112 protein-coding genes and 2 tRNA genes (2 of these 114 running past the window's edge) are annotated in these 113913 nt (G+C 70.6%); 34 read left to right on the top strand and 80 right to left on the bottom strand.

Annotated elements, in window-relative coordinates; genetic code table 11:
- Window positions 1–1523, bottom strand: partial view of a chromosome segregation protein SMC gene (gene smc, locus JJ691_RS46285; RefSeq protein ID WP_211765727.1) — the beginning only. Its footprint begins 2305 nt before the window's first position; the window shows 1523 of its 3828 coding nt (coding positions 1–1523); the start codon lies at window positions 1521–1523; its stop codon lies beyond the left edge, outside the window.
- Window positions 1524–1718: 195 nt separating this feature from the next.
- On the opposite strand from smc, the gene JJ691_RS46280 reads away from it, so the two are divergent.
- Window positions 1719–3638, top strand: a complete 1920-nt coding sequence (locus tag JJ691_RS46280; RefSeq protein ID WP_211765726.1) for an N-acetylmuramoyl-L-alanine amidase — start codon at window positions 1719–1721, stop codon at window positions 3636–3638.
- A 176-nt stretch (window positions 3639–3814) separates the two neighbouring features.
- Here JJ691_RS46280 and JJ691_RS46275 read toward each other — a convergent pair whose 3' ends face one another.
- From JJ691_RS46275 to JJ691_RS46265, 3 genes are all read right to left on the bottom strand, one after another.
- A complete protein-coding gene (locus JJ691_RS46275; protein ID WP_249227466.1) occupies window positions 3815–4630 on the bottom strand; it encodes a hypothetical protein in 816 nt (271 codons plus the stop codon).
- A 68-nt stretch (window positions 4631–4698) separates the two neighbouring features.
- Complete coding sequence (locus tag JJ691_RS46270; RefSeq protein WP_246015877.1) at window positions 4699–5187, bottom strand: sigma-70 family RNA polymerase sigma factor; 489 nt, start codon at window positions 5185–5187, stop codon at window positions 4699–4701.
- Between the two features lie 63 nt (window positions 5188–5250).
- Window positions 5251–5541, bottom strand: a complete 291-nt coding sequence (locus JJ691_RS46265; RefSeq protein WP_211765724.1) for an acylphosphatase — start codon at window positions 5539–5541, stop codon at window positions 5251–5253.
- A 110-nt stretch (window positions 5542–5651) separates the two neighbouring features.
- On the opposite strand from JJ691_RS46265, the gene JJ691_RS46260 reads away from it, so the two are divergent.
- Both JJ691_RS46260 and JJ691_RS46255 read left to right on the top strand, forming a co-directional pair.
- Complete coding sequence (locus tag JJ691_RS46260) at window positions 5652–6392, top strand: CAP domain-containing protein (RefSeq protein ID WP_249227465.1); 741 nt, start codon at window positions 5652–5654, stop codon at window positions 6390–6392.
- A 179-nt stretch (window positions 6393–6571) separates the two neighbouring features.
- Window positions 6572–7057: a hypothetical protein gene (locus JJ691_RS46255; RefSeq protein WP_211765723.1), complete on the top strand. Its 486-nt coding sequence runs from the start codon at window positions 6572–6574 to the stop codon at window positions 7055–7057.
- Window positions 7058–7073: 16 nt separating this feature from the next.
- Here the strand turns inward: JJ691_RS46255 and JJ691_RS46250 are convergent, their stop codons facing one another.
- Together JJ691_RS46250 and JJ691_RS46245 are read right to left on the bottom strand one after the other, a co-directional pair.
- Entirely contained in the window at window positions 7074–7682 is a 609-nt protein-coding gene (locus JJ691_RS46250) for a phosphate signaling complex PhoU family protein (RefSeq protein WP_249227464.1), read from the bottom strand.
- Between the two features lie 141 nt (window positions 7683–7823).
- On the bottom strand, window positions 7824–8054 hold the full coding sequence (locus JJ691_RS46245) for a hypothetical protein (RefSeq protein ID WP_211765722.1): 231 nt from the start codon (window positions 8052–8054) through the stop codon (window positions 7824–7826).
- 330 nt (window positions 8055–8384) lie between these two features.
- On the opposite strand from JJ691_RS46245, the gene JJ691_RS46240 reads away from it, so the two are divergent.
- Together JJ691_RS46240 and JJ691_RS46235 are read left to right on the top strand one after the other, a co-directional pair.
- Window positions 8385–8666, top strand: coding sequence for a type II toxin-antitoxin system Phd/YefM family antitoxin (locus JJ691_RS46240; RefSeq protein ID WP_211765721.1), 282 nt, complete (start codon window positions 8385–8387; stop codon window positions 8664–8666).
- Entirely contained in the window at window positions 8663–9097 is a 435-nt protein-coding gene (locus JJ691_RS46235; RefSeq protein WP_211765720.1) for a type II toxin-antitoxin system VapC family toxin, read from the top strand. The genes JJ691_RS46240 and JJ691_RS46235 overlap by 4 nt, the downstream gene beginning before the upstream one ends.
- Here the strand turns inward: JJ691_RS46235 and JJ691_RS46230 are convergent.
- From JJ691_RS46230 to JJ691_RS46200, 7 genes are all read right to left on the bottom strand, one after another.
- Entirely contained in the window at window positions 9079–9762 is a 684-nt protein-coding gene (locus tag JJ691_RS46230; RefSeq protein ID WP_211765719.1) for a response regulator, read from the bottom strand. The two genes, JJ691_RS46235 and JJ691_RS46230, sit on opposite strands and share 19 nt — an antisense overlap.
- Window positions 9759–12287, bottom strand: coding sequence for a sensor histidine kinase (locus tag JJ691_RS46225; RefSeq protein WP_211765718.1), 2529 nt, complete (start codon window positions 12285–12287; stop codon window positions 9759–9761). Before JJ691_RS46225 ends, JJ691_RS46230 begins: the two co-directional genes overlap by 4 nt.
- Window positions 12288–12323: 36 nt before the next feature.
- Window positions 12324–12965, bottom strand: coding sequence for a K(+)-transporting ATPase subunit C (gene kdpC / locus JJ691_RS46220; RefSeq protein WP_256449325.1), 642 nt, complete (start codon window positions 12963–12965; stop codon window positions 12324–12326).
- 5 nt (window positions 12966–12970) lie between these two features.
- Window positions 12971–15076 (bottom strand): potassium-transporting ATPase subunit KdpB, encoded by a 2106-nt coding sequence (gene kdpB, locus JJ691_RS46215; RefSeq protein WP_211765717.1) that lies wholly within the window; start codon window positions 15074–15076, stop codon window positions 12971–12973.
- Window positions 15073–16734 carry a potassium-transporting ATPase subunit KdpA gene (kdpA, locus tag JJ691_RS46210; protein WP_211765716.1) on the bottom strand — a complete coding sequence of 554 codons (1662 nt, stop codon included), beginning with the start codon at window positions 16732–16734 and terminating at the stop codon, window positions 15073–15075. The genes kdpB and kdpA overlap by 4 nt, the downstream gene beginning before the upstream one ends.
- A 1-nt stretch (window position 16735) precedes the next feature.
- Complete coding sequence (gene kdpF / locus JJ691_RS46205; protein ID WP_043722762.1) at window positions 16736–16837, bottom strand: K(+)-transporting ATPase subunit F; 102 nt, start codon at window positions 16835–16837, stop codon at window positions 16736–16738.
- A gap of 376 nt (window positions 16838–17213) precedes the next feature.
- A complete protein-coding gene (locus JJ691_RS46200) occupies window positions 17214–19394 on the bottom strand; it encodes a helix-turn-helix transcriptional regulator (RefSeq protein ID WP_211765715.1) in 2181 nt (726 codons plus the stop codon).
- Between the two features lie 220 nt (window positions 19395–19614).
- Here JJ691_RS46200 and JJ691_RS46195 point away from each other — a divergent pair, with 220 nt between their 5' ends.
- Window positions 19615–20097 carry a MarR family winged helix-turn-helix transcriptional regulator gene (locus JJ691_RS46195; RefSeq protein WP_249227463.1) on the top strand — a complete coding sequence of 161 codons (483 nt, stop codon included), beginning with the start codon at window positions 19615–19617 and terminating at the stop codon, window positions 20095–20097.
- On the opposite strand, the gene JJ691_RS46190 is transcribed toward JJ691_RS46195, so the two are convergent.
- From JJ691_RS46190 to JJ691_RS46125, 14 genes are all read right to left on the bottom strand, one after another.
- Complete coding sequence (locus JJ691_RS46190; RefSeq protein ID WP_211765714.1) at window positions 20079–20834, bottom strand: HAAS signaling domain-containing protein; 756 nt, start codon at window positions 20832–20834, stop codon at window positions 20079–20081. The two genes, JJ691_RS46195 and JJ691_RS46190, sit on opposite strands and share 19 nt — an antisense overlap.
- Window positions 20786–21106, bottom strand: coding sequence for a PadR family transcriptional regulator (locus tag JJ691_RS46185; protein WP_211765713.1), 321 nt, complete (start codon window positions 21104–21106; stop codon window positions 20786–20788). Before JJ691_RS46185 ends, JJ691_RS46190 begins: the two co-directional genes overlap by 49 nt.
- 91 nt (window positions 21107–21197) lie before the next feature.
- Window positions 21198–22064 carry a bifunctional DNA-formamidopyrimidine glycosylase/DNA-(apurinic or apyrimidinic site) lyase gene (mutM, locus tag JJ691_RS46180; RefSeq protein ID WP_211765712.1) on the bottom strand — a complete coding sequence of 289 codons (867 nt, stop codon included), beginning with the start codon at window positions 22062–22064 and terminating at the stop codon, window positions 21198–21200.
- Between the two features lie 117 nt (window positions 22065–22181).
- Complete coding sequence (rnc, locus tag JJ691_RS46175) at window positions 22182–22925, bottom strand: ribonuclease III (protein WP_211765711.1); 744 nt, start codon at window positions 22923–22925, stop codon at window positions 22182–22184.
- A 32-nt stretch (window positions 22926–22957) separates the two neighbouring features.
- A complete protein-coding gene (gene rpmF, locus JJ691_RS46170) occupies window positions 22958–23143 on the bottom strand; it encodes a 50S ribosomal protein L32 (RefSeq protein WP_211765710.1) in 186 nt (61 codons plus the stop codon).
- Window positions 23144–23145: 2 nt separating this feature from the next.
- On the bottom strand, window positions 23146–23730 hold the full coding sequence (locus JJ691_RS46165) for a YceD family protein (protein ID WP_211765709.1): 585 nt from the start codon (window positions 23728–23730) through the stop codon (window positions 23146–23148).
- Window positions 23731–23829: 99 nt separating this feature from the next.
- Window positions 23830–24555: a DivIVA domain-containing protein gene (locus JJ691_RS46160; protein WP_211765708.1), complete on the bottom strand. Its 726-nt coding sequence runs from the start codon at window positions 24553–24555 to the stop codon at window positions 23830–23832.
- A gap of 122 nt (window positions 24556–24677) precedes the next feature.
- Entirely contained in the window at window positions 24678–25109 is a 432-nt protein-coding gene (locus tag JJ691_RS46155; RefSeq protein ID WP_211765707.1) for a ribonuclease domain-containing protein, read from the bottom strand.
- 101 nt (window positions 25110–25210) lie between these two features.
- The gene (coaD, locus tag JJ691_RS46150) at window positions 25211–25693 is read right to left on the bottom strand and encodes a pantetheine-phosphate adenylyltransferase (RefSeq protein WP_211765706.1); all 483 of its coding nucleotides are present in this window, start codon (window positions 25691–25693) and stop codon (window positions 25211–25213) included.
- A 46-nt stretch (window positions 25694–25739) separates the two neighbouring features.
- Complete coding sequence (rsmD, locus tag JJ691_RS46145) at window positions 25740–26297, bottom strand: 16S rRNA (guanine(966)-N(2))-methyltransferase RsmD (protein WP_211765705.1); 558 nt, start codon at window positions 26295–26297, stop codon at window positions 25740–25742.
- A 58-nt stretch (window positions 26298–26355) separates the two neighbouring features.
- Entirely contained in the window at window positions 26356–28068 is a 1713-nt protein-coding gene (locus tag JJ691_RS46140; protein ID WP_211765704.1) for a M16 family metallopeptidase, read from the bottom strand.
- Window positions 28065–29000, bottom strand: coding sequence for a hypothetical protein (locus tag JJ691_RS46135; RefSeq protein ID WP_211765703.1), 936 nt, complete (start codon window positions 28998–29000; stop codon window positions 28065–28067). The genes JJ691_RS46140 and JJ691_RS46135 overlap by 4 nt, the downstream gene beginning before the upstream one ends.
- A gap of 194 nt (window positions 29001–29194) precedes the next feature.
- On the bottom strand, window positions 29195–30082 hold the full coding sequence (locus JJ691_RS46130; protein WP_249227462.1) for an arginase family protein: 888 nt from the start codon (window positions 30080–30082) through the stop codon (window positions 29195–29197).
- Window positions 30083–30242: 160 nt separating this feature from the next.
- Window positions 30243–33620, bottom strand: a complete 3378-nt coding sequence (locus JJ691_RS46125; protein WP_211765702.1) for a pyruvate carboxylase — start codon at window positions 33618–33620, stop codon at window positions 30243–30245.
- 265 nt (window positions 33621–33885) lie between these two features.
- Between JJ691_RS46125 and JJ691_RS46120 the strand changes: the two genes are divergently transcribed.
- The 3 genes from JJ691_RS46120 to JJ691_RS46110 are packed head-to-tail and all read left to right on the top strand — an operon-like array spanning window position 33886 to window position 37036.
- Window positions 33886–34788: a carbohydrate ABC transporter permease gene (locus JJ691_RS46120; protein ID WP_249227461.1), complete on the top strand. Its 903-nt coding sequence runs from the start codon at window positions 33886–33888 to the stop codon at window positions 34786–34788.
- A gap of 23 nt (window positions 34789–34811) precedes the next feature.
- Complete coding sequence (locus tag JJ691_RS46115; protein ID WP_249227460.1) at window positions 34812–35624, top strand: carbohydrate ABC transporter permease; 813 nt, start codon at window positions 34812–34814, stop codon at window positions 35622–35624.
- A gap of 20 nt (window positions 35625–35644) precedes the next feature.
- Entirely contained in the window at window positions 35645–37036 is a 1392-nt protein-coding gene (locus JJ691_RS46110; protein WP_211765699.1) for an ABC transporter substrate-binding protein, read from the top strand.
- A 139-nt stretch (window positions 37037–37175) separates the two neighbouring features.
- Here the strand turns inward: JJ691_RS46110 and sthA are convergent, their stop codons facing one another.
- Entirely contained in the window at window positions 37176–38579 is a 1404-nt protein-coding gene (gene sthA / locus JJ691_RS46105) for a Si-specific NAD(P)(+) transhydrogenase (RefSeq protein WP_249227459.1), read from the bottom strand.
- 76 nt (window positions 38580–38655) lie between these two features.
- Here sthA and JJ691_RS46100 point away from each other — a divergent pair, with 76 nt between their 5' ends.
- The 3 genes from JJ691_RS46100 (at window position 38656) to JJ691_RS46090 (ending at window position 41582) form a co-directional block, all read left to right on the top strand.
- Complete coding sequence (locus tag JJ691_RS46100; protein ID WP_211765697.1) at window positions 38656–39453, top strand: alpha/beta fold hydrolase; 798 nt, start codon at window positions 38656–38658, stop codon at window positions 39451–39453.
- Window position 39454: 1 nt separating this feature from the next.
- Window positions 39455–40009, top strand: coding sequence for a TetR-like C-terminal domain-containing protein (locus JJ691_RS46095; protein ID WP_211765696.1), 555 nt, complete (start codon window positions 39455–39457; stop codon window positions 40007–40009).
- Between the two features lie 181 nt (window positions 40010–40190).
- Window positions 40191–41582 carry a hypothetical protein gene (locus tag JJ691_RS46090; RefSeq protein WP_211765695.1) on the top strand — a complete coding sequence of 464 codons (1392 nt, stop codon included), beginning with the start codon at window positions 40191–40193 and terminating at the stop codon, window positions 41580–41582.
- Between the two features lie 34 nt (window positions 41583–41616).
- On the opposite strand, the gene recG is transcribed toward JJ691_RS46090, so the two are convergent.
- Window positions 41617–43782, bottom strand: a complete 2166-nt coding sequence (gene recG / locus JJ691_RS46085) for an ATP-dependent DNA helicase RecG (RefSeq protein ID WP_211765694.1) — start codon at window positions 43780–43782, stop codon at window positions 41617–41619.
- A 70-nt stretch (window positions 43783–43852) separates the two neighbouring features.
- Here recG and JJ691_RS46080 point away from each other — a divergent pair, with 70 nt between their 5' ends.
- Window positions 43853–44461 (top strand): TetR/AcrR family transcriptional regulator, encoded by a 609-nt coding sequence (locus JJ691_RS46080; protein WP_211765693.1) that lies wholly within the window; start codon window positions 43853–43855, stop codon window positions 44459–44461.
- On the opposite strand, the gene JJ691_RS46075 is transcribed toward JJ691_RS46080, so the two are convergent.
- Window positions 44450–45628, bottom strand: coding sequence for a Glu/Leu/Phe/Val dehydrogenase dimerization domain-containing protein (locus JJ691_RS46075; protein WP_211765692.1), 1179 nt, complete (start codon window positions 45626–45628; stop codon window positions 44450–44452). The two genes, JJ691_RS46080 and JJ691_RS46075, sit on opposite strands and share 12 nt — an antisense overlap.
- Before the next feature lie 252 nt (window positions 45629–45880).
- Complete coding sequence (locus tag JJ691_RS46070) at window positions 45881–47467, bottom strand: DAK2 domain-containing protein (protein WP_211765691.1); 1587 nt, start codon at window positions 47465–47467, stop codon at window positions 45881–45883.
- Between the two features lie 190 nt (window positions 47468–47657).
- On the opposite strand from JJ691_RS46070, the gene rpmB reads away from it, so the two are divergent.
- Entirely contained in the window at window positions 47658–47849 is a 192-nt protein-coding gene (rpmB, locus tag JJ691_RS46065) for a 50S ribosomal protein L28 (protein WP_043722728.1), read from the top strand.
- Window positions 47850–48096: 247 nt separating this feature from the next.
- Here the strand turns inward: rpmB and JJ691_RS46060 are convergent, their stop codons facing one another.
- Window positions 48097–49074, bottom strand: a complete 978-nt coding sequence (locus JJ691_RS46060; RefSeq protein ID WP_211765690.1) for a bile acid:sodium symporter family protein — start codon at window positions 49072–49074, stop codon at window positions 48097–48099.
- 117 nt (window positions 49075–49191) lie between these two features.
- On the opposite strand from JJ691_RS46060, the gene JJ691_RS46055 reads away from it, so the two are divergent.
- Window positions 49192–49404 carry a DUF2277 domain-containing protein gene (locus tag JJ691_RS46055; protein WP_211765689.1) on the top strand — a complete coding sequence of 71 codons (213 nt, stop codon included), beginning with the start codon at window positions 49192–49194 and terminating at the stop codon, window positions 49402–49404.
- Here the strand turns inward: JJ691_RS46055 and JJ691_RS46050 are convergent.
- The 8 genes from JJ691_RS46050 to JJ691_RS46015 all read right to left on the bottom strand — a co-directional run bounded on the left by JJ691_RS46050 (window position 49401) and on the right by JJ691_RS46015 (window position 56326).
- Window positions 49401–50081, bottom strand: a complete 681-nt coding sequence (locus tag JJ691_RS46050; protein ID WP_211765688.1) for a hypothetical protein — start codon at window positions 50079–50081, stop codon at window positions 49401–49403. The two genes, JJ691_RS46055 and JJ691_RS46050, sit on opposite strands and share 4 nt — an antisense overlap.
- 26 nt (window positions 50082–50107) lie before the next feature.
- Window positions 50108–50749 (bottom strand): hypothetical protein, encoded by a 642-nt coding sequence (locus tag JJ691_RS46045; protein WP_211765687.1) that lies wholly within the window; start codon window positions 50747–50749, stop codon window positions 50108–50110.
- Window positions 50746–51423, bottom strand: a complete 678-nt coding sequence (locus tag JJ691_RS46040; protein ID WP_211765686.1) for a uracil-DNA glycosylase — start codon at window positions 51421–51423, stop codon at window positions 50746–50748. The genes JJ691_RS46045 and JJ691_RS46040 overlap by 4 nt, the downstream gene beginning before the upstream one ends.
- A 166-nt stretch (window positions 51424–51589) precedes the next feature.
- Window positions 51590–52567 carry a bile acid:sodium symporter family protein gene (locus JJ691_RS46035; protein ID WP_211765685.1) on the bottom strand — a complete coding sequence of 326 codons (978 nt, stop codon included), beginning with the start codon at window positions 52565–52567 and terminating at the stop codon, window positions 51590–51592.
- Window positions 52548–53420 carry an isocitrate lyase/PEP mutase family protein gene (locus JJ691_RS46030; RefSeq protein WP_211765684.1) on the bottom strand — a complete coding sequence of 291 codons (873 nt, stop codon included), beginning with the start codon at window positions 53418–53420 and terminating at the stop codon, window positions 52548–52550. Before JJ691_RS46030 ends, JJ691_RS46035 begins: the two co-directional genes overlap by 20 nt.
- A 411-nt stretch (window positions 53421–53831) precedes the next feature.
- Entirely contained in the window at window positions 53832–54677 is an 846-nt protein-coding gene (locus JJ691_RS46025) for a hypothetical protein (protein ID WP_211765683.1), read from the bottom strand.
- Window positions 54678–54796: 119 nt separating this feature from the next.
- Complete coding sequence (locus JJ691_RS46020; RefSeq protein ID WP_211765682.1) at window positions 54797–55318, bottom strand: gamma carbonic anhydrase family protein; 522 nt, start codon at window positions 55316–55318, stop codon at window positions 54797–54799.
- A 42-nt stretch (window positions 55319–55360) separates the two neighbouring features.
- A complete protein-coding gene (locus JJ691_RS46015) occupies window positions 55361–56326 on the bottom strand; it encodes a thiamine-phosphate kinase (RefSeq protein WP_211765681.1) in 966 nt (321 codons plus the stop codon).
- A 96-nt stretch (window positions 56327–56422) separates the two neighbouring features.
- Here JJ691_RS46015 and JJ691_RS46010 point away from each other — a divergent pair, with 96 nt between their 5' ends.
- From JJ691_RS46010 to JJ691_RS46000, 3 genes are all read left to right on the top strand, one after another.
- Window positions 56423–56656 carry an Lrp/AsnC family transcriptional regulator gene (locus tag JJ691_RS46010; RefSeq protein ID WP_184865781.1) on the top strand — a complete coding sequence of 78 codons (234 nt, stop codon included), beginning with the start codon at window positions 56423–56425 and terminating at the stop codon, window positions 56654–56656.
- Window positions 56657–56668: 12 nt separating this feature from the next.
- Window positions 56669–57232, top strand: coding sequence for a DUF3515 domain-containing protein (locus JJ691_RS46005; protein WP_211765680.1), 564 nt, complete (start codon window positions 56669–56671; stop codon window positions 57230–57232).
- A 76-nt stretch (window positions 57233–57308) separates the two neighbouring features.
- Window positions 57309–57938, top strand: coding sequence for a hypothetical protein (locus tag JJ691_RS46000; RefSeq protein ID WP_211765679.1), 630 nt, complete (start codon window positions 57309–57311; stop codon window positions 57936–57938).
- Here JJ691_RS46000 and pdxR read toward each other — a convergent pair.
- Entirely contained in the window at window positions 57869–59254 is a 1386-nt protein-coding gene (gene pdxR / locus JJ691_RS45995) for a MocR-like pyridoxine biosynthesis transcription factor PdxR (protein WP_211765678.1), read from the bottom strand. The two genes, JJ691_RS46000 and pdxR, sit on opposite strands and share 70 nt — an antisense overlap.
- Before the next feature lie 56 nt (window positions 59255–59310).
- Here pdxR and JJ691_RS45990 point away from each other — a divergent pair, with 56 nt between their 5' ends.
- Window positions 59311–59952 (top strand): pyridoxamine 5'-phosphate oxidase family protein, encoded by a 642-nt coding sequence (locus JJ691_RS45990; RefSeq protein WP_211765677.1) that lies wholly within the window; start codon window positions 59311–59313, stop codon window positions 59950–59952.
- 133 nt (window positions 59953–60085) lie between these two features.
- On the opposite strand, the gene JJ691_RS45985 is transcribed toward JJ691_RS45990, so the two are convergent.
- The 4 genes from JJ691_RS45985 to JJ691_RS45970 all read right to left on the bottom strand — a co-directional run bounded on the left by JJ691_RS45985 (window position 60086) and on the right by JJ691_RS45970 (window position 63549).
- Complete coding sequence (locus JJ691_RS45985) at window positions 60086–60556, bottom strand: cysteine dioxygenase (RefSeq protein ID WP_211765676.1); 471 nt, start codon at window positions 60554–60556, stop codon at window positions 60086–60088.
- 131 nt (window positions 60557–60687) lie between these two features.
- The gene (locus JJ691_RS45980) at window positions 60688–61788 is read right to left on the bottom strand and encodes a cystathionine gamma-lyase (protein WP_211765675.1); all 1101 of its coding nucleotides are present in this window, start codon (window positions 61786–61788) and stop codon (window positions 60688–60690) included.
- 17 nt (window positions 61789–61805) lie between these two features.
- The gene (locus tag JJ691_RS45975; protein WP_211765674.1) at window positions 61806–62813 is read right to left on the bottom strand and encodes an NAD(P)H-dependent glycerol-3-phosphate dehydrogenase; all 1008 of its coding nucleotides are present in this window, start codon (window positions 62811–62813) and stop codon (window positions 61806–61808) included.
- A 1-nt stretch (window position 62814) separates the two neighbouring features.
- Window positions 62815–63549 carry a lysophospholipid acyltransferase family protein gene (locus tag JJ691_RS45970; RefSeq protein ID WP_211765673.1) on the bottom strand — a complete coding sequence of 245 codons (735 nt, stop codon included), beginning with the start codon at window positions 63547–63549 and terminating at the stop codon, window positions 62815–62817.
- A gap of 52 nt (window positions 63550–63601) precedes the next feature.
- On the opposite strand from JJ691_RS45970, the gene cofC reads away from it, so the two are divergent.
- The 4 genes from cofC (at window position 63602) to JJ691_RS45950 (ending at window position 68140) form a co-directional block, all read left to right on the top strand.
- On the top strand, window positions 63602–64225 hold the full coding sequence (cofC, locus tag JJ691_RS45965) for a 2-phospho-L-lactate guanylyltransferase (protein WP_249227457.1): 624 nt from the start codon (window positions 63602–63604) through the stop codon (window positions 64223–64225).
- 30 nt (window positions 64226–64255) lie between these two features.
- On the top strand, window positions 64256–64459 hold the full coding sequence (locus JJ691_RS45960; RefSeq protein ID WP_211765671.1) for a hypothetical protein: 204 nt from the start codon (window positions 64256–64258) through the stop codon (window positions 64457–64459).
- A gap of 646 nt (window positions 64460–65105) precedes the next feature.
- Complete coding sequence (locus JJ691_RS45955; protein ID WP_211772152.1) at window positions 65106–67241, top strand: RNA degradosome polyphosphate kinase; 2136 nt, start codon at window positions 65106–65108, stop codon at window positions 67239–67241.
- 2 nt (window positions 67242–67243) lie between these two features.
- On the top strand, window positions 67244–68140 hold the full coding sequence (locus JJ691_RS45950; protein ID WP_211772153.1) for an NUDIX hydrolase: 897 nt from the start codon (window positions 67244–67246) through the stop codon (window positions 68138–68140).
- A gap of 338 nt (window positions 68141–68478) precedes the next feature.
- Here the strand turns inward: JJ691_RS45950 and JJ691_RS45945 are convergent, their stop codons facing one another.
- From JJ691_RS45945 to leuC, 3 genes are all read right to left on the bottom strand, one after another.
- Window positions 68479–69126, bottom strand: a complete 648-nt coding sequence (locus tag JJ691_RS45945; RefSeq protein ID WP_211765670.1) for an HU family DNA-binding protein — start codon at window positions 69124–69126, stop codon at window positions 68479–68481.
- Window positions 69127–69333: 207 nt separating this feature from the next.
- Complete coding sequence (gene leuD / locus JJ691_RS45940) at window positions 69334–69936, bottom strand: 3-isopropylmalate dehydratase small subunit (RefSeq protein WP_211765669.1); 603 nt, start codon at window positions 69934–69936, stop codon at window positions 69334–69336.
- 20 nt (window positions 69937–69956) lie between these two features.
- Window positions 69957–71360 carry a 3-isopropylmalate dehydratase large subunit gene (gene leuC, locus JJ691_RS45935; RefSeq protein WP_211765668.1) on the bottom strand — a complete coding sequence of 468 codons (1404 nt, stop codon included), beginning with the start codon at window positions 71358–71360 and terminating at the stop codon, window positions 69957–69959.
- Between the two features lie 95 nt (window positions 71361–71455).
- Here leuC and JJ691_RS45930 point away from each other — a divergent pair, with 95 nt between their 5' ends.
- Window positions 71456–72157: an IclR family transcriptional regulator gene (locus JJ691_RS45930; protein ID WP_052395712.1), complete on the top strand. Its 702-nt coding sequence runs from the start codon at window positions 71456–71458 to the stop codon at window positions 72155–72157.
- Between the two features lie 365 nt (window positions 72158–72522).
- Here JJ691_RS45930 and JJ691_RS45925 read toward each other — a convergent pair.
- The 3 genes from JJ691_RS45925 to JJ691_RS45915 all read right to left on the bottom strand — a co-directional run bounded on the left by JJ691_RS45925 (window position 72523) and on the right by JJ691_RS45915 (window position 73575).
- Window positions 72523–72595, bottom strand: a tRNA-Glu gene (locus JJ691_RS45925).
- 56 nt (window positions 72596–72651) lie between these two features.
- Window positions 72652–72723: transfer RNA gene (locus JJ691_RS45920), tRNA-Gln, on the bottom strand.
- 117 nt (window positions 72724–72840) lie between these two features.
- Window positions 72841–73575, bottom strand: coding sequence for an HAD family hydrolase (locus JJ691_RS45915; RefSeq protein WP_211765667.1), 735 nt, complete (start codon window positions 73573–73575; stop codon window positions 72841–72843).
- 289 nt (window positions 73576–73864) lie between these two features.
- Here JJ691_RS45915 and JJ691_RS45910 point away from each other — a divergent pair, with 289 nt between their 5' ends.
- A complete protein-coding gene (locus JJ691_RS45910; RefSeq protein ID WP_211765666.1) occupies window positions 73865–75085 on the top strand; it encodes an FAD-dependent oxidoreductase in 1221 nt (406 codons plus the stop codon).
- 49 nt (window positions 75086–75134) lie between these two features.
- Here the strand turns inward: JJ691_RS45910 and JJ691_RS45905 are convergent, their stop codons facing one another.
- The 3 genes from JJ691_RS45905 to cimA form a co-directional block, all read right to left on the bottom strand.
- Complete coding sequence (locus tag JJ691_RS45905) at window positions 75135–75782, bottom strand: LuxR C-terminal-related transcriptional regulator (protein WP_211765665.1); 648 nt, start codon at window positions 75780–75782, stop codon at window positions 75135–75137.
- A 172-nt stretch (window positions 75783–75954) separates the two neighbouring features.
- Complete coding sequence (locus JJ691_RS45900) at window positions 75955–76728, bottom strand: fumarylacetoacetate hydrolase family protein (RefSeq protein ID WP_211765664.1); 774 nt, start codon at window positions 76726–76728, stop codon at window positions 75955–75957.
- Window positions 76729–76809: 81 nt separating this feature from the next.
- Window positions 76810–78423 (bottom strand): citramalate synthase, encoded by a 1614-nt coding sequence (gene cimA, locus JJ691_RS45895; RefSeq protein ID WP_211765663.1) that lies wholly within the window; start codon window positions 78421–78423, stop codon window positions 76810–76812.
- Between the two features lie 319 nt (window positions 78424–78742).
- Between cimA and JJ691_RS45890 the strand changes: the two genes are divergently transcribed.
- A complete protein-coding gene (locus JJ691_RS45890) occupies window positions 78743–79411 on the top strand; it encodes a Tm-1-like ATP-binding domain-containing protein (protein ID WP_211765662.1) in 669 nt (222 codons plus the stop codon).
- 155 nt (window positions 79412–79566) lie between these two features.
- Here the strand turns inward: JJ691_RS45890 and JJ691_RS45885 are convergent, their stop codons facing one another.
- From JJ691_RS45885 to JJ691_RS45855, 7 genes are all read right to left on the bottom strand, one after another.
- Window positions 79567–80607, bottom strand: coding sequence for a 3-isopropylmalate dehydrogenase (locus tag JJ691_RS45885; protein WP_211765661.1), 1041 nt, complete (start codon window positions 80605–80607; stop codon window positions 79567–79569).
- 247 nt (window positions 80608–80854) lie between these two features.
- On the bottom strand, window positions 80855–82453 hold the full coding sequence (gene serA / locus JJ691_RS45880; RefSeq protein ID WP_211765660.1) for a phosphoglycerate dehydrogenase: 1599 nt from the start codon (window positions 82451–82453) through the stop codon (window positions 80855–80857).
- 148 nt (window positions 82454–82601) lie between these two features.
- Window positions 82602–82889 carry a DUF397 domain-containing protein gene (locus JJ691_RS45875; RefSeq protein WP_211765659.1) on the bottom strand — a complete coding sequence of 96 codons (288 nt, stop codon included), beginning with the start codon at window positions 82887–82889 and terminating at the stop codon, window positions 82602–82604.
- Window positions 82886–83311: a hypothetical protein gene (locus JJ691_RS45870; RefSeq protein ID WP_211765658.1), complete on the bottom strand. Its 426-nt coding sequence runs from the start codon at window positions 83309–83311 to the stop codon at window positions 82886–82888. The genes JJ691_RS45875 and JJ691_RS45870 overlap by 4 nt, the downstream gene beginning before the upstream one ends.
- Window positions 83312–83593: 282 nt before the next feature.
- A complete protein-coding gene (gene ilvC / locus JJ691_RS45865; protein ID WP_211765657.1) occupies window positions 83594–84607 on the bottom strand; it encodes a ketol-acid reductoisomerase in 1014 nt (337 codons plus the stop codon).
- Between the two features lie 47 nt (window positions 84608–84654).
- A complete protein-coding gene (ilvN, locus tag JJ691_RS45860) occupies window positions 84655–85161 on the bottom strand; it encodes an acetolactate synthase small subunit (RefSeq protein ID WP_211765656.1) in 507 nt (168 codons plus the stop codon).
- A gap of 82 nt (window positions 85162–85243) precedes the next feature.
- Window positions 85244–87082 (bottom strand): acetolactate synthase large subunit, encoded by a 1839-nt coding sequence (locus JJ691_RS45855; protein ID WP_211765655.1) that lies wholly within the window; start codon window positions 87080–87082, stop codon window positions 85244–85246.
- 362 nt (window positions 87083–87444) lie between these two features.
- Here JJ691_RS45855 and JJ691_RS45850 point away from each other — a divergent pair, with 362 nt between their 5' ends.
- Both JJ691_RS45850 and ilvD read left to right on the top strand, forming a co-directional pair.
- Window positions 87445–87858 carry a PH domain-containing protein gene (locus JJ691_RS45850; protein ID WP_211765654.1) on the top strand — a complete coding sequence of 138 codons (414 nt, stop codon included), beginning with the start codon at window positions 87445–87447 and terminating at the stop codon, window positions 87856–87858.
- 69 nt (window positions 87859–87927) lie between these two features.
- Window positions 87928–89772: a dihydroxy-acid dehydratase gene (gene ilvD, locus JJ691_RS45845; protein ID WP_211765653.1), complete on the top strand. Its 1845-nt coding sequence runs from the start codon at window positions 87928–87930 to the stop codon at window positions 89770–89772.
- A gap of 90 nt (window positions 89773–89862) precedes the next feature.
- Here ilvD and JJ691_RS45840 read toward each other — a convergent pair whose 3' ends face one another.
- Genes JJ691_RS45840 through JJ691_RS45830 form a run of 3 tightly spaced genes read right to left on the bottom strand, consistent with a single transcriptional unit; the run spans window position 89863 to window position 91475 of the window.
- A complete protein-coding gene (locus tag JJ691_RS45840; RefSeq protein ID WP_211765652.1) occupies window positions 89863–90411 on the bottom strand; it encodes a GNAT family N-acetyltransferase in 549 nt (182 codons plus the stop codon).
- Window positions 90412–90418: 7 nt separating this feature from the next.
- Window positions 90419–90997, bottom strand: a complete 579-nt coding sequence (locus tag JJ691_RS45835) for a DoxX family protein (protein WP_211765651.1) — start codon at window positions 90995–90997, stop codon at window positions 90419–90421.
- A gap of 52 nt (window positions 90998–91049) precedes the next feature.
- Window positions 91050–91475 carry a MarR family winged helix-turn-helix transcriptional regulator gene (locus JJ691_RS45830; protein WP_211765650.1) on the bottom strand — a complete coding sequence of 142 codons (426 nt, stop codon included), beginning with the start codon at window positions 91473–91475 and terminating at the stop codon, window positions 91050–91052.
- Between the two features lie 74 nt (window positions 91476–91549).
- On the opposite strand from JJ691_RS45830, the gene JJ691_RS45825 reads away from it, so the two are divergent.
- Window positions 91550–92491, top strand: coding sequence for a quinone oxidoreductase family protein (locus JJ691_RS45825; protein WP_249227456.1), 942 nt, complete (start codon window positions 91550–91552; stop codon window positions 92489–92491).
- On the opposite strand, the gene JJ691_RS45820 is transcribed toward JJ691_RS45825, so the two are convergent.
- Window positions 92488–93414, bottom strand: a complete 927-nt coding sequence (locus JJ691_RS45820) for a 2-hydroxyacid dehydrogenase (RefSeq protein WP_249227455.1) — start codon at window positions 93412–93414, stop codon at window positions 92488–92490. The two genes, JJ691_RS45825 and JJ691_RS45820, sit on opposite strands and share 4 nt — an antisense overlap.
- 66 nt (window positions 93415–93480) lie before the next feature.
- Between JJ691_RS45820 and JJ691_RS45815 the strand changes: the two genes are divergently transcribed.
- A complete protein-coding gene (locus tag JJ691_RS45815) occupies window positions 93481–94665 on the top strand; it encodes a PQQ-dependent sugar dehydrogenase (RefSeq protein ID WP_211765648.1) in 1185 nt (394 codons plus the stop codon).
- A 244-nt stretch (window positions 94666–94909) separates the two neighbouring features.
- On the opposite strand, the gene gatB is transcribed toward JJ691_RS45815, so the two are convergent.
- Genes gatB through gatC form a run of 4 tightly spaced genes read right to left on the bottom strand, consistent with a single transcriptional unit; the run spans window position 94910 to window position 98422 of the window.
- Window positions 94910–96412, bottom strand: a complete 1503-nt coding sequence (gene gatB / locus JJ691_RS45810; RefSeq protein WP_211765647.1) for an Asp-tRNA(Asn)/Glu-tRNA(Gln) amidotransferase subunit GatB — start codon at window positions 96410–96412, stop codon at window positions 94910–94912.
- Entirely contained in the window at window positions 96409–96612 is a 204-nt protein-coding gene (locus JJ691_RS45805; protein ID WP_249227454.1) for a hypothetical protein, read from the bottom strand. The genes gatB and JJ691_RS45805 overlap by 4 nt, the downstream gene beginning before the upstream one ends.
- Entirely contained in the window at window positions 96609–98126 is a 1518-nt protein-coding gene (gene gatA, locus JJ691_RS45800) for an Asp-tRNA(Asn)/Glu-tRNA(Gln) amidotransferase subunit GatA (RefSeq protein ID WP_211765646.1), read from the bottom strand. The genes JJ691_RS45805 and gatA overlap by 4 nt, the downstream gene beginning before the upstream one ends.
- Window positions 98123–98422 carry an Asp-tRNA(Asn)/Glu-tRNA(Gln) amidotransferase subunit GatC gene (gene gatC / locus JJ691_RS45795; RefSeq protein ID WP_211765645.1) on the bottom strand — a complete coding sequence of 100 codons (300 nt, stop codon included), beginning with the start codon at window positions 98420–98422 and terminating at the stop codon, window positions 98123–98125. Before gatC ends, gatA begins: the two co-directional genes overlap by 4 nt.
- A gap of 216 nt (window positions 98423–98638) precedes the next feature.
- Between gatC and JJ691_RS45790 the strand changes: the two genes are divergently transcribed.
- A complete protein-coding gene (locus tag JJ691_RS45790; RefSeq protein WP_211765644.1) occupies window positions 98639–99292 on the top strand; it encodes an ACT domain-containing protein in 654 nt (217 codons plus the stop codon).
- 155 nt (window positions 99293–99447) lie between these two features.
- Here the strand turns inward: JJ691_RS45790 and JJ691_RS45785 are convergent, their stop codons facing one another.
- Window positions 99448–100155, bottom strand: a complete 708-nt coding sequence (locus JJ691_RS45785) for a 3-keto-5-aminohexanoate cleavage protein (RefSeq protein WP_211765643.1) — start codon at window positions 100153–100155, stop codon at window positions 99448–99450.
- Between the two features lie 162 nt (window positions 100156–100317).
- Between JJ691_RS45785 and JJ691_RS45780 the strand changes: the two genes are divergently transcribed.
- A complete protein-coding gene (locus JJ691_RS45780; protein ID WP_211765642.1) occupies window positions 100318–100731 on the top strand; it encodes a hypothetical protein in 414 nt (137 codons plus the stop codon).
- A 72-nt stretch (window positions 100732–100803) separates the two neighbouring features.
- On the opposite strand, the gene ligA is transcribed toward JJ691_RS45780, so the two are convergent.
- The 5 genes from ligA to JJ691_RS45755 all read right to left on the bottom strand — a co-directional run bounded on the left by ligA (window position 100804) and on the right by JJ691_RS45755 (window position 106850).
- A complete protein-coding gene (gene ligA / locus JJ691_RS45775) occupies window positions 100804–102957 on the bottom strand; it encodes an NAD-dependent DNA ligase LigA (RefSeq protein WP_211765641.1) in 2154 nt (717 codons plus the stop codon).
- Between the two features lie 178 nt (window positions 102958–103135).
- On the bottom strand, window positions 103136–103882 hold the full coding sequence (locus JJ691_RS45770; protein WP_211765640.1) for a hypothetical protein: 747 nt from the start codon (window positions 103880–103882) through the stop codon (window positions 103136–103138).
- 114 nt (window positions 103883–103996) lie between these two features.
- A complete protein-coding gene (locus JJ691_RS45765; protein ID WP_211765639.1) occupies window positions 103997–104914 on the bottom strand; it encodes a serine hydrolase in 918 nt (305 codons plus the stop codon).
- Between the two features lie 249 nt (window positions 104915–105163).
- Window positions 105164–105817 carry a response regulator gene (locus tag JJ691_RS45760; RefSeq protein ID WP_211765638.1) on the bottom strand — a complete coding sequence of 218 codons (654 nt, stop codon included), beginning with the start codon at window positions 105815–105817 and terminating at the stop codon, window positions 105164–105166.
- Window positions 105810–106850: a sensor histidine kinase gene (locus JJ691_RS45755; RefSeq protein ID WP_211765637.1), complete on the bottom strand. Its 1041-nt coding sequence runs from the start codon at window positions 106848–106850 to the stop codon at window positions 105810–105812. Before JJ691_RS45755 ends, JJ691_RS45760 begins: the two co-directional genes overlap by 8 nt.
- A 110-nt stretch (window positions 106851–106960) precedes the next feature.
- Here JJ691_RS45755 and JJ691_RS45750 point away from each other — a divergent pair, with 110 nt between their 5' ends.
- Window positions 106961–108292: an alpha/beta fold hydrolase gene (locus tag JJ691_RS45750; RefSeq protein WP_211765636.1), complete on the top strand. Its 1332-nt coding sequence runs from the start codon at window positions 106961–106963 to the stop codon at window positions 108290–108292.
- Window positions 108293–108344: 52 nt separating this feature from the next.
- On the opposite strand, the gene JJ691_RS45745 is transcribed toward JJ691_RS45750, so the two are convergent.
- Together JJ691_RS45745 and JJ691_RS45740 are read right to left on the bottom strand one after the other, a co-directional pair.
- Window positions 108345–110204 (bottom strand): glycoside hydrolase family 9 protein, encoded by a 1860-nt coding sequence (locus JJ691_RS45745; RefSeq protein WP_211765635.1) that lies wholly within the window; start codon window positions 110202–110204, stop codon window positions 108345–108347.
- Between the two features lie 343 nt (window positions 110205–110547).
- The gene (locus JJ691_RS45740; RefSeq protein WP_211765634.1) at window positions 110548–111579 is read right to left on the bottom strand and encodes a methionine synthase; all 1032 of its coding nucleotides are present in this window, start codon (window positions 111577–111579) and stop codon (window positions 110548–110550) included.
- Between the two features lie 240 nt (window positions 111580–111819).
- Here JJ691_RS45740 and JJ691_RS45735 point away from each other — a divergent pair, with 240 nt between their 5' ends.
- Window positions 111820–112563: a 3D domain-containing protein gene (locus JJ691_RS45735; protein ID WP_211765633.1), complete on the top strand. Its 744-nt coding sequence runs from the start codon at window positions 111820–111822 to the stop codon at window positions 112561–112563.
- A 138-nt stretch (window positions 112564–112701) separates the two neighbouring features.
- On the opposite strand, the gene JJ691_RS45730 is transcribed toward JJ691_RS45735, so the two are convergent.
- The 3 genes in view from JJ691_RS45730 to JJ691_RS45720 are tightly spaced (at most 3 nt apart) and all read right to left on the bottom strand, a layout consistent with a single transcriptional unit that may run on beyond the window.
- Entirely contained in the window at window positions 112702–113094 is a 393-nt protein-coding gene (locus tag JJ691_RS45730) for a hypothetical protein (protein ID WP_249227453.1), read from the bottom strand.
- The gene (locus tag JJ691_RS45725; RefSeq protein WP_249227452.1) at window positions 113094–113900 is read right to left on the bottom strand and encodes a heavy metal-binding domain-containing protein; all 807 of its coding nucleotides are present in this window, start codon (window positions 113898–113900) and stop codon (window positions 113094–113096) included. Before JJ691_RS45725 ends, JJ691_RS45730 begins: the two co-directional genes overlap by 1 nt.
- A gap of 3 nt (window positions 113901–113903) precedes the next feature.
- Window positions 113904–113913 carry the 3' portion of a heavy metal-binding domain-containing protein gene (locus tag JJ691_RS45720; RefSeq protein WP_211765632.1) on the bottom strand. It continues 791 nt past the right edge of the window, so only the last 10 of its 801 coding nucleotides appear in the window; its start codon lies off the right edge, out of view; its stop codon occupies window positions 113904–113906.

Genomic DNA, 113913 nt, shown 5'->3' with positions numbered 1-113913 from the left:
CCGGCCGCGAGCAGCGCCCCGGCGCCGTCCTTGCGGGTGAGTCCCAGGGACAGCGCGTCGACGCGCGCCTTCCAGGACGAGATCTCCTTGTCGGCCGACCGCTCGGCCTTGACCAGCTCCTCGACCCGGGCCCGGGCGGCCTTCTCGGCCTCGATGGCCTGGGCGTGCCGCTCCTCGACCCCGGCGTCGCCCTCGTCCTCGGTGCCGGTGACCTCCTGCTCCTCGGCCAGCTCGACCCGGGCGATCTCGGCCCGCTCGCCGGCCTCGGCCAGCGAGGTGGACAGCCGCTCGATCTCCTCCGCGGACGCGTTGTTCTTGCTGCGCAGCGCCTCGACCTGGCCGGTGAGCCGGGCCAGGCCCTCCCGCCGGTCGGCGATCAGCCGGACCGCGGCCAGGTGCGCCTTCTCGGCGGCGGTGACCATGCGCTCCAGCTCGGCCCGGCGCTCGTTGCTCTCGGCCAGCACGATCCGGGCCTCGGTGACGGCCTCGTTGAGCTCCGCCTCCCGCTCCGCGGTCTGCTCGGCCTCGGCCTCCAGCTCCTCCGGGTCACGGCCGCCCCGGGACGCCTCCGGCGCGGCCGACAGGTGCCGGGCGCGCTCCATGGCCAGCCGCACGGTGCCGCGCAGCCGTTCCTCCAGCGCGGACAGCCGGTACCAGGTGTCCTGGGCCTGCTGCAGGATCGGCGCGTCCTCGGCGACCAGCTGCTCCAGCTCGGACTGCTTGGCCGAGGCCTGTTGCAGCAGCTGCTCCACCTCGGTGCGCCGGGCCCGGGCCGCCGCCTCGTCGGCCTCGTCCCGGTGCAGCTCGCCGCGCTGGGTGACCAGGTCGTCGGCGTGCAGGCGCAGCCGGGAGTCGCGCAGGTCGGCCTGCACCGCCTGGGCCTTGCGGGCGATCTCGGCCTGCTTGCCCAGCGGCTTGAGCTGGCGGCGCAGCTCGGCGGTCAGGTCGGTCAACCGGGTCAGGTTGGCCTGCATGGCGTCCAGCTTGCGGAGCGCCTTCTCCTTGCGCTTGCGGTGTTTGAGGACGCCGGCCGCCTCCTCGACGAAGGCGCGGCGCTCCTCGGGCTTGGACTCCAGGATGGCCGACAGCTGGCCCTGGCCGACGATGACGTGCATCTCGCGGCCGATGCCGGAGTCGGACAGCAGCTCCTGGATGTCCAGCAGGCGGCAGGAGTTCCCGTTGATCTCGTACTCGGTGGCGCCCTCGCGGAACATCCGGCGGGTGATCGACACCTCGGTGTAGTCGATCGGCAGCGCGCCGTCGGAGTTGTCGATGGTCAGCGTCACCTCGGCCCGGCCGAGCGGGGCGCGGCCGGCGGTGCCGGCGAAGATGACGTCCTCCATCTTGCCGCCGCGCAGGCCCTTGGCGCTGCCCTCGCCCATCACCCAGCGCAGCGCGTCCAGCACGTTGGACTTGCCGGAGCCGTTGGGGCCGACCACACAGGTGATGCCCGGCTCGAAGCGCAGCGTCGTGGCCGAGGCGAAGGACTTGAAGCCCTTCAGCGTCAGGCTCTTGAGGTGCACGTCAGCACGCCTTCGTCGGTGGTTGGTCCGGCCGGGTTATCGGCAGAGGGTACCCGGCGTGCGGCCGGACCAGTCGCACGCTGGGCCGAACGGTGAAGAATGAACTGACCCGGGCCAATTGTGGGTAACTTCTTGACGGCCACGGTGGCCGGAGTCACGGTATGCGGTGTCCCGGCTACTCAGGAAGAGTCCCGCATGCCCAGAACCCCCGCCGTGCTGGCGATGGCGTCCAGCGTAGCGCTCCTGCTGCCGTTGGCCGGCCCGGCCTCCGCGGCCCCCGCGCTCCCCTCCGACCGACAGCAGGCCTACGCCGCCGCGGCCGCCGAGTTCGGCGTCCCGGCCGAGGTGCTGCTCGGCGTGTCGTACATGGAATCGCAGTGGAACACCTACGGCGGCACACCCAGCGTGGCCGCCGGCTACGGGCCCATGCACCTCACCGACTTCGCCGCCGCGAACACCTTGCGGGGCACCGAGTTCGACGGTGACGACGCCCGCGGCGACGACAGCCGCCCGGCGCTGCACCCGGCCCCCGCGCCGACTGGCGTGCCGGCGGCGGCGCTCCAGACGGTCCAGCAGGCCGCCGAGCTGGCCGGCACCACGGCCGCCGCCGTGCGCGGCGACGTCACCCAGAACATCCGCGCCGGGGCCGCACTGCTCGCCTCGTACCAGAAGCTGCCCTCGGTCCAGCGGCACAGCGGCGGTGCCGGCGACTGGTACGCGGCCGTGGCGAAGTACAGCGGCGCCACCGACAGCGGCTCGGCGGCCGACTTCGCCGACGAGGTTTTCCAGACCATCCAACAGGGTGTGACGCGAACCACAGACGACGGCCAGCTGGTCACGCTGCGTGCCGACGCCTCGGTCCAGCCGAACACTGCCCAACTGGCCGGGCTGCACCTGACGCCGACCAACTCCAGCGGCGCCGAGTGCCCCCGCGGGCTGTCCTGCGAGCTCGACCCGGCCGCCTACGCCCAGTACGGGCCCGGCCCGGACGACTACGGCAACTACGACACGTCCAACCGGCCGGCCACGCAGAAGATCGACTACATCGTCATCCACGACACCGAGGCCACCTGGGACACCACGCTCAAACTGATCCAGGACCCCAAGTACGTCAGCTGGAACTACACGATCCGGTCCCAGGACGGGCACGTGGACCAGCACGTGCTGGCCAAGAACGTGGCCTGGCACGCGGGCAACTGGTACGTCAACTCCCGGTCCATCGGCGTCGAGCACGAGGGCTTCCTGGCCCAGTCCGGCTGGTACACCGAGGCGATGTACCGCTCGTCGGCCAAGCTGATCCGCTACCTGGCCGCCAAGTACCAGATTCCCCTTGACCGCCAGCACATTCTCGGCCACGACAACGTGCCCGGCATCAGCGGGCCGGCCGTTCCCGCCCAGCACACCGACCCCGGCCCCTACTGGGACTGGGACCACTACTTCACGCTGCTGGGCGCGCCGCGGCTGCCGTCGCTGCCCGTGCCGCCGTTCGGCATGCTGACCATCCACCCCGACATGGCCACCAACAACGTGCCGTACACCGGCTGCGTCACGGCGGGAACGCCCTGCCCGGCAAGGGGTTCCAGCGAGGTCATCCTGCACTCGCAGCCCAGTGACTCGTCGCCGCTGCTGACCGACCTCGGCCTGCACCCCACCGGCACGCCGCAGACCATGGACGTCAACGACGTCGGCAGCCGGGCGTCCGAGGGCCAGCAGTACGCCATCGCCGACCGCCAGGGCGGCTGGGTCGCCATCTGGTACCTCGGCCAGAAGGGCTGGTTCCACGCCAGGGACGCCGTGTTCGCCGCCGGCCTGGTGGTGACTCCCAAGCCCGGCAAGGCATCCGTGCCGATCTACGGCCGGGCCTACCCGGAGGCGTCGGCCTATCCGGCCGGTGTGACGCCGCAGCCGATCGTGCCGATGCCCTACACCCTGGGCGCGGGCCAGAGCTACGTGTTCGGCGGCTCCGCCGCGGCGCAGTACCTGCCCACGGTGTGGGACCCGACCGGCACGGTGAACAAGCCGATCATCGGCAAGACGCGGTACTACGAGATCCAGTACGGCCACCGCATCGAGTACGTCAACGCCGACGACGTGCAGCTGGTCCCGGCGCTGTAGGACTCACACGCGCGAGGTCGCGCCGGTCTCTGGAGCCGCGGGCCGGGGAAATCGCGTCTTTTCAGCGATTTTCCCGGCCAAGGCGAAGAGACCGGCTTGGAGCGACCTCGCCCCGCGCGGAACGCGCGGCACGGAAAGGCCGGCCTCTGGCTGAGGCCGGCCTTTTCCCTTACCCGTCAGGCTTTCGGGGTCAGGTCCACGAGGAACTTCTGGTCCACCGTCACCACGTCCATCCGGTCGATGTCGGCCAGGTTGAACGAGGTGGCCGCCGGGACCGTGCTCTCGGTCTCCGTCCCGTTGCGCCACCAGCCGGCGCTCTGGGTCTGGCCGTTCTTGTTGTGCACCAACAGCTGGCACACCTGGCCGGCCGGCAGGTTGGACACCTTGAGGTTGATCTGGGTGCCCCAGCCCTTGGTCAGCATGTCCGCGCTGGCCGCGACCTTGCTGGTCTGGTCGGTGGCCTGCCAGACCGCGTTCGGCTGCTCGGCGACCGGCGTGCTGGTCAGCGAGCGCTGCACGAACACGGCGCTCACCGCCACCGCCGCCACCAGAACCGCGGCCATGGCGAAGAAGTTGCGCCTGCTGTTGCGCTTGTCGGTGTCCTTGCGGCGCCGGCTGGCCGGCCCCTTGGACTGCGGGCCCTTGGACTGCGGACCCGACTGCGGCGCCGGCGGTTCCGGCCGTTGCGGGGCCGCGGGCCGCTGGGGCGGCCGCGGCTGCTCCGGCACCAGATGCCGGCCCAGGTTCGGGTCCGGCATCCGGCCCGTGTCCGGCATGCGGTTCTGGTTCATCGGCCGCGGCCGGGGCAGCGGCATGGACGGGTGCTCGGGCAGGCCGGGATCGCCTGGTGGCCCGAGTGAACTCGGGTCCAGGTCGAACCCGTCGATGTCCTCCAAGTCGGCCAAGGAGATCCGCCCCAGCAGCCCCGGCAACGGCGAGAACCGCACCAGTTCCTGCTGGCAGAACGGACATCCGGCGAGATGGCGCTCCATCTGCGAGCGCTCCCCCGGTTCGAGGGAGCCAAGCACGTAGACGCCAAGGGATACTGAGTGCTGGCAACTCATAGCTCGGTCACCCCCCGCTCCTCCAACGCTCCCCGAAGCGCGCGCAACGCGTAGAAGCAGCGCGACTTGACCGTGCCCGCGGGGACGCCCAGCACGGTTGCAGCCTCGGACACGGTCCGACGGCAGTAGTACAGCTCCACGATGACCTGGCGATGGTCATGACTGAGCGACCGCATCGCCTCGGCAATCTGCCAGGCCTGCAATACGTGATCCAGTTCGTCGGAGCCCGACGGGAGCTCATCGGTCTCCAGCGGAACCTCGGGTGCTCTGGCCTCCTTGCGACGGTGGCCAGAGATGATGAGGTTGCGCGCGACCGTGTACAGCCACGGGCCGGCCTGCTCGGGTTCCAGCGAGTCTGAGTGCTTCCACGCGCGCAGCAACGTCTCCTGCACGATGTCCTCGGCGTACTGGTAATCGCCGCGCACCGCCCTGAGCACGTAGCCCAGTAGCGGCCGCCGGTAGCGGCCGTACAGCTGCCGTGCCAACTCGTCACTACGCTTCGCGCTCTGACCCACGAACGTCCAATACGGGGCCGGGTCGTGGGCGGTTCAGCGTTCTTCAAAACCTTTTTGGACACCCCTGGCCTCCGACCACCGCTCGACGACCAACTCCACACGTCCAGGGGTGGTGTCGGAGTTCAACGCCGCGAGCAACTTCTCGCAGGCAGATCGCGGTCCCTCGGCCACCACCTGCACGCGGCCGTCGGCCAGGTTGGTGGCCGCGCCGTCCAGTCCGAGCTCCAGCGCGCGGCTGCGGGTCCACCACCGGAAGCCGACTCCCTGCACACGACCGTGCACCCAGGCGGTGAGGCGGACCGGGGACCCGTCGAAATCCGTCATCTGACAATGATCCCGCGCACCGCCTCCCACCTGCCCGGAAGGGGGCGTGCCGGACGTCGTACCCCGTTCGCCCGCCCGAGTGTCACCCATTAGTGGTACGGTCGCGCGCCGTGAGCCCCCGAAGCAGACGACCGGCCACCGCCGGCATGCTCGTCGGACTGACCCTCGGCGCCGTGTGCGCCGGTGGCGCGTCGGTCGCCGTCGGGCCCGCGACCCTGACCGGTGTGCTCCTCGGCCAGTCGAGTCCGCTCAACCCGGCGTCGCCCGCGGTGACGCAGCAGCTGGGCAACGCCGCCGGCCACGAGCAGAACGACCGCCTGGCCACCACGACCGCCGACGCGCCCGCGAGCACCACGACCGCGGTGCCGACGACGACGGCCACCAGCACGACCACGGCGACGAGCACCACCACGACCACCTCGCAGCCGCCGACCAGCACCACCGCGGCCCCGACCACGACGGCCGCCAAGCCGCCGGCCGACACCAGCGCGACCGCCCGGGTGCTGACGCTGGTCAACCAGGCGCGGGCCAGTGCTGGCTGCCAGCCGCTGGCCGAGGACAAGCGCCTCGACCGGGCCGCCCAGGGCCACAGCGACGACATGTCGGCGCACAGCTACTTCTCGCACACCTCGCAGGACGGCCGGACCTTCGTCGACCGCGAGCAGCAGACCGGCTACCCCAGCCCCGGCGGCGAGAACATCGCCGAGGGCTACACCAGCGCGGACGCGGTGATGGACGGCTGGATGCACTCCGACGGGCACCGGCGCAACATCCTGGACTGCAGCTTCGCCACGATCGGGATCGGCGTGACCACCAAGGGGTGGTACTGGGTGCAGGACTTCGGCAGGTAGCCGCGTGCACTCCCGCTTCGTCACCGGATCGCGTGACGCCCGTACTGAGTGCTTTTCGCGACGGCCGACACGACCCGTATTCTCTGGCCGGGGCGGTAACGAGGAGGTCACGTGAGCGAGCTTGCGAGCGAGCGATCGAACACAGTAGCGGTGCTCGCGCTGCCGACGAAGGAGGCAGCGTGAGCTCATCCGAGCGGGCTTTGCTGAGCCCGCCCAAGCGGAGCGGCGCACCACGGCAGTCGACCAAGGTCCTGATGGCTGCGGCCGGGGTCGTGGTGGCGACCGTGTTCGCCTCGGTGGCCGCCATGGCCGCCGGCCAGGGCGCGCCCGCCCAGTCGTCCCCCCACCAGAACGTGGATCCCGCGTCGCAGCAGTTCGGCGGGTCGACCGGGACGTCCGACACCGACGGCTCGACCACCGGCGGCGACACCAGCTCCAGCGCGTCGAGCAGCAGCAGCACGTCGAAGCCCAAGACGAGCACCAGCGCGTCGAAGACCAGCACCACCACGACCACCCCGAACCAGGGCGGCAGCAACCCGCCCCCCGGCACCGAGACGATCCCGACGCACACGGATCCGCCGTCGACCACAACCACGACGACGACCACCACAACCACCACTACGCCGCCAACCTCGACTACGACGTCGCCCAAGCCGACTACCTGAGCAGGCAGCGACCTGCTCAGGCGGCGAGCTCGCCGCGGGCGAAGACGCTCGTGCGGCGGGCCAGCGAGACCGCGTGGTCGGCGAAGCGCTCGTAGTTCTGGCTGAGCACGGTGGCGTCCACCGCCACGGCGACACCGTGCGGCCAGTCCTCGCGGGTGACCGCGGCGAACACCGCGCGGTGCAGGTCGTCCATCACGTCGTCGCTGGCGTCCAGGAAGCCGACCAGCTCCGGGTCGCCGGTGCGGATCACCTGCTCCGCGGTGTTGGCCAGGGTGATCGCCAGCTGGCCCATGTCCGCGAACGGCAGACGCAGCTCGTCGGGCAGCACGTGCGCCGGATGCCGCCGACGGGCCGCGCGGGCGATGTGCAGCGCGAGCTCCCCCATGCGCTCCAACGTGTCCACCGCGTGCACGGCCGCGAGCACCACGCGCAGATCGGTGGCGACCAGCAGCTGTTCCTCGCACGCCGACCGGGATCTGGCCAGCGCGGCGTCACCCGTGATGACTTTCTCGGCCAGCGTCAGATCGGCGTCCAACAGCGCGACGCTCGCGCGTTGCATGGCCTCTCCGACCTGGCGGCACAGGTCGGCCAACTGGTCGAGCCGACGGTGCTTGACCTTGCCCACCCGGCCGAGGGTATCCGCGCGTCAACGGAACCGGACGCCACGGCGCAAAACCCTGACGCGACCCGAACGCGCGGTGCCGGGCCGACCGCTGGCGGACGGCCGGCCCGGGTCCAGCTCATCACCGGAACGGGTGATGAATCTTCACGCGGCTCCGCCGCTGTTGGCGATCCACTGGGCGCCGGTCTGCCTTGCCTGCTTGCGGGCCTCCAGCAAGGCGGAGATGACCAGATCGACCTCCTCCTCGGAGAGGAACGCGACCTCGCCCGGGGGCGCCTGCAGCACCACCTTGTCGCCAGCAGACCACACGCGCAGGGCCCGGCGCTTCTTGCCGAACCCGAGACAGGACACCTCGTGGCCCTCTGGTGAGCTCATGGCCAACTCCTCCCTGCGAGAGGCTGGTCGTCGCGGCCGGGATTCTGGGGGTAGCCGCACCTCTCGCACGATCACGTAGAACATAGATGTACGCACCGCAGTTGTTACGCACTCTATCCGTGGACTTTGCGTCCGAACGGGTGATGTTGTGTCATCAATCGGGACAAGTTGTCACCATTTGTAAAGGTCATGCCCCGGTCAACTACATGACCGTCCGCTGTCGATCGCCCATCCGGCGTCACCCCACCGCCCCCGACTCCATTCGGCCGCCCACCTCTCCCCAGTAATACTGTCTAGTCTGTCCAGACAGCACCTGGGGCGGGAGGGCCAATGAGAGACCGGCGATGGCAGCTCCAGGAGGCCAAGCAGCGGTTCAGCGAGCTGATCAGGTTCGTGGAGAGCGAGGGCCCGCAGATCGTGACCCGGCACGGAGAGGAGATAGCAGTGGTCGTCGACATCGCGGACTGGCGCCGGGTCAGCGGGGCCAGCGACACGGACTTCAAGTTCTTCCTGCGGTTCGGGTCGACAGTGGACGAAGAACTCAAGGCAGAGCTGGAGACCGAGCGCAGCGGCGTGCCGGCCCGGGTCGTCGACTTCGAGGCGGACACGTGACCGACTACCTGCTCGACACCACCGTGGTGTCGGAGATCCGCCGCCGGCGGCCACATCCCGCGGTGCTCAGCTGGTACGCCGACGTCCCTGCGGAGAAGCTGTTCCTCAGCGTGCTCGTGGTCGGCGAGCTCCGGCAGGCCGTCGACCGGCTGGGGCGGCGCGATCCCGTGCAGGCGGCCAGGTTCGAGGACTGGCTCACGCAGCTCGTCACCGTCTACGAGGACCGCGTCGTGCCGATCACCGCGGAGATCGCCGAGACGTGGGGCCGGCTGAACGTGCCGGACCCGGTGCCGGTCGTCGACGGCCTACTCGCGGCCACCGCCCTGGTCAGGAATTGGACGCTGGTCACCCGCAACACCGCCGACGTTGCCGGGACCGGTGTCCGGCTGCTCAACCCCTTCGAGTACGAGGCTCACGTTTCGAAGCGGTAGCCCATGCCGGGTTCGGTGAGCAGGTGCCGGGGGCGGGACGGCTCGGGCTCCAGCTTGCGGCGCAGCTGGGCCAGATACACGCGCAGGTAGTGGGACTCGGTGGCGTACTGCGGGCCCCAGACGTCCTGGAGGAGCTGCTTCTGGGCGACGAGGCGGCCACGGTTGCGGACGAGGACTTCCAGCACGCCCCACTCGGTGGGGGTGAGGTGCACCTCCTGGCCGTTGCGGTGGACCTTCTTGGCGGCCAGGTCGACGGTGAACGACGCGGTCTCGACGACGGCCTCCTCGCCGTCGGCGGAGGAGGATGCGGAGCGGCGGACGGCGGCCCGGAGGCGGGCCAGCAGCTCGTCCATGCCGAAGGGCTTGGTCACGTAGTCGTCGGCGCCGGCGTCGAGGGCCTCGACCTTGTCGGAGGAGTCGGTGCGGGCCGAGAGCACGAGGATGGGCACGGTGGTCCAGCCCCGCAGCCCGGCGATGACGTCGGTGCCGTCCAGGTCGGGCAGGCCCAGGTCGAGCACGACGACGTCGGGCTTGGCCTCGGCGGCGGCGCGCAGGGCGCTGGCGCCGTCGTGGGCGGTCAGGACCTGGTATCCCCGGGCGGACAGGTTGATCCGCAGCGCCCGCACGATCTGCGGCTCGTCGTCGACAACCAGCACCTTGGTCATGCGCGTTCCTCCTTGGCCGGCAACGAGATCACCACGGTGAGGCCGCCTCCCGGCGTGTCCTCGGCGGCTATCGTGCCGCCCATCGCCTCGGTGAATCCCCTCGCCACGCTCAACCCCAGACCGACCCCGCTGGTCGCGTCCCGGTCCCCCAGCCGCTGGAACGGCTGGAACAGCGCGTCGCCGGTGCCCTTGGGCAGTCCCCGCCCCCGGTCCACCACGCGCAGTTCGACCTGCGCGGCGTGCGTGCTGGCCCGGACCTCGACCGCGGGCTCGCCGTTCACGCTGCTCCCCGGCCTGCCGTGGCGCAACGCGTTGTCGATCACGTTCGCGACCACCCGTTCGAGCAAGCCGGCGTCGGCCAGCACCAACGGCAGCCGCTCGTCCACGTCCACCAGCACGTTGCGGCGGTCGTCGACACCGGACAGGGCCAGCGCCACGATCTCGTAGTACGCCACGGGCCGCAGCTGGGGCTGCACGGCTCCGGTGGCCAGCCGGGACGAGTCGAGCAGGTTGTCCACCAGCCCGGCCAGCCGGTCGGCCGATTCCTCCACGGTGGCCAGCAGTTCGCCGGTGTCCTCTTCGGACAGATGCAGCTCCGGGTCGCGCAGGCTGCCGGCGGCGGCCTTGATGGAGGTCAGCGGCGTGCGCAGATCGTGCCCGACGGCGGACAGCAGCGCGGTCCGCAGCTCGGTGGTCTCGGCCCGGCGCTGCGCATCGGCGGTCTGCGCGGCCATCCGCTGCTGCCGCAAGGCCAGCAGCGCCTGCCCGGCGGCGGCCTCCAGGGCCCGGCGGTCGGCGGCCTCCAGCGCCCGGCCCCGCAATGCCAGGTGCACCTCGGGCGTCACGGGAACGTCCACATCGGCCTCGTCGGGATCGTCGCACGGCGTCGGCCCGACGCAGGCGACCCGCTCCCACTTGCCGTGCTTGTGCTCCAGCAGCGCCACGGAGGTGAGCCCGAAGTTCTCGCGCACCTTCTCCAGCAACCGCACCAGCGGATACGGGCTGGTGAGCACGGTCCGCGCGTAGGAGGCCAGCAATGCGGCCTCGGTACGGGCCCGCGCCGCCTGCTCGGCCCGGCGCGCGGCCCGGTCCACCACCAGCGCCACCATCACCGCGACCACCACCATGGCGATCAGGGTGATCACGTTCTCGCCGTCGGCGACGGTCAGCGAGTACAGCGGCGGTGTGAAGAAGAAGTTGAGCAGCCCGGCCGACAGCGCGGCGGCGACCACCGCCGGCCCGACCCCGCCGACCAGGGCGACGATCACCGTGGCCAGGAAGTAGTCCACGGTGTCGGTGGACACGGTGATGGTGCCGTGCAGCAGCACGCCGATGCCGGTGGCCAGGAACGGCAGCAGCAGCGACAGTGCCCAGCCCATGATCTTGCGTTGTGGGGCCAGCGGGCTGCGGCCGAACTTCCACTTGAAGGCCCGCTTGGCCTCGCTGTGGGTGACCATGTGCACGTCGATCGGCCCGGAATCCTGCACGGTAGTCGCGCCGATGCCCTCCTCGAACAGCCGCGCGACCCGCGACCGCCGGGAGGTGCCCAGCACCAGCTGGGTGGCGTTGACGCCGCGGGCGAAGTCCAGCAGCGCGGTCGGCACGTCGTCGCCGACCACGGTGTGGAAGGTCGCGCCGACGTCGTCGGCCAGCCGCCGGTACTTGGCGACCTTGTCGGCCGGCGCGCCCCGCAGCCCGTCGCCGCGCAGGATGTGCAGCACGAGCAGTTCGGCCCCGGACCGGGTGGCGATGCGCCGGGCCCGCCGGATCAGCGTCTCGCTCTCCGGCCCGGCGGTGATCGCCACCACCACCCGCTCGCGGGTCTCCCAGGTCTCGGTGATCTTCTGCTCGGACCGGTACCGCTGCAGCGCCACGTCCACCTGGTCGGCCACCCACAGCAGCGCCAGCTCGCGCAGCGCGGTGAGGTTGCCGACCCGGAAGTAGTTGCCCAGCGCGGCATCGATCTTGCGGGCCGGGTAGACGTTGCCGTGCGCGAGCCGGCGGCGCAGCGCCTCCGGCGTGATGTCGACCAGCTCGATCTGCTCGGCCGAGCGCACGAACTGGTCGGGCACGGTCTCGTGCTGGGGGACCCCGGTGATGCGCTCGACGACGTCGTTGAGGCTCTCCAGGTGCTGCACGTTGACCGTGGACAGCACGTCGACGCCGGCCTCCAGCAGCTCCTCGATGTCCTGCCAGCGCTTCTCGTTGCGCGAGCCGGGCACGTTGGTGTGGGCCAGCTCGTCGACCAGCGCGACCTCCGGCTTGCGGGCCAGGATCGCGTCGACGTCCATCTCCTCGAAGTCCAGGCCCCGGTGGGTCAGGTGCCGGCGCGGCACGATCTCCAGGCCCTCGACCAACTGCGCGGTCTTCTCCCGGCCGTGGGTCTCGACGAGCCCGACGACCACATCGGTGCCGCGGTCGGCGCGGCGGCGCGCCTCCCCGAGCATCGCGAAGGTCTTGCCGACCCCCGGCGCTGCCCCGAGGTAGATGCGCAGCTCGCCGCGCCGCGGTTTCTCCGGTTGCACGTGCTTCAGTCTGCCCTAGGCCGAGGTTTCCGCAGCTCAGTGCTTCGCTGCCTGCACGGCCAGGTTCAACGCCAGCACGTTGACGCCTCGCTCCCCGAGGAAGCCGGCGCCCCGGCCGCTGGTGTTGTCGTCGACGATCTTCGTCACCTGGTCGACCGACAGCCCGGTCACCCGGGCCACCCGGGCGATCTGCAGCTTCGCGTAGTCCGGGCTGATCGCCGGGTCCAGGCCGGAGGCGGACGCGGTCACCGCGTCGGCCGGCACCTGGTCCACCGACACGCCCTCGCGCTTGGCGATCTCCGCCTTGCGCGCCTTGATCTGGGCCACCAGCACCGGGTTGTCGGCCGACAGGTTGGACGGGGACGAGGTGGCCGCGTCGTTGTCGGCCAGGCCGAGCTTGGTGTTGTCGGTGGCCGAGAAGTCCGACGCGGTGGCCGACGGGCGGGTGTGGAAGTACGGGTCGTTGTTCGGGTCCTTGGCCACCGGGTTGAGCCCGATCAGCGAGGACCCGACCGGCTGGCCGTCCACCGAGACGATGGAGCCATTGGCCTGTGCCGACAGTCCCGGGATCTGCCCGACACCCCACACCGCCAGGGGATACACGATCCCCAACAGCAGGGTCATCAGGAGCACCATCCGGAGTCCGGCGGCAGTCTGCTTGAACAGTCCTGAACGCACGGCGATCACCCGATTCCAGGGATGAGACGGATCACGAGGTCGATGAGCCAGATGCCGATGAACGGCGTGATGATGCCGCCGACGCCGTAGATCAGCAGGTTGCGGCGCAGCAGGCTGGACGCGCTGGACGGCCGGTACCGCACGCCCCGCAGGGCCAGCGGGATCAGCAGCACGATGATCAGCGCGTTGAAGATGACCGCGGACAGGATGGCCGAGGTCGGGGTGGCCAGGTGCATGATGTTCAGCCGGCCGAGGCCCGGGTAGATGGCCGCGAACATGGCCGGCAGGATGGCGAAGTACTTGGCCAGGTCGTTGGCGATGCTGAAGGTGGTCAGCGCGCCCCGGGTGATCAGCAGCTGCTTGCCGATCTCCACGATCTCGATCAGCTTGGTCGGGTCCGAGTCGAGGTCGACCATGTTGCCGGCCTCCTTGGCGGCCGACGTGCCGGTGTTCATGGCCACGCCGACGTCGGCCTGGGCCAGCGCGGGCGCGTCGTTGGTGCCGTCACCGGTCATCGCGACGAGCTTGCCGCCCTCCTGCTCCTTGCGGATCAGGGCCATCTTGTCCTCGGGCTTGGCCTCGGCCAGGAAGTCGTCCACGCCGGCCTCGGCGGCGATGGCCCGCGCGGTCAGCGGGTTGTCGCCGGTGATCATCACGGTCTTGATGCCCATGGCGCGCAGCTCGTCGAAGCGCTCCTTCATGCCCGGCTTGACCACATCGGACAGTCGGATCACGCCACGCACGACGGCCACGCCGCCAGACAGTTCAGCGCAGACCAGCGGCGTGCCGCCGTCCTGGCTGATCTGGTCGACGACCTCGTGCACCTGCTCGGGCACCTGGCCGTTGTGCTCCAGCACCCAGGCCCGCACCGAGCTGGCCGCGCCCTTGCGCACCTGCCGGCCGTCGATGTCGATGCCGGACATCCGGGTCTGCGCGGTGAACGGCACGAACTCGGCCGACTTCTCCGCCGTGTTGGGCTCGGCCGCGAGGCCGAACTCGCCCGCGCACAGCTCGACGATGCTGCGGCCCTCGGGCGTGCCGTCGGCCAGGCTGGACAGCCGGGCCGCGGCGGCCAGGTCGTCCTTTGTGGACGATCCGACCGGGATCAGCTCGGTGGCCCGCCGGTTGCCGAAGGTGATGGTGCCGGTCTTGTCCAGCAGCAGCGTGTCCACGTCGCCGGCGGCCTCGACCGCGCGGCCGGACATGGCCAGCACGTTGCGCTGCACCAACCGGTCCATGCCGGCGATGCCGATCGCCGACAGCAGCGCGCCGATCGTCGTCGGGATCAGGCAGACCAACAACGCGGTCAGCACGATCACCGACTGCGGGCTGCCGGAGTAGATGGCCATCGGCTGCAACGCGACCACCGCGAGCAGGAAGATGATCGTCAGCACCGCGAGCAGGATGGTCAGTGCGATCTCGTTCGGCGTCTTCTGCCGAGAGGCGCCTTCCACCAACGCGATCATCCGGTCCACGAAGGACTCGCCCGGCCTGGTCGTGATCTTCACGACGATCCGGTCGGACAGCACCGTGGTGCCGCCGGTGACCGCCGAGCGGTCGCCGCCGGACTCCCGGATCACCGGGGCCGACTCACCGGTGATGGCCGACTCGTCGACGGTCGCGATGCCCTCGATCACGTCGCCGTCGCCCGGGATGACCTCGCCGGCCTCGACGACCACCAGGTCGCCGATGGTCAGCTCGGTGCCGGGCACCCGCTCCTCGGAGCCGTCCTCACGCAGACGCCGTGCGACCGACTCCTTCTTTGTGCGGCGCAACGACTCCGCCTGCGCCTTGCCTCGGCCCTCGGCGACCGCCTCAGCCAGGTTGGCGAACAGCACGGTGAACCACAGCCACAGCGTGGCCACGATGGAGAACACCGTCGGGTTGGTGACGGCGAACACCGTGGACAGCGCCGACCCGACCCAGACCACGAACATGACCGGGTTCTTCATCTGGTGGCGCGGGTTGAGTTTGCGCAGCGCGTCGGGCAGCGAACTGACCAGCTGGCGCGGGTTGAAGGCGCCGGCCTGGAGCTTGCGCCCAGCGTTCTCCGCGTGGTGGCGGTCCACCTCCTCCACGGAACGCTGCGACTTGTCGGTGGTGATGCTCATGACATGGCCTCCGCGATGGGACCGAGCGCGAGCGCGGGCACGAAGGTCAGCGCGGCGACGAGGAGTACGGTGCCGGCCACCATGGACGCGAACAGCGGTCCGCTGGTGGGCAGGGTGCCGGCCGACGGCGGGATCTTCTTCTGGGCGGCCAGGCCGCCGGCGAGGCAGAGCACGGCCAGGATCGGGATGAACCGGCCGAACGCCATGGCCACGCCCAGCGTGGACTCGAACCAGTCGTTGGTCACGGTGAGACCGCCGAAGGCGCTGCCGTTGTTGTTGGACGCCGAGGCGTAGGCGTAGAGCACCTCGGACAGGCCGTGCGCGCCGGGGTTGGTGAGTGCGGCGCCGGTGCTGGGCAGCACCACGGCGATGCCGGCGAGCACCAGCACCAGGGTCGGCATGGCCAGCATGGCGATGGACGCCATGGTGACTTCCTTGCGGCCCAGCTTCTTGCCCAGGTACTCGGGCGTGCGGCCGACCATCAGCCCGGCGAGGAACACCGCGACGATGGCGAACACCAGAATGCTGTAGATACCCGTGCCGGTGCCGCCCGGCGAGATCTCGCTGAACAGCATGTTCAGCATCGCGCCGCCGCCGCCGAGTCCGGAGAGGCTGTCGTGGGCCGCGTTGACCGCGCCGGTCGAGGTGCCGGTCGTCGAGTCGGCGAACAGGGCCGAGGCGGGGATGCCGAACCGGGTTTCCTTGCCCTCCATGCCACTGCCGGCCAACAGAGCCGCCGGGCCGTTCGGGTGCGCCTCGGCCCACCAGATCACCGCGAGCATGCCGCCCCACAGCAGCGCCATCACCGACAGGATGGTGTAGCCCTGCTTCTTGTCCGCCACCATCACGCCGAAGGTGCGGGTGAGGCTGACCGGGATCACCAGCAGCAGGAAGATCTCGATGAGGTTGGTCCAGGCATTGGGGTTCTCGAACGGGTGGGCCGAGTTGGCGTTGAAGATGCCGCCGCCGTTGGTGCCCAGCTCCTTGATGGCCTCCTGGCTGGCCGTCGGGGCCAGCGCGATGGTGTGCTGCGCGCCGTCGAGCGTGGTGACCGTGATGCCGCCGGACAGGCTGTCCACCACGCCCAGTCCGATCAGGACGATCGCGAACACGAACGAGAGCGGCAGCAGGATCCGGATCACCGTGCGGGTCAGGTCCACCCACAGGTTGCCGATCCGGTCGGTGCCGGCCCGCATGAAGCCGCGGATCAGCGCGACCGCGACGCAGATGCCGATCGCCGCCGACGCGAAGTTCTGCACGGTCAGGCCGGCCATCTGCACCAGGTGGCCGTAGGCCTGCTCCGGCACGTAGGACTGCCAGTTGGTGTTGGTGACGAAGCTGATCGCGGTGTTGAAGGCGGTGGCCGGGTTGATCTCCGGCCGGCCCAGCCCCAGCGGCAGGATGGTCTGCAGGCGCTGCAACAGGTACAGCACCACGACCGAGACGAAGGAGAAGCCGATCACGCCGTAGGCGTAGGTGGTCCAGCGCTGGTCGGACTCCGCGTCGACGCGCACCACCTTGTACAGCGCGCGTTCCACCCGCCAGTGCTTCGCGCTCAGGTAGGCGCGAGCCATGTAGTCGCCCAACGGCTTGTAGACCGCCGCGAGCGCGGCTATCAGCAGCGCGACCTGAAGCAGGCCGGCAACAGTGTCGTTCATGTCAGAACTTCTCCGGCTTGATCAGAGCGACGAACAGGTAGACAAGCAACAGCAGGGCGAGCACGCCGCCGAGGACGTTCGCCACCAGACCGGCCCCGTCCATCACAGCCGCTCCAATCCACGCAACATGAGCGCGAGCACTCCGAAGACGCCGATGACCAGCACGGCGTAGGCCAGGTCGGCCATGACGCGCCGCTCCCCTCACCTCTGCGGTCACCCCCGTGGCAACCGCGATCGCGAGAAGCCTGCATCCACGCCCACCTCGCGCGATGTCGCCTGATGGTGTCTTGACGGCCGCATACGCGGCATTGACGCGAAATTGACGCGGCCGGTGAGCCAGGTCTCCACCCGATCGGGCGATGAATACGCGGAGCGTGACCGCTTCGGCCGAGGATTCCTCGGCTAAAGCCCGGGTCAGCGCCGTGATCGGGTCGTTATGGATGTCAAGATGGTCACGGACGGTGTCCGTATCCGAACGGTCAGCGTTCGGATCGGGTGACGTGCGCGGCGACCTGGGTTCGGTTGTTGACGCCCAGTTTGTTCATGATGCTGCGCAGGTGCGTCTGCACGGTTCGGGTGCCTAGGAACAACTTCGCGGCGATCTGAGGATTCGTCAGCCCCGCCGCGACCAACTCGGCCACCTCCCGCTCGCGGGCGGTCAGCTCGGACGCGGGCGTCACCGAGCGCATCGGCAGGCCCTTGGCCGGCACCACCCGTCGGAAACCGAGCTCGGCCCCCTCGGCCAGGGCCGCCTCGAACGCCCGCTCGCCCAGCGCCGTCCGCAGCGTGGCCATGGCCTGCTCATGCCCCAGGGTCAGCGGCCCCGGCGAGTAGAACCGCAGGCCCATCTCCGCCCACAGCCGGCCACTCGCCCCCATCAGCACCGCGCCCCGGCTGTGGTGGCCGGCCGCGGTGTAGGCCCAGGCCAGTGTCTCCACCGTCCAGCCGAGGCCCCACATGTCGTCGATCTGCTGGAACCGCCGCACCGCGTCCTCGACCATCGTGATCGCCCGCTCCGGATCGGTGGCCAGGTGCAGCGACCCGGCGGCCCACAGGGCGCTGGCCAGCGTGTGCTCGGCCCCCGCCCGCTCAGCCCGGGCCACCAGCTCCGCGCCGATGGCCTCGGGCGAGCTGAGGTCGAACGCCAGCCACGCGTCGGCGCTGAACGCCTCGCCGCGGGACCCGACCCGCTCGAACAGGGCCCGCGCCCGGGTCAGGTCCGCGACCATCGTCGCGCGGTCGACGTCCACCACCCAGGCCCGAATTCCCCTGGCCAGCAACGTGGTCGCGTCGGCCAGGTCGTCGCCGGTGTCGTGGATCAGCTCCGGCACGGGGGCGCGGTCGCCCAGGAACACTGCGATCATCGTCAGCCAGGCAGCGCCCATCGCCCGCAGCGGCGTCGGCTGCGGCTCGCCTGCGGCCATCGCCACCCGCACCCACCGCATGCCCTCGGCCAGGCCGCCGACCACGTACCAGGCGTGCGAGCGCAACAGCGAGACCGCCATGTCCAGCGCGGCGGCCGACTGACCGGGAGTGCGCAGGCTCCAGTCCATCGAGGCCAGCGTGTTGGGCAACTCCGCGCGGATCCGCTCCAGCCAGCGCAGCTCGTCCGGACTGAACCAGTGGGTGGCGGCGTCGCGGGCCAGCCGCTGGAAGTAGTCGCGGTGCCGACGACGTATCGCCTCCGGATCGTCCAGCTCGGCCAGCCGCCGCAGGCCGTACTCGCGGATGGTCTCCAACATCCGGTACCGGACCCGGCCGTCACGGTGCTCGCTGGTCAGCAGCGACCGCTCGGCCAGGCCGGCCAGTGCGGGCAGCACCTCCCCCAGCGGCAACTGCTCGTCGGCGCACACCTGCTCGGCGGCGGCCAGGTCGAGATCCCCGGCGAACACCGACAGCCGCGCCCACAGCAGCCGCTGGTGCCCGGTGCACAGCTGGTGGCTCCAGTCCAGCGCGGCCGCCAGGCCGGTGAGCAGCCGGAACCGGTCGTCGAGCCGTTCCAGCAAGGTGGTCAGCCCGATGGACCTCAGCTGAGCCGCGGCCAGCTCGATGGCCAGGGGCAGCCCTTCGAGCCGCTGGCACAACCGCATCGCCGTGTCCCGGTCGCCCGCCGTCGGCTCGAAGCCCGGCATCGCCGCCCGCGCTCGGTCGATCAGCAGCGTGACGGCCTCGCCACCCAGCGGCCGCAGCTCGACGACGTGTTCGCCGGCCAGACCCAGCGGCTGCCGGCTGGTGGCCACCACCCGCAGCCCGGCCGCGGCGGCCAGCATCGCCCGCACGATCGGGCCGGCCACGTCGACCAGGTGCTCGCAGTTGTCCAGCACCAGCAGCACCCGCCGGTCGCGGACGTGGTCCAGCAGGAAGTCGATGCCGGTGCGGGTGGAGTGGTCGTGCACACCCAGGCCCTTGGCGATGGTCCCGATCACCAGCCGCGCGTCGGCGTCGCGGTGCAGCGTGGCCAGATCCACCCACCACGCGCCGTCCTTGAACGACCGCCGCAGTTCGTGGGCCAGCCGGAGGCTGACTCGGGTCTTGCCGACGCCGCCGACGCCGGTCACCGTCACCAGGTGGGCTGAGGACAGCAGGCGGCGCATCGCGGCGAGATCGTCACGCCGCCCGACAAACGAGCTGATCTCGGTTGGTAGCGATCCTCCCGCCATGGGCCAACCCTAGTTCGTCGGCCGGCTACGCCATCGCCTACGCCATCGCGCGGATGCCGCTGCTCGGCCCGACCGGGCAGGCTGGTCAACGGGAGGGGTGACGGATGGTCCACTCGCCGAGCGCTGGGTGGGCCATCTCCTCCCCAGCGCGCTGCGACGGCGTCTCACGGCGGCGGGGATATCCTGGCGGTCCGACATGACCGGTTCCTGGAGGACTGCCGTGACCATCGACCACCAGGTGAGCCGGCAACAGTCGCTCCAGCTGCTGATCTCCCTGCACCGGCTGATGCGCACCATCAGGCAGGCGGCGCCGACCGGGCTCTACCCGACCCAGCTGATCGTACTGTCCCAGCTGTTGCAGAACGGTCCGATGCGGGTCGGCGAGCTGGCCGTGCAGGTGCCGTGCTCGCAGCCGACCGCCACCACCATGGTCAGCACCCTGGAGCAGATGGGCCTGGTGGCCCGCGAGCCCGATCCGTCCGACGGGCGGGCGATCCAGGTGACGCTGACCGACCTGGGCCGGGACACCATCATCTCGCTCGCCCACGGCGAGGCCGAGGTCATCGCCCAGCGCCTCGGCGAGCTGACCCCCGAGGAGGCGGCCCAGGTGCTGGCGGTCCAGCCGCTGCTGGACCGCCTGTCCGGCCTGCGCTCCGCCGACCAGAGCGTGTCGCGGTTCGCCCCTCAGAACCCGACGAAGTAGTAGAGCGCCGCCGAGGCGACCAGCGCGTTGGCCGGCACCACCAGCCACAGCGCCCGGCGGTCGGTCCGGCTGTAGTGGCCGACCATGATCGAGATGATCGCCGCCGGCACGCCCAGGATGACCAGTCCGACAATGCCGCCGCGGGCGACCGCCACCACCGGCAGCACCCGGATCAGCCACCAGGCCGGCTGCAGGCTGTAGACGTAGGCCAGGACCTTTCCCAGCATCGTCGACTCGTCCGGCGTCAGGTACGGCGTGAGGGCCTTGACCGTCGGCAGTTGCGCGACCGCGTCCACGCCGGCCCGGCCCCGGGTCAGCATCGGCAGCGAGATCGCCAGGCCGACCAGGCCGGTCAGCAGGAAGAACGGCGTCGTGTGGCCACTGCGCATCGAGGCGCCGAGCAGCAGCGCGCTGGCCGTGGCGACGATCAGGCCGGCCAGCGCCAGCACCTCGACGCCGTCGCCGCGGGGCTGCTTGATCTGCTGGGTCGGCTGCTCCGGCTCGGGCGGCGGCGGGTAGCCGGCCGCCGAGCGCAGCTCCGCGGCATAGGCCTCGGGCGTGCCCAGCCGCAGCTCCAACTGGTCATCGCCGTGCTCCCGGGCCAGCTCCCGGACGTGCTCCTCGGTGTCCTCCAGCAGCTCGTCCACCTCGGCCGGGGGCAGGTCGGACAGGGCGGCCCGCATCCTGGTCAGGAAGCGCTCAGTAGTTGATCCATCGTCTTCGCGAACGTCCGCCACGTCCTGCACGACTCCTCCAGTCGAACGCGTCCCGACTCGCTGACGCGGTAGTACTTGCGGTGCGGTCCCTCCTCGCTCGGCACGACGTAGGAGGTGAGCAGGTCGGCCTGGTAGAGCCGGCGCAGCGTGCCGTACACGGAGGCGTCGGCCACCTCGTCCAGCCCGCTCTGCCGCAGCCGTCTCAACACGTCGTAGCCGTAGCCGTCCTCCTCCCGGAGCACGGCCAGGACCGCGAGGTCCAGGACGCCCTTGAGCAGCTGGCTGGTGTCCAAAACCGAACCTCCCGGTGATGCGCTGGCCACACTATTCCGCAATGTGCACTACTGCGCAACCCGGGGATCCCCCTAGGGGACACCCCCAGCATCAGATGTGGGGGTTCCTCGGCATGGGCTGGCACCTGGGGCAGGAGTAGGAGGAACGGTTCATGAAGGGGTCGCGGCGGATGACGCTGCCGCAGCGGCGGCAGGGCTCGCCCTCCTGGCCGTAGACCGCGAGCGCGCGGTCGAAGTAGCCGGACTGGCCGTTCACGTTGACGTACAAGGCGTCGAAGGAGGTGCCGCCGGCGGCCAGCGCCTCGGTCATCACGTCGGCGGCGTGCGACAGCAGCTCGCCGGCCTGAGCCCTGGTCAGCTTCTCGGTGGGCCGGGCCCAGTGCAACTTGGCGCGCCACAGGGACTCGTCGGCGTAGATGTTGCCCACCCCGGACACCAGGGTCTGGTCGAGCAGGGCTCGCTTCACGCCGGTTCGCTTGCGCCGCAGCGCGGTCACCGCGGCGTCCGGGTCGAACGCCGGGTCCATCGGGTCGCGGGCGATGTGCGCGACCGGGACCGGCAGCGCGGCGCCGTCCACCTCGACCAGGTCGGCCATGGCCAGGCCGCCGAACGTGCGCTGGTCGACGAAGCGCAGCTCCGGCCCGCCGTCGGCGAAGCGCAGCCGGACCCGCAGGTGCTTCTCGTCGGCGATGCCCTCGGGCTGCACCAGCATCTGGCCGCTCATGCCGAGATGGGCCAGGATCGCCTCGGCCCCGTCCAGCTCCAGCCACAGGTACTTGCCACGCCGGCGGGCCGCGACCACGTCCCGCCCGGCCAGCCGGTCGGCGAAGTCGACCGGGCCGAGCTCGTGCCGGCGGGTCGCCCGCGGGTGCAGCACCTCGACGGCGGTGATCCGCCGGCCGGTGACGTGCGAGTCCAGTCCCCGGCGGACAACCTCGACCTCGGGCAGCTCAGGCATCGGCCCACCCCTCTCCGGCATGGACAACACATGCTCGGAAGGGGGCATTCCTGGCGTTGAACGCTAGGAATGCCCCCTTCCGAGCACCACTGGACAGTGGTGGGTGGAGAACCCTGGTCAGCCTTCGGCGGCGGCCGGCGGCGGGATCTCCGACTTGAGCGTCGTGTACGCGGCCTCGGCCGCCTTCTGCTCGGCTTCCTTCTTGGTGCGGCCACCGCCGCTGCCCAGGCCCCGCCCGCCGACGTACACCGTGGCGGTGAACTCCTTGCGGTGGTCCGGGCCCTCGTCGTCGACCCGGTACTCGGGCACGCCGAGTCCCTGCGCGGCGGTCAGCTCCTGCAGGCTGGTCTTCCAGTCCAGGCCGGCGCCCTTGAGCGGGGCGGCGGCCAGCAGCGGGTCGAACAGCCGGTGCACCAGGCCGCGGGCCACGTCGATGCCATGGGCCAGGTAGACGGCGCCGATCATCGCCTCGAGCCCGTCGGCCAGGATGCTGGCCTTGTCCCGACCGCCGGTCAACTCCTCGCCGCGCCCCAACAGCAGGTGCGCGCCGAGGCCGCCGGGGCCGAGGTCACGGGCGACGCCGGCCAGCGCCATCATGTTCACCACGCTCGCCCGCAGTTTCGCCAGCTGCCCCTCGGGCAGATCCGGGTGCCTGCGGTAGAGGTGGTCCGTCACCACGAGTCCGAGGACGGCGTCGCCGAGGAATTCGAGACGCTCGTTCGGCGGCAGGCCGCCGTTCTCGTACGCGTAGGACCTGTGAGTGAGGGCCAACACGAGAAGCTCGGCGTCCAACTGGACACCGAGCGCCTCAAGCAGCGGGGCCCGATCCGGTGCCGGACCCCGTGATCCCTTACCTCCCACTGCGCTCTTCACTTCTCGCCGGGAGGCGGCGGTCAGGAGGCCGGCTGGACGACCTGGCGGCCGTCGTACTGACCGCAGGCCGGGCACGCGATGTGCGGCAGCTTCGGCTGACGGCAGGCGCGGTTGGAGCACGCCACCAGGGTGGGGGCCACGGCCTTCCACTGCGAACGGCGCGAACGGGTGTTGGAGCGGGACATCTTCCGCTTCGGGACGGCCACGACTAGCTCTCCTCCTCGGTCCCGCCGAACTTCTCCTTGAGAGCAGCCCAGCGAGGATCAATCGTCTCATGTGCGTGGTCGGGGCCCAGTTCGGCCCACTTGACGCCGCACTCGGCGCACAGTCCACGACAGTCCGGCGAGCACAGCGGAACCTGCGGCAGCGCGAGCACCACCGCGTCGCGCACCACGGGTTCCAGGTCGATCAGATCGTCGACGAGGCGTGACACCTCGTCCTCGTCCGTGGTCGCCTCGGTCGCGCTGTCCGGATAGGCGAACAGCTCGGTGAAGCGGACCTCGACCGTGCCGGAAAGCGGGTCAAGACACCGCGAGCACTCACCGACGGTCGCCGCGGTCGCGGTCCCGGTGGCGAGGACGCCCTCCACTACCGACTCGACCAGCAGGTCCAGCACGACATCGCTGCCCACCTCGACCCCGATGACCTCGGGAAAGCCGAAACCCTCCGGCGCCGGAGCCACTCGGTGGTAGCTGCGGCTGGAGCCGGGTCGGCGACCGATGTCCCTGGTGTCGATGACCCAGGGTCCAGCGGTCTGCTGCTGAGGGCGCGCGTGTGATCGTTGCTTAGGCATGGTGGTTGTGTCGCTGGTGGGGTGACTTACCGTTTCCAGCCGGTCAAGCGTACTCAAGAAGGTGGCCGGAAGGAAAATCAGCAGGTGAGAGGGGGTAAATCAATCCCTGGCGTAGTCGAACGGGGCCGCCGAGGCGGCGCTGCTGGACATCGGGGCCCGCAGGCTGGCCCGGCCCTTGCCCACCGTGCGCAGGGTGTGGGCCAGCAGATCCTCGAAGTCGGCCAGCTTGGCGTCGACGTAGGCGTCGCACTCGCCGCGCAGCCGGTTGGCCTCGCCGCTGGCGGCGTCCAGCACACGCGCGGACTCGGCGTGGGCGGCCTGCACGACCTCGGTCTGCTGGACCATCCGGTGCTGCTCGTTGCGGCCGTCCTCGACGGCCCGCTCGTAGGAGGCGCGGCCGGCCTGGACCATGCGGTCGGCCTCGGCTCGGGCCCGGCCGGTCAGGTCCTCGAACTCGTGCCGGCCGGCGGCGGCGACCCGCTCGGCCTCGTTCTCGGCCTCGGCCACCATCCGCTCGGCGTGGGCGCGGGCGTCGGCGACCAGGCGCTCGGCCTCAGCACGAGCCTCGGCCACCATCCGCTCGGCCTCCTCGCGGGCCTTGCCGACGCCGGTCTCGCTCTCGTGCTGGGCCTTGGAGATCATGCTGTCGCGGTGGTCGAGCACGTCCTGGGCGTCGTCCAGCTCGCGCGGAATCGCGTCCCGGATGTCGTCGAGCAGTTCGAGTAGGTCGCCACGGGGCACGACGCAGCCGGAGGTCATCGGCACGCCGCGCGCTTCCTCGACAATCGTGACGAGTTCGTCGAGGGCCTCGAACACCCGGTACACGTCGCACTCCTCTTGGGCTATACGGCTGGCAGTCTCCAGTCTGCCCGCTCGACCCGCCCTAGGCGGGGAGATTCGCTGGCGTGTCCGACGCCCGACCCGATCGGCCGGGCGCCGGGGACGGCTCACTTACTGATGTTGACCAGCGAGAACGAGGCGTAGTGGTCGCCGGTGTAGAAGTACTCGCCGGCCGAGCCCGTGATCATCCGGCGGGCGCCGCGGGTGGACGCGCCCGGCGTGGGCACCGTGTACTCGTGGTAGTAACCCGAGGAGCACAGCGGCAGGATGTGCTCGTCGTTGCGGAAGACCACACCGTCGTTCTTCGGGTACGGGAACGGCCCGCCCTGCTTGATCAGCTTGACCGTGGTCGTGGCCTGCGCCGGCAGGCTGGACAGGTTGACCTTCTTGTAGCTGCTGGTGTTGCCGCAGGCGACCTGCGCGGCCGCTGGGTGGGCGACCGGCGCGGCGACGCTGACCGTGGCCAGGCCGAGGACGCCGACCACGGCGAGGGCGAGGGCCAGCAGGGCCTTCACGGCCCGTGACGTGAGGTAGCTCATACCGGCAACGTAACGCGATCAGGTGATCACCAATAGGAGCCAACCTGAACCCACGGTTGACAGTTGGGGCCGGACCGGACGCGAAGGCCGCGAGGCCGTGCTCAGGCCCGCTCGGCCAACCGCTTCATCAACCGGTCGTGCACCAGGTCGGGCAGCAGATGGGCCACGTCCCCCTTGTACGTGGCCACCTCCTTGATCAGCGAGCTGGACATGAAGCTGTGGACCGGGTTGGTCGGCATGAACAGGGTCTCCACCCCGGTCAGCTGGTGGTTCATCTGGGCCATCTGGAGCTCGTAGTCGAAGTCGCTGACCGCGCGCAGGCCCTTCACGATCGCCTTGATGTCGTTGGCCCGGCAGTAGTCCACGAGCAGCCCCTGCCAGGAGTCCACCCGCACGTTGGGCAGGTGCCCGGTGACCTCGCGGATCATGTCGACCCGTTCCTCGACGGTGAACAGGGTCTTCTTGTTCTTGTTGACCGCCACCAGGACGACCAGCTCGTCGAAGACGTCGGCGGCCCGGCTGACGATGTCCAGGTGGCCGTTGTGCACCGGGTCGTAGGTGCCGGAGGAAACCGCACGCCTCATGGGCGGACCGTAACAGGGATGCCGCCGGCTCACCGCGTGGCAGCGATCACGGCCCAGCAGTGACGACAGCCCAGTGCAGCGTGGTCTCCCCGTACTTCTTGCTCCGCGTCGGCTCCACACCGTCCGGCCAGCGCGGATCCTCGCCGCGGGTGGACCGCTCCACCACCAGCGTCGCCTCCCGCGCGGCCCAGGCCAGCACGGCCGTCAGCACGTCGGCGAGCTCCGGCTCCCCCAGCGCGTACGGCGGGTCGACGAACACCAGGTCGTAGCGGTCGGCCGGCGTGGTGGCCAGCACCGACTGCACGGTGCCGTGCCGCACGTCGGCGCCGAGCAGACCCAGCGCCTTGGTGTTGCGGCGGAGGATGTCGGCGGCCCGGCGGTCGGACTCCACGAACGTCGCCTTCGCCGCACCCCGCGACAGCGCCTCCAGCCCCAGCGCGCCGGAACCGGCGTACAGGTCGAGCACCAGCGCGCCGTCCAGGCCGACGGCCGCCTCCAGCGCGCTGAACAGTGCCTCCCGCACACGGTCGGAGGTCGGCCGGGTGCCGCTGGGCGGCACCTCCAGCCGACGTCCTCCGGCCGCGCCGGCCACGATCCTGGTCACGGCACCATCCTGCCGGAACCCGCAATTCGGTGTGACGGAGAGCGTGACTCGCGGGGGTTCAGCGGTGGTTGCGGCGGAAGAGGCCGAGCTTGCTGGCGATGCGGGCGAGGCCGACGCCCAGGGCGATGGTGAGCCACCAGGTGATCACCACGTGCCGCCACGCCGAGGCCGGGTCCTCGCCACTGGAGCCGGCGGCCGCCGCCACGGTGAGGCCGACCGACACCACCAGCAGGAACACCAGAACCAGGCCGCCGAACACGAGGATCCCCATCGCCCGGCCCGCCGCCTTGGCCGCCACCGGCGCCGCCGGGATCGGCGTGGGCGCGGGCGGCGCCGGGCGCTGCGGGATCCGGTCCGCCGGCCGGGCCGGCTGCCAGACCATGCGCTCCGGGCCTATCCGCTCGTCGATGCCGGCGATGGTCTCCGCCGCCACGTCGTGCAGGTTCGGCTCGATGCTGACGCTGACGCCGTCCGCGCCGATCAGCCGCCGCGCACCGTCCGGCCAGCACTGCATCAACACGCAGTCCACGTAGAGCACGGTCAGCGCCCCGTACGGGGACACCATGCTCACGCCCTCCTGCCCGAGGACCAGGGTGAGGTCCTTGTTCTGCAGGGACGGGAAGTCGCCGCCGGTGGTCGCCGCGTCCGACCACATCGGGGCCTCGGCGAAGCCGGCCCAGTCGGCCCGACTGTCCCGGGGGACCTGCAACAGCAGGCTGTCCAGGGTCTGCTCGGCCACCTCGCGCAGGTCGTCGACGGTGACCGCGGCCAGTTCGCCGCGGAAGTCCCGGAGCGAGGTCCGGGTTCGCCCGTACAGCAGGTCCACCGCCTCGGTGAACAGCATCGCCCGGATCGCTCCGGGCCGGTCGATGGCGCTGGTCGCCTTGTCCCGCACCACTTCCAGCTCGTCGGCGTCGATGCGGCCGTAGCGGAACGCGGCCAGCACGTCGATCAGCCCGCCCAGCACCGCGTCCTGCTTCTCCGGCAGCGCGTCGGCCAGCCCGGTGATGGTGGCGGCGTCGGCGTCCCTCGGCGCGTACGACGTAGCGACCGCGTAGGAGTTGCCGTCCTCGGTGCGCAGCGCCCGGTACAGGGCCCGCTCCAACACCAGCGCGAACAGGGAAGCCCGCGCGGAGCGTTCCACCACGGCGCTGAAGGTGATCTTGCCGCCGCCCTCGGCGAAGTACGCCGGCGTGGTCGCCAGCGCCGAGGTCAGCGGCGGCAGCGGGTGCTGGATACCGGAGGGCAGCGTCAGCTCCAGGCCGGCCGGCGCGTCCCCGGCGATCCACAGCACCGCGTTGTCCCGGGTGAACCGGGTCGCCGCCCAGTTCCGCACGTCGTCCTCAGCGATCGCCTCCAGGCCCCACTCCGGGTAACCGGCCGCGCCGAAGCCGACCGCGCCGTAGCGCCAGACCAGCAGCGGATCGTGCGGGCGGCTGGCCTGCTCGGTGCGCAGGATCGTCTTCTCGGTGGCCATCCGGTCCAGCGGCAGGTCCCGCAGCGAGTCGCAGACGCTGGTCAGGTAGCCCACCACGGCCTGGTCGCTGCCGCTGGTGAAGAAGTGCGTGGTGGTCAGGCCGGTGGCCGCGTTGGCGTCGTGCTCGATCAGGCCGTGCCGGTGCAGCGCCAGGTGCTCGACCAGGTGCGTGATGCCCCGTCGGGACAGCGGCTCGTCCGCGCAGCCGACCCGGAACACCAGCCCGGCGGTCAGCGGGCCGTCGCTCGGGGCGATCAGGGTCCGGATGCCGCAGACCTCGGTCTCCTTGATCACTTCGCACCGCCGAAGGCCTTGTCGCGCAGGAAGGTGAAGCCCGCGGCCGGATCCGCGTACAGCTGCTGCCACGGGTACTCGCTGGCCACTTCGTCGCCGAGCGGCCGGAAGCACGCCGCGGCCCGCTCCCGGTCGCCGATCTTGCCGAACAGGGCGGCGAAGACCCCGTAGGCCTGCGGCCAGTGGTAGCCGCCGAAGAAGTCCGGGTGCAGCACCGACTTCTCGGCCGCGGCGATGATCTCCTGTTGCACCGCCGAACGTCTCAGGTAGGCGGTCTGCTCCTCGCCGTCGAGCTCCCAGTAGTGCTCCAGGTGCGCCTCGCCGACGACCGCCGGGCTGAGCGAGCCCGCCGGCGCGTTGTCCATGCACTGCCTGGTGAAGGTGTGCAGCGCCGCCCAGGAACCACTCCACTTCGGGCACAGCTGCTGCACCAGCTGGCTCTGCGCGGCGAAACTGTGCGGGGCGAACCGCGCCAGCCGGTCATAGCGGCGACGGGCCTCGCTCTGCCCTACTTCCAGTCCACGCGCGCTCCGGAGCCGGAACGACCAGGCCACGACGTCGCTCGGGTCCTCGGCGGTCAGCCCCAACAGGATCGGCTCCGCCTTGCACAGCTGCTCGCGCATGCCCGCGAACTGGTCGTGGCTGACGTACTGGGCCCGCTTGGCCGAGCGGATCTCCCAGGCCTTCGAGATGTAGCGGGCCCCGAGCAGCCGCCGGGCCAGCGGCGAGGGCGGCAGCTGCTCGAGGAACTCCTCCGCGCCGACCACGTCGGCGACGACTTTGACCGCGTAGGCGGTCATGTCCGGGTCGGACAGGCCGGCGAAGAACAGCTCGATCGCCGTCCAGTCGGCCGCGCGCACCGATTCGCGCAGCTCGACCAGTTCCGGGAAGGCCGCCGCCTGGTCGAACCGGCGGGCCGAGGGCGTGATCACCAGCGAGACAATAGATGAAAATGCTTCATCTACCGACGGACTCCCCGGAACCAGAGCAGCGCGAGCGGCGCGACCATGATCACCACCAGCGCCCAGAACGCGATTCGGCGCCGGCGGTGTCGGCCACGACCCAGGCGGCCGCGGCGACGTCGAATCTCGGGGATGTCACCCGCGGGACAATAGGTGACCTGGGGTTACTGGCGTACCGGATAGGGCAGCGAGGACGCCGGTTGGGCGGGCAGGGTCGTCGAGTGGGCGTGCAGCGCCGCCCCGACCGCCCGCAGGATCGGCGCCAGCACGGCCAGCCGGTCCGGGTCGTCGGTGGCGCACTCGGTGATCCCGGCCCCGATGATCGGCCGGATCGCCGCCACCGCCCGGATCGCGTCCACCAGCTCGCTGATCAGCAGCCCGCCCGGCACCGGGCAGGTCACGTCGGCGAACTCGCTGGGGTCCAGCACGTCGAGGTCGATGTGCAGATAGAACTGCGGGGCCCGGGAGGCGATCACCGCGTCGAGCACCCACGAGGTGTCGTAGCCGCGCTCGATCGGCACGTGCCGGACCAGCCCGCGGTCGACCATGGCCTGCTCGCCCGGGTCGAGGGTGCGGGCGCCGGCCAGCACCACGCGGCGGGACACCACCGGGGTGTCGAGCACGAAGTCGCGGTCGCCCTCGCCGAAGGCGTGGCGTAAGGCCATGCCGTGGTACGCGCCCGACGGCGAGGTCGCCGGCGTGTTGAGATCACCGTGCGCGTCGAACCACAACACCCCCAGCGCCGGCCCGAAACGCTTGCGGGCAAAGCCGAGCGGCACGGTCTCCACGCCGCAGTCGCCGCCGATGGTCAGCACCGGACCACTGGCATGTCGCAGCGACTGCGCCTGAAAGCCCCGGTTTGCCAACAGCACTTCGCGATTGTGGATGCCGCCGACCAGCGTGGACGTGCCGGCGCGCACGGGAACTCTTCGCACGTCCAGACCGAGCACCCGGCCGGCCAGGTCGGCGAGCGCCTGGCAGCCGGTCGGCAACCACGGGGACTTCGGGACAACCGCGCCCTGTCGCTGGGCCACGGCCTGTAACTCCAGCACGAATCACACCTAACCAGCGACCGGGATCGCGTTGCTAGCCGGCAACACGGGGAACATCGGTTCACTCTACCGGCTGACGCATCACGGCGCAGTGAAGAAAATCGTCCACAGTGGACAGACGAGTGCCCCCGGCCGCGAACGGCTCGGGGGCACCCGGATGTCAGGACAGGACGATCAGCAGATCGCCGCCTTCCACCTGCTGCTGCGGGGAGATGGCCAGGCGCCCCACCGTGCCCGCCTTCGGCGCGGTGATCGCCGCCTCCATCTTCATCGCCTCGATCGTGGCCACCGTCTGCCCGGCCGAGACGCTGTCACCCTCGGCGACCGCCATCGTGACCACTCCCGCGAACGGCGCAGCGACGTGGTTGCTGTTGCCGCGGTCGGCCTTCTCGGCGGCCGGCACGTCGGCGGCCACCGAGCGGTCCCGCACCTGGATCGGCCGCAGCTGTCCATTGAGGACGGCCATGACGGTCCGCATGCCACGCTCGTCGGCCTCGCCGATGGCCTCCAGCGTGATCAGCAGCCGCACGCCGCGGCCGAGATCCACCGAGTACTCCTCGCCCGGCCGCAGGCCGTACAGCCAGTCCTTGCTGCGCAGCACGCTGGTGTCGCCGTAGGCGTCGCGGTGTTGGAGGAACTCCCTGGTCGGCGCCGGGAACAGCAGCCGGTTCAGGGTCGCCCGCCGGTCGTTGGCCAAGCCCTCGACGTCGTCCTCGGACAGCTCGGCCACACCCTTCGGGGCGGCCCGGCCGGACAGCGCCTTGGTGCGGAACGGCTCGGGCCAGCCTCCGGGCGGGTCGCCCAGCTCGCCGTGCAGGAAGCCGATCACCGAGTCCGGGATGTCGAACCGGCCCGGGTCGGCCTCGAACTCGGCCGGGTCCACGCCGGCGCCGACCAGGTGCAGCGCCAGGTCGCCGACGACCTTGGAGGACGGCGTGACCTTGACCAGGCGGCCCAGCATCCGGTCGGCCGCCGCGTAGGTGGCCTCGATGTCCTCGAACCGGTCGCCCAGCCCCAGCGCGATCGCCTGCTGGCGCAGGTTGGACAGCTGCCCGCCGGGGATCTCGTGGTGGTACACGCGGCCGGTCGGCGACGGCAGGCCCGCCTCGAACGGCGCGTACACCTTGCGCACGACCTCCCAGTACGGCTCCAGGTCGCCCACTGCCTGCAGGTCCAGCCCGGTGGTGCGGGCCGAGTGGTCGGTGGCGGCCACGATCGCCGACAGCGACGGCTGCGAGGTGGTGCCGGAGACCGAGGCGGTGGCGCCGTCGATGGCGTCCACCCCGGCCTGGATGGCCGCCAGATAGGTGGCCAGCTGCCCGCCCGCGGTGTCGTGGGTGTGCAGGTGCACCGGCAGGTCGAACTCCTTGCGCAGCGCCGTGACCAGGCGCGCGGCCGCCGGCGGGCGCAGCAGGCCGGCCATGTCCTTGATCGCCAGCACGTGCGCGCCGGCCCCGACGATCTGCTCGGCCAGCTTCAGGTAGTAGTCCAGGGTGTAGAGCTGCTCACCCGGGTCGGACAGGTCGGCGGTATAGCAGAGCGACACCTCGGCGACGGACTTGCCGGTCTCCCGCACCGCCTCGATCGCCGGCCGCATCTGCTCGATGTCGTTGAGGGCGTCGAAGATGCGGAAGATGTCGATGCCGGTCTCGGTCGCCTCCTCCACGAACGCCCGCGTGACCGCCTCGGGATACGGCGTGTAGCCCACGGTGTTCCGACCGCGCAGCAGCATCTGCAGACACAGGTTCGGCACCGCCTCGCGCAGCGCCGCCAGCCGCTCCCACGGGTCCTCGGCCAGGAAGCGCAGCGCCACGTCGTACGTCGCGCCGCCCCAGCACTCCAGCGACAGCAGCTGCGGGTTCATCCGCGCCACGTACGGCGCGACCTGCACCAGGTCCTTGGTCCGGACCCGGGTGGCCAGCAGCGACTGGTGCGCGTCGCGGAAGGTGGTGTCGGTGACCAGCACACCCGGCTCGTTGCGCAGCCAGGCCGCGAAGCCCTCCGGCCCCAGCTCGGTCAGCCGCTGCTTCGAGCCGGCGGGCGGCTCGGTGGACAGATCCAGCTTGGGCAGCTTGTTCCACGGGTCGATCACCGCCGGCCGCGCGCCGTTGGGCTTGTTCACCGTGACGTCGGCGAGGTAGGTCAGCAGCTTCGTGCCGCGGTCGGCCGACTGCCGGGCGGTCAGCAGCTCCGGCCGCTCCTCGATGAACGCCGTGGTGACCTTGCCGGCCCGGAAGTCCGGGTCGTCCAGCACGGCCTGCAGGAACGGGATGTTCGTGGAGACGCCGCGGATGCGGAACTCGGCGACCGCGCGCCGGGCCCGGGCCACCGCCGCCTCGAACGACCGGCCGCGGCAGGTCAGCTTGACCAGCATGGAGTCGAAGTGCGCGCCGACCGTGCTGCCGGCGCCGATCGCGCCGCCGTCCAGCCGGATGCCCGAGCCGCCGGGCGAGCGGTAGGCGCTGATCACGCCGGTGTCCGGGCGGAACCCGTTCACCGGGTCCTCGGTGGTGATCCGGCACTGCAGGGCGTTGCCGCGCAGGTAGATCGCGCTCTGGCTCAGGCCCAGGTCGCCCAGCGTCTCGCCGGACGCGATACGCAGCTGGGACTGCACCAGGTCGACGTCGGTGACCTCCTCGGTCACCGTGTGCTCGACCTGGATGCGCGGGTTCATCTCGATGAAGACGTGGTTGCCGCGCTGGTCGAGCAGGAACTCCACGGTGCCGGCGTTGCGGTAGCCGATCTGCTTGGCGAAGGCCACCGCGTCGGCGCAGATCTTGTCCCGGACCAGCGGGTCCAGGTTCGGCGCCGGGGCCAGCTCGATCACCTTCTGGTGCCGCCGCTGCACCGAGCAGTCGCGTTCGTAGAGGTGGATCACGTTGCCGACGCCGTCGGCCAGGATCTGCACCTCGATGTGCCGGGGCTGCACCACGGCTTGTTCGAGGAACACGGTCGGGTCGCCGAAGGCCGACTCCGCCTCCCGCATCGCCGCCTCGATCGACTCGCGCAGCTGGCCCGGCTCCAGCACCCGGCGCATGCCGCGCCCGCCGCCGCCGGCCACCGCCTTGACGAAGATCGGGAAGCCGACCTCGTCGGCCGCCGCCAGCAGCGCGTCCACGTCGCTGGAGGGCTCCGAGGACTTCAGCGTGGGCAGCCCCGCCGCCTTGGCCGCGGCGATGGCCCGGGCCTTGTTGCCGGTCAGCTCCAGCACCTCGGTCGGCGGGCCGACGAAGGTGATGCCGGCCGCCGCGCAGGCCGCCGACAGCTCCGGGTTCTCCGACAGGAAGCCGTAGCCGGGGTAGATCGCGTCCGCCCCGGCCTTGCGGGCCGCCTCGACGATCTCGTCCACCGAGAGGTAGGCCCGCACCGGGTGGCCGGGCTCGCCGATCTCGTAGGCCTCATCGGCCTTGAGCCGGTGCAGCGAGTTACGATCCTCGTAGGGGAACACCGCCACGGTTCCGGCGCCCAGCTCGTAGGCGGCGCGGAATGCGCGGATGGCGATCTCGCCGCGGTTGGCGACGAGCACCTTGCGAAACATCAGGCGTTCCTCCCGTTTTCCTGGGATCCGTCCAGCTCGGCACGCTACCGTGGCTTTCCATTCATGTGGGAGAACCATCCCGCGTGATGGACATAACGGAACGCGATCGGCGTGAGCGGGGTCACGCTTCAGGCTCTAGCCTGCGCTGATGCCCAGTGACGAGCTCTCGACCGAGCGTGACGTCAGCGCCGCGTCGACCGTCAGCAATCCCATATTCACCGGCCGTCCCCTGATTGGCCCAGTGACCGACACAGACTCCGCACCTGTGTCACAGTCAGTCATCAACCGCCGCTGGAACCCGCGGGAGCTCGCGCTCACCGTGCTGTTCCTGGCCCCCGCGGTCGTCGGGCTCGGCGCCTTCGTGGTCTTCCCGCTGTTCCAGGCGGTCTACCTGGCCACCATGGGCAGCGACATCCTCGGCAACCCCACCCGGTTCGTGGGCCTGCAGCACTTCCAGGAGCTGTTCACGCCCGAGTTCGGCGCGGTGCTGGCCCGCACCGCCGGATTCACCCTGATGGTCGTGGTCGCCGGCGTGCTGCTGCCACTCGCCCTGGCCGTGCCGCTGAGCCAGCGGCTGCCCGGCATGCGGATCTTCCGCACCCTGTTCACGCTGCCCTTCGCCTACTCCGCCTCGGCCGCCTCGGTGGTGTGGCTGCTCATGCTCAACCCGGCCATGTCCCCGGTGAACTGGCTGCTGCAACTGGTCGGCGTGAGCGCGCCGGGCTGGACCACCGACTCGGGCTGGGCGCTGGTCACCGTGGCCGGTGTGACGGTGTGGATGGTGTCCGGCTTCAACCTGTTGGTGCTGGCCGCCGGCCTGGCCGGCCTGGACGAGCAGGTGCTGGAGGCGGCCCGCATCGACGGCGCGTCGGGCGTCCGCCACTTCACCGGCATCGTGCTGCCGATGATCTCGCCCAGCGTGTTCTTCGTGATCGTCACGACCACGCTGACCGCGCTGCAGAGCCTGGGCCAGCCCCAGGTGATGACCGACGGCGGGCCCAACGGGGCGACCAGCACGCTGGTCTACTCGATCTTCAACCAGGCGTTCCACAACAACAACAGCAACTACGGCCTGGCCAGCGCCCAGGGCCTGGTGCTGCTGGTCGTCGGCGTGCTGCTGGCCGCGGTGCAGTTCGGCGTCATCGAGAGGCGGGTGCACTACCGGTGAGCCGGCTGAACCGACCTGGTCGCGTGACCAGCACCTTCACCTACGTCTGGCTCGTGGCGGCGGCGGTCGTGCTGCTGTTCCCGGTGCTGCTGACCGTGCTCGGCGGCTTCCTGCCGTCGGTGGACCTGCTGCGCCAGCCGCCCAACCTGCTGGGCCACTACACCGTGGACAGCTATCTCGGCGCGCTTCGGCAGACGGTGGTGCCGTTGCTGCCGGCGTTCGGCAACTCGCTGTTCGTCGGCCTGGTCATCATGGGCGCGCACCTGGTGACCTCGTGCCTGGCCGCGTACGCGCTGGTGTTCCTGCGGACCCCGCTGCGCAAGCCGCTGTTCTGGCTGTTCCTGGCCACGATCATGGTGCCGTACGAGGCGATCGTGGTGCCCAACGCGCTGTTCGTGCGCAGCCTGGGCATCGGCGACAGCGCGGTCGCCCTGGTGCTTCCGTTCCTGGCCAACGGATTCGGCGTGTTCCTGCTGCGGCAGGCGTTCCTGCAGTTCCCGGGCGAGCTGCGGGACGCGGCCACCATCGACGGCTGCGGGCACTTCCGCTTCCTGTTCACGATTCTGCTGCCTGGTTGCCGGCCGGCCATCGCCGCGCTGGCCGTCTGGTCGTTCCTGCAGGGCTGGAACATGTACTTCTGGCCCCTGATCATCTCGTCCACCAACAACTCGCTGAACACCCTGCAGACCGCGGTGTTCGCCCTGCGCAGCAACGACAGCGCCGATCCGGGCCTGTTGCTGGCCGGCATCACGATCACGCTGCTGCCGACCCTGCTGCTTGTCCTGTTCGGCCAGCGCTGGCTGGTCCGCGGCTTCACGGCCGGGGCCGTGAAGTGACCTATCAAGGGAGAACTCAGGTGCGTACCAAGTTGGGGCTGGTGGCCGTGGCGGTCGCCGCGGCCACCGCCGTCACCGCGTGCAGCTCGGCCGCGAGCTCCGGCTCCTCGTCGAGCGGCGGCGGCGACCTGTCCGCGCCGGCCGCCAGCGCACTGGACGGCAAGGGCGAAACCGACATCACGTTCTGGCACGCGATGACCGGCACCAACGGCGAGACGCTGAAGAAGCTCACCGACAAGTTCAACGCGGCCAACCAGGGCAAGATCAAGGTCACGCTGGCCTTCAAGAACAACTACGACGACACGCTGTCGGCGTACAAGAACGCGCTCAAGGGCGGCGAGCTGCCCGACCTGCTCCAGGTGTACGACATCGGCACCCAGTTCATGATCGACTCCAAGGCCACCGTGCCGGCCCAGTCGTTCATCGACGTCGACAAGTACGACGTGAGCGACATCCAGCCCAACATCGCCGGCTACTACTCGGTCGGCGGCAAGCTGTACTCGATGCCGTTCAACACCTCGATGCCGCTGCTGTACATCAACAAGGACGCCTTCACCAAGGCCGGCCTGGACCCGAACAAGCCGCCGACCACGCTGGACGAGATCAAGGCCGACGCCGAGAAGCTGACCGTCAAGGACGCCAGCGGCAACGTCAGCCAGTACGGCTTCGGGGCCTCGCTCTACGGCTGGTTCCTGGAGCAGTGGACCGCCGTGGCCGGCGCCCAGTACTGCAATCCGGACAACGGCCGCAACGGCCGGGCCACCGACGTCAACTTCGCCACCGACAACAACGTCAAGCTGCTGACCTGGTGGAAGTCCATGGTCGACCAGGGCCTGGCGCTGAAGCTGGACAGCGACACCAAGAACGGCGACTCGGCCTTCGTGGCCGGCAAGGACGCCATCACCCTGGAGTCCACCGGCTCGCTGGGCGACTTCACCAAGGCCGGCTTCCAGGTCGGCACCGGCTTCTACCCGAAGATCAACGCCACCGACAACGCCGGCCCGATCATCGGCGGCGCGTCGCTGTGGATCGTCGGCAAGGGCAAGGACGACGCCCACAAGCGCGCGTCCTGGGAGTTCGTGAAGTTCCTGGAGAGCAAGGACTCCCAGGCCACCTGGCACACCTCCACCGGCTACTTCCCGGTCAGCAAGGCCGCGCTGGACACCGACGTGGACAAGCAGTGGGTGGCCAGCAAGCCGCAGTTCCAGACGGCGATCACCCAGCTGAACAACACCAAGCTGAGCACCGCCACCCAGGGCTGCCTGTTCGGTGTGATGCCGCAGGTGCGCAAGGCGGCCGAGAACGCCATGCAGGCCGCGGTCCTGCAGGGCAAGGACCCCAAGCAGGCCCTCACCGACGCGGCCTCGTCCCTGGCCCAGCCCATCAAGGACTACAACGACTCGGTGAAGTGACCCGGAACGGGACTCGTCGGCGGCAGCACCCCCACCCCCGGCGAGTCCCGCTCTCAAGCAAGCGAGTCCCGCTCTCAGGCAACCATGCGTCGAGTTCCGAACTCGACATTCAGTTGCCCGAGAGCGGGACTCGCGGGTTTCAGTGGGAGAGCTGCTCGATCTGGCGGATCTTGTTCATCGCGTCCAGGGCCGCCACCTTGTAGGACTCGGCCAGGGTCGGGTAGTTGAACACCGCGTCGACCAGGTAGTCGACCGTGCCGCCGCAGCCCATCACCGCCTGCCCGATGTGCACCAGCTCGGTGGCCCCGGTGCCGAACACGTGCACGCCCAGCAGCGACCGGTCCTCCGGCGACACCAGCAGCTTGAGCACGCCGTAGGAGTCGCCGATGATCTGGCCGCGGGCCAGCTCCCGGTACCGGGACACGCCGACCTCGAACGGGATGCGCTCGCTGGTCAGCTGGTCCTCGGTCTTCCCGATGAAGCTGATCTCCGGAATGGTGTAGATGCCGATCGGCTGCAGCGAGGACATCGCCTGCACCGGCTCGCCGCACGCGTGGTACGCCGCCAGCCGGCCCTGCTCCATCGACGTCGCGGCCAGCGCCGGAAAGCCGATCACGTCGCCGACCGCGTAGATGTGCGGCACCGAGGTGCGGAAGTACTCGTCCACCTCGATGCGGCCGCGCTTGTCGGCGGCCAGGCCGGCCTTGTCCAGTTGCAGCGTCTCGGTCATGCCCTGCCGGCCGGCCGAGTACATGACCACCTCGGCCGGGATCTTCTTGCCGCTCTCCAGCACGGCGATCGCGCCGCGCTCGTGCCGCTCCACCGCGGCCACCGTCTCCCGGAACCGGAACGTCACGGCCAGGTCCCGCAGGTGGTACTTGAGCGCCTCGACGACCTCGCCGTCGCAGAAGTCCAGCATCCGCTCCCGCGACTCGACCACGGTGACCTTGGTGCCCAGCGCCGCGAACATCGACGCGTACTCGATGCCGATCACGCCGGCCCCGACCACGATCATCGACTGCGGCACCCGCTCCAGGGCCAGGATGCCGTCCGAGTCGATGATGGTGCTGCCGTCGAAGTCCACAGTGGACGGTCGCGCCGGCGCGGTGCCGGTGGCGATCACGATCTTGTCGGCGCTGACCGTCAGCTCCCGGCCGCTGCCGTCGACCACCTCCACGGTGTGCTCGTCCACGAAGTGCCCCATGCCGGGCAGCATCGCGACGTGGTTGCGGGTGAGCTGACTGCGGATCACCTCCACCTCGCGGCCGATCACATGGTTGGTGCGGGCCAGCAGGTCGGAGACGGTGATGTCCTCCTTGACCTGGTAGCTCGCGCCGTACATCTCGCGCTGGTTGAGTCCGGTCAGGTAGAGAACCGCCTCCCGCAGTGTCTTGGACGGGATCGTGCCGGTCTGGATGCACACCCCGCCCACCATGTCCCGCCGCTCCACGACGGCGGCCTTCCTGCCGAGCTTGGCCGTCGCGATGGCGGCCTTCTGCCCGCCGGGGCCGGACCCCAGCACCAGCACATCGAAGTCGCGCACGCGGCAAGTCTGCCCCTTGACAGCGCAAGCTAACGCCATTAGCTTTTTGGCTACACCAATTAGCTAGGAGGCAGTGATGAACACCCGGTACCTCGACGTGAACGGCGGGCGGATCGCGTACGACGAGCAGGGCCCGGCCGACGGCCAACTCGTGCTCTGCCTGCACGGATTGGGCGAAACGCGCCGGACCTACCGGTTCCTGGCGCCGCTACTGGCGGCGGCCGGATACCGAGTCGTGACCACCGACATGCGGGGCTGCGGCGAGTCCTCGGCCCAGTTCACCGACTACAGCCCGGAAACCGTCGGCGCCGACGCGGTCGCGCTGTTGCGCCACCTGGGCCGGCCGGCGGTCCTGATCGGACACTCCTACACCGGGGCCTCGGCCGTGTGGGTCGCCACCGAGACGCCGGAGCTGATCCGCGGCGTGGTGCTGCTCGACTCGTTCGTGCGGGACGCGAAGATGAACCCGGTCGTGGCCCAGCTGGCCAAGCTCATCAGCCGCAGCGCCGCGCTGTGGGGCATGTACTACAAGACCCTCTACCCGGTGCGGAAGCCGGCCGACTTCGACGCCTACGTCGCCGAGCTGAAGGCGTCGCTGCGCCGGCCGGGGCACCTGGCCGCGCTCACCGCGATGATGGGCGGCTCGCGGGCCGACAGCGCCGCCCGGGTGTCCAAGGTGATCGCCCCGGCGCTGGTTGTCATGGGCACCAAGGACTCCGACTTCCCCGACCCGGCCGCCGAGGCGCGCTGGATCGCCGACACCCTCGGCGGCCCGGCCCGGATTGAGATGATCGACGGCGCCGGCCACTACCCGATGGCCGACAGCGTCGACGCCACCGCCGACGTGATCACCGCATTCCTCAAGGAGGTCTGACATGCCCAGGGTCGGCCTGTCCCCCGACGCGGTCGTCGACGCCGCCGTCGCCGTGATCGACGCCGACGGCCCCGACGCGCTCAGCCTGGCCGCCGTGGCCAGCCGGACCGGCGTCGCCACCCCGTCGCTGTACAAGCACGTGTCCAGCCTGGACGCGCTGCGCGGGCTGGTGCAGCTGCGGGTGCTCACCGAACTGGGGGACGCGCTGGCCGAGGCGGTGCTGGGCCGCAGCACCGACGACGCGCTGCGGGCGTTGATGGACACCTATCGGGACTACGCCGTCACGCACCCCAACCGGTACACCGCGCTGCCACAGCACACGCGCCCCGAGCCGGAGCTGGCGGCGGCCAGCAACCGAGTGATCGAGGTGGTCTTCGCCGTGCTGCGCGGCTACGGGCTCGAGGGCTCCGCCGTCATCCACGCCACTCGGTGCGTGCGGGCCGCCATGCACGGCTTCGCGTCGCTGCAGATCTCCGGCGGCTTCCGGCTGGCCGAGGAAATCGACGAGAGCCACCGACTGCTGGTGGACCTGGTCGCCGCCGGCCTGCGGCCCTGAACCCGTTGCCAGCACAGGCGAAGGCGCACTACGTTCGGATCCGAATTCTGGCCCCTACCCGTCAAAGTCGTGAACCAAACCACTCGTTTGGGTCTTTTCCCCGACATGGTGAGGCGAACGTCACGTTTCAAGGTCATCTAGCCCCTAACATCGGTTTTTCGGCCGCTGAAGGGAGCACTGCATGGCCACTTCATCGGACTTCCCCGGCATCACCCGGCGCGGCGCGCTACGCACCGCTGGAGCGCTGGCCGCCGCCCTGCCGGTGGTCGCCGCCGGAACCGGCGTCGCGTTCGCCAAGCCGCCGCCGCTGCCCATCGGTCCAGCCATTCCCCCGGGCCGATCGGTCACCCTCACCCCGATCGTGTCCCAGGACCAGTTCCCGGTCGGCGCGCTGTGGCCGCCGCCGCCGAGCCAGACCACCCAGGCCCGGTTGCAGGAGATGAAGGACGCCGGCATCAACTTCTTCATCACCGGCAACTACCTGGACGACGGCTACATCGTCACCCGCGCGCTCGGCTTGGCCGATGCCATCGGCGGCCTGCACGTCATCGTGCGCGACGACCACGACATCGCCAACATGGCCTACTGGTTCACCATCACCGACGACCGGTCGGTGCCGATGTCCATCAGCACCAGCGACGCCGTCGTGATGGCCAACCGCGCCTTCGGCACCTACGCCTCGCACCCGTCCTTCGCCGGCTTCTCCCTGTTGGAGGACACCGAACCCTGGTCGTACGACCGGCTCAACGCCACCGTCACCGCGCTGCGCGCCGCCAATCCGTACTACCTGCGCTACAGCAACCTGCCGCCCGGCACCGGCGCCGGCTACCAGGCCAACGTCGTCCAGTACGCCGGCAGGGTCGGCGCCCAGATGCTGTCGTTCGACCGGTATCCCATGCTGGCCGACGGCTCCAACGATCCCGACTACGTCAACAACTGGGCCGACATGCGCACCGCCGCCGCCCAGATCGGGCTGCCGGTGTGGGGCTACATCCAGACCTGCGGCTTCGACGGGCACCGCTCGCCCAGCTACAACGACATCGCCTGGCAGGTCAACACCAGCCTCGCCTACGGGGCCAGGGGCGTGCAGTACTTCACCTACTGGACCCCGACTCCCGAGCGGGGCGGCAACTTCCAGCCGGCGATGATCGACCCGCTCGGCCGCAGGACCCAGCACTACTACGACGTGCAGGACATCAACACCGGCACGCTGGCCGGGCTCGGCAACAAGCTGCGGGCCATGACCTCGGAATCCGTCACCCACGCCAACGAGTCCGCGGCCCCGGCCCGCGCCGTCCGCTTCGGCCCCGACAACTACGTCACCGAGACCTCCGGCAGCGCCGTGGTCCTCAGCCGCTTCGTGGACAAGGCCGGCGACCGCTGGCTGCTGGTCGTCAACCGCTCCCACACCGCCGCCGCCAAGGCCACCGTGCGCCTGCGCTCCTCCTCGGTGGCCCGGGTCAACCAGTTCGACGCCAGGACCCGCAAGCTATCGGCCCAGCGCGACGCCGGCGGGCTCTCGGTGTCCCTGCGCCCCGGCGCGTCCACGCTGTACCAGCTGAGCAAGCACTGACCTCCGGGCTGGCCCACACCGAGCCGGGTGTGGGTCAGCTCTTCTCCAGGTATTCGGCCCGGCCGGCGTCCACCACCTCGCGCACCATCTGCGCGAGGCCGGGGTGCTCGGCCAGGTCGGGGTCGTCGCCGACGACGGACTGGGCCTCCTGCCGGGCCTCCTCGATGACGTCGAGGTCGTCGAGCAGGGACAGCATCTTCAGGCCGGACTTCACGCCGGACTGGGCGGCGCCCAGGATGTCGCCCTCGCGGCGCAGCTCCAGGTCCATCTGGGCCAGCTCGAAGCCGTCGAGGGTGTCGGCGACAGCCTGCAGCCGCTGCATGGTGGCGGTGCCGACGGGCACCTCGGAGACCAGCAGGCACAGGCCGGCGGCGCTGCCCCGGCCGACCCGGCCGCGCAGCTGGTGCAGCTGGCTGACGCCGAAGCGGTCCGCGTCCATGATCACCATGACGGTGGCGTTCGGCACGTTCACGCCGACCTCGATCACCGTGGTGGCCACCAGCACCTGCACGTCGCCGGCGGCGAAGGCGCGCATCACGGCGTCCTTGTCCTCGGGCGGCATCTTGCCGTGCAGCATCTCCACCCGCAGGCCCTTGAGCGCGCCGCCGGCCAGCTTGGGCAGCACGTCCATGACGGCCAGCGGCGGCCGTTGGTCGGAGCCGCCCTTGGGCTCGGCGTCCTCGTCGTCGCCGATACGCGGGCACACCACGTAGGCCTGGTGGCCGGCGGCGACCTCCTCGCGGATCCGCTCCCAGGCCCGGCCCAGCCACGCCGGCTTCTCCGCGACCGGCACCACCGAGCTGGTGATCGGCGACCGGCCCTGCGGCAGCTCACGCAGCGCCGACACCTCAAGATCGCCGTAGACCGTCATGGCGACCGTGCGCGGGATCGGCGTCGCGGTCATGACCAGCACGTGCGGGCTGACGCCCTCCCCCGACTTGCCGCGCAGCGCGTCCCGCTGCTCCACGCCGAACCGGTGCTGCTCGTCGACGACGACAAAACCCAGCTCCGCGAACGACACCTTGTCCTGGATCAGGGCGTGCGTGCCGACCACGATGCCGGCCGCGCCGGACGCGATGTCCAGCATCGCCTGCCGGCGTTGGGCGGTGTTCATCGAGCCGGTCAGCAGCACCACCCGGGTCGCCTGGTCCGGCGCGCCCAGTTCGCCGGCCGTCGCCAGGTCCCCGAGCATGTCCCGCAGCGAGCGGGCGTGCTGGGCCGCCAGCACTTCGGTCGGGGCCAGCATCGCCGCCTGCTTGCCGGCGTCCACCACCTGGAGCATGCCGCGCAGCGCCACCAGCGTCTTGCCCGAGCCGACCTCGCCCTGCAGCAGCCGGTTCATCGGGTGCGTGCCGCCGAGCTCGTCGGCGATCACCTCGCCGATCTCGCGCTGGCCGTTGGTCAGCTGGAACGGCAGCCGCCGGTCGAACTCGTCCAGCAGGCCCTCGTGCCGCCGCGGGCTCGGCCGGGCCGGCCGGGCCGCCGCCGACTTGCGGCGCTGGGCCAGGGCCAGCTGGATCGACAGCGCCTCGTCCCACTTCAGCCGGCGCCTCGCCTCGTCGATCATCTCCTGGCTGTCCGGCAGGTGGATCAGCTTGAGCGCCGACATCAGGTCGAGCAGGTTGTGCCGCTTGATCAGCTCGCCCGGCAGCGGGTCGACCACGCCGTCCCACACGGCGATGACCTGTTCCACGCAGCGGGCGATGCTCCACGTCGGCAGGCCGTGCACCGCCGGGTAGACCGGGATCAGCCTGCGGGCGAAGGACGCCGCCGCCTGCTCGTCGTCCTGGTCGTCGAGCAGCTGGAACTCGGGGTGGGCCAGCTGCATGGTCTTGTTGAACTTGCTGACCTTGCCGGCGAACAGGCCGCGCTTGCCCGGCACCAGCTTGTTCAGGTCCCGGATCTTCTGGCTGAAGAACACCAGGCTCAGCGGCCGCGTGCCGTCGGTGACGGTCACCTCGGTCATCGTGCCGCGGCGGGTGCGCATCGGCTTCTTGACCACCTTGGCCACATCCGCCAGCACCGTGACGTGCTCGTCCAGCTCCAGGCTCGCGATCGAGGTCAGGCGGCCGCGCTCGTCGTAGCGGCGCGGGTAGTGCCGCAGCAGGTCGCCGACCGTGCTCAGGCCCAGCCCTTCCGCCAGGGCGTCCGCGGTCTTGCGGCCCAGCAGCGGTTCCAGGGAGTCGTCGATGGCAGTCATCGGGTGCTATTCAACCCCGTACCCCTGACAACGCTAATCTGGCCGCCCGTCGAACCCGAGGAGTAGCCAGATGCCGCGCCCCAGCGTCGAGGCCGAGCGACGGGCGCAGATCCTCCGCGCCACCTGTCAGGTCATCGCCGAGGCCGGTCTGCGCAACATGCGGATCTCCGACGTCGCTCGGTTGGCCGGGGTGTCCGGCGGGACCGTGCACTACTACTTCGACACCAAGCAGGACCTGGCCCGGGCCGCCTTCGAGGACTGCTTCGAGCGTTCCCTGGAACGCCGCCGCTGGCTGCTCGACTCCCGGGCCGACGCCCTGACCCGCCTGCGCCAGATCGTCGACTCCTACGTGCCCGGCACGCCCGAAACCATCGAGGCCTGGCGGGTCTGGGTCGAGCTCTGGGCCGAAAGCGCCCGCTCCCCCCGCCTGCGTGAGCTCAACGAGCGCCTCTACGGCGACTGGCGGCGCATCGTCGCCGACATCATCCGCGACGGCCAGACCCGCGGCCAGCTCGCCGACGGCGATCCGCTGGAGCTGGCCAACATGCTCGTCGGCATGATCGACGGCCTCGCCGTGCAGGTCCTGGCCGGCTCCCACAGCCTCACCGCCGGCCGGATGCGCACCACCTGCCTGGCCTTCGTCGACACCGTGCTGGCCGGTGAGCGCTCACGCCGCTGAGCCGAACTTGGCGTCGATGTCACGGACGGCCAGGTCGGCGATGCGGGCGGCGGCGGCGCGGGGGGTGATGGCGGCGCTGTCGGCCTCGCCCAGGACGGCGGCGACCAGGCGGCGCATGGCGGCGCGGATCTTGGTGAAGGCGCTGTCGGAGTCGGGCTGGACGTCACCGAACAGGGTCCACCACCACCAGGTGCTGCTGGCCGAGTTGGCGACGACGTCGGGGATGACGATGGCTCCCCGCTGCACGAGCCGGCGCTCGGCCTCGGGCAGCACCGGCATGTTGGCGGCCTCGACGACCACCCTGGCCCGCACCTGGTCGACGTTGCGCTCGTCGACGGCGTACGAGAAGGCGGCGGGCACGAGGACCTCGGCGTCGACGTCGAGCCAGTGGTCACCGGATAAGAGGTGGTCACCGGGGGCGAGGTCGTCGCGGTCGAAGGTGCCGTGGGAGTCCCGACCGCGCAGCAGGCGTTCGACGTCGAGACCGTCCTGGTTGGCCACGATGCCCTTCACGTCGGCGATGCCGACGACCCGCACCCCGGCCTCGGCGAGGAACCGGGCGCTGGCGCCGCCGATGGCGCCGAAGCCCTGGACAAACGCCCGCACACCGGCGGCGGGCAGGGCGAGCCGGTCAAGGGCGGCCAGGGCGGCCTCGGCGACACCGCAGCCGCCGACGAGCTCGTCGAGCTTGATGCCACCGACCTGGACCTGGGAAGCCTTGCGCAGCCGGGCCCGCGCGGCCCGCTCGTCGTCCAGCAGCGGGTAGACCGCCTGGATCGACGAGGAGAAGCCGAGTTCGGCGAGCACCTTGTCGATCGTGGACTGTCGCAGCCCGAGATCCTCGCCCATGGTCCAGAACCGCTCGACGTAGGGCCGCATCGCGGTCAGGTACCGCCGCAGCACGTCGGTCGCCCGCGGGTCGTAGGGATCCCAGTCGATGCCGCCTTTCGCGCCGCCCAACGGGATGTAGCGACCGGACGGGTCGTAGTTCAGCGCCTCCCGCACGGACGTGCCGGCGGCCAGCCCGCGCACCTCGTCCAGGGTGCAGCCCGCCCGCATCCGCAGCCCGCCACTGCTCACGCCGCGCACCAGCCGGTCGATCACGAGATAGCCGTGGCAGCCGGTCACGGGGTCGGTCCAGGTGACCTGAAGGTAGGGTTCGCGCACCTGGCCACCTCCTCGCTGGTGACGTGCGGATATGCAGGTACCGCACAGTTGACCCGACAGCTGACTGATGTGTCAATCAACGCACTCCGACCGCAACCGAGGCGTCAGCTGCCAGACACCAAAGCGAGGCCACGGGTGGTGAGGCGGCGGCGACAATACGTGCCCGCACACCCCCGACGGTCGCGCACAGTGATCACACAATGACCCATTGAGTCCACTGTGGACAATCCGAAGAGAACCGTCCACACAGGACTATTCGACGCCGATGAGCGCCACCGTCTCGGCCTGGCCGCCGGGATATCCGGTCACTTCCGCCTCGGGATGGCTCAGCCGCAGGTGCCGGCCCAGCTCCTCGTCCAGGCCGGCCGGCGCGTCCGCCCCGGCGAAGACGGTGACCAACTCGCCGCCGGCGTCCAGCATCCGGTCGACCAGCCGGCAGGCGGCGGCGACCAGATCGGCCGGCGCGGGCTCGATGAGCACCACCTCGCCGTCGATCAGGCCGAGCGCGTCCCCCGGCTGGCAGCGGCCGACCCAGGTGATGGCCTCGCGCCGGGCGATGACCAGCTCGCCCCGCCGGGTCGCGGCGGCGGCCTCGGCCATCGCGACGACGTCGTCGCCGGACCGCCGGCTCGGATCGTGCACGGCCAGCGCGGCCAGGCCCTGCACCGGCGACACGGTCGGCACGACCACGACGTCACGGCCGTCGCCCTCGGCCCGCTCGGCCGCCTCGGCGACCAGGCCGGCCAGCGTGCTGTCGTTGGGCAGCACCACAACCTGGGCCGCGCCGGTCTCGGCCAGCACGTCGAGCAGATCGGTGACGGCCGGCTCACGCCCGGGCCGCCGTTCGAGCACGGTCGCCCCCTCGGCCCGGAACAGCTCGGCGGCCCCGTCACCAGCCACGATGGCGACCACGGCCCGATCCCGCTCGAAGCGGGCCTTCTGGTCGGCGAAGCGGGTGACGGTGATCCGGTGCGGACGGCCGTTCTCGATGCCGGCCTCGATCGCCGCGCCGATGTCGTCGCAGTGCACGTGGACCGACCACAGCCCGTGCCCGTCGCCGGCCACCACCACGCTGTCGCCGAGCTCGGCCAGCCGGTCCCGCAGCACCGGCTCGTCGGCCAGACCGTCGAGCAGGTACATCACCTCGTACTCGAACCCGCTGCTCTCGTGGACCAAGGCGGCCTTGGCCGCACTCATCAGGGGCAGGTCGTGTTCGACGTCGCGTTCGACGCGCTCCGCGACCACCATCGCCAACGAGTCGAGCAGCACCAGCAGGCCCCGGCCGCCGGCGTCCACCACGCCGCGTTCGGCCAGCACGGCCAGTTGGCGCGGGGTGTCCGCAAGCGCTTGCGCGGCGGCCTTCACCGCCGCGGTCGCCACCTCGTCCAGCAGGTCGGAGCCACAGTCCTCGGCGGCGTCGGCAGCGGCCGTGAGCACGGACAACACGGTGCCGACGGCCGGCTTCGACACGGCGGCGGTGGCCAGTTCGTCGGCCCGGCGCAGCGCCGACCGCAGCGCGGCCCCGCTGACCGTGCGAGCGCCCTCCCAGCTCTCGGCCAGCCCGCGCAGCACCTGCGAGAGGATCACGCCCGAGTTGCCGCGGGCCCCCGCCACCGCCCCCTTGGCCAGGGCCGACACCGCCGTGCCAACGGCGTCGGCCGGGTCGCGGACCAGGGCGTCCAGCGCCGACCGCATGGTGTGCAGCAGGTTCGTGCCGGTGTCCCCGTCGGCGACCGGGAACACGTTGATCCGGTCGATCGCCTCGCGGTCCGCGTCCAGGGCGCGCACGACGGCCGCCGCCCACCGGCGGACCGCGTCGGCATCCAGCGCCTGAAGCACGTCCGGCCCCTCCTCTCCCAGCCCTCCGCGGCGAGGGTAGCGGGGCCGGTTTGGAGCGGCGCCGGATCACCGGTTACCCTGTCCAGGTTGCTCTGGTCCGTGATTGGCCCGGATCAGCGCGTCCGTACCGGTGGCAACGATCGGTCGGATGCCACCTGAGGACTCGTAATTACTTGAAGGAGTGTCTGACATGGCTGCCGTCTGCGACGTCTGCGGCAAGGGGCCGGGCTTCGGCATGTCGGTCTCGCACTCGCACCGCCGGACCAACCGTCGGTGGAACCCGAACATCCAGTCGGTGCGCGCCAAGGTCGCGCCCGGCCAGCGTGCCCGGGTCAACGTGTGCACCTCCTGCCTGAAGGCGGGCAAGGTCGTCCGCGGCTGAGACCGAGAGTCAGACAGGCCGGGGAGGACTTCGTCCTCCCCGGTCTGTCTTCTGTGTTCGACTAAGGGCGGCAGGCCGGGGAAGACTTCATCCTCCCCGGCCTGTCTTCTGTGTTCGACTAAGGGCGGGCCGAAAGGCCGCGTGGGACCTTGTCCCGCGCGGCCTTTCGCTGTGTCTGTCGATGCGCGGCGCCTGCACGGCAAAGGGCCGAGGGATGTCGGTCCCTCGGCCCTTTGTCGCGTCCTGATCAGGCCACCAACGCGGGTTCCGGACCGAGCGCGGTGGTCCGGGCGAAGCGTTGGGCCAGCCAGGCGCAGACCATGAGCTGGATCTGGTGGAACAGCATCAGCGGCAGCACGATCAGGCCGACGCTCTGCCCGGCGAACAGCACGCTGGCCATCGGCAGGCCGCTGGCCAGGGACTTCTTCGAGCCGCAGAACATGATCGTGATCCGGTCCTCGCGGGAGAAGCCGAGCGCCTTCGGCCCGAACCAGGTGACCGCCAGCACCAGCGCCAGCAGCACCAGGTTCACACCGACCAGCACCAGCAGGCTCGTCACCGAGAGCTGGCCCCAGATACCGGCCACCACGCCCTCACTGAACGCGGTGTAGACGACCAGCAGCACCGAACCGCGGTCGACCAGCCCCAGTACTGCCTTGTGCCGGGCGACAAAGCCGGCCAGCCAGCGCCGGGACAGCTGCCCCAGCACGAACGGCAGCAGCAGCTGCACCATGATGTCGCCGACCGCGCCGGCCGAGAAGCCGCCGCCGTTGGTGGTGAGCAGCGCGCCGACCAGCAGCGGCGTGAGCACGATGCCCACCAGGTTGGAGAACGAGGCACTGCAGATCGCCGCCGACACGTTGCCGCGGGCGATCGACGTGAACGCGATCGACGACTGCACCGTCGACGGCAGGCAGCAGACGTAGAGCAGGCCGATGTAGAGGTCCGGCGAGATCACGCCCGGCACCAGCACCCTCAGCGCCAGCCCGAGCAGCGGGAACAACACAAACGTCGCGGCGAACACGATGCCGTGCAGCCGCCAGTGCTTGATGCCGGCCAACGCCTCGCGTGGCGACAGGCGGATGCCGTACAGGAAGAACAGCAGGCCGATCGCCACCGTCGTCGCGTTGCCGAACACCGGTACCCACAGTCCCCGCGCCGGCAGCAGGGACGCGAGGGCGACGGTGCCCAGGATGGCCACGATGTAGGGGTCGATTCGACGCATGCCCCCAGCATCGCCGCCGCCCGGCCATTCGGAAACACGCTAACCGCTCTGACTGTGTTCACGAAACGCGATAGCGGCCGCACTGATGTCTTTGGGCGAGGTCGCACAATGGACGCCATGTGCCGAAGCATCAAGACCCTGCGCCCGCCGTTCACCGACCACGTCACCGACGCCGACGTCCGCGCCGCCGCCCTCCAGTACGTCCGCAAACTCTCCGGCTTCCGCCAGCCCGCCGCCCACAACGCCGCCGCCTTCAACCAGGCCGTCGAAGCCGTCGCCGCCGCGACCGCGGAACTGTTGTCGTCCCTGGAGGTTCGCGGCCCGCACTAACCGCGCTTCAACCTCCGCACCGCGACCAGCACCACCAGTGCACAGAAGACGAGCGCGAACGGCACTCCTGATGGGCCGCCATCGGTGCTGGGCTGCGGCTGCTGACCAAGGCCGGTGATCCCCGCCCCGCCGAAGATGACGATGACGCAGATGAGTGCCGGCGCGCCCGATGAGTCGAGACGTTTGAACGCGAGCCGGTCCAAAGACGCCAGCATGAACATGCCCAGCGACAGATCACTGTGGCGGCGCGTGACCAACCACCACATCAGCCCAGTCAAACCCACGATCGCCAAGCCGATCACTAGGCTGGCCAGGCGCGCCCCGACCGAGCCGTCTCCGACGACGCTCATGGCGATGCCGCCGGGAACCACGGCCAACAAGAAGATCGGCGCGAAACTGAGCAGCCACTCGCCGACCGCGCGCGGCCACTTCCGCCGGGCGCGGACGGGCACGGCATGCGAGACGGCTGCTGGCATGGCCGGCGGCGGGATGAAAGGCTGCGACCGGGCCGGCGGTGTCGGGGCCGTGCCGTGGTAGTGAAAGTGGTTGTGGATGCCTCCGGCGACGTCTCCCGTCTGGAACAGCGCGCCGTGCACTTCGCCGGTCACCTGGTTGTCGGTGCCGTAGTTCAGCCGCCGGGCGTCTTCGCCAGACGGCCCCGGTCTTCCACTGGTCATGCCAGTGCAGGGTACGCCGGAAAGCACTACTTCTTGTGGGATCGGCGCACCACCCGCAAGATGCTCAGCGCCGCGATGTCGGTGAACAGCAGGGCGAGCACGATGCCGTCGCGCTGGGGATAGCCGTCCCAGAGTGACGGCGGCCAGGCCAGCACGGCGGCGGTCAGGAGCAGGGTCAGGACGGCGAGGGCGGCCAAAGCCGGCGACTGGGCGTCGCGGAGGACCTTTGGGGTGCAGCGCTCGATCAGCTGCTTGCGGCGGGACAGGACCGCGAGCAAGACGAACGGGGCCAGCGCGGCGAGTACCGCGAGCACCCGAAACAGCAAGGACTGGTGGTACACGACCAAGATCGAGGCGAGGCTGCCGAACAGGACGGCGACGATCAGGTGCGGCACGAACGGGAGGAGTTGCCGGATCGGACTCTGCGGCGGCTCGGGCCGCGGTGCCAACTCGGGTTGCGGTGTCGGCACGGGCGGCGGTGTCGGGGCCGGCGGGGTGACGACGTTGAGGTTTTCGACGTGGACGATATTCCCGTGCACGTCCCGAATCTGGTACACCGTGCCGGAGTTGTCGCCGTCGACCTGGTTCTTCGTCTCCCCCGACTCCGGTGACGCCTCCTCCGCCTCCGGTAATTCCTCCTCCAGCTCCGGTAACTCCTCCTCGGTCACGGCAGCTTCCAGTCGATGGGTTGCGCGCCCTGGCGGGCGAGCAGGTCGTTGGCGCGGCTGAACGGGCGGGAGCCGAAGAAGCCGCGGTCCGCCGACATGGGGCTGGGGTGGGCGGACTCGATGCACGGCACGCCCGAAAGGAGCGGGGCGAGGCTGCGGGCGTTGCTGCCCCAGAGGATGGCGACCAGCGGGGTCCGGCGGGCGTGCAGGGCGCGGATGGCCTGCTCGGTGACTTCCTCCCAGCCCTTGCCCTTGTGCGAGTTGGGCCGGCCGGGGGCGACGGTGAGGGACCGGTTGAGCAGCAGCACACCCTGCTCGGCCCACGGCGACAGATCGCCGTTGGACGGCCGCGGCAGGCCCAGGTCGGACTCCATCTCGGTGTAGATGTTGGCCAGGCTGCGGGGAACGGGCCGCACCTCGGGCGCGACGGAGAAGCTGAGGCCGACGGCGTGGCCGGGGGTGGGGTACGGGTCCTGGCCGACGATGAGCACCCGCACGTCGGCGAAGGGCTGCTTGAAGGCCCGCAGCACGTTCTCGCCGGCCGGCAGGTAGGTGCGGCCGGCAGCCACCTCGGACCGTAGGAAATCGCCCATCGTGGCGATGCGCTCGGCGACGGGGGCCAGCGCCTCCGCCCAGCCGGTTTCGACAACTTCGGTCAACGGACGGGTAACCATGGCCCGAACTGTATCGGCCGCCACCGACACTTCCGGCAGCAGTGACGCCACATGCGCTTCCTATGTGGCATCAGACGCCACATAGGAAGCGCATGTGGGGAAAAGGGAGTGGGCCGGGTGGGCGGACCGTGGCCAGGACAGGACCCCGAGGACCGCCCACCCGACTTCAGGCGCTGGCGAGCGCGACGGCCTCCTTGCGGGCGCCGTACCGTCGCGCGAGCCAAGCGCACACCATGAGCTGCAACTGATGGAAGAGCATCAGCGGCAGGACGGCCAAGCCGACGGTGGCCGCGGGGAACAGCACCGTTCCCATGGGCAGACCGCTGGCCAGGGACTTCTTGGAACCGCAGAAGACGATGGCGATCTCGTCCTCGGTGCAGAACTTCAGCCGCCGGGCGGCGAAGGTGGTCACGACCATGACAACAGCCAGCAGCACGGCGTTGACGACCAACAGGACCGCCAGCGACACCCACGAGAGCCGTCCCCAGATGCCGGCGACGACGCCCTCGCTGAAGGCGGCGTAGACGACCAACAGGATGGATCCCCGGTCCACGTAGCCGAGCACCTTCTTGTGCTTGGTGATGAAGCCGCCGATCCACCGCCGCAGCAGCTGACCGGCGATGAAGGGCGCCAGCAGCTGCACCATGATGTCGCGGATGGCGCCGAAGGAGACGCCGCCGGCACCGGTGAACAGGAACAGCGTGACCAGCAGCGGCGTGAGCACGATGCCGATCAGGTTGGAGAACGAGGCGCTGCAGATCGCGGCGGCGACGTTGCCGCGGGCGATCGAGGTGAACGCGATCGAGGACTGCACGGTGGAGGGCAGGCAGCACAGGAACATCAGCCCGGTCCACAGCTCCGGGGTCAGCGCCCACGGCACCAGCAGCCGACACAGCAGGCCCAGCAACGGAAACAGGACGAACGTGGCCAGGAAGACCAGGCCGTGCAGCCGCCAGTGCTTGAGGCCGTCGATCGCCTCACGGGTGGAAAGCCTTGCCCCGTAAAGGAAAAACAGCAGGCCGATGGCGATCGTCGTCGCGTGGCCGAAGCCGGTGGCCACCGCCCCGCTCGCCGGGAGCAGCGAGGCGACGGCCACCGTCACCAGCAGTGCGACGATGTAGGGATCAACCCGCAACCGGGACACTGACGCGGTCCTGCTTGGCGTGGTGCCGGGAGATGTTGCGCTCCATGAGCTCGATGGAGGCGGCCACGCCGACGTCGCCGTCCTTCACCTCGGGCAGCCGGCCGTCGTTGGCCCGCAACTCCAGCAGCGCGTTGTCGATGGCGGTGTGCGCGGCGAACAGGCACGGCGTGGAGTAGATCGCCACGTTGACGCCGAGGTCCTCCAGCTCGCTCAGCGACAGCCGCGGCGACTTGCCGCCGGCGATCTGGTTGAACAGCAGCGGCTTGTCGCCGATCACGTCGCGCACCTTGGTGATCCAGTCGACGCTGCGCACGCCGTCGACCAGCAGCACGTCGGCGTCGGTCTGGGCCAGCGCCTCGGCCCGGCGCAGGATCTCCGACTCCTCCGTGGCGTCGGTGCGGGCGACGACCACCAGGTCGCGGCGGGTCTCCAGGACCAGGTTGAGCTTCTCCAGATACTCCTCCAACGGGAGGATCTGCTTGCCGTCGACGTGGCCGCAGCGGCGCGGCCGCTTCTGGTCCTCCAGGATCACGCCGGAGGCGCCGATGCGCTCCAGGTTCTCCACCACGTGGCAGGCGACCTCGGGGTCGACGTAGCCGTCGTCGATGTCCACGAGCAGGTGCTGCTGGGGAAAGGCCAGCCGCAGCCGCTGCACGAAGTTGACCATGTCGGGCCACGCGATGAACCCGATGTCCGGGAGTCCGTAGTAGGACGCCGCGAAACCGAATCCGGAGATGAACATGCCGCCATAGTGCTGTGCGGCCAACGACGCGGAGAACATGTCGAACACGCCGATGAGCGGCGTGATGCTGTCGCCCTGAATGTCGCGGCGCAGAGCGCTGCCGTAGGTCATGCGTAAACCCCTTTGAATGAGCGAAGACGTCTCATTGCCCCACAGTGAGATGCATTCGAACCGCGAAGGTCAAGAGAACATTACCTTGACCGTCCATCACGACGGTAGTGACCCAAGATCGGGACTACCAGCGTCCAATCGGGCAAAACTCGCACATGAGCGTCACTCACAGTAGCTAGTCGCCACTCTTATGCAGTAACGATCAACCCGTCGCTACCAGCAGGCGAAGCCGCTCAATGGGCTACAGTAAAATCTTGGTAAAACGTATGAGTGAGGTGGAACACCGATTGGACTCATCGGGTTCCGGGGATCACCTGGTCGGCGACGTCGCCAATCCGATACCCACGGTAAAACGCGCCCGATCGGCGTTACCATCGTCCGACCGAGTGACTCTCATGTCTACTCAGAGTGTCAGCGGAGCCGACCACTCACTCGGGTGAGCACAACGGCCGGCCAATCTGCGCCGTAAAGAAGTATTTCGACGTCACCGGGCGCTGCCGGATCCATACGCCACTTCTGCCGGACCGCCACCAGCGAGGCCAGCGGCCGGGTGGCCAGCCGGCGCGCGGACCATGGCAGCCGGGCGTGGGCCAGCAGGGCGCCGTCGTCGGGATCGGCCAACACGACACGGGTCCAGTCGCCGCGCACCGGCAGCAGCCGCACGTCCGTCCAATCAGGACCGTCCTGCAGCCACTTGACCGCCGTCGAGGTCTTGCCCCGCAGTCGCAGCGGGGCCAGCACCGGAGCCGTCGGGCCGGGAGCCTGGAACACGTGGCCGAACTGTCGCGGGCGCAAGAACTTGCGGCCCTTCGGCTGATACGGCAGTGACAACGGCAGCACCTGCTCGTTGCCGTCGAGCACGAGCACGCAGTGCTGCCCGTGGTCGACGTCGCCGAGCAGCATCGCCGGCGCGGGCTCGCCGTCCACCCGCAGGCCACCGAGGTCGATGCCCTCGGGCACGCCGAACAGCTGGTTCACCGGACCGCCCTGCTCGGGACCGACGGAGATCTCCGGCATCGCCGGGCCGCCCGGGCTGTACCAGCGCATCTGGGCGTACACCCGGCGCTGCGGCTCGCGGTGCGCCACCAGGGAGATCAGCTCGTTGCGGCGGGGCTCGCGGGCGCTGTCGCCGCGGATCAGGGACAGGCCGGCCGCGCCGAGCGCGGCCGCCGAACCGACCAGCACCAGCCACAACGGCAGCCAGCCGGCCGCCACGGTGATCACCACGGACCCGACAACGCGTAACCACATGGGCACCCGGGAGTGGGTAATCGGCGGCGGCGCGTCAAATCGCGCCGGCAACACCAGCTCATCTGGTAACGCGTCGTCCTCGGCGGCGGCCACAACGCCCCTTTCCAGTGTCCCCCGGAAGGGTACTAGTCGAGGCGGCGAAGACCGTGGCGATACGCCCGCGCGTTGCCGACATAGAGTTCGACAATTCCCTTGGTCATGTCCTCGGGCACCTCGTGCCCCTCCCGGACGCGGGCCGGCACGCCCAGCGCCATCGACCGCGCGGGCACCACGCCGCCGAACGAGACCACCGCGCCGGCCCCGACCACCGCGCCGCCGCCGATGACGGAACCGTTGAGCACCACCGAACCCGAGGCGATCAGGCAGCCGTCCCCGACGGTCGCGCCCTCCACGTGCGCGTTGTGCCCGAGCACGCAGTCCGAGCCGATGATCGTCGGGTGGACCTGGGTGCAGTGCAGCACCGTGCCGTCCTGGACGCTGGTGCGCTCGCCGACGGTGATCGTGCCGTAGTCGCCGCGCAGCACGGCCCCCGGCCACACCGAGGAGTCGGCGCCGATGGTCACCGCGCCGATGACGGTGGCGTCGGGATGGACGTAGGCATCCGGGTGAATGGTGGGGGTCTTGTCACCCAATGCGTAGATCGCCACGGGCGGTTTCCTTTGCTGCCAGGGGTTCTTTGCGGCCAGAGGTCAACGCCAGTGCTCCCATCCCGAGGTGCCCTCGTACGGCCGGCCGTCCACGGTCACCCCGGCGCCGCGGCGCACGGTGCCGATGGTGGCCCAGCCGTCGGGCACGTCGGCCGGCTCGGGGAAGGTGGCGGCCAGGGCGTGGTCCTCGCCGCCGGTGAGCACCCAGTGGCGCGGGTTGGCGCCGAGCGCCGAGCCGACGTCGATCAGCCGCTGGTGCACCGGGAGCAGATCGGTGCGGATGTCGATCGCCACGCCCGAGGCCTCGGCGATGTGTCCGACATCACTGAGCAGTCCGTCGGAAATGTCCAGCATCGCCGACGCGCCCGCCTCGGCCGCCTGCGGCCCGGCCGCGTACGGCGGCTCCGGGGCCTGCTGCGCGCCGACGATGGCCACCGGCGACCGGAAGCCGCGGCCGAGCACCGCCAGCCCGGCGGCCGCCCAACCGAGCCTTCCACACACCGCCAGCACGTCGCCGGGGGCCGCGCCGGACCGGGTCACGGGGGCCAGTCCACGCATGTCGCCGAGGGCTGTAATGGAGATCACCAGGGTCGGGCAGCCGACCATGTCGCCACCGACCACCCCGGCGCCGGCCCGCCGGGCCTCGTCCCACAGCCCGTTGGTGATGCCGTCGACCAACGCGGCGGGCGTGTCGGCCGGGCAGGCCATGCCGACCAGCAGCGCCGTCGGGGTCGCGCCCATGGCCGCCACATCGGCCAGGTTCACCGCCGCCGCCTTGCGTCCGACCTGCTCGGGAGTCGACCAGTCGAGTCGGAAGTGAACACCCTCGACGAGCACGTCCGTGCTGGCCACCACCCGACCGTCGGGGGCGGCCACCACCGCGGCGTCGTCGCCGGGGCCGAGCAGGGTCGAGGAGGGCTGGGCGCGGCCGCGCGTGACCCTCCTGATGAGACCGAACTCACCCACTCCGGCGACCGTGTCCGCGTCTGGGGGCGGCTCCGGGCGCAAGATTGCCTCCGATCATGAGCAGTCGGAACCCCGACTGAGGTACGTTCTGGCCACGTTCCTACCCCGTGCCGGCTGATCGAGACGAAGGGGCGCGCCGTGGTCCACGCGTACATCCTGATCCAAACCGAGGTCGGAAAGGCGGCTGCGGTGGCAGCTGAGATCTCCGGCATACCCGGCGTCACCACGGCGGAGGACGTCACCGGCCCCTACGACGTGATCGTGCGCGCCGACGCCGACACCGTCGACCAGCTGGGACAGCTGGTGGTGGCCCGGATCCAGAACGTGGAGGGCATCACCCGGACCCTGACGTGTCCGGTCGTGCACCTGTGATGGAGTAGCGGGGTGAGCGTCACCCCGTCCAAGCCCGTGCTGGCCGCCGCGATCGGCCTGCCGGCGCTGCTCGCCGTCGTCGTGGCGGCGTTCGGCGTGATCGGCGGGTCGGCCGCGGCGCCGCCGCCGGCCCCCGGCGACGACAAGACCGGCCCACTGGCGCTGGTCAGCATCGACGCGCCGGACGCGGGCTCCAAGGCGTGCGACGACCTGGTCAAGGCGTTGCCGTCGCAGATCACCGACGCCGGGCAGCAGGTGCCGCGGCGCGAGTTGGCCAAGCCCGCGCCGCCGGCCACGGTGGCCTGGGGCGACTCCCAGCACGAGCCGATCGTGCTGCGCTGCGGCATGGGCCGGCCGCCCGAGCTGACCCAGACCGCCCAGCTCGGCACCGTGAACGACGTCCAGTGGCTGGACGTGGTCGGCGATGCCGGGACGTTGACGCACTACGTCGTGGACCGCTCGGTGTACGTCGCGCTGACCGAGTCCAAGGACGCCGGCACCGGGCCGGTGCAGGAGGTGTCGGCGGCGGTCAAGAAGGCCCTGCCGGCGCAGCCGGTCGCGCCCAACCCGGGCTGAGCCCGTACCGCGTCCCCGCCCCACCTAGGGGCGCTCACGGATGTTCGCCACCCGGCCGCGCCGCAGTGTTGGTGGCATGACGGCAAAGAGATGGCGACAACTGGCGCTATGGCTGCACGTTGTGTCGGGGGTGGGCTGGATGGCCCAGGCGCTGGCCCTGTTCAGCCTCATCACCTTCGGGCTGGCCGAGCCCGGTCAGGCGCCGGCGGCGATGGCCATGGCCGGCCGGATCGACATGACCCTGTTGGCGCAGATGGCCAACGTGTCCACGTTCACGGGCTTCATGCTGGCCGCCGCGACCGCGTGGGGCTTCTTCCGGCACTGGTGGGTGCTGGCCAAGTTCCTGATCTCCACCGCCCAGCTGTACATCGGGATCTTCGTGCTGTCGCCGACCCTGCGTGCTGGTGAGGCGTCGCCGGCGATGGCGGTCGGGGCGGCGCTGATGGCGAGCGCGATCGCCTTCCAGGCCTGGCTTTCCGTGGCCAAGCCATGGGGACGCACGCCGCTGTACAAGAAGGGGCCGACCGCGCCGGCGTGGGTGTTCGCGGCGACGACGCTGATCCCGTTGGCCGATCTGGTGATCGGCTACACGCTGGGTTTCCCGCTGCCGGCGCTGAGCGCGCTGTTCCTCGTCGGCTACGTGGCCAGCAGGTCGATGAGCGGTGGCAAGACGCTGATCAGCTGGTCCCGAGAGCAAGCGGTGTAGCCGATGGCCACGCCGTGCCAGCGAGGCGGTCCGGCGTGGCGACGCTCCAGCCCGTCGACCCGGACCCCGATCCGAGCGGCCCTCCGGACCACCTCCCGTTCCCGCTCCACCGACGGCAACAGCACCACCACGTGCGAGCCGGCGTCATCGCCGAGCACCGGAATCCCCGCCGCGCGAAGGCTTTCCACCACGAGCACCCGACGCTCGGACAGCTCCCGCCGCAGCCGGCGCAGGTGTCGGCCGAGGTCTCCGTTGCGGGCCAACTCGACCAGCACCCGCTGCCCCGACGGCGCGGGACCGATGCCGGTCAGCTCGCGATAGGCCAGCACCGCGCCGGCCACCTGCGGCGGCGCGACCAACCAGCCGGCGCCGAGTGTCGGGGTGAGGATCTTGCTGGTGGTGCCCAGGTGCACCACCACGTCCGGGGCCAGCGCGGCCAGCAGCGGCAGCGGGGCCACGTCGTAGCGGAGCTCGCCATCGTAGTCGTCCTCGATGATCAGCCAGCCCTCGCGGCGGGCCCGTTCCACCAGGGCGACGCGGCGGGCCGCCGGCAGCCGGCTGCCCAACGGGTACTGGTGGGCCGGCGAGCAGTAGACGGCCTTGATGCCGGACGGGATCTGCTCGACGAGGATGCCGTCGCGGTCCAGGGCCGCGGGCAGCACGTTGATGCCGCCGGCTTTGAACGCCTCGACCGCCCGCAGGTAGCCGGGTTCCTCGACGGCGACGGTGTCTCCGGGCCGGAACACGCTGATCGCCATCTCGGCGACGGCCGCGCTGGTGCCGCTGGTGGCCAGCACCGCCTCGGTCGCGAGCCCTCCTCGGATCGTCAGACCCCGATGCCGCAACAGGTGTTCGGCCACCGCCTCGCGGTACTCGGGCAGCCCCGGCGGATGGTGGCTCACCAGCGGGTCGGCGTCCGCGGCCGACCGCCACGCCCGACGCCACGCGGCCCGGTCCAGCCCACCGACCCACGGCCGGCCCAGCTCCAGGGAGACGACCTCCGGCTCGGGCCCGGCGGCGCGAGCCCGGTCGACCGGCTCCGGCGAGGTGCCGGGCGGCGTGGTCGTGACGTAGGTGCCGGAGCCGTGCCGGCCGGCGATCCAGCCTTCGGCCAACAGCTGGTCGTACGCCGCCGAGGTGACGGTCCGGCTGACCTTGAGGTGGCTGGCCAGTGTTCGGGTGGACGGCAGCCGGTCGCCGGCCCGCAGCTGGCCCGCGGCCGCCGCCGCGCGCAGGGCGTCGGCCAGCTGCACGGCCAGCGGCGTGCGGGCCTCCCGGTCCAGCCTGATCAGCAGCGCGTCGTCCGAGTCCGACAAAGTGGCCTTCTCAAATCGGGAAGTAGTGGCACTTCCATAATGCCACTTGCCGGCCGATGCTGGTGGACGTGAGCCGAACTCCACTGTCACCGACACCACGAACCGTCGTCAACCGGCACAGCGAACGCGCCGCCACGGATCGCGCGGCGTTGGACGACGTGCTCGACTCCGGCCTGATCTGCCACCTCGGCGTGCTGTTCGACGGCGCGCCGGTCGTGCTGCCCACCGGCTACGGCCGCGACGGCGACACCCTCTACCTGCACGGATCCACCGGCACACGGAGCATGACCGCCGGCCCGGTGTGCGTCACCGTGACCATTGTGGACGGCATCGTCTACGCGCGGTCGGTCATGCACCACTCGATGAACTACCGCAGCGCCGTGGTGCACGGAACCACCCGCCGGGTGGACGACCCCGAGGAGAAGCTGCGCGGGCTGCAGGCCGTCACCGAGCACCTCGCGCCTGGATCCTGGGACCACGCGCGGCTGCCCAACAAGAAGGAACTGGCGGCCACCGTCGTGCTCGCGCTGGACCTCACCGAGGCGTCGGTGAAGATCCGCGCCAAGGGACCGGTCGACGAGGACTTCGACATCGAGGCCAACACCGCGTGGGCCGGCGTGCTGCCGCTGAGCAGCCAGTGGGGCGTGCCCGAGTCGGACTCCCCGTTGCCCGTGCCGGAGCACGTGCTCAAGCGGTGATCCGCAACAAGGGACCGGTCGACGAGGACTTCGACATCGAGGCCAACATCGCGTGGGCCGGCGTGCTGCCACTGAGCAGCCAGTGGGGCGTGCCCGAATCAGACCCCTCGCTCGCCCGTGCCGGAGCACGTGCTCAAGCGGTGACCGGACCCGCCACCGGGTCGAAGCGGTAGGGCGTCATCCGCTGCCGGGTCGGGCCGAACACGTGGATGCTCACCGCGGGGTCATCGCCCTCGTTGCGCATCTGGTGCACGTAGTTCGGCCCGAACACCCGGGACAAGCCGGCACGCAGCACGTGCAGCGCCTGGCCGGCGTGTCCGGGCCGGCCGACGAGCTCGGTGAGCACGCCGTGCACCACGGTGAACGCGCCTTCGGCGCCGCCGTGGTCGTGCAGTTCCGCGCCCTGGCCGGGCAGCCAGCTCATCAGCCACACCTCGTGGGTGGGCGTGCGCTGGACCAGCGCGGTCCAGCGCTCTATCGGGTCGTACCGCAGCAGGTGTGCCCAGCTCGCGCGGTCGGCGACGACCTCACGCAGGATCTTGGTGGGCTGCTGCGGCGCGGTGCGGGCAGCCGACAGCACGGTGTTTTCCGGAACGGCGAACATGATGGACTTGTCTTCCTGGTGGGTGCGAACGACGGCGCGGACCTGTCACCGAGGAAGACACAGCGCGCCACAGACCCGGCAGAGGTCGATGTGACCCCGCCGTTCGGTCATGGCACGCAGCAACATGGTCGCTATTGAAGCGGCACCGCCAGCGCCCGGTCAAGCGCACCCACCACGTCCTGTACCAGATCGTGGGAATCCTCCAGACCGGCCGAGAACCGGACCATCCCCTCGGACACCGGGTCGCCCCACTGGGCCCGCCGGTCGGCGGTGCTGTGCAGGCCGCCGAAGCTGGTCGCCGCCGACACCAGGGCACTGGCCCCGACGAACCTCGTCACCAGTTCGGCCGAGGCCAGCTCGAACGTGAAGACGCCGCCGAAGCGGCGCATCTGCCGGGACGCGATGGCGTAGGACGGATCGTCGGGCGACCCGGGCCAGCGCACAGTGGCCACCCCCTCGTGCCCACGCAGCTTGGCCACCAGAGCCTCGGCGTTCTCGGCCTGCCGGGCCAGCCGGACGTCCAGCGTGCCCAGCCCGCGGTGCACCATCCACGTCTCGAACGGACCGGGAATCGCGCCGCTGACCGTGCGCTGCCGCTGCAACTCCTGCCACAGCGCCTCATCCGTCACGGTGACGTGTCCGAAAAGGACATCGCTGTGCCCGGCCAGAGCCTTGGTGTCGCTGGCCACCGACACGTCCGCGCCGAGTTCCAGCGGCCGCTGGCCCAGCGGCGTCGCCGTGGTGTTGTCCACGGCCACCAGCGCGCCGGCGGCGTGCGCCAGCTCGGCGACCGCCTTGATGTCGCAGACGTCCAGCCCCGGGTTGGACGGCGATTCCAGCAGCACCAACCGGGCCCCGGCCACCACGTCCGCGGTCCACGGGCCGGTGGTCGGCACCTCGCGCACCCGAACGTCCAGCCCGGCAAGGAAGGTGCGGACCAGGTAGTAGCCATCCGATGGCACGATGAGCACATCACCGGGCGACAGCAGCGTCCGCAGCATGGTGGTGATCGCCGCCATGCCCGACGGGAACACCGTGCACAGACCGCCGTCCAGCGCGCCGATCGCCGACTCCAGCGCCCGCCAGGTCGGATTGCCGGCGCGGCCGTAGAAGTCGTCCGCACCGAGGTGATACGGGGCGGCGAGCACCGGGCCGCCCAGGAAGGGTTGCCCAGCAACGGGTCCGTCCGAACCCGAGTGCACGCAGCGGGTTCCGTCGCCCCATTCGGTCATGAACCTTCCACCTTCCGTCACCGCTCCGCCTTCTGGGCCCGCCCCAGCAGTTCCGCGGCCATGCGACGCGGGTCGAGTCCGTCGTGGCAGACCCGGCGCACCCCGTCGGTGATCGGCATGTCGACCCCGTGCTTCGCGCCCAGATCCTGGATGGAGGAACAGGACTTCACGCCTTCGGCGACCTGCCCGTGCGTGGCTTCCTGGGCCTGCGCCAGCGTTTCCCCCTTGCCCAGCCGCTCGCCGAAGCTGCGGTTGCGGGACAGCGGCGAAGCACAGGTGGCGACCAGGTCGCCGAGGCCGGCCAGACCCGCGAACGTCAGCGGATCCGCGCCGAGCGCCGCGCCCAGGCGAGCGGTTTCCGCCAGCCCGCGCGTGATCAGCGACGCCATCGTGTTGTCGCCGAAGCCCAGCCCGTGGGCGATGCCGCAGGCCAGCGCGATCACGTTCTTGCACGCGCCGCCGAGCTCGCAGCCGACGACGTCGGTGATGGTGTACGGCCGGAAGTACCCGTTGGCGCTCGCGCGCTGGACCGCCACCGCCCGCTCGTGATCCGTGCACGCGATGACGGTCGCGGTCGGCTGCTGCGCGGCGATCTCCCGGGCCAGGTTCGGCCCCGACACCACGGCCACCTGCTCGGCCGGCACCTGCGCGACCTCGGCCACCACTTCGCTCATCCGCTTGCCGGAGCCCAGTTCGATGCCCTTGGCCAGGCTGACCAGCGTAGCCCCGGCCGGCAGCAGCTCCCGCCACGCGGCCAGGTTCGCCCGCAGGGTCTGGCTGGGCACCGCGAGCACCACGGCCTCGGCGCCGTCCAGCGCCAGCAGCGGATCGGCGGTGGCGCGCAGCGTCTCCGGCAGCCGGATGCCCGGCAGGTAGCCGGTGTTCAGCTTCTGGCCGGTGATCTCGTCGGCCACCTCCGGCCGGCGCGCCCACAGCACGACGTCGCGGCCCGCGTCGGCCAGCACCTTGGCGAACGTGGTGCCCCACGACCCGGCCCCCAGCACCGCGATGCGCTGCAGCTCCATCTCACTCCCCGTTCTGCTTGGCCTTGGCCGGGGGGTAGAAGCCGTCCGGCGCCTGCTCGCCGCGCGCCTGCGCCACCAACTCCTTGACCCGTTCCATCAACAGGTCGGTCACCTCGCGCAGCACCTGCGCGGTGACCGGCTGGTCCCGGTAGGCCGACAGGTCGATCGGCTCGCCCAGGATCGAGGTGACGGTCTTGCGCGGGAACGGCCGGAACTTCTTGCTGTACCCGTCGTAGAGGTCGCGGGTGCCCCAGCGGGCGGCCGGGATCACCGGGACGTTGTTGGCCAGCGCCAGCCGGGCCACGCCGGTGCGGGGGGCCATCGGCCAGCCGTCCGGGTCCTTGGTGATCGTGCCCTCCGGGTAGATCACCAGCAGCTTGCCCTGCTCCAGGGCCTCGTTGGCGACATCGAGGCTCTCCTTGGCCGCGCGCAGGGTCTCCCGGGCGTCACCGCCGCGGTAGACCGGCACCTGGCCGGCCCCGACCAGGACCTTGCCCAGCACCGGGACCTTCCACAGCGAGGCCTTGGCCATGAAGCGCGGCACCCGGTCGTTGTTGTGCACGAGGATGGCGTCGAACACCGGGTCGAGATGCGACACGTGGTTCATCACCAGCAGCGCGCCGCCGTGCCGGGGCAGCTTCGGCCCCTTGTTCACCCGGCGCGCCAGCAGCTTCACCGTCGGATAGAGGACGATGGCGCACAGCCTGATCCATGGCCCGCCCTTCTCCTTGCGCATCCGCACTCCCTCGCCGTTCGTTTTCGTCGGGCCGAGTCTGCATGATGGAGATGTGCGGAGCTACCTCGACCTCGTGGTGCCGGTGAAGCGGCTGGAGCGGGCCAAGTCCCGGCTGGTCGGGGCGGCCGACGGCGGCATCGGCGACCAGCGGGCGCACGCGGACCTGGTGGTGGCCCTGGCGCTGGACACCATCACCGCCGCGGCCGGCGCGGACGGCGTCGGGGACGTGGTGGTCGTCACGTCCGACCCCATGCTGACGGCGGTGCTGCGGGCCGAGGGGATTCGGTGCGTGCCCGAGGCCGAGCCTGGCCTGAACGAGGCGTACCGGCACGGGGCCTCGATGCTGGGCCGGCACGTCGGGGCGCTGCAGGCGGATCTGCCGGCGCTGCGGTCGGCGGAGCTGGCCGCCGCCATCGCGGCCGCGGACGGCAAGCGGGCCTTCGTGCCCGACCGCCAGGGCACCGGCACCACGCTGCTGATCTCCGCCCCCGGCGAGCCGCTGGACCCGCGCTTCGGCGTCGGGTCGGCGCAGGCGCACCGGGCCTCCGGGGCGGTCGAGCTCATCGGCGACTGGCCGTCGCTGCGCTGCGACGTCGACACCGAGGCCGACCTCTCGATCGCCGCCGGGCTCGGTCTGGGGCCGCGCACCGCGCAGCGGTTCCGGCTCTCGGCGTGATCCACAGTGGACCGCGCTAGGCTGGTCGACATGGATTCGGCCGCCATGGAGCAGGCCACCGTGCACACCTCGCACGCGGACGGGTCGGCGACCGTGCTCAAGGACAACGGTCTGCTGGTCGACGTGCCCGCGGCGGCGGTCGCGGCCGGCGGCTGGCGCTCGCCGCGGCCCGGCCAGCGCGTGACGCTGCACCGGCAGAACGGTGTGATCACGCAGATGCGGCCGCCGTCGTAGCTCTGGGTGTTCACCGTGTCGTTCCTCGCGAGCAGCGCCTTTTCGGCCGCTCTGGGGAACAATGGCGACCGTGCGTACGGAAACCAACGACGAGGCCACGGCCGAGCAGACCAAGCCCGCCACCGCCAAGGCGCGGCAGCCACGAGCGACCCCCAGGCGGACGAGCACCCGTACCACCGCGGCCACCGCCAAGGCCGCGGCGGAGACGCCGGCGCCCAGCCGGCGACGCAGCACAGCGAAGGCGGAACCCGAACCCGCGGCCAAGACCCGCGCCACCCGTGCCCGTGCCGCGAAGGCCACGCCGGCCGCGAAGCCGGTAGCCGCCAAGAGCACGGAACCGGCGGCCGCCAAGCCGACCCGCACCACTCGCGGCCGCGCTACCAAGGCGGCCCCCGTCGCGGCCAACGCGACCGAGGCCACCACGGCGACGGAGACCGCGAACCCCACGCGGAGCCGGTCCAGGACCGCGGCCGCGAAGACCGCCGCCCCCAAGACCGCCGCTCCCAGGACAGCCGCGAAGCCGAAGGCAGCACCCAAGCCCCGGACGCCGCGCACCCGTGCCGCCGCCACCAAGGCGGAATCCGTTCCGCTGGTCGATGCCAAGACCGCCGTCGTGACGCCGGTTCCGCCGGCTGAACGCACCCGGCTGCCGCGCACCGACGCCCCGGCGCACCGGGTCAGCACGCCGCCGGCCGTGACGGCCAAGGAGATCGAGACCGACCTGCCCGACGACCGGTACTTCAACCGGGAGCTGTCGTGGCTGGACTTCAACGCCCGCGTGCTGGCGCTGGCCGAGGACGCCTCGCAGCCGCTGCTGGAGCGGGCCAAGTTCCTGGCCATCTTCGCGTCGAACCTGGACGAGTTCTACATGGTGCGGGTCGCCGGCCTCAAGCGCCGCGAGGAGACCGGCCTGACCGTGCGCAGCGCCGACGGTCTCACACCGAGCGAACAGCTCAGCCGGATCGCCGCCCGCACCCAGGAACTGGTCGACCAGCACGCCAAGGCGTTCCTCAACGAGATCCGCCCGGGGCTGGAGCAGCACGGTGTGCGCATCGTGTCCTGGCAGGACCTTGAGGAGAACGACCAGCTGCGGCTGTCCAACTACTTCAGCGAGCAGGTCTTCCCGGTGCTGACCCCGCTCGCGGTGGACCCGGCGCACCCCTTTCCTTATATCTCTGGGCTGTCGCTGAACCTGGCCGTCACCGTGCGCTCGCCCGAGGGCGGCCCGGAGCAGTTCGCCCGCGTGAAGGTGCCGGACAACGTGCCGCGGCTGATCCGGGTCGAGGCCGACCGCCGCAGCGGCACCGCCACCTTCCTGCCGCTGGAGGAGCTGATCGCCGCGCACCTGGGCGAGCTGTTCGCCGGCATGGACATCATCGAGTGCCACGTCTTCCGCATCACCCGCAACGCCGACCTGGAGGTCGAGGAGGACCAGGACGAGGACCTGCTCAAGGCCCTGGAACGGGAACTGGCCCGCCGCCGGTTCGGCCCGCCGGTGCGCCTGGAGGTCGGCGACGACATGACCGACCACGTGCTTCGCCTGCTGCTGCGGGAGATGGACGTGGAGCCGGACGAGGTCGTGGAGGTGCCGGGTTTACTGGACCTGTCGTGCCTGTGGCAGGTGTACGGCGTGGACCGCAAGGAGCTCAAGGACCCGCCGTTCGTGCCGGCCACCCATCCGGCGTTCGCCGACCGCGAGACGCCGCGCAGCGTGTTCGCCACGCTGCGGGACGGGGACGTGCTGGTGCACCACCCGTACGACTCCTTCTCCACCAGCGTGCAGCGGTTCATCGAGCAGGCCGCGGCCGACCCGAACGTGCTGGCCATCAAGCAGACCCTGTACCGCACCTCGGGTGACTCGCCGATCGTGGACGCGCTGATGGACGCGGCCGAGGCCGGCAAGCAGGTGGTGGCGCTGGTCGAACTCAAGGCGCGGTTCGACGAGGAGGCCAACATCAAGTGGGCCCGGGCGCTGGAGAAGGCCGGCGTGCACGTGGTCTACGGCCTGGTGGGCCTCAAGACGCACTGCAAGACGGCGCTGGTGATCCGCCAGGAGGGCTCGTCCATCAAGCGCTACTGCCACATCGGCACCGGCAACTACAACCCGAAGACCGCGCGGCTGTACGAGGACGTCGGCATCCTAACCGCGGAGCCGACGATCGGCGCCGACCTCACCGATCTGTTCAACGTGCTGACCGGCTATGCCCGGCAGGACAACTACCGCAGCCTGATGGTCGCGCCCTACGGCGTGCGGCGGGGCATCGTGCGGCGGATCGAGCAGGAGATCGAGCACGCGCGGGCCGGTCGCCGGTCGGGCATCCGCATCAAGGTGAACTCGCTCGTGGACGAACAGGTCATCGACGCCCTGTACCGCGCCTCGCAGGCCGGCGTGCCGGTCGAGGTCGTGGTGCGCGGCATCTGCGCGCTCAAGCCGGGTGTGCCGGGCCTGTCGGAGAACATCACCGTGCGGTCGATCCTGGGACGTTTCCTGGAGCACTCGCGGCTGTTCCGGTTCGCCGGTTCGGACGAACTGTGGATCGGCAGCGCCGACATGATGCACCGCAATCTGGACCGCCGGGTCGAGGTGCTGGTGAAGGTGACCGACCCGAAACTGGTCGCCCAGTTGGACAGTGTGCTGGATTCGACGATGGATCCGGCCACTCGCTGCTGGGTGCTGCAGGCCAGTGGCAACTGGGATCCGTCCCCGGCGGACGGTTCCCGGGTTCGCGATCACCAGGTGGAACTGATGAAACTGCACAGCGCGAAGGAACAGCAGGTGTGACTATCGCAGCCGCCGGCGCCGTTGTCTGGCGTCCCTCCAGTGTGACCGGGCAGATCGAAGTCGCCGTGGTGCATCGACCACGATATGACGATTGGTCACTGCCCAAGGGAAAATTGGACGCTGACGAAACGGAGCCGGCGGCCGCGGTTCGGGAAGTGCTGGAGGAGACCGGCTTCTCGATCGTGTTGGGCCGCCGCTTGCCATCGGCCGAATACCGCGTGGACGGCAAGGCGAAGGTCGTCCACTACTTCGCGGCGCGTTACGTCGATGGCGACTTCGCGGCCAACGACGAGGTCGACCGGTTGAAATGGGTGGCCCCCGATGCCGCCGGGGATCTGCTGTCGTATGGGCATGACCAGGTCGTGCTGGCCGAATTCACCGCCCTGCCAGCGCGTTTGAGCACGTTGCTGCTGGTCCGGCACGCCAAGGCCGGCAAGCGCGAGGAGTGGGACGGCGACGACGACCGGCGGCCGCTGAGCCCGGCCGGGCGGCGGCAGGCCGACGGCGTGGCCCGGATTCTGCCCCTGTTCGGGGCTGATCGCGTCCATGCGGCCCCCAGGACGCGGTGCGTGGACACGGTGGCCAGGCTGGGCATGGAGATCCGCAGCGAGCCGCTGCTGTCCGAGGAGGGCTACTGGGTGAGCCCGTCGGCCGGGGTGGCCCGGCTGCTGGACATCGTGGCCGCTGGCGGCACTCCGGTGGTGAGCAGCCAGGGTGGCGTCATTCCCGACGTCATCGCCCGGCTGGCCGACATGAACGGCCTGCGGCTGGCCGAGATCGCCAGCAAGAAGGGCAGCTTCTGGGTGCTGTCGTTCCGGCCGCCGACCGCCGACCGGGAGCCGCGCCTGGTCGCCGCCGACTACTTTCCCAGCCCGCTCCCGAAACCCTCCGGCCGCTGACCAGGTTCGCGGGTCTCCAAGACCCACAAACCCCAGGTGTTGGTGTCTCCAAGACCCGCAAACCCCACCGGTTGTGGTCTTGGAGACCCACAAACCCCTGGCCACAGCTGGGTTTTCCCTACTCCTCAACCCCCATAACGTGATCAGGGGCCCGTGCTGGATGCACAGGCCCCGGGGTCTGGGGTGTCCCCAGAAAAGCCGCGAGCGAGGTCTGCGCGCTAGCGCAGACCTCGCTCACTCGCGAGTTCACGAACTCGGTACGCGCGGGTCGGGCACCGGGTTCGCGGTGGTTCTCACAGCAACTCGCCCGGCCGAGCGGGTGACTCGGCCGCGCGGGGTCACTTCTTGGCGGCAGCGGCCTTCTTCGGCGCGGCCTTCTTGGCGGCCGGGGTGGCCTTCTTCGGCGCGGCCTTGGCGGCGGCCGGCTTCGCGGCAGCGGTCGTGGTCGCGGCCGCGGCGGCCGTCTTGGCGGCAGCGGTGGTGCGCTTCGGCGCGGCCTTCCGCGTGGTGGCGGGCTTCGCGGCAGCGGCGGCGGCCGGCTTGGCGGCAGCCGTGCGACGCGTGGTGGCCGGCTTGGCGGCGGCGGTCGCCGTCGTCTTGGCGGCAGCGGTGCGGCGCGTGGTGGCCGGCTTGGCGGCAGCGGCGGTGGTGCTGGCGGCAGCGGCCCGCGTGGTGGCGGCCGGCTTGGCGGCAGTGACCTTCGGCAGCTTCTTGGCGCCGCTGATGACGTCCTTGAACGTCGTGCCAGCGCGGAAAGCGGGAACGTTGGTCTTCTTGACCTTCACGGTCTCGCCGGTGCGCGGGTTGCGCGCGGTGCGCGCGGCCCGGGCCCGCTTCTCGAACACACCGAAGCCCGTGACGTTGACCTTCTCGCCCTTGTGGACGGTGCGCACGACGATGTCGACGATGCCGTCGACGGCCGAGCTCGCGGCCTTCTTGTCGCCGAGACGCTCGGCCAGAGCCTCAATGAGTTGGGCCTTGTTCACTTCAGTCCCTCCCAGGACACTATCGGCCCTGTAGTTGGGCCACTTCTCGCACACGGTAAGCCAACGCGCCAAGAATTTCCACGCGCCACGCCCATTTTTTTGTTGCTGGCGCGTTGGATCCGCCCCACCGGGGGACATAAGCCCGGTTTTCGAAGCGGCGAGGGAGGGAGGATGGGGCCGCCGGAAACCCTTCCGGCGGCCCCGTGTTCAGCCCGCCGCGACGGGGTTCGTTGTGGGCAGCCAAGTTGGCCGGCCGCCCTCGAATTCCCCGATCGCGTCGACGTTTCGCAAGGTCAGGCCGATATCGTCGAGCCCTTCCAGCAGACGCCAACGGGTGTAGTCGTCGATCTGGAAGGGGGCCGAGAAGTCCTTGGCGCGGACCGTCTTCGCGGTCAGGTCGACGGTGACCTCGGTGCCGGGCTCGTTCTCCAGCAGCTTCCACAACAGTTCGATGTCGGACTGCTCACACTGCGCGGCCACGAGGCCCTGCTTGCCGGAGTTGCCCCGGAAGATGTCGGCGAACCGGGACGACAGCACCACCCGGAAGCCGTAGTCCATCAGCGCCCAGACGGCGTGCTCGCGGGACGAGCCGGTGCCGAAGTCGGGGCCGGCGACCAGAACACTGCCGCCGCGGAAGGGCTCCTGGTTGAGGATGAAGTTCTCGTCGGCCCGCCAGGCCGCGAACAGGCCGTCCTCGAAGCCGGTGCGGGTGACGCGCTTCAGATAGACGGCGGGGATGATCTGGTCGGTGTCCACGTTGGACCGGCGCAGCGGGACGCCGACCCCGGTGTGGCTGGTGAAGGGTTCCATCGGTCTACTCCCCTGCTTTCTCAGTCCAGGTCGGCCGGCGACGACAGCGTGCCGCGCACCGCGGTGGCCGCGGCGACCAGCGGCGACACCAGATGGGTGCGGCCGCCCTTGCCCTGGCGGCCCTCGAAGTTGCGGTTGGAGGTGGACGCGCTGCGCTCGCCCGGCTTGAGCTGATCGGGGTTCATGCCAAGGCACATGGAGCAGCCCGCGGACCGCCACTCGGCGCCGGCCGCGGTGAAGACCTGGTCCAGTCCCTCGGACTCGGCCTGCGCGCGCACCCGCATCGAACCGGGCACCACCAGCATGCGTACGTCCGAGGCGACCTTGCGGCCCTTGAGAACCGCCGCCGCCGCGCGGAGGTCCTCGATGCGCCCATTGGTGCAGGAGCCGAGGAAGACGGTGTCCACGTGGATCTCACGCAGCGGCGTGCCCGGCTCCAGGCCCATGTACGCCAGCGCCTTCTCGGCCGCCACCTTCGCGTTCTCGTCGCCGATGTCCTCGGGGTCGGGCACGCGGTCGCCGAGCGGCAGGCCCTGCCCCGGGTTCGTGCCCCACGTGACGAACGGGGTCAGCGTGTCCGCGTCGATGTCCACCTCGACGTCGAACTCCGCGTCCGCGTCGGTGCCCAGGGTTCGCCAGTACTCGACCGCGGTGTCCCAGTCCGCGCCCCGCGGCGCGTGCTGGCGGCCCTTGATGTAGTCGAAGGTCGTGTCGTCCGGCGCGATCATGCCGGCGCGGGCGCCCGCCTCGATCGACATGTTGCAGACGGTCATCCGGGCTTCCATGGACATCGCCTCGATGGCCTCGCCGCGGTACTCCAGGATGTAGCCCTGCCCGCCGCCGGTGCCGATCTTCGCGATCACCGCCAGGATCACGTCCTTGGCCGTCACGCCGGGCCGCAGCGTGCCGTTGACGTTGATCGCCATCGTCTTGAACGGCTTGAGCGGCAGCGTCTGCGTGGCGAGCACGTGCTCCACCTCGGAGGTGCCGATGCCGAAGGCGATCGAGCCGAACGCGCCGTGCGTGGAGGTGTGGCTGTCGCCGCAGACCACGGTCATGCCCGGCTGGGTCAGGCCCAGCTGCGGGCCCACCACGTGCACGATGCCCTGTTCCGCGTCACCCATCGGGTGCAGCCGCACCCCGAACTCCGCGCAGTTGCGGCGAAGCGTCTCCACCTGGGTGCGGGACACCGGGTCGGCGATGGGAAGTTCGATGTCCACCGTAGGAACGTTGTGGTCCTCGGTGGCGATCGTCAGATCGGGCCGGCGTACCCGCCGGCCGGCGAGCCGCAGCCCGTCGAACGCCTGCGGGCTGGTGACTTCGTGCACCAGGTGCAGGTCGATGTAGATGAGGTCTGGTTCGGCTCCGTCGCCCTTGCGCACCAGGTGCGCGTCCCAGACTTTCTCCGCGAGCGTGCGGCCCATGGTCTCCTCCCCCTTCGGGGATGTCGGTGTCAGATCGGGGTTCTCACATGCTGAGCGACTGGACTTCCCACATGTCGGGAAGCTAATATCGCGACGTGGGACAGCATAGCGGGATCGGCGTTCTGGACAAGGCGGTGGCGGTGCTCAGCGCCGTGGCCAAGGACCCTTGCGGCTTGGCCGAGTTGTGCAATCGGACTGGCCTTCCGCGCGCCACCGCGCACCGCCTCGCCGTAGGCCTGGAGGTGCATCGCTTGCTGCGCCGCGGTTCCGACGGCCGCTGGCGCCCCGGCGCCGCCCTGGCCGAGTTGGCCGGCGGCGCCACCGACCCTCTTCTGGACGCCGCTTCCTCAGTCCTGCCGCGCCTGCGCGACATCACCGGCGAAAGCGTCCAGCTCTATCGCCGCGACGGCATGCAACGCATCTGCGTCGCCGCCGCCGAGCCCCCGAGTGGCCTCCGCGACACCGTCCCCGTCGGCGCCCGCCTCCCCATGACCGCCGGCAGCGGTGCAAAAGTTCTCGCGGCTTGGGCAGATTCCCCCACCCAACGCGCCCTCCTGACCGACGCCCTCTTCGGCGAACGCACCCTCCTGGAAGTCCGTCGCCGCGGCTGGGCCCAATCGGTCGGCGAACGCGAACCCGGCGTCGCTTCCGTCTCCGCCCCCGTTCGCGACTCCTCCGGCACAGTCATCGCCGCCGTCTCTGTCTCCGGCCCCGTGGACCGCATAGGCCGCCGCCCTGGCGGTCGCTGGGCGGCAGACCTCCTAGCCGCCGCCGAAGCCCTCCAAAACCGCCTCTGACCCCACGCGCCTCCCGACGCTCAAGGGGAGCCGCCGCGCATCCCTTTGAGTGATGCTCGAATACCCAGCTGACCCCGAACTGGAATCTCAGCTGCCCGAGAACGGGACTCGCCATGCCCCAAAGCGGAACTCGCCGTGCCCAAAGCGCGACTCGCCGATGGTCAGCTCTCCCACCCCACGCACCCACCGCAGGGCGAGCGAAGCGAAGCCTGACCGAGCGGCGATGGCGAGCGCAGCGAGCCGAGCCCGAAGGGGGGTCCAGGGGGGCGAAGCCCCTCCTGGCTTGGGGTCTGGGGCGAGAGCCCCAGAGGACAATGCGAAAAGATCCCTGTGTGGCCTCGCCACACAGGGATCTCCCGATCTTGTAGCCCCGACGGGATTCGAACCCGCGCTACCGCCTTGAGAGGGCGGCGTCCTAGGCCGCTAGACGACGGGGCCAGGACTTCGTTTTCTTGCTTGGAGGTACCCTAGCACATCGCTTTGGGTGCCTCGCGCTGGGGTACCAGGACTCGAACCTAGACTAACTGAACCAGAATCAGTCGTGCTGCCAATTACACCATACCCCATTGGCATTCTGGATCAGCTTTGGTGTTCCCGGCCGCTGTCCGCCCTGCCGGAATGAATACTAGACCATGGTTGGCCTGATCGTGAAATCGCCCCCACCGGGGTGCTGATCGCGCAGGTCAGAGGCCGTCGGCGAGCTCGCAGACGAGCAGCTCGGGCAGGTCGGCGAGGCTGTTGATGGTCCACACGCCGTCGGGCGCCGTCTCGTCGCTGAGGCCGTCGCGGTTGAGCCAGACGCCGTGCATGCCGGCGTCGCGGGCGCCGATGGCGTCGAGGTCGAGCCGGTCGCCGACGTGAACGGTCTCGGTGGGCAGCACGTCGAGGTCGAGGCAGGCCGTGTGGAATATCACCGGGTCGGGTTTGGCGACACCCAGTTCACCTGCGATGACGACCCGGTCGAAGAATTCGGACAGGCCGACGGCGGCGATCTTGGCGCGTTGCCGGGGACCGGAGGCGTTGGTCACGGCGGCGATCTTGATGCCGCTTTCGCGGAGCCAGTCGAGCAGCGGCAGGGTGTCGTCGAACACCCGCCAGGACCGTTCCATGACGGCGAGCCGGCTGTCTTCGCGGCGGCGCACCTCGGCGTCGTCGAGGTGTTCGCCGAGCACGGCGAAGAAGGCCTTGGTGCGCTCCCAGCGCATGGTGTCGTAGTCGAACTCGCCGGAGATGGCCCGGGCGACGTGCTCGTCGGTGGTGCGCTGCCAGGCGGGCCACGCCTCGTCGTGTCCGACAAGGGCGGTCAACGCGGTTCTCGCCGATCCATCGTAGTCAATCAGCGTGTCGTCGATGTCCAGGCAAACGGCACGGATTTCGACGGCGGCGCGGGTGGTGAATGCGGAGAGAACTGGCGTCACCAGGAGAGGCTAGGTGTGGATCCCTTGTCCGCGATTCGGCTAACAAGGTGAAGCTGCCCCTTGTTGGCGGTCACTCTCCGCCGTCTTCCGATTCCGCTGCGCGTGCGGCACGGCTCGTTTCCTTTGGCCCGGCAACGGGTTTGTCCGACTCGTGGCACATCGGTGACGGGGTGCGACCGGACGGGCGTGCGAGGCGTCACGTCTGCCTCTTCGGGTGAACCGGGTTGACGGGACCGGCCACCAGGAGCACTCTTCAGCTATTCAACAAGTGTTGAAAAGAGGGATGGCGATGGAACGCACGACCTGCTGCGTGGTGGGTGGCGGACCGGCCGGCATGATGCTGGGCCTGCTGTTGGCCCGGGCCGGAGTGGACGTGACGGTGCTGGAGAAGCACGGCGACTTCCTGCGGGACTTCCGCGGCGACACCGTGCACGCCTCGACGCTGCGACTGCTGGACGAACTGGGCCTGGCCGAGAAGTTCGCCAAGGTGCCGCACCAACTGCTCACGAAGATGGCCCTGCCGCTGGGGCCGCGGGACAACGTCGCGGTGGACCTGACCGCGCTTCCCGGCCCGCACAAGCACATCGCGATGGTGCCGCAGTGGGACTTCCTCGACATGCTGGCCGACGCCGCGGCCCAGGAGCCCACCTTCCACCTGCGGATGAACACCGAGGCGACCGGCCTGACCATGAGGGACGGCCGCGTCACCGGGATCACCTACCGCACCCGGGACGGCGAGACCGGTGAGATCGCCGCCGACCTCACCGTCGCCTGCGACGGCCGCCGCTCGATCCTGCGCAGCGCCCTGGGGCTGGGCATCCACAGCTGGCGGGTGCCGATGGACTGCTGGTGGCTGCGGGTGCCGCGGCACGAGGGCGACCCCAGCGGCGCCGGCGGCGTCATCGGCCGCAAGCGCATGCTGGTCTACCTCGACCGCGGCGACTACTTCCAGCTCGCCTTCCTGATCGAGAAGGGCTCGGACGCACGCTGGCGGGAGGCCGGTCTCCAGTCGTTCCGGGACAGCCTGGTCGATATCGCGCCGTGGCTGGCCGACCGGGTCGACACCATCGAGTCGCTGGACGAGGCCAAGCTGCTGGACGTCAAACTGGACCGGCTGACCAAGTGGTACAGCGACGGCCTGCTGTGCATCGGCGACGCCGCGCACGCCATGTCGCCGGTCGGCGGCGTCGGCATCAACCTGGCCGTGCAGGATGCCGTTGCCGCGGCCCGGATCCTGGCCGCGCCGCTGCGCCGAGGAACCGTCACGACTGAGGACCTGGCCAAGGTGCAGCGCCGTCGTGGGCCCGCCACCAGCGTCACCCAGGGCTTGCAGCGGCTCATGCACGCCAACGCCGTCGCCCCCGCCCTGAGCGGCAAGCTCGACCTCAACCAGCGGACCCCGCTCGCGCTACGGCTGGCCCAGCGGTTCCCGAAGCTGACTCTGATTCCCGGCTATCTGATCGCGATCGGCTTCCGCCCCGAGCACGCCCCAGAATTCGCACAGCGCTGACCGCTCTGGTCACTATCGGCCGCGCGGGACTCAATCACCCGCGCGGCGGCTACCTGGGCACGCGTCCACTCAGGACCATTGCCACCACCTGGGCGCGGTCCTTTGCGCCCAGTTTGCGCAGAATCGCCTTCACGTGGGTTTTCACCGTGTCCGTGCTGATGAACAGGTGATGGGCGATGGTCTGGTTGTCCAGGCCTTTGATCATCTCGGCCAGCACGTCGAACTCACGGGCCGACAGCTGGGGCAGCACGGCGTGCGGCGGCAGGTCGGCGGACAGCTGCACCTGGCCGCCCAGGCGCGGGTCGAGCACGTGGGTGGCGCCACCGAGGACCTCGTTGAACACCGCCAGCAGTTCCCGCATCGGCGTCGTCTTGAGCATGTAGCCGGCGGCGCCCTGGTTCAGCGCCGCCTTGGCCCACTCGGGGCTGTCCATGTCGCTGACCACCATCGTGACCGCCGACGGGCGCTGCGCCCGCGCATCGCGGACCGTACGCAGCGCGCCCGCACCCGGCACCGCCAGATCCGTCACGACGAGGTCGACGAGCAGGCCCCGCAGACAGCGCAGCGCCTCGGACGAGGTGTGCGCCACACCCACCACCCGAAAGCGCTGGGTGCGCTGCAAGCAGACGCGCAGGCCCTCGGTGATCAGCTGAGAGGCGTCGACCAGCAGCACCCTTGCGGGGTCGGGGACCACCATGCGATCACCTCCGCTGCGCTGCGGCCAACCGGTCGGGCCTGATTGCTGACCTCACTGGTTTCGCAATCGGCTCAACGCGGGATAGCACGCCATGGTTCAGCAGCGGAAGCCGCCGAAGGGCCGGTCAGCGCGAAGTTGCGCCGACCGGCCCTTCGATCGTGGGCCAACGCGACTAGATGCCGGCGACCTTGTTGGTGAGTGTGCCGATCCCCTCGATGGACACCGAGACGGTCTGCCCGTCGGTCATCGGGCCCACGCCGGCCGGGGTGCCGGTCAGCACCACGTCGCCCGGCAGCAGGGTCATGCCGGCCGTGATCCACTCCAGGATCTCGCCGACGCCGTGCAGCAGGTCGCTGGTGTTGCCGTCCTGCTTGAGCTCGCCGTCCAGCTCGGTGCGCAGCTCCAGGTTCGACGGGTCCAGGTTGGTCTCGATCCACGGGCCGAGCGGGCAGAACGTGTCGTGCCCCTTGCCCCGCGTCCACTGGCCGTCGGCCTTCTGCTGCTCGCGGGCCGTGACATCGTTGGCGATGGTGTAGCCCAGGATGGCCGAGCCCGCGTTCTCCGCCTTGAGCCGGCGCACCGGCAGGCCGCCGATGACCACCGCCAGCTCGCCCTCGAAGTCCACCCGCCCCAGGTCCCTGGGCACCTCGATGGTCGCGTCCGGCCCGATCACCGACGTCGACGGCTTCATGAAGATGACCGGGTCGGCCGGCGGCTCCCCGCCCATCTCCCGGGCGTGGTCGGCGTAGTTCTTGCCGATGCACACCACCTTGGACGGGCGGATCGGGGCCAGCAGCTGGACCGAGGCCAGCGGCCAGGTCCGCCCGGTGAACTTCGGGTCCTCGAACACCGAGGTCGACAGTTCCGCAGCGATCAGGCTGTCCGGCTCGCCGCCGATGGCGACGAAGGACGCCCCTTCAGAATGTGAGATCCGAGCGAAACGCATGGTGCAGAGCTTATGCCGCGCGGGCCACGCCGGGCTCGGCCCGTTGGGGCCGATGCCTCACACTCTCCTGCCCTGGACTGCTCAAGCCAGGGCCTTCACCCGCATCGCCTTGTGAGCCAGGGCGTCGCACAGGGCCAGCCAGCTGGCCTCGACGATGTTGTCGTGCACGCCGACCGTGGTCCACTCGTGCTCGCCGTCGGTGGACTCCACCAGCACCCGGGTGGTGGCGTCGGTGCCCGGGTGATCGGTCAGGATGCGCACCTTGTAGTCGGCCAGCTCCACACTGTCCATCCAGGACAGATGGGGCCGCAGTGCCTGCCGCAGCGCGGCGTCCAGGGCGTGCACCGGCCCGGTGCCCTCGGCGGTGGCGATGACCCGCTCGCCGCCGACGTGCACCTTGACGGTGGCCTCGGACACGATCACGCCGTCCTGCCGGTGATCCAGCAGCACCCGGTAGGACTCCAGGACGAACGGCGGCTCGTCCACTTCGGACAGCTCGTTGCGCAGCAACAGCTCCAGCGAGGCGTCGGCGGCCTCGAAGGACCAGCCCCTGGCCTCCAGGTCCTTGACCTTGCGCACCGCGTTGCCCACCGCGTCCGGCCGACCGGCCAGGTCGAGCCCGAGCTCTCGTCCCTTGAGCTCCAGACTCGCCCGGCCGGCCATCTCGGTGACCAGGACCCGCATGCCGTTGCCGACGGTGGCCGGATCGATGTGGTTGTACAGATCCGGATCCACCTTGATCGCGCTCGCGTGCAGCCCCGCCTTGTGGGCGAAGGCCGAAGCCCCGACATAGGCCTGGTGGGTCTCGGGGGCGATGTTCGCGATCTCGGCGAGGGCATGGGACACACGGGTCAGCTCGGCGACGGATTCGGCGGGTATCACCGGCATCCCGAGCTTGGTCACGAGGTTCCCGAGGACGGCGAACAGGTCGGCGTTGCCGGCCCGCTCGCCGTAGCCGTTGGCGGTGCACTGCACGTGGGTCGCGCCGGCCTGCACCGCGGCGATGGTGTTGGCCACCGCGCAGGACGTGTCGTCCTGGCAGTGGATGCCGACCCGCAGCCCGGTGCGGGCCATCACCTCGGTGACTGTCTGCCCGAGCCCGACCGGGAGCTGGCCGCCGTTGGTGTCGCACAGCACCACCACGTCGGCCCCGGCCTCGCCGGCCGCCCGCAGCACACGCAGCGAGCACTCCGGGTCGTAGGCGTAGCCGTCGAAGAAGTGCTCCGCGTCGAGGAACACGCGGCGGCCGTTGGCCACCAGGTACCGGACGGTGTCCGCGACCATGGCGCAGTTCTCGTCGACGTCGGTGCGCAGCGCCCGCTCGATGTGCCGGCGGTCGGACTTGGCCACCAGGGTGACCACCGGGGCCTGTGAGTCCAGCAGGGCCTGCACCTGCGCGTCGTCCTCGACTTTCACGCCGGCCTTGCGGGTCGAGCCGAACGCCACCAGCACCGCGTGCTTGAGCTCCAGCTCGCCGGCGGCCGCGCGGGCGAAGAACTCCGTGTCCTTGGGCAGGGCGCCGGGCCAGCCGCCCTCGATGAAGCCGACACCGAGGCCGTCCAGCAGGCGGGCGACCGCGAGCTTGTCCGTGACCGAATAGGTGATGCCCTCGCGCTGGGCGCCGTCCCGCAGGGTGGTGTCGAAGACGTGGAAGCCGTCGCCGAGCGGCGTGCCGGCCGGGGTGGTCCTGCTCAACGGTCTACTCCTTGCCAGAAGGTGACGTGGCCCAGAAAAGCAAAAAGACCCCCTGCGGAAGCAAGAGGTCTGCGCGCCGGGTGCCTCGAGGGGCACTGTCCCGGCGCGCTACGAAATGATGATCACGGTGTGGAGAGCCACACCGGCATGGTGCCACACCTGCCCCCGTCCGACCAAGGCTCGGACGAAAGTTCCCACCAGTCGGGAATTTTCACCGAGTCAGCCCATGACCGGTCCACCTGACCAAGATTGGACTGGTCCAATTTCGCGATTGGTAGCAGCCTTGTCGTAGCCGCCTTCGTCGAAGGGAGAAGGCTGCGTGGTCACTGTTGTCCTGCTGGGCGCGCCCAACGCCGAGGGAGCCGAGTACGCCTGGCTGATGGACCGCGTCCGCGTCGGGGGCTGCGAGCCGGTCGCCCTGGACGGCGCCTCGGCCGCCGACGTCCTCGTCAAGCTGCACGAACAGGGCCGGTTGCACGGCGTGCTGGCCGTCGGCGGGCCCACCGGCGGCTCCCCCGCCTTCGCCGCCTTACGGGCACTGCCCATCGGTGTGCCCAAGCTCCTGGTCACCGCCCGGGACCACAACACCCACGGTGGCGTCACCGACCTCACCACCATGCACTCCGTCGTCGACATCGACGGCATCGACCAGGTGTCCGAACGCATCCTGGACAACGCCGCCGCCGCCATCACCGGAATGGCCCGCAGCTACCACGCCGGACGGCACAACCCCACCCGGCACCACCGGCCACTGGTCGCCACCACCGTGCCCGCCACCCGGCCGCAACTGGAGCACTGGGGCTACGCCGTCGTCGTCGTGCCCGACAGCCGTCCCCTCCCGTCCCTTGTGGACAGCGGCTTCCTGGCCGGCGTCATCTCCACCGACGCCACCGCCGCCTACACCGTCCCCCACGTCGTCTGCGACGACGCCGCCTACGCCCCCGAAGCCGCCGACGACCTCCACCACATCATCACCGGCGGCTCGTGACCCCGCGAGTCCCGCTCTGAGGCAAGCGAATGTGGAGTTCCGGGCGGACAACGCCGCCGGACACCTGTATTTCGTGTGCCTGAGAGCGGGACTCGCCGGAAAGCAGTGTGCCCCCGGCTCGGAGGGAGCCAGGGGCACACGGGATGGAGCGTGGGTCAGGCGGTGGTGCGGGTGTTGGAGGAGACCAGGGCCGCGAGGCGGTCGCCGATGGCGTAGGTGGCACCGGGCGAGGCGTGGTCGCGGGTGGCGAGGTCGAAGGCGACGGAGGCCTCGATGCGCCGGGCGGCCTCGTGCTCGCCGAGGTGGTCGAGCATCAGGGCCACCGACAGCACGGCGGCGGTGGGGTCGGCGATGCCCTGGCCGGCGATGTCGGGGGCGGAGCCGTGCACGGGCTCGAACATGCTGGGGTTGCGGCGGGTCACGTCGAGGTTGCCGCTGGCGGCCAGGCCGATGCCACCGGTGACGGCGGCGGCCAGGTCGGTGAGGATGTCGCCGAACAGGTTGTCGGTGACGATCACGTCGAACCGGCCCGGGTCGGTGACCATGTGGATGGTGGCGGAGTCGACGTGCTGGTAGTTGACGGTCACGTCGGGGTGCAGCAGCGACACCTCCTCCACGACCCGGGACCACAGCGAGCCGGCGTGGGTGAGCACGTTGGTCTTGTGCACGAGGGTCAGGTGCTTGCGGGGCCGCGCCGCGGCGCGGTCGAAGGCGTCGCGGACGACCCGGTCGACGCCGAACGAGGTGTTGATGCTGACCTCGGTGGCGATCTCGTGCGGGGTGTCCTTGCGCAGCAGGCCGCCGTTGCCGGCGTACAGGCCCTCGGTGCCCTCGCGCACCACGACCATGTCGATGTCGGGCGGGTCGGCGATCGGGCTGCGCACGCCCGGGTACAGCCGAGCCGGCCTCAGGTTCACATGGTGGTCGAGTTCGAACCGGAGCCGCAGCAGCAGCCCCCGCTCCAGGATCCCGCTGGGCACCGACGGGTCGCCGACCGCGCCGAGCAGGATCGCGTCGTGCTGGCGCAGCTCGCCGAGCACTGACTCCGGCAGCAGCTCCCCGGTGGCGTGCCACCGCGCCGCACCAAGGTCGTACCGGGTGATCTCCGCCGTCGGAACCACCTCGCCGAGCACCTTCAGCGCCTCGGCCACTACCTCGGGCCCGATCCCGTCACCTGGGATCACCGCGAGCCGCATCCACACACCTCCCGGAGTTCGGTCCCATCACGGGACCATCCATCTCTCGCGTGAGGCTACCCGTACTTCCCCTACTAATCGGAGTCCGAACACGCTTCTGGGGTGATCTCTCCCGAAGTGCGGGACACCCGGATGGCGCAATCGCCACCCATACGGGTGACACGGGCCCCCTGACCGGCCCCAACTTGCGGTGAAGGGGTCCTTCCCGACGTCGAACGCCAGGAAGGACCCCTTCCGCCCAAAACGGTCAGATCAGCGAGATGGACCGCACGGTGTGCGCGCCCACGGCGGCGCCGATCGGCTCCAGCACGCCGGCGTTCACCGCGCGGTCGGCGCGCAGCAGCATGACGGCGTCGGAGCCGTCCTTGGTCTGCGAGATCTGGGCCGCCTCGATGTTCACGCCGGCCTCGCCGAGCAGGGTGCCGACGGTGCCCATGACGCCCGGCCGGTCCTGGTACTCCAGCAGCACCAGCTCGCCGGCGGCCCGCAGGTCGAAGCCGCGCCCGTTGACCTCGACGAGCTTCTCCACGGCGTCCAGGCCGGACAGCGTGCCGGACACCCGCAGCGCGGTCCCGTCGGGCAGGGCGGCGCTCACGGTGACCAGGCTGCGGTGGTTGGCGCTCTCCGGCTCCTTGACCAGGTTCACGCTCACGCCCAACGTCTCGGCCAGGGCCGGCGCGTTCACGAACGTGACCTGCTCCTCGACGATGCCGGAGAACACGCCGCGCAGCGCGGCCAGCGGCAGCACCGAGACGTCCTCGTTGGACAGTTCGCCGCGGACGGTCACGGTCACCGAGGCCGGGGCCTTGCCGGCCAGCGCCGACAGCACCACGCCCAGCTTCTGCACCAGCGGCAGGTACGGGCGGACCTCGTCGTTGACGACGCCGCCGCTGGCCACGTTCACCGCGTCCGGCACGAAGTCGCCGCGCAGGGCCAGCCGCACCGAGCGGGCCACGTCGGTGCCGGCCCGGTCCTGGGCCTCGGCGGTGGACGCGCCCAGGTGCGGGGTGACGACCACGTTGGGCAGCTCGAACAGCGGCGAGGCGGTGGTCGGCTCGGTCTCGAAGACGTCGATGCCGGCGCCGCCGACGTGACCGTCGCGAATGGACTCGGCCAGCGCCGTCTCGTCGACCAGGCCGCCGCGGGCGGCGTTGACGATGATGACGCCCTTCTTGGCCCGCGCCAGCTGCTCCTTGCCGATCAGGCCCTTGGTCTCCGGGGTCTTGGGCAGGTGGATGGAGATGGCGTCGGCCCGCTCCAGCAGCTCGTCCAGGCTCACCAACTCGATGCCGAGTTGGGCGGCACGGGCCGGGGCGACGTACGGGTCGTAGGCGATCAGCTCAGTGCCGAAGGCGGCCAGGCGGGCCGCGAACAGCTGGCCGATCTTGCCGAGGCCGACCACGCCGACGGTCTTGCCGGACAGCTCCACGCCCGAGTACGAGCTGCGCTTCCAGGCGCCGCCGCGCAGGCTGGCCGAGGCCTCGGGGATACGGCGGGCGACCGCCAGCAGCAGGCCGACCGCGTGCTCGGCGGCCGAGGTGATGTTGGAGGTGGGCGCGTTGACCACGAGCACGCCGTGCTTGGTGGCCGCCGGCACCTCGACGTTGTCCAGGCCGACACCGGCGCGGGCGACCACCTTGAGCTTGCTGGTGGCCTCGAACACCTCGGCGTTCACCTGCGTGGCCGAGCGGACCAGCAGCGCGTCCGCGTCGGCGACTGCGGACAGCAGCGCCGGGCGGTCGGTGCCGTCGACGTGGCGTATCTCCACCTCGTCCCCGAACACCTCGATGACGGAGGGCGCGAGCTTCTCGGCGATCAGGACGACGGGACGACTGGCATTGGTCACGACACAGCTCCAGGTTTCGGCGCGCGACAGTCTGAGGACGGCCCACCGGCACGACGCTGTGCTGGACCCTCGTCGCATCCTACGAGTTGGCCGTCTAGTTGGATGCGCGAATGTTAACCCTGGTGTAACTACCAGGGTTCGCCTGGAACTACCAGGGTTCGTCGAACTCGCCGTCCCTGGCCCCCTTGACGAAGGCGTCCCACTCCGCGGGAGTGAACACCAGGACCGGGCCCGTCGGCTGGGCCGAATTGCGCATCGCCACATAGGTCACGCCGTCACTGTGCGGCACGAACGCCACCTCGACGTGCTCTGTCCCACCGTCATCGCCACCGGCAGCGCCGTCGCCCTCGCCCCGCTGCCAGCGCGCGGCGGACAGGTCCAGGCTGCCCCGGACGTTGGCCTTGTCGTCGTAGATCGGCGCAGCCTCGTCGCTCATGCCGGCAGAGTAACGGCATACTCCGGACGGCGTGCACGCGTCCGATCCGGGCGCACAGCCGCAGTAACGCCGGCGGGATCAACGGCCAGCCGGCCCCGATCGTGCGGACGCTCCTTGCCAGTGAGGCGAACCGGGGTCAGCGAACCGTGGTCGTCGGCCCCCGTATGCGGCCGGGTAGCCAGCGGTAGCCGCCCTGCTCGGGGCAGCCCGTCGGACGAGACGTCGGCGGCGTTGGTGTCGACCATCTGGGCGATGGTGTCCCGGTCAGTTCGCCGGTCGCCGGCGTAGCCGAACTCCTTGTGCCGGCAAGGATCGTTCACCTCGACCCGACCGTCCACACCGGACGGATGGCACTCGATGTCGGTGCTCAGCTGCACGGGCAGGTCGCGCCGGCAGGCCAGCGCGGCGTCCCGGACGGCCATGATGTGCCGCGGCTTGATGTTGCCCAGCGCGCTGCGCGGGCCTTCGGGCGCAAGGGTTCGGTGACCGGACGACGCACGGCAACGCAGGTGATGCCGGGCACACCCTTGCGGGGCATCAAGTCCAGGTCACGGCCGGGATCACGGCCCCGCGACACCCGAGCGGCCGCCCCGGACTGGGCCGCTCGGGGCGGATCCCTGGGCCATCCGGATGGATTCCGCCCCGGACAAGCGAAACGGCCGCGGGGCAAGACGCCCCGCGGCCGCTTCCGGCAACCAGGAAGATCAGGCCGTCTCGGTGATCGGACGGTCCACCCAGGACATCAGGCCGCGCAGCTTCTTGCCGACCTCCTCGATCGGGTGCGCCGCGCCCTCGTTCTGCAGCTTGGTGAAGTTCGGGCGGCCGGCCTCGTCCTCGCCCACCCACTCGCGCGCGAAGGTGCCGTCCTGGATCTCGCCCAGGATCTTGCGCATCTCCTCCTTGACCGCCGGCGTGACCACGCGCGGGCCGCGGGTCAGGTCGCCGTACTCGGCGGTGTCGGAGATCGAGTAGCGCATCTTCGCGATGCCGCCCTCGTACATCAGGTCGACGATCAGCTTGAGCTCGTGCAGCACCTCGAAGTAGGCGATCTCCGGGGCGTAGCCGGCCTCGGTGAGCACCTCGAACCCGGTCTGCACCAGCGCGGAGGCGCCGCCGCAGAGCACGGCCTGCTCGCCGAACAGGTCGGTCTCGGTCTCCTCGGTGAACGTCGTCTTGATGACGCCGGCCCGCGCGCCGCCGATGCCCTTGGCGTAGGACAGGGCCAGCGCCTGCGCGCCGCCGGTGGCGTCCTGCTCCACCGCGATCAGGCAGGGCACGCCCTTGCCGTCCACGAACTGGCGGCGCACCAGGTGGCCCGGGCCCTTCGGCGCGACCATCGCGACGTCCACGTTGGACGGCGGGGTGATCAGGCCGTAGCGGATGTTGAAGCCGTGCCCGAAGAAGATCGCGTCGCCGTCCTTCAGGTTCGGCGCGATGTCGTCGGCGTAGATCTTGCGCTGCTTGGTGTCCGGAGCCAGGATCATGATCAGGTCGGCTTCGGCGGCGGCCTCGGCCGGGGTGAGCACCCGCAGGCCCTCCTCCTCGGCCTTCGCCCGCGACTTCGAGCCCTCCGGCAGGCCGATGCGCACGTCCACACCGGAGTCGCGCAGGCTCAGCGCGTGGGCGTGGCCCTGGCTGCCGTAGCCGATGACGGCCACCTTGCGGCCCTGGATGATGCCGAGGTCGGCGTCGTCGTCGTAGAAGATCTCGACAGTCATGACTTTCCTCAGGTTCCTTCCGAACAGTGCTGATTTTTTGGCTGAACTCAGCGGGCCGCAGTGGCGGTGATGGACCGGGCGCCGCGTCCGATGGCGACCATGCCGGACTGCACCATCTCACGCAGACCGTAGGGCTCCAACATCCGCAGCAGCGCGTCGAGCTTGTCGCCCGTCCCGGTTGCCTCGATGGTCAGCGCCTCGGGCGAGACGTCGACCACCTTGGCCCGGAACAGCTGCACCGTCTCCAGCACCTGGCTGCGCACGGTGGCGTCGGCGCGGACCTTGACCAGCAGCAGCTCCCGCTGCACGGCCGTGGTCGGCTCCAACTCGACGATCTTGATGACGTTGATCAGCTTGTTCAGCTGCTTGGTGACCTGCTCCAGCGGCAGCTCGTCGACGCCGACGACGATGGTCATGCGGGAGATGTCCGGGTGCTCGGTCGGGCCGACCGCGAGCGACTCGATGTTGAAGCCACGCCGGGAGAACAGACCGGCGACGCGGGCGAGGACACCGGGCTTGTTCTCGACCAGGACGCTGAGAGTGTGCTTGGTCATGGTCATCCCCGCCCCTCGCTAGCGCTCGGTGCGGCGCTGACGTTCGTCGCTGTGTTGAATGATTCGCTCGCAAGCTCGCTCATTAGACGTCCTCGTCGAACAGCGGGCGGATGCCGCGCGCGGCCATGATCTCGTCGTTGCCGGTGCCGGCGGCCACCATCGGCCACACCTGCGCGTCCTTGCCGACCACGAAGTCGATCACGACCGGGCGGTCGTTGATCTCCATCGCCTGCTGGATGGTGGCGTCCACGTCCTCCCGGCTCTCGCAACGCAGGCCGGCGCAGCCCAGCGCCTCGGCCAGCATCTTGAAGTCGGGGATGCGGTGCTTGTGGGTGCCCAGGTCGGTGTGCGAGTAGCGCTCGGCGTAGAACAGCGTCTGCCACTGCCGGACCATGCCCAGGTTGCCGTTGTTGATCACGGCGACCTTGATCGGCGCGCCCTCGATGGCGCAGGTGGCCAGCTCCTGGTTGGTCATCTGGAAGCAGCCGTCGCCGTCGATGGCCCAGACGACCTTGTCCGGCGCGCCGAACTTCGCGCCCATGGCCGCCGGCACCGCGAAGCCCATCGTGCCCAGACCGCCGGAGTTGATCCAGGTGGCCGGCTTCTCGTACTTGATGAACTGCGCGGCCCACATCTGGTGCTGCCCGACGCCGGCGGTGTAGATGGCGTCCGGGCCGGCGATCTGGCCGATCCGCTCGATCACGAACTGCGGCGACAGCGAGCCGTCGGACGGCCAGTCGTAGCCCAGCGGGTAGGTCTCCTGCCAGCCGCGGGTGTCGGTGACCCAGGACGTGAGGTCGGCGGTCGAGGTGTGCTCCCGCTCGGCCTTCACCGCGGCGATCAGGTCGCCGAGGATCTCCTTGCAGTCGCCCACGATCGGCACGTCCGCGCGGCGGTTCTTGGAGATCTCGGCCGGGTCGATGTCAGCGTGCACGACCTGGGCGTCCGGCGCGAACGAGCTGAGCTGGCCGGTGACCCGGTCGTCGAAGCGGGTGCCCAGGGCGATCAGCAGGTCGGCCTTCTGCATGGCGGCGACCGCGGCGACCGTGCCGTGCATGCCGGGCATGCCCAGGTGCTGCGGGTGCGAGTCGGGGAACGCGCCGCGGGCCATCAGCGTGGTCACGACGGGAATCCCGGTCAGCTCGGCCAGCTCGCGCAGCTCGGCGGTGGCCCCGGACTTGATGATGCCGCCGCCGACGTAGAGCACCGGCCGGTGCGCGGCGGTGATCAGCTTCGCCGCCTCGCGGACCTGCTTGCCGTGCGGGCGCGTGGTCGGGCGGTAGCCCGGCAGGCGCATCTCCGGCGGCCAGGAGAAGGAGGTGGTCTCCTGCAGCACGTCCTTGGGGATGTCGACCAGGACCGGGCCGGGTCGGCCGGTGCTGGCGATGTGGAACGCCTCGGCGATCGCCCGCGGGATCTCCGCCGGGTCGGTCACCAGGACGTTGTGCTTGGTGATCGGCATGGTGATGCCGCAGATGTCGGCTTCCTGGAACGCGTCGGTGCCGATCAGCGCCCGGCTCTGCTGGCCGGTGATGGCGACCACCGGAACCGAGTCCATGTAGGCGTCGGCCAGCGGGGTGACCAGGTTGGTCGCGCCCGGGCCGGAGGTGGCCATGCACACGCCGACCTTGCCGGTGGCCTGCGCGTAGCCGGTGGCCGCGTGGCCCGCACCCTGCTCGTGGCGGACCAGCACGTGACGCAGGGACGTGGAGTCGAGCAGCGCGTCGTAGGCCGGCATGATCGTGCCGCCGGGAATGCCGAACACGACCTCGCAACCGACGGCCTCGAGCGAGCGGACGAGCGAGGCGGAGCCGGTCACGCGGACCGGGGCGCCGCCGGGCGGCGCCGGTTTCGGGGGCGGGCCGGGGCGCGGGGGTGTCGCGCCGGGGACCGGGGCTTGTCGCGAGGGTGCGCTGGTCATCGGGGCTGCCTCGGGGTCGGTGGTCCTGCGGAAAGTAGGTGGTCCAACAAAAGCCACAAGCATGAAAAAACCCCCGGCCAACCACGGGAAAACGTGGTCGAACGAGGGTCGCGCGCCGACGCGGACTCGGTGGCCCTAGGCGTCGGCGCGCCTCGGAAGTACGAGGCCGGTGTTGCGCAGCATACTTCGGACGGTACTGCCGGTTCGGGCGCAGCGTCAACTCTGCGGGAAAACGCTCCCGGATGGTGGAACGAAAAACCCAGGTGCGAGGATCCTGCGCTGAGGGAGCTTGCGACCTCAGCCATCAAACCCTGCGAGGTCTCGGTCGGCGAGACCTGCCGAGCGTAGCGAGGGAGATCTCGTTGACCGAGTCCGCCAATCCCTCAGTCCAACGGGTGATATTCCGGGTGCCGACCATCGGGCTGCTCCCGGTGGGTCTGCTCGCCATCTGCGAGACGCCGGTGGTGACCACCGCCGGGCCGGCGTTCGCCGTGCTGTACCTGGTTCCGATCCTGCTCGCGGTGTGGATCGTGCGCACCAGGACGGTCGTGGACGGCGAGCAGTTGCGCACCCGCAGCCTGTTCGGTGCGCGCACCCTGTCGTGGGCCGAGGTCCGCTCGCTCAAGCTTCCCCGTCGCGGCTGGGTGAACGCGGTGCTGGCCGACGACGAGCTGGCCCCGCTGCCCGGCGTGCGCACCCGGCATCTGCCGATGCTGGCGGCGGTCTCGGGCGGGCGGCTGTCCGATCCGAACGCCGCCGCCGAGGACGCGGAGTAACCTGGTTCGCGAGCCGCGACCCGGTCCACGTCAACTTTTCCGCAAGGCCAATTCGTTTTTGGAGGAGCAGTGCCCCAGCTGCGCTCCCGCACCACGACCCACGGACGCAACGCCGCGGGCGCCCGCGCGCTCTGGCGGGCCACCGGCATGACCGACAGCGACTTCGGCAAGCCGATCGTGGCGATCGCCAACTCCTACACCCAGTTCGTGCCGGGCCATGTGCACCTGCGCGACCTCGGCGACATCGTGGCCGAGGGCGTGCGCGCGGCCGGCGGTGTGCCCCGGGAGTTCCACACCATCGCCGTCGACGACGGCATCGCGATGGGCCACGGCGGCATGCTCTACTCGCTGCCCTCCCGCGAGATCATCGCCGACTCGGTGGAGTACATGGTCAACGCACACCAGGCCGACGCGCTGGTGTGCATCTCCAACTGCGACAAGATCACCCCCGGCATGCTCAACGCCGCGCTGCGGCTGAACATCCCGGTGGTCTTCGTCTCCGGCGGCCCGATGGAGGCCGGCAAGGCGGTGGTGGTCGGCGGCGTGGCCCAGGCCCCGACCGACCTGATCACCGCCATCTCGGCGTCGGCCAACCAGGCCGTGGACGCCGACGGGCTGGCCGTCGTCGAGCGCTCGGCCTGCCCCACCTGCGGCTCGTGCTCGGGCATGTTCACCGCCAACTCGATGAACTGCCTCACCGAAGCGCTGGGCCTGTCGCTGCCCGGCAACGGCTCCACGCTGGCCACGCACGCGGCCCGGCGGTCGCTGTTCGAGAAGGCCGGCACCACGGTCGTCGAGCTGTGCAGGCGCTGGTACGAGCAGGACGACGAGTCAGCGCTGCCGCGCTCCATCGCCAACCGCAAGGCGTTCGAGAACGCGATGGCCCTGGACATGGCCATGGGCGGCTCCACCAACACCGTGCTGCACATCCTCGCCGCCGCCAACGAGGGCGAGATCGACTTCACGCTGGCCGACATCGACGCGATCGGCCGCCGCGTGCCCTGCCTGTCCAAGGTGGCGCCGAACTCCGACTACCACATGGAGGACGTGCACCGGGCCGGCGGCATTCCCGCGCTGCTGGGCGAACTCTGGCGGGGCGGACTGCTCAACGAGGACGTGCACACGGTGCACAGCCCCTCGCTGGCGCAGTGGCTGTCCACTTGGGACGTTCGCGCCGAGTCGCCGTCGGCCGAGGCCACCGAGCTGTTCCACGCCGCGCCAGGCGGAGTCCGCACCACGCAGGCGTTCTCGACCGACGCGCGGTGGTCCTCGCTGGACACCGACGCCGAGGGTGGCTGCATCCGCGACGTCGCGCACGCGTACACAAAGGACGGTGGCCTCGCGGTGCTGCGCGGCAACCTGTCCGTGGACGGCGCGGTGATCAAGTCCGCCGGCATCGAGGAAGAGCTGTGGCGCTTCCAGGGGCCGGCGCGGGTGGTGGAGAGCCAGGAGGAGGCCGTCTCGGTCATCCTCAACAAGGAGATCCAGCCCGGCGAGGTCATCGTGGTCCGCTACGAGGGCCCGGCCGGCGGCCCCGGCATGCAGGAGATGCTGCACCCCACCGCGTTCCTCAAGGGCTCGGGCCTCGGCAAGAAGTGCGCGCTGATCACCGACGGCCGGTTCTCCGGCGGCTCCTCGGGCATCTCCGTCGGGCACGTCTCGCCGGAGGCCGCCCACGGCGGCATGATCGGGCTGGTCGAGAACGGCGACCAGATCCTGATCGACGTGCACGAGCGCAAGCTGGAGCTGCTGGTCGACGAGGCGGTGTTGGCCGAGCGCCGGGCCAAGATGGAGTCCAGCGAGCGACCGTGGCAGCCGCGCGACCGCCAGCGCCCGGTGACCCTGGCCCTGCGCGCCTACGCCAAGCTCACCACCTCCGCCGCCACCGGCGCCGTCCGCGACCCCGGTCTCTGACGCCCCACCCCGCTCCGTAGTCGCCGCTTCGTTTGGAAGGGGGCATTCCTGGCGTTGAACGCCAGGAATGCCCCCTTCCCAGCATCGGAGTCACTTCCAGGGGCGGGGATCGGTCACCAGGAGTGACCAGATCTCGGAGTCGTGGCGGCGGCCGCCGAACAGGTAGGACTCGCGCAGCACACCGTCCAGGCTCATGCCCAGCCGCTTGGCCGTCGCCTTGCTGCGCTCGTTGGCCGGCATGGTGATCCACTCGATGCGGTGCATGCCGCGCACGTCGAAGGCCCAGTCGATCATCAGCTGGGCCGCCTTGGTGATCAGGCCGTGGCCCTGGGCGTGCGGGGCCAGCCAGACGCCGAGCTCGCAGTTGCCAGCGGCCACGTCGAACTGCGGGAACAGGATCGCCCCGACCAGCTCGCCGCGCAGCCGGATGCCCAGCAGCCGGCCGGCGCCGTTGGCCTGGCGCTCGGCGTAGCGCTGCAACAGCTGCCGCGCGCTCTCCGTGTCGGTCACCGTGTGGGCGAGCGGGATCCATGGCGCCAGGTGCTCGCGGTGCCGGTCGATGTGATCGGCGAACTCCTCGGCCTGCCAGGGTTCGAGCGAGGTCAGTTCGGCATCCGGGGCCAGCGGCAGCGACAGCATGGGTCAGTTATCTCAGCAGCAGCTGCAGCGCGGCAACCGCGATAACGGCCAGCGAGAACAGCGAGGTGCCGTAGCCGAGGGCGTGTCGGTACCAGGGCGTCGGGCGGTCCAGCGAGATCCGGCCGGGCCCGGCGAACAGCACCGCGAACGCCGCGCCGGACAGCGACGCGGCCAACTCGTAGGCCGACAGGCCGCCGTTCCACTGCAGGATGATCGTGTTGCCCACCACCACCAGCACGGCCGCCGCCGCGAGCGGCGTGAACAGGCCCAGGACCAGCAGCACCGCACCGCCCAGCTCGGCGTAGCCCAGCGCCGGGGCGAGGATGTCGGTGTACTTGAAACCGGCCTGCTGCAAGGACTTCGTGAAGTCGCCGAGGCCGTGGCCACCGAACAGGCCGAACACCCGCTGCGCCCCGTGCACGCCAACCAGGCCGCCGAGCATCAGCCGCAGGGCCAGCAGCCCCAAGTCCGCGCCGCCGTGCCAGGCCGCTACCGGCCGTGTCGGCTCTTGGTGGGCGACTGTGCTGTCGTAGCCGGTCTCTTCGTCGTCCTCGTAGTGGTGCAACCCCGTGTCGTAGGTGCTCATCGCCGGCAATGTAGGCAACCTTCGGCCGCCGGACGACCGCCGAACAGAGCAGCTAGACGTGCGCTATTTGCTGGAGCAGGGCGATCAAGCGCTCGCGGTCCGCTGCCGACACGTCGGCCAGCAGGTGGTCGTCGGCCTCGGCGATCAGCCGATCGAAGCCGTCCAGCGCGCGGCTGCCGGCCTCACTGATCGTGACGATGTTGCGCCGGCGGTCGGCGGGGTCCGGCTCGCGGGTCACGTAGCCGTCGCCCTGCAGGTCGTTGAGCACGGCGACCATGTCGCTGCGGTCCAGGCTCAGGCGGCGGCCGATGTCGGCCTGGGACTGCGCGCCGTACTCGGCCAGCGCGGCCAGCACCGCGTAATGCCACTTGCGGATGCCCGCCGCCGCCAGCCGCTCCTGGGCGTGCTGGTGACCTCGCTGCGCCGCGCGGCCGAGCAGCCAGACCACGGTGCCGCTGAGCCGGTGCGGATCGGACATGGCGTCACGGTACCCCGCACGCTATTGTTGGCCACGCCAACGTTGGCGCTACCAACAAAAAGGGGTGGATGATCGTGCGACTCGTTCGCTTGCACGCTTATGGCGGTCCCGAGGTGCTCCAGGTCGACGAGGTCCCGACGCCGGAGCCGGGGCCGGGCCAGGTGCTGGTGCGGCCCGAGGTGATCGCCGTGAACTTCGCCGACACCAAGATCCGGGCCGGTGCCGACGGAATCTTCACTCGGCCGCTGCCCTACAGCCCAACCGGCGAAGTGGTCGGCGCTGTCACCGCCGTCGGGCCCGGGGTGGAATCCTTCGCCGTCGGCGACCGGGTCGCGGCCCTTGTCGGCGAGGGCGCCTATGCGGACTTCGTGGCCGTGGACACCGCATGGGCGGCCTTGGTGCCACCGGGCATGGACGCCGCGTCGGCCACCGTGCTGCCCATGCTCGGGCCGGTCGCGTTGCGGGTGCTACGCATGGGCCGGCTCGCCGCCGGCGAGACCGTGCTGGTGCAGTCGGCCGCCGGCGGCGTCGGGCATCTCGCCGTCCAGCTGGCGAAAGTGTTGGGGGCCAAGGTGGTCGGCGTTGTCGGCTCCGCAACGAAGGCGGACTTCGTTCGCTCCCTCGGCGCCGACGAGGTCGTGACCACCGATGCCGAATGGCCCACCGGTGTCGACGTGGTCGTGGACGCCGTCGGCGGCTCGTCCCTGTTGCGCGGGCTGGATTCCCTCGCGCCGCTGGGCCGGGCCGTGATGTACGGGGCGGCCAGCGGTGAGATCCCGGACGTGCCGTCACGCAGCTTCTTCGGCCTGCGTTCCCTCACCGGCTTCGGTATGTTGGCCTGGCGGGAATCCCGGCCCGACGACGCCCGCGCCGACGTCGCCGAGGTGACGCGGCTGGTCGCCGACGGCCAACTCCGCGTCGCCCAGCACGCCACGTTCGCCTTGACTGACGCGGCCAAGGCCCACCAGGTCATGGACGAGCGCGCCAACCTCGGCCGGGTGCTGCTGGTCCCCTAGTACTCGCCGTGCACGAGATTGTGCGGCTGCTCGCCCCGGATGAAGCGGGCCACCTCGGCGGCGGCGATGCCGTAGGCCCGCTTCTCCCGGCCGGTGCAGCTGCCGGCCACGTGCGGGGTGAGCAGCAGGCCGTCCACGCTCCACAGTGGATGGCCGGGAGGGAGCGGCTCCGGGTCGGTGACGTCGAGCGCCGCCCGGAGCCGACCGCGCTGCAACTCGGCCACCAACGCGTCGGTGTCGACCACCGGACCGCGGGCGGCGTTGACCAGGATCGCGCCGTCGGCCATGCGGGACAGGAACTCGGCGTCGACCATCCCGGAAGTGTCGGACGTGAGTGGTACCACTAGGACGACCGCGTCGTGCGAGCCGAGCAGCCCGGGCAACTCGTCCTCCCCGCGCACCCCGTCCCGCGCGGTGCGGCCGACCAGCGTGGTCGTCACGTCGAACGGCTCCAGCCGCCGCACCAGCTGGGTGCCGAGATCGCCGGCGCCGACGATCAGCACCCGCTTGTCCTGCAGCGTGTCGGTGACCTGGAAGTCCCAGCGCCCGGCCCGCTGCGCGTCCAGGAAGAAGGGCAGGTGACGGTAGAAGGACAACAGCACACCGACGACCCACTCCGCGGTGCTGCCCCCATGGGCGCCCCGGCAGGTCGACAGCGCCACCCCGTCGGGCAGCCGGCCGAGCCACACCTCGGCCCCGGCGCTGAGCAGCTGCACCAGCCGCAGCTTGGGCAGCTTGTCGACCAGCGGGACGGCCCGCTTGCCGGCCAGGAACGGCGGGATCAGCACCTCGGCCGCGGCCGCCTCGGCCGGCAGCTCGCCCTCGACGTCGTAGCGGACCGGGCGGACGCCGGTCAGCTCGGACAGCGCCGCCAGCGCGTGCTCGTCGGGCACCAACACGGTGATCGGGTCGTGATCGGTCACGCCCTGACACTAGTCGCCGGCGACGCTCACCTGGGGTTCACGTGGGCGCGCTTACGCTCGGGCATCATGCGGAGTGCGAGCCGGGTAGTGGCCACATCGGTGGCGCTCGGCCTGCTGGTGGCCGGTTGCGCCAGCTTCCCCGACCAGTCCAACGGCGCCAACGTGCAGAACTGGCAGCCGCAGCCCCGGCTGACCGAGGCCCCGGGGCCGCAGCCCAGCGCGCCGGGCGGCTCGGACGCCGGCGGCGGGGGCGGCACGATCCCCGGCCCGAACGGCACACCGAAGTCGGTGCCGCCGCCGCAGGGCTGCACCGACTTCGACCAGAACGTGATCGGCACCTGCATGGCGCCGCTGGCCGCCGTGGCCGCGCTGCCGGGCGGGGCCACCGGCCTGGCCGCCGAGCGCAGCACCGGGCGGGTGCTGGCGGTGCAGCGCGGCTCCGACCCGAAGCCGGTGGCCACCATCGCCGTGGACGCGTCCACCGACGGCGGGCTGACCGGCCTGGCCCTGTCGCCGACGTACCAGCAGGACCAGCTGGTGTACGCCTATGTGACAACGGCCACCGACAACCGGGTCATGCGCTTCGCGGTCGGCGACACGCCCAAGCCGGTGCTCACCGGCATTCCCAAGGGGCCGGCCCACAACCGCGGCGTGCTGGCCGTCGACCACAGCGGCGCGCTGCTGGTCGCCACCGGCGACGCCGGCAATGCGGCCGCCGCCGCCGACCCGAACTCGCTGGCCGGCAAGGTGCTGCGCATCGACGGGCTCGGCAAGCCGGCCGCCGGCAACCCCAACCCCAACTCGGCCGTGGTCGCCGGCGGGCTGCAGGACCCCGGCGGCATGTGCACCGCCGCCGACGGCAGCTCGGCCTGGGTCACCGACCAGACCGACATCGCCGACCAGCTGTACCGGATCACCCCCGGCCAGCCCCAGCTGGGCAGCCCGGCCTGGTCGTGGCCGGACAAGCCCGGCGTGGCCGGCTGCGCCGCGTTCACCGACGAGATCAGCGTCTCCACCGTGCGCAAGCCCGGCCTGCAGGTGCTGGCGCTGGCCAAGACCGGCGGCTTCAACGGCAAGCCCAGCACCATCATGGACGGCCAGGACGGCTACGGCCTGATCGGCTCGATGGACGTCATCGACCAGAACACGCTGCTGGTCGGCACCGTGAACAAGGACGGCGGCAAGCCGGTGTCCAGTGACGACCGGGCGATCATCATCCCCAAGCCCAACGGCGGCCAGCCCAAGGATTAGCAGTAACATGGCGCCGCCTTCGGCGTCGCGGCTCGGCCCCCGGGTAGCCGATGCCTCGCCCTTGCCGAATTTCGCCCGCCGCATCCGGCTCGGGTGGCGGGGCGCGTCGGGTGGCGGCGGGCGAAATCCGCCAACCGTGCGAAGCACCGGCGGGGCCTCGTACTCTCCTGTGTTGGCGGTCATCGCTAGGCAGCGAAAGGGGGCCTCCCGGCGATCTGGGAGGCCCCCTTCCTGGCACCAGCCGTCAGCTACAGCGCTCGATGATGAGCTCGCGGACCCGCTTGGCGTCGGCCTGGCCCTTGGTGGCCTTCATGACCGCGCCGACGATGGCGCCGGCGGCGGCGACCTTGCCGCTGCGGATCTTCTCGGCCACGTCGGGCTGGGCGGCCAGGGCCTCGTCGACGGCGGCGGTCAGGGCCGAGTCGTCGGAGACGACCTTGAGGCCCCGCTGCTCCACGACCTGGTCCGGCTCGCCCTCGCCGGCGAGCACACCGTCGACGACGGCGCGGGCCAGCTTGTTGGTGAGGCTGCCGTCCGCGACCAGCGCCGACACCCGGGCCACCTGGGCCGGGGTGATGGGCAGCTCGGCCAACTCCTTGTTCAGGACCTTGGCCTGCTGCGACAGGTAGGACACCCACCACGACCGGGCGTCGTCCGGCTTGGCGCCGGCGTCGACGGTGGCCGCGACCAGGTCCAGCGCGTCGGCGTTGACCAGGTCCCGCAGCTCCAGGTCGGTCAGGCCCCACTCCTGCTGGATGGTCTTGCGCCGCACCCACGGCGGCTCGGGGAGGCTGGCCCGCAGCTCCTCCACCCACTCCCGGGACGGCGCGATCGGCACCAGGTCGGGCTCGGGGAAGTAGCGGTAGTCCTCGGCGGTCTCCTTGACGCGGCCGGCCCTCGTGGTCGCGGTGGACTCGTCGAAGTGCCGGGTCTCCTGACGGATCGTGCCGCCGCCGGCCAGCACCGCCGCGTGCCGGGTCATCTCGTAGCGCACGGCCCGCTCGACCGAGCGCAGCGAGTTGACGTTCTTGGTCTCGGTGCGGGTGCCGAACTCGGTGGTCCCCTTGGGCATCAGCGACACGTTGGCGTCGCAGCGCAGGGAGCCCTGGTCCATCCGCACGTCGGAGACGTCGAGGCCGCGCAGCAGGTCCCGCAGCGCGGCGACGTAGGCCCGGGCCACCTCGGGGGCGCGCTCACCGGTGCCGACCAGCGGCTTGGTGACGATCTCGATCAGCGGCACGCCGGCCCGGTTGTAGTCCAGCAGCGAGTAGTCGGCGCCGTGGATGCGGCCGGTGGCCCCGCCCACGTGCAGCGACTTGCCGGTGTCCTCCTCCATGTGCGCCCGCTCGATGTCCACCCGGAAGGTGCTGCCGTCGTCCAGCTCGACGTCGAGGTAGCCGTTGAAGGCGATCGGCTCGTCGTACTGCGAGGTCTGGAAGTTCTTCGGCATGTCCGGGTAGAAGTAGTTCTTCCGGGCGAACCGGCACCACTCGGCGATCTCGCAGTTCAGCGCCAGGCCGATGCGCATCGCCGACTCGATGGCCTTGCCGTTGACCGCCGGCAGCGCGCCGGGCATGCCCAGGCACACCGGGCACACGTGGGTGTTGGGCTCGCCGCCGAACACATTGGCGCAGCCGCAGAACATCTTGGTGTTGGTGTTGAGCTCGACGTGCACCTCGAGCCCGAGCACGGGGTCGTAGCGCTCGAGGACCTCGTCGTAGTCCATCACCTCGGCAATGGCGGTCACTCTTCGCCGTCCTTTCGTGCCCCACGGATCGCCAGCGCCCCACCGGTGACCGCGACCAGCACGCTGGCGATCGCGTTGACCAGGGACAGCTTGTCGCCCTTCTGCAGCGCCTTGCGGGCCTGCGCGCCGGCCGCGACCACGCCGATCGCCGAGCCGATGACCGAGATGGCCAGGCGGGCCTTGTTCATCGAGCTGTTCATCGCTGGATCGCCTCCAGTTCGGGCACGCGGTTGATCAGCGGGCCGCCCTGGGCGGCGTCGCGGGCGACCTCGTACGCGGCGGCCACCCGGTACATCCGCTCGTCGGCCAGCGCGGGCGCCATCACCTGGAGGCCGACCGGCAGGCCGGTGTCCGCGGCCAGGCCGCACGGCACGCTCATCGCGGCGTTGCCGGCCATGTTGGACGGGATGGTGCACAGGTCGTTCAGGTACATCGCCAGCGGGTCGTCGATCCGCTCGCCGATCTTGAACGCCGTCGTCGGCGTCGTCGGCGCGACCAGCACGTCCACCTGCTCGAACGCGGCTGCGAAGTCACGCGAGATGAGCGTGCGGACCTTCTGGGCCGAGCCGTAGTAGGCGTCGTAGTAGCCGGCCGACAGCGCGTACGTGCCGAGGATGATGCGCCGCTTCACCTCGGGGCCGAAGCCGGCCTCGCGGGTCAGTGACATGACCTGCTCGGCCGACAGCTCCCCGTCGCCGGAGACGCGCAGGCCGTAGCGCATGGCGTCGAAGCGGGCCAGGTTGGACGAGGCCTCGCTCGGCGCGATCAGGTAGTAGGCGCCCAGGGCGTACTTGAAGTGCGGGCAGGACACCTCGACGACCTCGGCGCCCAGCTCGCGCAGCTGCTGCACGGCGGCGTCGAAGGAGTCGATCACGCCCTGCTGGTAGCCCTCGCCGCGGAACTCCCGGACCACGCCGACCTTGACGCCCGTCAGGTCGCCGGTCGCGCCCTGGCGGGCGGCCTCGACGACCGGGCGCACCGGCGCGTTGATGGAGGTGGAGTCCATCGGGTCGTAGCCGGCGATCACCTCGTGCAGCAGCGCGGCGTCCAGCACCGTGCGGGCGCAGGGACCGGCCTGGTCCAGCGACGAGGAGAAGGCCACCAGGCCGTAGCGGGACACCGTGCCGTAGGTCGGCTTGGCGCCGACGGTGCCGGTGACCGCGCCGGGCTGGCGGATCGAGCCGCCGGTGTCGGTGCCGATGGCCAGCGGCGCCTCGAACGCGGCCAGCGAGGCCGACGAGCCGCCGCCCGAGCCGCCGGGGATGCGCTCCAGGTCCCACGGGTTGTGGGTCGGGCCGTAGGCCGAGTTCTCGGTGGAGGAGCCCATCGCGAACTCGTCCATGTTGGTCTTGCCGAGGATCACCACGCCGGCGGCGCGCAGCCGCGCCGTGACGGTGGCGTCGTAGGGCGGCAGCCAGTTCTCCAGGATCTTGGAGCCGACCGTGGTGGGCTCGTCGACCGTGGTCAGCACGTCCTTGAGGGCCAGCGGCACGCCGGCCAGCGGCGAGGCCACCTCGCCGACGGCGATCTGCTCGTCGACCTGGGCCGCGGCGGCCAGCGCGCCCTCGGTGTTGACGTGCAGGAAGGCGTGCACCGCGCCGTCGACCTCGGCGATCCGGTCCAGGTGGGCCTGCGCCACCTCGACCGCCGAGACCTCACGCTTGTGGATCTTGTCCGCCAGATCGGCGGCGGACAGCCTGATCAGGTCGCTCATTGCTCCTCCCCCAGGATGCGGGGCACGCGGAAGCGGCCCTCCTCGGCGGCCGGCGCGCCGGACAGCGCCTGCTGCTGGGTCAGGCACGGGCGGACGACGTCCTCACGGAAGACGTTGGTCAGCGGCACGGCATGCGAGGTCGGCGGCACGTCCTGCTGGGAAACCTCGCCGACCTGGGCCACCGCGTTCAGGATGGTGTCGAGCTGGCCGGCGAACAGGTCCAGCTCGTCGTCTGTCACGGCCAACCTGGCCAGCCGGGCGAGGTGCGCCACCTCGTCTCGGGAGATGCTGGGCATGCGGAGGTGCTCCTCCAAGCGTGAGCGGGGCTAACGAGCATGACCAATCGAGTCTAGGACGCGTGTGCGCGCAGCTCCGAACGGGTATCACGGGCGGTGCGATTTCCCGGCACTCGGACGACGATCCTCATCCGCGCCGCCGGTCTGCGACAATCGGCGGCCGGGTGCGGGCGGCGAGGTCCCGCGCATCGAGCCAAGACATGGAGGCGTTCCGCGGTGTCCTTCCTGATCCGGGTCCAGCTCCCGGACCGACCCGGCACGCTGGGCGCGGTGGCGTCCGCGCTCGGCGAGATCGGGGCTGACATCCTCAGCGTGGACGTGGTGGAGCGCTCCCCCGGCCTGGCCATCGACGACCTGGTCGTGGAGCTGCCCTCCGGCCGGCTGCCGGACGCGCTGATCACCGCCGCCGAGTCCATCGAGGGCGTCGAGGTCGACGCCGTCCGCCCGTACGCCGGCGTGCTCAACACCCACCGCGAGCTGGAGCTGGTCGAGGAGATCGCCGCCCAGCCCGACCAGGGGCTGGCGATCTTCGCCGAGGGCGTGCCGCGCATCGTGCGGGCCGGCTGGGCCCTGGTCATCACCCACGACGGCGACGGCGTGCACCGGATCGCCGCCAGCACCGCCGCGCCCGAGACCCGGATGGTCTCGGTGCCGTGGATGCCGCTGCCCCGGGCCACCATCCTCGACGGCGAGGAGGACTGGGTGCCCGAGACCTGGCAGGAGCTGGGCACCGAGCTGGCCGCCACGCCCTTGGGCAAGCCCGAGCGGGTGCTGCTGGTGGGCCGGCCCGGCGGTCCCATGTTCCGGGCGGCCGAGCTGGCCCGCCTGGCCCACCTGGCCGGCATCGTCTCGGTGGTCCTGCCGGACTGACCGGTTGTCGTCCCGGGCCGCGACGTGCTCGCCGCGATCAACTCCGCCGACGAGCTCGCCGTGATCCACCCCGACGGCACCCCACCATCGCCCTGACCGCGGTCTGTCCAACCCCGACTTCCGCGGCCGTGCGCGGGAAGTCCCGAACTCGCCGATCACCCGGTTCTGAGCATCGCTCGCACCGTCGCGACCAGGTCGGCGTTGCCGAGGGCCGAGGTTCCGTCGGGTCGGCACAGGGTGTCCTCCAGGCCGATCCGGGTGGACAGCCCGAGCCGCACGGCCTCACCGAGCACGGGCCACGCGTCGTTGTCCTGGCCGTGCAACAGGATCGGCAGCTCGGTCCAGGAAAGGGCCGCCAGCAAGGAGTCCGGCCGGTCGCCGGGCTGGACTTCGGCCAGGACCCGGACGGCGCCGGGTGGGATTCCGTTGGCGCGCAAGGTCTGTGCCGCCGGCACGTGGAAGACGCCGAGCTCGATCCCGATGCCGGCGGCGTGCAGGGCGGCGCAGACCTCCCGCCATCCGTCCTCGTGCACGTTCACGGAAGCGGTGTCGGGCCGGCCGGCGGCGAGGCCCGCCCAGCCGGCGACGAGTTCGGCGCGGCGCACCGGATCGGGCTGGATCCACGCCCCTGTGGTCACGCCGATCTCCACGCCGGGCACGGCGGCCCGGATCACCGAGACGGCGGTGGCCACCTCGGGTCCGGCCAGCACCTCCAGCCCGGCCGCATCACGCGGATGCACGTGCAGCGCGGTCACGCCGAACTCGGCCACCGCGGCGGCGTCGGCGGCCAACTCCTGGGGCGTGACCGGCAGCGCGGGATGCGCTTCCCGCGGCCGATCCCCGTTCAGACAGGCTTGCAGCATTCCTCGACCGTGCCCTGACTGGGCCGCAACGGCAACGGGACCAATTCATTCGATCGAGCTAAGACCACGCGGTTGGGGGACAACGGCTTGGACTGACCGCGACTCCTCCAGTACGTTCCGGAGCGGCCAGGGCATGGGCTCGGCCCGAAGCGAGGAGACGTGATGCGCGGCCATCACCGGGTGCACCCCGAGGCAGCACTCGCCGTGTCAGCCGGCATCACCGGCATCACCTTCGCGGCGGTGGTCGCGGTGATGGCGGTCCAGCACGCCAGCGACCAGGCGACCGACGTGCGCAACGCCGGCCAGACGCCGGCGCCCACGCCGACCACCACCACGACGACGCCCACCCAGCAGCCGCCGACCACAATCATCGTGCAGCAGCCCGCGCCGCAGACGAAGGTCCTGGTGGTGACCAAGGAGGTGCCGGCCCCGCCGGTCGCCACCACCACGCCGCCGAAGTCCACGCCGCAGCCGCGGGATTTGCTTCCCTCGACCACGACGCGTGACCCCTACGGCCAGCTGATGACCGAGTGGCCGTCCATGGCCGGCAACGTCTTCGACCTGTTCGTCCGCTGACGGTTTCAGCGGACGAACAGGTTTCCCGCGTCCGCCAAGACCTCCCGCGTCGACCGAGATTCCCTCAGCCGCCTAGGCTTCCTCCCCCGCTCCGGCTTCTCCCTCCGCCGAGGCTTCCTCTTCCGCCCCGATGGTGGCCACCTCGGTCGCCGCGTCCGGCCCCTGAGCCAGCAGCACCCGAAAGCCGTCCTCGTCCAGCACCGGCACCTTGAGCTGGACGGCCTTGTCGTGCTTGGTTCCCGGGCTCTCGCCGACCACCACGAACGAGGTCTTCTTCGACACCGAGCCGACGGCCTTGCCGCCGCGCACGATGATCGCCTCCTTGGCCTCGTCCCGCGAGAAGTTCGGCAGCGTGCCGGTGACGACGATGGACAGGCCCTCCAGCACACGCGGCGTCGAGGAGTCCTGTTCCTCCTCCATACGCACGCCCGCGGCGCGCCACTTCTCGATGATGTCGCGGCGCCACTCCCACTCGTGCCATTCCAGCACGGCCGCCGCGATGGTCGGGCCGACACCGTCGGCCGCGGCCAGTTCCTCCTCGCTGGCCGCGAAGATCCGGTCCACGGAGCCGAACGTGACCGCGAGCGCCCGGGCCGCGGACGGGCCGACGTGGCGGATGGACAGCGACACCAGCACCCGCCACAGGTCCCGGTCCTTGGCCGCGTCCAGGTTGGCCAGCAGCCGCTCGCCGTTGGCCGACAGCTTGTAGCCCAGCTCGGACTTCTTGTCCTGGGCCCGGAACAGCTCGGTCCGCAGCAGCTGCTCCTCATCGAGGTCGAACACGTCGCCCTCGTCCTCGATGACGCCGGCCTCCAGCAGCGCGGTCGCTGCCTCGTAGCCGAGCACCTCGATGTCCAGCGCCTTGCGGCTGGCCAGGTAGAACAGCCGCTCCCGTAGCTGGGCCGGGCAGGCCTGCTGGTTGGGGCAGCGGATGTCGGCGTCGCCCTCCTTCTCGTAGCGCAGCGTCGTGCCGCACTCCGGGCAGTCCGTCGGCATCACGAACTCGTAGGCGTCGTCCGGACGGACGTCGATCACCGGCCCGAGCACCTCGGGGATGACGTCGCCGGCCTTGCGGATGACGATCGTGTCGCCGATCCACACGCCCTTGCGCTTGACCTCGGACGCGTTGTGCAGCGTCGCCCGCGCCACCGTGGAACCGGCCACCAGCACCGGCTCGGTCACCGCGTACGGCGTGACCCGGCCGGTGCGGCCCACGCCGACCTGGATGTCCAGCAGCTTGGTGGTGGCCTCCTCCGGCGCGTACTTGTAGGCGATCGCCCAGCGCGGGGCCCGGGACGTGGAGCCGAGACGACGTTGCAGCGCCACCTCGTCCACCTTGACCACGATGCCGTCGATCTCGTGCACGGCGTCGTGCCGGTGCTCGCCCCAGTACGCGATGTGCGCCTCGACCTCGCCGATGCCCTTGACCAGCTTGGTGTGCGGCGACACCGGCAGGCCCCATGCCGCCAGCGCCCGGTAGGCGTCGGACTGGCGCTGCGGCTCGAAGCCCTCGCGCTTGCCCAGGCCGTGGCAGATGAAGCGCAGCGGTCGGCTCGCGGTGATCTTCGGGTCCTTCTGGCGCAGCGAGCCGGCCGCCGAGTTGCGCGGGTTGGCGAACGGCGGCTTGCCCGCCTCGACTAGGCCAGCGTTGAGCTCCTCGAAGTCCTCCACCCGGAAGAACACCTCGCCGCGCACCTCGACCAGCTTCGGCGTCGGGAACTCGGCCGTGCCGGTCAGCCGCTCCGGGATGTCCTTGATCGTGCGGACGTTGAGCGTCACGTCCTCGCCGGTGCGGCCGTCGCCGCGGGTCAGCGCCCGCACCAGCCGGCCGTCCTCATAGAGCAGGTTCAGCGCGAGGCCGTCGATCTTGAGCTCGCACAGGAAGTGCGAGTCCTCGCCGATCTCCTTGTGCACCCGGTCGGCCCAGGCCCGCAGGTCCTCGTAGTTGAAGACGTTGTCCAGGCTGAGCAGCCGCTCCAGGTGGTCCACCGCGGTGAAGTCGGTGGAGAAGGCGCCGCCCACCCGCTGCGTCGGCGAGTCCGGCGTGACCAGGCTCGGATGCTTGTCCTCGATGCCCTGCAGCTCCCGCAGCAGCACGTCGAACTCGCCGTCGGCGATCGTCGGCGAGTCCAGGACGTAGTAGCGGAACTGGTGTCCGCGGATCTGCTCGGCGAGCTCGCCGTAGTGCGCGCGAACCTCGTCGGGAACGTCTTCGGTGCTGGTCACGGGCCTAGATTAGCGCCGACCCCTGACAGTTCCGACGCACCGCGGGCCGCGCCGGAGGAGGTCGCCCAGTGGGGTGGCGGCCGGTCGAACCCCGCCCCTCGAAGAGGCCTGTCCCCGTCGCTTCACCGGCCGCGAGACTCGCTTCGCCGCAACGCCGACCTCACCCAGCGACCGCCGGTCAGGCCTCGCCGCTCGGGGTGGTGTGCTCCATGGGATTGCCGTCGGCGTCCTGGCCGGCCAGCCCGCGCACGATGGTCCGCAGCTCCAGCAGCGTGATGCCGTGCTCGGGGGCGATCTCGGCGGCCTCCACCCGGCGCAGCCGCTCTGCGGCGAGCCGCTCGCCGAGGGTGGCGTCCAAGGGCAGGAAGGTCATCGCGGTGCGGGCCTCGTCGGTCAGCGAGGCCAACTGCGGATGGTGCACGGCCACGTCGACCACGCCCGCGTCCCGGTCGACCTGGGCCACCACCCGCACGTCGGCCAGCCGCAGCCGGTGCTCGCCGATGTTGACGGTGACCTCGGTCGGGTCCGGCACCGGCGGCACCGAGTCGTGGTACTCCCAGATCATGTCCTCCGACGGCGCGGCCCGCTGCCACGCGTCGGTGTAGGGCCGCAGGTCGGGGCGCTCCTGGCCGGTGACGACCAGGGCGTAGACGGCACGCTGGCCGCGTTCCACCGAGAAGTGCAGATCGGGGTGGATCGCCGCGACCTCCTCGCACAGCAGACGCTCGATCCGTTTCGGCTCGCTGTCGCCGAGCGCGGAGTTGATCTGGGGCAGCAGCTCGTGCCAACGCTCCCAGAACCGCTCGGCCCGGGCCCGCGGGTTCTCGGTGGCCGGCTCCAGCCACTCCGCCACCTGCTCGGAGTCTGGCTCGACGGGCGCGGTGTCGTGCTCGGCGTGACGGCGCCGCCACGGGAACCACTTCATCCCGTCATTGTCCGCCCCGGCGGCCCGTTGTCTGCCCTGCTGGGGCCGTTCGGACCAGTGAATGCGGCCATCCGCGACCCGATCGCGCCGATACGTGAACTACATTCACATTGCTCACCGGCCGGCAACTGCCGCAACGGCAGCCTTGCAGACGGCGGAGGCCTGGTCGATGCCGGTCTGCTCGTCCGGCTGCGAGCTGGACAGGAACGCCACCACGTAGGTGTGGCCGCCGTGGCTGACCTGGCCAATGCTGTTGATCGCCCACAGGTCGTTGTCGGAGTCGACGGGCAGCCAGCCGTTCTTCAGCGCCGGCGTGGTGCCGGCGTCGGCCGCCGCCGACACGCCCCACACCTGGTCCGGCTCGATCTGATGCATCAAGTTCGCGGCATACGCGCGAGCCGAGGCCCTCAGCAGCGACTTCGACGAGGTGAGCACGTTCATCAAGGTCAACTGGTCGGCCACCGTCGTGGTGGTCAGACCCCAGTAGTCGTCCGCGCCCGGCACGGTGTTGCGCAGGCCGAACGCGGTGTTGGCGGTGGCCATGCCGGCGGCGCTGCCCACGTCGTCCCACAGCGTGGTGGCCGCGTCGTTGTCGCTGGCCTCGATCATCTTGGTGGCGGCGGCGTCCTCGTCGTCGGTGAGTGGCGTGCCCTGCTGCTGCGCCTGGTACAGCAGCACGGCGAGGATGTCGGCCTTGACGATGCTGGCCGTGTCGTACGTCTCGGCGGCGTTGAAGCCGGCGGTCACGCCGGTGTCCTGGTTGAGCACGGCGACGGAGAAGTCGCCGGTCTTGTTGGCGCTCAGCGGGCCCATCGCCGTGGCCAGCGCCTGGGTGGGGTCGGCCGCGGGCACCGAGGTGGCGTCGACGGAGGTGGTCGGCTTGGGCGTCGTCGTGCTGGTCAGCGTGTTCGTGGCCGCGGCCGAGCGGGCCTGGGGCTGCGCGTCGCCGGACACCGTGGACGCGGCGACGTCACCGTCCACGCCGACGACAACGGCAGCCAGCCCGGCGCCGGCAACCACGGCCGCGAGCATCACAAGCACTCGGTGGCGCGTCCACGCCGGCCCGGAATTTCGACCCATGCGGCAAGCCTCGGGTATCCACCTGCGGAGAAGCTGAAGAGGAGACCGTGAAGACCTTAAGAGTTGCCTGTCCGGATTGCCAGGGTGCGATCGGGCCGACAGGTGAACCAATTCATATCCGGGCAGCTCACAGCATATCTTGATGCCGTTCACAGGCATTGTTGCAACAGGATGAATCGCCCGCCGCGGTGAGTGTGATGATCAAGATGAACCGGCGTTGGGCGTGATCAGGCCGCTTTCGTAGGCGGCGACCACCAGTTGCGCGCGGTCCCGCGCGGCGAGTTTGGCGAGCAGGTGGCTGACGTGTGTTTTGACGGTCCCGACCCCCAGGTACAGCCGGCCGGCGATCTCCGCGTTGGACAGGCCGCGGCCGACCAGCCGCAGCACGTCCACCTCGCGCTCGGTGACGCCGGTCAGCGTCGGCCGCGGCAGCTCCGGGGTCCGGCCGAACTCCTCGATCAGCCGGCGGGTGACCGAGGGCGCCAGCAGCGCGTCGCCCCCGGCGACGACACGGATCGCGGCCAGCAGCTCGGCCGGCGGCGTGTCCTTGAGCAGGAAGCCGCTGGCCCCGGCCCGCAGCGCGGCGAACACGTACTTGTCCAGGTCGAACATAGTCAGCACCAACACCTTGCTGGCCAGCTCGGCACAGATCCGGCGAGTGGCCTCCACCCCGTCCAGCACGGGCATCCGGATGTCCATCAGCACCACGTCCGGCCGGTGTCGCCGGGCCAGCTCGATCGCCTCCTCGCCGTTCTCGGCCTCGCCGACCGTCACCAGGCCCGGGTCCTTGTCGATGAGCGTCCGGAAGCTGCCGCGCAGCAACGCCTGATCGTCGGCGACGAGCACGCTAGTCATAGGAAAGCCTTGCCGACACGGCAAACCCGCCGCCCGGGCGCGGGCCCGCGGTCAACACACCGTCGAACATCGCGACCCGCTCCCGCATGCCTCGCAGCCCGCTCTGGCGGCCCTGATCGGCGATGTCCACCCGCACCTCGGTCTCGGTGACGTCGACCAGCACCTGGCAGCTGGTCGGGGCGGCGTGCTTGACGACGTTGGTCAGCGCCTCCTGCACGATCCGGTAGACGGCGAGGTCGACGCCGTCCGGCAGCGGCCCACCACGCACGTCCACGCTCACTTCGACCCCCATTTCCCGGGCCATGTCGGCCAGTTCCGCCAGCTCGGCCAGTCCCGGCGCGGGCCGCAACGGCTCCTCGGCCCGCAGCACGCCCAGCATCCGCCGCATCTCCGCCAGCGCATCGCGGCTGGTGGACTCGATCACCCGCATCGCGTCCGGCGCCGATTCGGGCACGTGGTTGGCGACGCCGGCCTTCACCGCGATGACGCCCAGGCTGTGCGCCACCACGTCGTGCAGCTCGCGGGCGATCCGCAGCCGCTCCTCCACCACCGCCTGCCCGACGAGTTGCTCGGCGTAGCAACGACTTCTGCGCACGGCCCGGCCGATCGCCCACGCCCCGCCGAGCACCAGCGCGCCGAACAGCACGGTGCCGACACTGGAGAACGTCCAGAATGGACCGGTCACGCCGCGCCCGACCACCGCGCCGGTCCCACCGAGCACGATAACCGCCAGCACCGACAGCCAGCGCCGGCCGGTCTCGGCCGCCACCGTGTACAGACAGAAGGCCGCCGCCAGGAACGGATCCACGATGGTGCCGAGCAGCACCGAGAGCCACGTCATGGTGAGCACGAGCGCGAACACCGGCAGCGGCCACAACCGGCGCAGCCCCGCCGGCAGCACGGTCCCGGCCAGCATCAGCACCCGCAGCCACACCGGAGCCGGCGCGTTCATGCCGGTGGCCGCCAACAGCAGCACGATGTAGGCGACCGCGATCCCGCAGTCCCCCAGCACGAGCCGTCGTCGTGAGCCCACGTCCGCCACGCTAGTGGACCCGTGCCGACCCCACATCTGTCCAGAGACAGAGATGCGAACACGTCGCCAGGCAGACGCGGACCCAGGCCCGCCCCCGGCATGGTCGCAGCATGAAATCGCTGATCCTGGCACTCACCGCAGTCACAGTGCCCCTCACGCCGGCGGCGCAACCGGCGCTGGACTGGGGGCCGTGCGACAACGGCATGGAATGCGCCACCATCACGGTGCCGCTGGACTGGCAGCACCCCGACGGCCGCGAGGTCACGCTCGCGTTGGGACGGTTGAAGGCGATCGGCCCCTCGCAGGGCACGGTGCTGGTGAACTACGGCGGTCCCGGCGCGCCGGGCGTCAAGGTCATGGGCAGCGGCGTGCTGTCGCCGGGCACGCAGCCGTTCGAGCAGCTGCGGCAGCACATGGACATCGTCACCTGGGACCCGCGTGGCTACGGTCTCGGCGGCGCGAGCACACCGACGATGGACTGGTCGTGCCTCAACTCGCTGCCGCACAAAGGAATGCCGACACCACCGACCTCCAGCGCCGGGTTCGCCCAGCTGGCGGCGTCCAACGCGGCCGTCGCGAACGCCTGCCGCGCACAGGATCCGGCCCTGTTCGACCACATGGACACGCTGGCCAACGTCCGCGACATGGACGCCATCCGGCAGGCGCTGGGACGGTCCCGGCTCAACCTCTACATGGGTTCGTACGGCGGCGTGTACGGCCAGACCTACGCCGATCTGTACCCGGACCGCGTCCGCACGATGGTGATCGACGGCAGCGGTGACCACAGCGGCGACTTCGACCGTGCCCAGGACGCCATCGCCCGGGACAACGTCCTCCGATTACGGCGGTTCTCGGACTGGTGCGCCGCTGAGACCACCTGCGCCCTACACGGCCAGGACGTGCCGAAGGTCGCGGCCGCGGCGCTTGACGACTGGGCTTCGAAGGTGGCCATGTCCGGCCGGCTGATCCGCGGCGACCGCAAGGACTTCCCACAGCTGGCCACCGACCTGGCCAAGGCCCAGCACGGCGACAAGTCGGCGTTTCCCGATCCCGGCATGGGTTATCCGGTGTCCGAATGCCATGAGTGGCCAGCACCGCGCAGCTTCGCCGAGCTGACGGCGACCACCGCCAGGCTGGCCCGCGTCGACCCGGTGCTCGGCGCGGCCGGCACGATGATCGCCTTCACCCTGGCGTGTGTGAGCTGGCCCGGCACCGTGGACAACCCGCCACGGCCGCTGCCACGCGGACTGCCGCCCCTGCTCGCGGTCGGCACCTGGGACGACTTCCCGGCGACCGACCGGGTGGTGTCCCGGGTGCCGGGCAGCGGATTCGTCTCGCACGACGGCGGTGGCCACGAGCTCTACGCCACCGGCAATGCCTGCGTGATCGCGTTGGTGGACAAGTACTTCCTCACCGGGGTGCCGCCGAAGGCCGTGTGCTGACACGACGAGAGGCCGCCCGACCTGGGGACCGGGCGGCCTCTCTTCCCTGCCGTCAGCCTGCCGCAGTCAGGCTGAACGCGAGCGCGGCGGTCGAGGTGAAGTCGATCGCCGGCTCCGAGCTCTGCCAGGTGCGCACGTCGTCCATGTAGCGCGACGTGCTGGAGTCGTAGGTCTTGAAGGAGGAGACGCCACAGGACTTGCCGCCGTCGGGCAGGCTGTCGATGCTGTTGAACAGGCTGGCCTTGTTGGGGCCGTTCACCACCGCGCCGACCGCCACCTTGGTGCCGCCGGTGAGACTGCCGGCCAGGTTGGCCACCTGGTGCTGCATGCAGTCCGGGAAGGTGCTGCCGACGCCGACCACCAGCGAGGTGCCCCAGGCGTTGGAGCCGAGGGTGAAGTCGCGCTGCTGGGTGGCGAACGCGTCGTAGTCGTGCTTGCCGGTCAGCTGGCCGTAGAGCAGGGCCGTGGCGACGAAGCCGAAGCTGTGGCTGGCCACGTCGAAGTCGGTGACCGAAGCACCCGTGCGGAACGGGCTCTTGGCCGCCTCGGCGACACCGTCGGACAGCTGCCGGGCCAGGTCGCCGGTCAGCTGAGCCTCGGTCACGTCCAGCTTCGGGGCGTTGGGCTGGCGCAGCAACTTGATCAGGTCGGCGTGGCCGAGCGCGCTGGTGTCGTAGACGTTGAGCGTGCCCTGGTCGCTACTGGCCAGGTATGCCTTGGCCCACTTGCCGGCGTCGGTGGCCCAGCCGCCGGCGCGGTTGTCCCCGAGCGCGGTGCCGGCCAGGGACAGCTCCGTCGCGCCGAGTTCCAGATCGTCCAGATAGGAGGATTCCGGGTAGTAGCCGTGCGGGTAGGCCGAAACGATGCTGCCGCCCGCGGTGTCGGCCAGGCCGTAGATCGCCGCCGCTGTGCTGAGGTACTGGGTCGCCTTCGCCTTGTCGGCGCCGGCCAGGTTCTGGGCCGCCACCGCGAAGGCCGCCGCCACCCGGCCGGCCAGGTTCGGGCTGATCTTCTGTCCGGCCTTGTTGGCCGCGAAGACCGGGCGGTACTTGATGTAGTAGTTCTCGTCGCCGGCCTTCACGTTCAGCTTGTCGTCGGCCTCCGGCAGCCGCCACACGTCGTGGTCGCCGACGAAGTTCTCCTTGCTGCTGCCGCCGCCGACGCCGACCTGCGCGTAGAGCACGCCGTTCTTGGCGTCCCACATCTTGCTCAGGAAGTCCAGGCCGTACTGGGCCTCCGCGTTCAGCGAGGCGCTCGGGCGGGCCCGCTGCGACAGCAGCAGGTTGGTCACCGCGTACGAGGTCGTCTCGGTGAACTTCAGGAAGTCGCCCGCGTCGAACCAGCCGCCCGAGGCGTCGATCTTCGCCCCGGTCTTGGACATCTTGCTGCTGATCGTGTCGTCGCCGGTGAAGGTCGGCACGGCGTAGACCGACGCCGTCTTGTCGGTCAGGTGGCTCGGCTTGCGGTTGAGCACGCCTGGGATCACGTCCGAGCCGTCCCGCTGCACCTGGAAGAACTTCACCACGTCGTCGGCCACCGGCGCGAACAGCGCCGCCGACGTGTCCACCTTGAACTTCGGCGACACCGTCGAGCCGACCTTGATCTGGTACGTGCCCGCCGTCTTCAGGGCCGTGATGTCGATCGGGTAGACCGCCGCGTAGGCCGTGCTCCACTTGCCCGTGCTCGCGCCCACCTTGCCGCTCAGCACCGACTTGCCGGAGGCGTCCACCACCGAGAACGACGCCCCCGCGCTCGACGTCGTGCCCATCAGGTACGCGGCCTTCGCCTCCCCGGTCGCGTAGCCGACCTGGTCCACCCTGATCTGCGCCGTCGTGGCCGCGTGGGCCGGCACGGCGAAGCTCACCGACGCCACCGCGGCCAGCACCGCGATCGCTGTTGTTCCAACTCTCATGGGGTCCTCCGGTGCAGGGCCGGCGGCGGCGGAGCCCAAAACAGTAAAGAAAGTTTCCTAATTTGTTGGAATGAAAGCTACGTCACACTTCACCCCGAGGTCAAGGGATCTTCCGGCCCAACCCCACCTGAATCGAATCGGCTCCCGCGGCCAGCCCATTCCGGAAAGGCCCAGCCGACGAACGGAAATACGCGCCGGCAGCCCCACCCGCGCAAACTCACACCCCCACCCAACCCGGGGGGCGACCCCGCTGCCAGCCTACTCGGGGGAGCTTGCGGATGATCTTGTGAGCGGGGTGGGTGTGGATAACGCGGGGGCTGTGGACAAGCGGGAAAGGCGCAGGTCACCAGGTCTCGGGCGGCTCCGCGAAGGCCTTGCCGAGGTCGCGGGACAGAGACATGGCGCGGCGGGCCCAGGTGTGGTCGGCGGCGGCGAGGCCGCAGGCAGGGGTGGGCACGGCACGTTCGGTCAGCAGAGAGCGGGCGAAGCCGAGCTTGGAGACCAGCTCGAAGGCGGGCTGAGCGACGGCCTTGAGGGTGACCGGCTGGGCGGGGGCGGTGGTGGGCACGAGGCCGAGGAACAGCGTGGCGCCGTCGTCCCAGGTCTCGCCGATCTCGTCGAGGACGGCGGCGGAGGCCTGACTGAGGAGGGTGAGGTCGAAGGCGAGGGCGTCGGCGCCGGAGGAACGGATCAGGCGCAGCGGCGGCTTGTCGGCGCAGCAGTGCACGACGACCGGCTGCCCGCTGGCACGGCGAGAGGCCTCGATGACGGTGCCGAGAAGTTCCCGAACCTCGGGCTCGGGGAAGGGAGCCACGAAGCCGAGCTTGGACGGGGTGGGCAGCATGCCCCGGAGCACGGACGGCAGCATGGGCTCGTCCAATTGCACTACAACGTTCGCACCGGTCCGCTTGGCGACCTCGGCGACGTGGGCGGCGATGCCCTCGGACAGGGAGGCGGCGAACTCCCGAAGGGCGCCGGGGTCGGTGAGCACACGATGGCCCCGAGGCAGCTCGACCAGCGAAGCCAGCGTCCAGGGACCGGTGACCTGGACCTTGACCACGGCGGGCTTGGCGTCCTCGACGGCGTCCTGGAAGGCGTCGAGGTCGAAGCGCAGCAGGTCGACGGCCCGCCGGTGGTCACGGCCGGGGCGGGCGGCGACCCGGTAGCCGGAGGGCACGACCTCGACGGAGAGGTCGACCAACAGGCCGGCGGCCCGGCCGATCATGTCGGCGCCGACGCCCCGGCCCGGCAGCTCGGCCAGGTGGGGCAGGTCGGACAGCTCGCCGGCGACGACCCGGTTGGCCTCGCCGGGATCGGTCCCGGGCAGGGAGCCGATGCCGGTCGCGGCGGCCTGCGGCCAAGGTGTGTTCTGCACAGTTCACCAGTCTTTCGTCTTCTGGGGAACTCCCCGAAAAAGGTCTAGACCCATTGACGTTGTGGTCTAGGCCACTTACGGTCTGGGTACGACGTGAACCCACCGGGCCGTCCGCCGCGTAGAGCGGAGGGTCGTCCCCAGTGGGCGGCAGCCGTGGTGTGGGAGCGTGACGCGCCCTCGCTCCCACACCACCCCGCTGTCCGTCTCTCCGCACCCCTGCCGCAGAGAGGCTCCACGACCATGCGCTCCTCCATCCTGCTCGCCGCCGCCCTGATGATCACATCGGTGGCGGTGTTCGCCGCGCCCGCACAGGCGGCGACGGCCTTCCCCGCATGCCAGCACTTCTACACGGGTCCGATCCCGGACCGCCCGGTGACCGGCGGACACGGCCCGGGAACCCTGGTGCCGCCGGTCAACGTCAGCGGCCGACTCCCGGCGCCGTCGGGCGTCAGCGGCGGAGTCTCCGGCACCTCGGTGACCTTCACCTTCAACCGGGTGCCGGGCGCGGTGGCCTACCGGGCCTTCCGCAACGGCCAGGCCCTGCAGTGGATCAGCGACTGGGGCCAGCCGACGCTGACGGTCACCGACGCGAGTCCTTGCCAGAACGCCAACTACCAGCTCTACGCGATGAGCGACGCCAGCGGCTCGGAGCCGTCCATCGGGCAGATCTCCACCTCCTACCGGGTGGGCGCCGACAACAAGCTGGCCGCGTGGTCCCTGCCCAAGGGCACGGTGCTCAACTACCGCGTCACCTCGTACAACGACGCCGGCCAGACGGCCCTGGGCTACAACGCCGGCCCCGGCTTCTGCGCGGTCGACGCCCGGAACATCCCCTGGGGCACCAGGTTCACGGTCCCGGGCTACGGCAGCTGCTACGCGGCCGACATCGGCAGCTGGATCAAGGACGACATCGTGGACGTGTGGCTGCCGGGCAGCCAGGCCAACGACTGGGGCATCCAGCAGCTGAACCTCGTGGTGAGCTGACACCGCTCGGGGTTTGCGTGTCTCCAAGACACCCAAACGCCGGATCTCGGCATCGCTGACTGCCCCGAACCCGGCCGGGTTTGTGGCGGTCAGCGGTCGCTGGTCAGCGGGTTTGTAGGTCTTGGAGACACCCGAACGCTAGGAGCCGAACAGGCGGGTGAGGGCTTCGCGGGCGGCGGCGTCCTGGGCGGCGATGCCGTTGAGGACTTCGGCGAACACGGCCAGCCACTCGTCCACGCCGACCTGGCGCCGGCTGATCACCACGCCGCGAACCACCTGCCGGATCTCGGCTTCGACGCCGCCGTGCTTGGCGGCGCGCAGCTCCAGGTGCCGGTCGGGGGTCCGCACGACGACGGAGGTGGCCGGCCCGCCGCGACCGAAGAGCCCGCGTTTGCGTTCCACCTCGACCATGCCGTCGGGCAGCGCGTCGCCGAGGGTCTCGGTGAGCACACGGGTGTACGACTCGACGTCGGCCCGGTCGGCCTTGAGGGCGGCGACGACGAGGTGGGTGTCCCACATGTTGTCGGCCATCAGTCCACCAACGGCAGCACGAGCTGCGGCTTGGCGATGGTGTGGTCGGCCCGCAGCGGCTTGACGGCGGTGCCGATGGCGAAGAACTCGGTGGTGTGCCCGCCCCACCGGTGCGGCAGCGACAGCAGCTGCACGCCGACGATGCCCTCGGCCTGCAACGCCTCGGCCTCGGCCTGCATCCGGCTCATGGCCAGCTCCCGGGCGTCGTAGAGGGCCTCGGTGAACTGCGGGATCTCCACGTTCTGCCCGACGTTGCCCAGCGCCTGCCAGAACCGCTGGTGGGCGACGTGGTAGACGCAGGTGCCCATCACCATGCCCAGCGGGGCGTAGCCGGCCTGCACCAGCGTCCAGAAGTCCTGCCCGGACAGGTCGGAGGTGAACGGCTTGCCGGTGTTGTTGCGCCACTGCCCGGGCTCGTCGGCCTTGACCGCGGTGCCGACGGCGATGAACTCGGCCAGGTCGCTGCCGAACTCCTTGAACTCGATCTCCAGCCGCACCCCGACGATGCCGTCGGCGCCGAGCACGTCGGCCTCGGCCTCCATCCGGGTCATGGCCAGCTCCCGGGCGTGGTACATGGCGTTGGACAGCACCTCCAGCTCCTGGTTCTTGCTCCACCGACCGAACTGGAAGCCGACGTGGTAGATGCTGGAGCCGAGCACCATGCCCAGCGGCCGGAACCCGGCCTCCCGCACCAGCAGGAACTCGTTGACGCTCAGGTCCGAGGTGAACAGCGAGGTCTGCTGGCCGGGTTTCATCTCGGCCAGGCGACGCATCGCGTCCTCGGGAATCCCGTCGACGGTGGTCACAACTCACTCCCCC

The sequence above is a fragment of the Kutzneria sp. CA-103260 genome (genome assembly GCF_018263855.1).
In the GTDB taxonomy this organism is placed as follows: domain Bacteria; phylum Actinomycetota; class Actinomycetes; order Mycobacteriales; family Pseudonocardiaceae; genus Kutzneria.
Note: the sequence above shows the minus strand (reverse complement) of the source record. Positions and strands in the feature narration are given on the sequence as shown.

Coding starts and splice junctions, on each gene's coding strand:
- JJ691_RS46240 (WP_211765721.1), top strand. CDS start 8,385: ATGAGAGACCGGCGATGGCAGCTCCAGGAGGCCAAGCAGCGGTTCAGC.
- JJ691_RS45990 (WP_211765677.1), top strand. CDS start 59,311: ATGCTGGTGGACGTGAGCCGAACTCCACTGTCACCGACACCACGAACC.
- JJ691_RS46245 (WP_211765722.1), bottom strand. CDS start 8,054: ATGAGCTCACCAGAGGGCCACGAGGTGTCCTGTCTCGGGTTCGGCAAG.
- recG (WP_211765694.1), bottom strand. CDS start 43,782: ATGACTGCCATCGACGACTCCCTGGAACCGCTGCTGGGCCGCAAGACC.
- JJ691_RS45875 (WP_211765659.1), bottom strand. CDS start 82,889: ATGAGCGACGAGGCTGCGCCGATCTACGACGACAAGGCCAACGTCCGG.
- ilvN (WP_211765656.1), bottom strand. CDS start 85,161: ATGACCAAGCACACTCTCAGCGTCCTGGTCGAGAACAAGCCCGGTGTC.
- JJ691_RS45785 (WP_211765643.1), bottom strand. CDS start 100,155: ATGCTGCAAGCCTGTCTGAACGGGGATCGGCCGCGGGAAGCGCATCCC.
- JJ691_RS45840 (WP_211765652.1), bottom strand. CDS start 90,411: ATGCTGTCGCTGCCGCTGGCCCCGGATGCCGAACTGACCTCGCTCGAA.
- JJ691_RS45770 (WP_211765640.1), bottom strand. CDS start 103,882: ATGAAGTGGTTCCCGTGGCGGCGCCGTCACGCCGAGCACGACACCGCG.
- JJ691_RS45985 (WP_211765676.1), bottom strand. CDS start 60,556: ATGTTCGCCGTTCCGGAAAACACCGTGCTGTCGGCTGCCCGCACCGCG.
- JJ691_RS45815 (WP_211765648.1), top strand. CDS start 93,481: ATGCGGAGTGCGAGCCGGGTAGTGGCCACATCGGTGGCGCTCGGCCTG.
- JJ691_RS46080 (WP_211765693.1), top strand. CDS start 43,853: ATGCCGCGCCCCAGCGTCGAGGCCGAGCGACGGGCGCAGATCCTCCGC.
- JJ691_RS45910 (WP_211765666.1), top strand. CDS start 73,865: ATGGAACGCACGACCTGCTGCGTGGTGGGTGGCGGACCGGCCGGCATG.
- JJ691_RS45960 (WP_211765671.1), top strand. CDS start 64,256: ATGGATTCGGCCGCCATGGAGCAGGCCACCGTGCACACCTCGCACGCG.
- JJ691_RS45905 (WP_211765665.1), bottom strand. CDS start 75,782: ATGGTGGTCCCCGACCCCGCAAGGGTGCTGCTGGTCGACGCCTCTCAG.
- JJ691_RS46040 (WP_211765686.1), bottom strand. CDS start 51,423: ATGGTTACCCGTCCGTTGACCGAAGTTGTCGAAACCGGCTGGGCGGAG.
- JJ691_RS45900 (WP_211765664.1), bottom strand. CDS start 76,728: ATGCGTTTCGCTCGGATCTCACATTCTGAAGGGGCGTCCTTCGTCGCC.
- JJ691_RS45885 (WP_211765661.1), bottom strand. CDS start 80,607: ATGCGGCTCGCGGTGATCCCAGGTGACGGGATCGGGCCCGAGGTAGTG.
- kdpB (WP_211765717.1), bottom strand. CDS start 15,076: ATGAGCATCACCACCGACAAGTCGCAGCGTTCCGTGGAGGAGGTGGAC.
- JJ691_RS46030 (WP_211765684.1), bottom strand. CDS start 53,420: ATGACCTACGGCAGCGCTCTGCGCCGCGACATTCAGGGCGACAGCATC.
- leuD (WP_211765669.1), bottom strand. CDS start 69,936: ATGGAACCCTTCACCAGCCACACCGGGGTCGGCGTCCCGCTGCGCCGG.
- JJ691_RS45765 (WP_211765639.1), bottom strand. CDS start 104,914: ATGCTCGCGGCCGTGGTTGCCGGCGCCGGGCTGGCTGCCGTTGTCGTC.
- JJ691_RS46090 (WP_211765695.1), top strand. CDS start 40,191: ATGGCCACTTCATCGGACTTCCCCGGCATCACCCGGCGCGGCGCGCTA.
- JJ691_RS45780 (WP_211765642.1), top strand. CDS start 100,318: ATGCGCGGCCATCACCGGGTGCACCCCGAGGCAGCACTCGCCGTGTCA.
- JJ691_RS45750 (WP_211765636.1), top strand. CDS start 106,961: ATGAAATCGCTGATCCTGGCACTCACCGCAGTCACAGTGCCCCTCACG.
- JJ691_RS46265 (WP_211765724.1), bottom strand. CDS start 5,541: ATGACGGATTTCGACGGGTCCCCGGTCCGCCTCACCGCCTGGGTGCAC.
- mutM (WP_211765712.1), bottom strand. CDS start 22,064: ATGCCTGAGCTGCCCGAGGTCGAGGTTGTCCGCCGGGGACTGGACTCG.
- JJ691_RS45870 (WP_211765658.1), bottom strand. CDS start 83,311: ATGGCCGTCCGGGACGCCGCGCTGGCCTGCCGGCGCGACCTGCCCGTG.
- gatC (WP_211765645.1), bottom strand. CDS start 98,422: ATGCCCAGCATCTCCCGAGACGAGGTGGCGCACCTCGCCCGGCTGGCC.
- JJ691_RS45975 (WP_211765674.1), bottom strand. CDS start 62,813: ATGGAGCTGCAGCGCATCGCGGTGCTGGGGGCCGGGTCGTGGGGCACC.
- kdpF (WP_043722762.1), bottom strand. CDS start 16,837: ATGGACGGGGCCGGTCTGGTGGCGAACGTCCTCGGCGGCGTGCTCGCC.
- kdpA (WP_211765716.1), bottom strand. CDS start 16,734: ATGAACGACACTGTTGCCGGCCTGCTTCAGGTCGCGCTGCTGATAGCC.
- JJ691_RS45830 (WP_211765650.1), bottom strand. CDS start 91,475: ATGTCCGATCCGCACCGGCTCAGCGGCACCGTGGTCTGGCTGCTCGGC.
- leuC (WP_211765668.1), bottom strand. CDS start 71,360: ATGGGCCGCACGCTCGCGGAGAAAGTCTGGGACGCGCACCTGGTGCGC.
- JJ691_RS46200 (WP_211765715.1), bottom strand. CDS start 19,394: ATGGCGGGAGGATCGCTACCAACCGAGATCAGCTCGTTTGTCGGGCGG.
- JJ691_RS46055 (WP_211765689.1), top strand. CDS start 49,192: ATGTGCCGAAGCATCAAGACCCTGCGCCCGCCGTTCACCGACCACGTC.
- JJ691_RS45735 (WP_211765633.1), top strand. CDS start 111,820: ATGCGCTCCTCCATCCTGCTCGCCGCCGCCCTGATGATCACATCGGTG.
- JJ691_RS45980 (WP_211765675.1), bottom strand. CDS start 61,788: ATGACCGAATGGGGCGACGGAACCCGCTGCGTGCACTCGGGTTCGGAC.
- ilvC (WP_211765657.1), bottom strand. CDS start 84,607: ATGACTGTCGAGATCTTCTACGACGACGACGCCGACCTCGGCATCATC.
- JJ691_RS46280 (WP_211765726.1), top strand. CDS start 1,719: ATGCCCAGAACCCCCGCCGTGCTGGCGATGGCGTCCAGCGTAGCGCTC.
- JJ691_RS46095 (WP_211765696.1), top strand. CDS start 39,455: ATGCCCAGGGTCGGCCTGTCCCCCGACGCGGTCGTCGACGCCGCCGTC.
- JJ691_RS46060 (WP_211765690.1), bottom strand. CDS start 49,074: ATGCGTCGAATCGACCCCTACATCGTGGCCATCCTGGGCACCGTCGCC.
- JJ691_RS46100 (WP_211765697.1), top strand. CDS start 38,656: ATGAACACCCGGTACCTCGACGTGAACGGCGGGCGGATCGCGTACGAC.
- JJ691_RS45855 (WP_211765655.1), bottom strand. CDS start 87,082: ATGACCAGCGCACCCTCGCGACAAGCCCCGGTCCCCGGCGCGACACCC.
- JJ691_RS45970 (WP_211765673.1), bottom strand. CDS start 63,549: ATGCGCAAGGAGAAGGGCGGGCCATGGATCAGGCTGTGCGCCATCGTC.
- JJ691_RS45730 (WP_249227453.1), bottom strand. CDS start 113,094: ATGGCCGACAACATGTGGGACACCCACCTCGTCGTCGCCGCCCTCAAG.
- JJ691_RS45835 (WP_211765651.1), bottom strand. CDS start 90,997: ATGAGCACCTACGACACGGGGTTGCACCACTACGAGGACGACGAAGAG.
- coaD (WP_211765706.1), bottom strand. CDS start 25,693: ATGAGGCGTGCGGTTTCCTCCGGCACCTACGACCCGGTGCACAACGGC.
- JJ691_RS46125 (WP_211765702.1), bottom strand. CDS start 33,620: ATGTTTCGCAAGGTGCTCGTCGCCAACCGCGGCGAGATCGCCATCCGC.
- gatA (WP_211765646.1), bottom strand. CDS start 98,126: ATGAGCGACCTGATCAGGCTGTCCGCCGCCGATCTGGCGGACAAGATC.
- JJ691_RS46050 (WP_211765688.1), bottom strand. CDS start 50,081: ATGACCAGTGGAAGACCGGGGCCGTCTGGCGAAGACGCCCGGCGGCTG.
- JJ691_RS45760 (WP_211765638.1), bottom strand. CDS start 105,817: ATGACTAGCGTGCTCGTCGCCGACGATCAGGCGTTGCTGCGCGGCAGC.
- JJ691_RS46230 (WP_211765719.1), bottom strand. CDS start 9,762: ATGACCAAGGTGCTGGTTGTCGACGACGAGCCGCAGATCGTGCGGGCG.
- JJ691_RS46275 (WP_249227466.1), bottom strand. CDS start 4,630: ATGGAGCGCCATCTCGCCGGATGTCCGTTCTGCCAGCAGGAACTGGTG.
- JJ691_RS46155 (WP_211765707.1), bottom strand. CDS start 25,109: ATGAGCTACCTCACGTCACGGGCCGTGAAGGCCCTGCTGGCCCTCGCC.
- rpmB (WP_043722728.1), top strand. CDS start 47,658: ATGGCTGCCGTCTGCGACGTCTGCGGCAAGGGGCCGGGCTTCGGCATG.
- JJ691_RS45745 (WP_211765635.1), bottom strand. CDS start 110,204: ATGAGAGTTGGAACAACAGCGATCGCGGTGCTGGCCGCGGTGGCGTCG.
- JJ691_RS45805 (WP_249227454.1), bottom strand. CDS start 96,612: ATGAACAGCTCGATGAACAAGGCCCGCCTGGCCATCTCGGTCATCGGC.
- JJ691_RS46000 (WP_211765679.1), top strand. CDS start 57,309: ATGACGGCAAAGAGATGGCGACAACTGGCGCTATGGCTGCACGTTGTG.
- JJ691_RS46165 (WP_211765709.1), bottom strand. CDS start 23,730: ATGCCTAAGCAACGATCACACGCGCGCCCTCAGCAGCAGACCGCTGGA.